Raw genomic sequence first — 80,745 nt, forward strand, 5'->3', positions numbered from 1 at the left:
CTCCCGGAAGACCATCCGCCGGGAAATCGATCAGGCCAAGGCGACACCTCGTAAAGCTGGATGTCGCCTTACGGCTCCTGTGAACTGTCCTTCAACAACGGGTCTGGGCACGCAAGTGATGGAAGCGCTGGCCCATGGTCTGGATGGCCGTCTGGAAGTGGTCGGCACGGCGCCCGGCACCCGTGCGATCCTGCACTTTGCGGCCGCATGGCCGCCGCAAGATTAGACCAACAGGTCGGCCAGAACAGCAGATCGCGCCCACGGGAACATTTCGGCGGCTGCCAAGGTTGCTCCCCCTTCAAGGAGACATGCCATGATCAAGAGTATAATCGGCGCCGCGATGGGCGCGCAGGTTGCCAAGAAAATCCCGAATGTCGACAACGGGACCGGAGCGGTGCTGGGTTCGATCGTGCCGATGGTACTGGCACGGCTCAGTTTGCCGACAATGCTGGCCATCGGGGCTGGGGGATATTTGTTCAAGCGCTATCGCGACAAGCAGGCGGCAGAGCGCACCAATCCCGCCCAGCCGGCCGCTGGCGCTACCAAGACCGCGCCCGCTGCCAAGGCGGCAGATCCGGCGCTCTGACCGGACGGGCGATGCGCGCGGCACAATAACAGCCGGACGGGCGGCCATGCGGCCCCCGTCCGCGCAGTGCCGCCGCGCTAATCGCCAACAAAATCGCCCGGACTGCCGAGCTGCGGGGCTGAATGGGTCGCCCAGTCCGTCCCGCCGGGCGGCGGCGCAGGCACACCTGCGGGACCGGGCTGCGCGCTGGGTTCTCCCTGCCGTTCACGGTGCAGATGCACCTTGGCGATCATGTTGGCGCTGATCGGAGCGGTGACGAACAGGAACACCGACACCAGCAATTCGTGCGTGGTCCATTCGCCGCGGACCAGCTGGAACCATGCGACTGACCCCACCAGCATCGCCCCAAGACCCAGGGTGGTCGCCTTGGTCGGGCCGTGCAGCCGCTCCATCAGCGAAGGCAGACGCACCAGACCCCAGCTGCCGATCAGCGCAAACCCCGCGCCAAGCACGATCAGAAAGCTCACCAGCAACTCGGCCAAGGGCACCCCGATGGTCATTCGATAATGTCCCCGCGCAGGCAGAACTTGGCATAGGCGACGGTGCCGACAAAGCCCACCATCGCCAGCAGCAAGGCCGCTTCAAAGGATATACCGCTGCCGCCAGCGATGCCGATGAGCACGATGATCCCGATTGCGTTGATGACCATTGTGTCGAGCGCAAGGATGCGGTCTGCCACCCCCGGTCCCTTGAACAGGCGCCACAGGTTCATCACCAGCGCAAGCCCAAGCATCCCAAAGCCGATAGCAAGCGCATAGGCGATCATCGGAAAATCTCCTTCAGCCGCGCCTCATAGCGTTGCTTGGCCTTGGCAACTTCCGCTGCCGGATCAGGCGCGTGCAAGGCATGGACCAGCAGATAGTTACCACAGGCCGAGACATCGACCGAGACCGTGCCCGGCGTCAGGCTGATCGTGCCGGCAAACACCGTGATTGCCTCGGGCGTGGTCAGTTCGAGCGGGATTGTCAGCCAAGCCGGGCGCAAGTTGCGGTTGGGCTTGAACAGAATGATCGCGGCCACGTGGAAATTGGCGATGACAATGTCCCACGCGACAATCGCGAGGTAGCCGAGCGCGGGCGCAAACCGCACCGCCGGCCGCTCCGGCCACCACGGCGCAGTAAAGATCGGCACGGCAAGGCCAAAGACGATCCCGAGGAACAGCGTGCCAAAGGTGAGGTCGTTGACCATCACCACCCACATCAAAACCAGCAGCAGGCTGAGGCCGGGATGCGGGACGATACGGTTCATCATCGTGCCCCCTGCGTCAGCACAGCGCGCGCGCTTTGGGCCGGATCGAGCACCTGCACAGCGGCTGCATTGGCATAGGCACTGGCCCAGCCCGCCCCGGCTGACAGCGCGGCGAGCAGGGTCAGCGCCATGATCGGCGCGGCCAGATCGGCACGGCTGACAGGCGCGTGCGGTGCCCCGCCGCCGCCGCCGCCGCCAGCCGATTTCCAGAACACCGCGCTTCCCACGCGCGCAAAACCGACCACGCCGAAGAAGGTCGTCCCCAGAATAACGCCCCACGCCCACCCCCAATCGGGCAGCGCGGCAACGGATTTGAGGATCAACAGCTTGCCGATAAAGCCCGACAAGGGCGGCAGGCCCGTCGCCGCGATGGCAGCGGCCATGAACAACAGCGCTACGCCGCTGCGCCCTGCAAAGTCTGGCCCGGGGCTGGCACTGTCGCCAAAGCTCCCCCGCCTGCGGGCCACCACATCGGCCACCAGAAACAACGCGGCCGCCGCGAAGGTGGAATGGGCGAGGTAATAGAGGCCTGCCCCAAGACTATCCGCGCTCCATCCCGCAACCGCGATCAACAGCGTGCCGGTGGAACCGATCACCGCATAGGCCGCCTGTTCTGACAGGCTGCGCGCGGTAAAGACACCTGCAAAGCCGATCACGGCGCTCACCATCGCGGCAGGGAGCAGGTAGGGCGCGGGCACCCACGCTGCCGCGCCCGCGCTGTCGCCAAACACCTGCGGCACCACCCGGATCAGGGAATAGACGCCCACCTTGGTCATGATCGCAAACAGCGCGGCCACCGCGGGGGCCGAAACCGCATAGGTCCGCACCAGCCACAGGTGCAGCGGTGCGACGGCCGCCTTCAGTGCAAATACACTCACCAGCAGCAGCGCGGCAATCCGCAGCAGGCCCTGATCCCCCGGTGCAATCGCGGCCACGCGCAAGCCCATATCCGCCATGTTCAGCGTGCCGGTGAGCGCATAGAGCATTCCCAAGGCAATCAGGAACAGCGACGATCCGACGAGATTGACGACGACATACTGCACGCCCGCCTTCAGCCGCGCCGGGCCTTGGCCGTGCAGCATCAATCCATAGGATGCAATCAGCAGCACCTCGAAGAACACGAACAGGTTGAACAGATCGCCGGTCAGGAACGCGCCGTTCAGACCCATCAGCTGGAACTGGAACAGGGCATGGAAATGCCAACCCTTGCGGTCGGCTCCGGTGACCACGGCGTGGAGCCATGCGATCAATCCGAGGCAGGCGGTCAGCACCAGCATCATCGCCGCAAGCCGGTCTGCCACCAGCACAATGCCAAAGGGCGCAGGCCACTCGCCCACGGCATAGGCGAGGATCGACCCGTCGCTGACCCGCGCCATCAAGGCAAGCGCGCAGACCAGCAAACCAAGACACGACACCAGTGCGGCCGCAACACCCAACCACGGCCGCCGCCGTATCACCAGCAGGATAACCGGCGCGGCCAGCGCGGGAATGATGACCGGCAGGATCGGAAGATGATCGGCCAGCGTCACGCCCGCGTGTCCTCGTGATCGTCGGCGCGGCGATCCGCCAGCCCGTCCTGCGCGTCGCAAGGCACCTTGTCGCCATCGACATGATCGCTGCCGGTCTCAAGGAAGCTGCGCAAGCTCAGGATCACCACAAAGGCCGTCATGCCGAAGGTGATGACAATCGCCGTCAGCACCAGCGCCTGCGGCAGGGGGTCAGTGTAGGCGCTGACCGACTTGTCCCAGATTGGCGGGCGGCCCACCACCAGACGGCCGGATGCGAACAGGAACAGGTTGACGGCATAGGAGATGAGCGTGAGGCCCAGCACCACCTGAAAGGTGCGGGCCCGCAGCGCCAGGAAGATCCCGCCTGCCACCAGCACGCCAATCGCGGTCGCCAGAAGGAACTCGTAGCTCACGCCCCACCCCCCTCGCTGTGCTGCGCAGCATGGGCGCGGGCGGCGCGGGCCGCGATGTGGCTCAATTGTGCAAGCGCCAGCATCACCGCACCGAACACGGTCAGGAACACGCCGGTATCGAACAGCATCGCGCTGGCCAATTCGAACTTGCCGATCAGCGGCAGGGAGAAATAGCCGAAGGTCGAGGTCAGAAAGCTCGACCCGAACAGGAACGCGCCGAGGCCGGTCGCCATCGCCGTCAGCACGCCCCAGGCGATCAGCTGATGCTCGCCAATCCGCTTGCGCCTGTCGGACCAGTCGAACCCGGCGGCAAGGTATTGGACCAGGAATGCAATCGCTGCCACCAGCGCCGCGATGAAGCCGCCCCCCGGCTGATTGTGGCCGCGCAGGAACAGGTAAATCGCAACGGTCAGCGTCAGTGGCAAAACGATGCGGCTGGCGGCCACCAGCATGAGGGGATGACGCTCGGGCGAGTGGGGCATATCTTCGCGCCAAGCCCGCAGCCGCGCGCCCGCGGCGCCGGTGGCAGTGCTATCAAGCAGCGCAAAGATGCCCAGCCCCGCAATGCCGAGCACAATAATCTCGCCCAGCGTATCAAAGGCGCGGAAGTCGACGAGGATGACGTTGACCACATTCGTCCCGCCCCCGCCCGATTTGGCATTGGCGAGGTGATAGGCCGCAATGCTCGGCCCCGGATCGCGGGTCAGCATGGCCCAGGCGATCCCGCCGACCAGCACCCCGCCGGTCACCGCCAGCATCCCGTCCCGCCATTTGCGCGGCGCCGACGACAGCAACGGCGGACTTTTGGGCAGGAGGTTGAGCGCGAGCAGCAACAAGAGGATCGTGACAACCTCGACGGAAATCTGCGTCAGCGCCAGATCGGGAGCGGAAAATTGCACAAAGGTGAGACTGACCACGAGGCCGATGACGCTGATATAGATCAGCACCCGCAGGCGGTTGTGGGAATCGTTCACCACCGCTGCCGTGGCCGCGATCAGCAGCGCCCAGGCGATGAAGGCCAGCGGGGAAGCCGGCAGCAAGCTGCGCGTGCCGGTGAAGCTGCCACCAGCTTGGATGCCATCGATCACCAGCAGCACAATCACAGCAAAGCTCGCCAGCAGCATCCGTTGCAGCGAGGGCGTGTGGACGGCGACAGTCGCCTTGCGCACCCATTTGTCGGCAAAGGCAAAGCTCGCCTCGAACATGCGCTTGGCATCCGGCAGGCTGGCGCGCTCCCATGCTGCGAGCAGGCGCTTGTGCTGCCATAGCAGCAGCGCGCCGCCCGCGACCGCGATCAGGCTGAGGATCAGCGCGAGGTTGAGCCCATGCCACAAGGCAAGGTCGAATGCGGGGGCGGGCGCACCGGTTATGGCCGCGGTCACCGCACCGGTCAGCGGACCGGCCAGCAGCATCGGGATCAGGCCCAGCAGCACCGCCAGCACGGTCAGCAGCGCGGGCGCAGCCCACATGCCAAAGCCCGGATCATGCGCGCGGGCGAAGGGTTCGGCCTCGCGCGGGCGGCCGGAAAACAGGTGCCCGGCGAGCCTGAGCGAATAACCGACCGAGAAAGTGGCGCCCAGTGTCGCCAGCGCAGGCAGCAGCCACGGCAGGCCCAACAAGGCCAGCTTGGGCGTCTCGTAAAGCATCAGCTCCTTGGAGATAAACCCGCCCAGCGGTGGCAGTCCGGCCATCGAAGCGGCCGCCAGGGTGGCGATCAGCGCGGTCATCGGCATGGCCTTGGCCAGCCCGCCAAGGCGCCGGATGTCCCGTGTGCCGGTTTCGTGCTCGACGATCCCCGCGCTCATGAACAAAGCAGCCTTGAAGGCGGCGTGGTTGAGGATATGCAGCGCGGCCGCCAGGGCAGCCGTCTCCAGCGAAAAGCCCAGCAGCATCACCAGCATCCCCAGCTGCGAGATGGTGGAATAGGCAAGGATGCTCTTCAGATCGTGGCGGAACAAGGCAACCAGCGCGCCAAAGATCATCGTGGTGAGCCCCACGCTGGTGACAATTCCGGTGTACAGCTCGGTCCCCGCCAGCACCGGCCACAGCCGCGCAAGCAGGAACACCCCGGCCTTCACCATCGTGGCGGAATGGAGATAGGCGCTCACCGGGGTCGGCGCCGCCATCGCGTGGGGGAGCCAGAAATGAAACGGGAACTGCGCAGACTTCGTAAAGCAGCCCAGCAGGATCAGCCCGAGCAGCACAGGATAAAGCGGCGAGGCGCGCACGATATCGCCGCGCGCAAGGATCGTCGCGATGTCGAAACTGCCGGCAACAAGGCCCAGCAGCACCATCCCCCCGATCAGAGCGAGCCCGCCGCCGCCGGTCACCGCCAGGGCCATCCGCGCCCCCTGCCGGGCTTCAGCTCTATGCTGCCAGAAGCCGATCAGCAGGAACGACGCAAGGCTGGTCATCTCCCAGAAAACCAGCAGCAACAGCACATTGCCCGCGATCACAATGCCCAGCATCGCGCCCTGAAACAGCATCAGGCTGGCGAAGAAGCGCCCCGTCGCCTCATCCGCGTCAAGGTAGAAATGGGCAAAGATCACCACCAGCAGCCCGATCCCGAGGATCAGCCCGGCAAACATCAGCCCGAGCGGATCGATCATCAGCGTGAGATCGAGGCCCAGCGAAGGCACCCATTGCCATGTCGCGAAGGGAATCTCACCGCCGATGACAGGCCCGGCAAGGCTTGCCAGCAGCACCAATCCGCCGGCACTTGCCGCAGCCGCAATGGCAGAGTGCACCGCGCGCGTCGCTTGGTGCAGCAGCGCGGTGGCAAGCGCCGCAACAAAGGGAAGCGCAACCAGCGTCAAAAGCGTCAAGGCAATTGCCATTGGCGGCCCGGGTGGTCCCTTTGCGAGTGGATCGGCGTAGCGAGCGGCGCGCAAGTGGCGCTGCAACACGGCATAGACGAGCGGTCGGCCAGATTACAACCCACCAGGCCCCGGCGGGGCTATCGCCGCTCCGCCCAGCGCCCTAGTCGCCTTCGAATTCCATCAGCGCGTTGACCGCAATCCCTGCCCCCTTCAACCGAGCCGCCCCGCCGAGGTCAGGCAGATCGATGACAAACAGGGCCTGCTCGACAATGGCCCCTGCCGTGCGCAGCAATTCGGCAGACGCCAGCGCTGTGCCCCCGGTGGCGATGAGGTCATCAACCATCACCACCTTCTGGCCGGCTTCGACCGCGTCAGGGTCCATTTCGAGCCGGTCGCTGCCGTATTCGAGCGCGTAGTCGATGCCGATGGTCTTGATCGGAAGCTTGCCGGGCTTGCGCACCGGCACGAACCCGATGCCCAGCTGCACCGCCACCGCCGCGCCGAAGATGAAGCCGCGCGCTTCCATTCCCGCGATCTTGTCTGCGCCAGCCGCCTTGGCCAGCGTCGCAAGGTGATGGACACTCGCCGCCATGCCTCGATGGTGACCGATCAGCGTGGTGATATCGCGGAACTGGATGCCTGCTTTCGGGAAGTCCGGCACAGTGCGCACCAGCGCCTTGAGCTCTGCGAGTGAGAGATGCGGTGCAGTCATATCGGCAAGCCCCTTTTCGCAGCGTTCAAAGCAGAGCGCCCCGCCATCCGCAAGGGATGACGGGGCGCGCGTGCGTTTCTCAAGCGGGGAATTAGCCCTTTTTCGGCTTCAGCCCGGCCCAGATCTGCTTGTAGCTGAGGAACGCCAGCACAGTGGCGAACAGCAGGAAGCCAATCACGAACCAACCCGTCTGCTTGCGCTGCACCAGCGAAGGTTCAGCCGTCCAGGTGAGGAAGGCAGCAACGTCAGTTGCCATCTGCGGGATGGTGGCATTGGTTCCGTCTGCGTAAGTCACCTGACCATCAACCGCGAGCGGCGGGGCCATGGCGATGTTCACGTTCGGGAAGTGCTTGTTGAAATAGAGCCCAACCGGCGTTTCAAACCCAACCTTGGCCGCCTTTTCGGGATCGGGTTCGGTGTAGCCGGTCAGCAGCGAGTACACGTAGTTCGAACCGTCATGACGGGCCTTGGTCATCAACGAGAGATCCGGCGGGATCGCGTTGTTGTTGGCCGCAGCAGCCGCGATGGCGTTGGGGAACGGCATCGGGAAGTAATCCGTCGGCTCACCCGGACGGGTGGTCGTCTCGCCGGTGGCCGGATCAATCCCCGGAACGGTCCAGCTGGCAGCCTCGGCGTCAACTTCAGCTTCGGTGTAGCCAAGTTCCTGAAGGTTGCGGAAGGCGACAAACTTCAGGCTGTGGCAGGCCGAGCAGACTTCCTTGTAGACCTGATAGCCGCGCTGGAGCTGGGCATAGTCCCATTTGCCAAAGGCGCCGTCGAACGAAAAGCCGCCCTCCGGGCCTTCGCCGTGCTCGTAGAAAGCATAGGAAGGCTGCTTTTCCGGCGCGGGGCCGAAAGCGTAGTTGTAGACACCAGGCGCGAGCGACCAGAACAGCAGCACTGCGGTAATGGCGAGGCCGGCGATGATGCCGCCGAGACGAATAGACATGACTGAACTCTTTCTCGTTGTCGGTTCAGATTGCTTGGGCACTGCCCCGGCCGATTACTCGGCCGGTTGCAGCGAACCATCGGGCAGGCTGCCGGCGTCGCCGCCACCCACCACACCTGTTGCACGCGGCGCTTCCGCAGCCTTGCTGTTGCCGAGCACCGCTTCGGTGATCGAGAACGGCAGAGCCTTGGGCACTTCGATCTGGCTGATGATCGGCAGGATCACCAGGAAGTGGAGGAAGTAGTAAGCCGTCGCGATCTGGCTGATCACCACATAGGGCTCTTCCGCCGGGGCACCGCCGCAGATGAACAGCGCAATCATGGTCGGGATCAGGCCGAACCAGAAGAACTTGCGGAACAGCGGGCGGTAGTGGCCCGAACGCACCGGGCTCTTGTCCAGCCAGGGCAGGATGAACCACAGCAGGATCGAGCCGAACATTGCGATCACACCGAGCAGCTTGGCCGGGATCAGCACGATGCCGGTGAACGGAATGCTGAGGTCACCTGTGAAGGCGCGCAGGATCGCGTAGAACGGCCAGAAGTACCATTCGGGCACGATGTGTGCCGGGGTCGAAAGCGGGTTGGCTTCGATGTAGTTGTCCGGGTGACCCAGCGCGTTCGGCAGGAAGAACACCATCGTGGTGAACAGGATGAGGAACACGCCAAGACCGAAACCGTCCTTGGTGGTGTAGTAGGGGTGGAACGGCACGGTGTCCGATTCCTGCTTCACTTCCACGCCGGTCGGGTTCGACGAGCCGGGAATGTGCAGCGCCCAGATGTGCAGGATCACGACGCCCGCAATCACGAAGGGCATCAGGAAGTGCAAGCTGAAGAAGCGGTTCAGTGCGGCGTTGTCCGGCGCGAAGCCGCCCAGCAGCCATACTTGCAGCGGTTCACCCACCAGCGGGATCGCGCTGAACAGGCCGGTAATCACCTGCGCGCCCCAGAAGCTCATCTGGCCCCACGGCAGCACGTAACCCATGAAGGCGGTCGCCATCATGAGCAGGAAGATCACCACACCCAGCAGCCAGATCATCTCGCGCGGGGCCTTGTACGATGAATAGAACAGGCCGCGGAAGATGTGCATGTAGATGACGATGAAGAAGAAGCTCGCCCCGTTGGCATGGGCGTAACGCAGCATCCAGCCGTAATTCACGTTGCGCATGATGTGCTCGACCGTGCCGAACGCAACCGTTGCGTTCGCGGCGTAGTGCATGGCGAGCACAACGCCGGTGACGATCTGGATCATCAGACAGAAGCCGGCGAGAACGCCGAAATTCCACATGTAGTTAAGGTTGCGCGGCACCGGGTAACCGGCACCGACCGCGCTGTATACCAGACGCGGCAACGGCAATTTATCGTCAAGCCACTTGGTTAGAGCGGTTTGCGGTTCATACTGCTTGGCCCAGGCGAAACTCATGGCGTTCTCTCGGCTTGATCAAAGTGAAGGGACGGATGATTATCGTTATCGATCAGATACGCAGGCTTAGCCCACGCGGATGACAGTGTCGGAGGTGAAGCTGTATTCCGGCACCATCAGATTGAGCGGCGCGGGGCCTTTGCGGACGCGGCCCGCCACATCGTAGTGCGAACCGTGGCAGGGGCAGAAATAGCCGCCGAACTCACCCTTGTTTTCACCTTCGGCAGCGCCCAGCGGCACGCAGCCGAGGTGGGTGCAAACGCCCATCGTGACCAGAATGTCTTCGTGACCTTCCTTGGTGCGCGAGGCCAGCGTGGCGGGGTCGCGCATCGCGGCGCCATCATCGGCCTTGGCCCGCGTGATTTCTTCGGCCGTCAGGCGCTTCACGAACAAGGGCTGCTTGCGGAACGTCCACTTGATGCTCTGGCCGGGCTGGATCGCGCCGACATCGACTTCGGTGGTGCTGGCTGCCTTGACGTCGGCCGAAGGGGCCATCTGGCTGACCAACGGGAACAGCACTGATGCCCCACCAACGCCGGCCGTGCTCAATGCGGCGATATGGATCCAGTCGCGGCGACGCACGCCATCGGGGGCGGCGATTTCACTGGTAGCTGCTGTGTCAGTAGCCATTTCGTCTTACCCTGCTCGTTTTGCCGCGGCGGAAATACGGCCCGCGCGGCGTGGTGTTCCAGAGATGGGGCGACCGCCCCAATGCAATTTCCGTCGATTGATCCCTGCTTCAGGCCGGGAGGCGCTTATAAACGCACCTTGCCGGAAGCTTGGCCGGGGCAATTAACGGCAATCCTGCGAGAATCCAACCGTGTTTTAAACAAGCCGCGTTCGCATGCGTGCAAGCCGACCTTAGGGGAGAGCGATCATACTGATCTGCCGACCATAATTGGCTTCACCCGCCTGCGTGGCGCGTCTGTGGGAATGGTAACGCGCGACATGGGAGAAAGTATCCCGGCCTATATCCGCAATTTTGCTAAGGCCCGCCGCGCTCAGTTGCGCCATGATGAAGCCGGGCAAGTCAAACTGCCAGCGCGCCGCCCCCGCCCGTTCGGGTGCGGGAGCGAAGAAACGCTCCGCATCGGCGGGAAAGCGGGCGCGGAACGGCGCGTCGACTTCGTAGCTTGGCTGCGCAATTGTTGGCCCGAGCACCGCGGCAATGTCCCCGCGCCGCGCCCCCAGCGCCTCCATCGCGGCGATGGTGTTTTCGACCACGCCGTCCACCGCGCCGCGCCAGCCGGCGTGGGCTGCGCCGATCACCCCGGCCTGACGGTCAGCGAACAGGATTGGCCCGCAATCGGCCGTGACAATCCCGAGCACGATGCCCGGCGTCGCGGTGACAACGGCGTCTGCGACCGGGCGACCTTCGGCAGCATCGTCCCACGCCTGCGTCACGGTCACGACATCGGGTGAATGCACCTGATGGGGCGCGGCGAGCCTTCCGCCGGGCAGGATAGCCTGCGCCGCCGCCGCCCGCAGAGCGCGCACATCGGCCCCGTCCCCCGGCCCGCCAAAGCCGAACTGGTGCGCGCCGCCGTTGCTGCCGAAAAAGCCGTGCGGCACACCCCCCAGCAACGGGTGGGTTTCGATTGGGAACGTCACCCGATCAGCCTTCCAGCGAGCGGCTGACCTGCTCGAAAGTGTCGCGCGACAGGTTGCCGGCAGCCAGGATCCGCTCCAGCTCTGCCTTCATCAGCGCCGCCCGCCCGGCCTCGATCCGCCGCCAGCGCCCCAGCGCAGGCACGAACCGCGCCGCGGTCTGCGGGTTGATCGGATCAAGCGCGAGGATCACGTCGGCGACCATCCGGTAGCCCTCTCCATCAGACTTGTGGAAACCCTTGGGATTGCCTGCGAAGGCCATGTGCAGCGATCGCACGCGGTTGGGGTTCTTCATCGTGAAGTCCGGATGCTCGGCCAGTGCGCGGACATGCTGGATGACCTGCGGATGGAGCGAAAGCGCTTGGAGCGTGAACCACTTGTCCACCACCAGCGCATTGTCCCTGTAGCGATCGTAAAACGCCGCCAGCTTGTCCTCGCGCGCCGGATGATCGAGCCCGCACAGCACCATCAGCGCGCCCTGCCGGTCGGTCATGTTGTCGGCGGCATCGAATTGCGCGGCGGCCAGCGTCGCGGCGCTCACGGGGTCGGCGGCGGCGATCAGGCCCAGCGCAATGGTCTTGACCTTGCGCGCACCCCGGCCCGCAGGATCATCGAGCGTCACGGCAGAGGCGCGCGAATGGAGCGCCTGCAATTCGTCCGCCAGCGCGCTGCCGATGGCCGCTTTCAGCCCTTCGCGCGCTGCATGGATCGCGCCGGGATCAGCCTTGCGTGTCCCGGTCGCCATCGCCTCGAACAGGTAGGTTTCCGAAGGCAGCACCAGCAATTCGCCGCGCATCGCATCATCAAGCGCGTTGTCCGCAAGGCTGGAACGGAACGCCCCGATGATCGCCGCCTCACCCGCCGCCTGCGTGTCAGGCGAGAGGGTCCCGGCGGCCGTGCCGACGAGATGCCCGACAGCCAGTTCCTGCAAGGCTTCCGAGCGGGCGAAGGGATCATCGTCATGCGCGGCGAGGAACACCAGATCCTCACGCGCCAGATCGCGTTCGATCACGACGGGGGCGGTGAAGCCGCGATTGATGGAGACGACCGGCTCGCCGCCCGCCAGCGGCAGGGTGAAGGTCTGCTCTTCCTCCTCCAGCACCACCAACTGCTCCGCCCCGAGCGCGCCGGAGCGGGAGTGCACTGCGACCCGAAGCGGGATCGGCATCGACAGCTTGTCGGGCTGGCCGGGGGTGACGGGGACGGTCTGCCTGAGGGTAAGTTTGAGCGTATCGCCCTCGACGGCCTGCGACACGGTGACGCGCGGCGTGCCGGCCTGCGAATACCAGCGGCGGAACCGGGCAAGGTCGATCCCCGCCCCGTCCTCGATCGCCTTGACGAAATCCTCGCAGGTCGCAGCCTCGCCGTCATGGCGGTCGAAATAGAGGTCGGTCCCCGCCCGGAACCGCGCCTCGCCGACCATGCTGCACATCATGCGGATCACCTCGGCGCCCTTGTTGTAGACGGTCGCTGTGTAGAAGTTGCTGATCTCGCGGTAGCTGTCGGGCCGAATCGGGTGCGCCAGCGGCCCCGCATCCTCGGGGAACTGCGCCGCACGCAAAATCCGCACATCCTCGATCCGCTTGACCGCCTCGCCGCGCATATCCTGCGAAAACAGCTGGTCGCGCAGCACGGTGAAGCCTTCTTTCAGCGAGAGCTGGAACCAGTCGCGGCAGGTGATGCGGTTGCCCGACCAGTTGTGGAAATATTCATGCGCGATCACGCCTTCGACCGCGTCGAAATCGGCATCGGTCGCGGTGTCGGGATCAGCCAGAACGTACTTCGTGTTGAAGACATTGAGCCCCTTGTTCTCCATCGCGCCCATGTTGAAATCGGAAACGGCGACGATGTTGTAGAGATCAAGATCATATTCGCGCCCGAACACGTCCTCGTCCCACTTCATCGAGCGGTGCAGCGATTCGAGCGCGTGGTCGGTGCGTTCGAGGTCTTCGGCGCGCACCCAGACGTTGCATTCGACTTGGCGGCCCGAGCGGGTCGTGAAGGGCTTGGAATTGGCGACCAGATCACCCGCGACCAGCGCGAAGAGGTAGGACGGCTTGGGCCAGGGATCGTGCCATTCGGCCCAGTGGGTGCCGTCCGCGTTCTCACCCGCGGCCACACGGTTGCCGTTGCACAGCAGGATCGGGAACAGCCCCTTGTCCCCCTCCATCCGCACCGCATAGGTCGAGAGCACATCGGGCCGGTCGGGGAAGAAGGTGATCCGGCGGAAGCCCTCCGATTCGCACTGGGTGCACAGCATCCCGTTCGAGGCATAAAGGCCCATCAGCTGGGTGTTGGCGCTGGGGTTGATCTGCGTCACGACTTCGACCGTGTGCTTCGCGCCCGGCAGGGTCACGATCAGGTCAGGCCCATCCATCCGCCAATCGGCAGGCGCGCCGTCGACGATGACGCTTGTCGCGGTCAGGCTGTCACCATTGAGGCGCAGCTCGCTGGTCGGCTCGGCGGCGGGGTTGCGCTCGATTGCCAGCGTGGCGGTAACGGTGGTGGCCTCAAGCCCGAGCCGGAAATCCAGCGTCGTGGTCGGCACGGCCCAAGGAAACGGCTGGTAATCCTCGCGCCGGATCACGGGCGGCTCGTGCGGGGTGGGTGCGGCATCCGCCAGTTCGGGGTTAGCTTCGGGGCTGATGGGGGTGGTTGCGATATCCATGTGCGCCGATTTAGGTTGATTCGGCCCCGCGTCCAATCTTTAGGTTGCCAGTATGGGCAATCTGCTGATCTTCGGACTGGGCTACACCGCAGGGCGGATCGCCGACACGGTGCGTGCGCGCGGCTGGCGGGTCATGGCCACAGGCAGCGCCGGCGACATCGCCTTTGCCGATCGCGATGCGGTTTTGGCGGCTATAGGCGCGGCGAGCCACATTTTGTCCTCCGTCCCGCCCGACCGGACAAGCGGCGGCGATCCGGTGCTGGATACCTATGGCGATGCACTGGCCGGCAAGCCGCTGTTCTACCTCTCCTCCACGGGCGTTTATGGCGACCGCGCAGGTGCTTGGGTGGACGAGGCGACGCCGACCATCGCGGAAAGCGGAGAAGGCCGCCGCAATGCGCGGGCCGAAGCTGATTTGGCGTGGCTGGGCATGGGCGCGCGGGTGTTCCGCCTGCCGGGGATTTACGGGCCGGGCCGCAGTGCGCTCGACCGCGTACAGGAAGGCAAGGCGCGCCGGATTGACCTGCCCGATCAGGTGTTCAGCCGGGTGCATGTCGATGATATTGTGTCTGGGGTGGTCGCCGCGCTGACGCAGGATGCGCCGCCCGGAGCCTACAACCTCGGCGATGATCTGCCCGCCAGCGGCAACGCAGTGACCGAACATGCCTGCCGGTTGCTCGGCTTGGAGCCGCCGCCGCTGGAAACGCTGGAAGAGGCAAACCTGTCCGACATGGCGCGGGGTTTCTATGCCGAGAACCGCCGCGTCGCCAACGGCAAGGCCAAGCGGGTGCTGGGGTGGTCGCCGCGCTATCCGACCTATGTCGAAGGGTTAGCAGCTTTGTTTTGGCCTCAAGCGCCGGCGGGCGCGTCCGCGCCCTTGGCTACCGCGCCATAAGGCGCGACGGGCAGTCGCCCTTGCGGCCCTGCGGGCCGATCAGCACTCTACCGGCAAGTTATCTCCGCAGCGACCCGCTCTGCTGCACCTGCACCGCCTTCACGCGCCGCGCCCTGAGCGCCAGCCCCATGCCAATCAGCGCCAGTGCCATGCCGCCCGCCGACAGCGCGTCCCACACGAAACCCTCGAACACCGTCGACAGCAGCATCGCCACGCAGACGGTGACGATGCCGTTATAGGCCGTCTTCCCCGCCCCTATCTGGCGCACCAGATTGTAATGCAGCGGAAAGGTGACGACCGATCCGATAATGGCAAGATAGGCCGTCCCCGCCCAGAACTGCCATGCCGTCGGCACGGTCGGCGGGCCGACTGTGACGAAGGCGTAGGCGAAGTCGAAAACCGTTCCATACAGCATTGCCCAGGCCAGCAGGCTGACCATCGGCACACCGCGCCCGGTGGGGTTGGCCTGCACCACATTGGCGAGGCTGGCGGCCAGCATCCCGCCAACGGCCAGCACGATCCCCAAAGCGACATTGCCGCCGAGCGGCGCCGCGTTCCATTCGTGCACCAGCAGCATCGCCACGCCGATGATGGCGACAAGGCTCCCGCCGATGAAGCCGCCCTGCACCTTCTCGCCGATGAATATCTTCGCAAAAATCGCGTTGGGCACCATCAGCAGCGCGAACATCACCGCAACGATGCCCGACGTGATGTGCTGTTCGGAATGATAGACGAACAGGAAATTGCCCGAAAACTGCGCGATCCCGACGCCAAGGGCCAAAAGATGTTCTGCCCGGTTCAGCTTCAGTCGGTTGCCCATCGCCACCGCCAGCGCGAACAGCGCTGGCGTCGCCAGCATGAAACGGAAGAACACGCTCCACGCCGGCGGCACATTGGCGATCTGGCCGGTGATGACGAACCAGGTCGACCCCCAGATCGTGCCGGTCAGCATGAAGGGGATCAGCACCTTGGGGCTGAGCATGGAGGGGGCGGTTTCGGTGGTCACAGCGCGGCGATGGCCTTGCCCAGCGCAGCCGCGTCTTCGGCCCGCGTGTTCCAAGCCGTGACAAAGCGGGCGGATGTTGCGCCCCAATCATAGAAGGCGAAATCCTGCGCGCGCAGTGCGGCACGCTCCGCCTCGGTCAGGTGTACGAACAGCTCGTTCGCCTCGACCGGATAGAGCAGCCGGTCGCCGCAGCCCGCCGCCACTTCGCGCGCGGCGGCATTGGCGTGGGCGGCATTGGCGAGCCACAGCCCGTCATCCAGCATGGCCAGAATTTGCGCGGCAAGATAGCGGCCCTTGCATTGCAGATGGCCAGCGCGCTTGCGGCGGTAACGCACCTGCATCGCGGCCTCGGGATCGAACAGCACCACGGCTTCGGCCCCCATCCCGCCATTCTTGATAAAGCCGAAGGCGAGGCTGTCGACCGGGCCACTCGCGCTGCGCGCCGCGTCCTCGGGCGAACCACCCAGAAACGCCGCCGCATTGGCAAACCGCGCCCCGTCCATGTGCAGGCCGAGCCGCCGTTCTTTGGCGAAGGCTGCCAGCGCCGCGAGTTCTTCCGGAGAATAGGCGCGGCCATATTCGCTCGCCTGTGTGATCGCGATCGCGTGAGGCTGCACCTGATGCACGTCATTGCGGATCGGGTCGATCAGCGCGGCGATACCTTCAGGCGTCAGCTTCGCGCCCTCGCCCTCGGCGTGCATCAGCTTGGCGCCGTGGAGGAAAAAGCCGGGCGCCCCGCCTTCGTCCACCTCGATATGCGCCTCGGTGTGGCACACCACCCCGCCGTGCGGTGCGCACATCGTCGCCAGCGCCAGACAATTGGCCGCAGTGCCCGTGGCCACCCACAGCGCCGCACATTCGCGCCCGAACAAGGCGGTAAAGCGTGCGTCGAGCTCCGCCGAAAGCGCATCCCCGTCGTAAGGATTGTCCGGTTCGTCGGCCTTGCGCATCGCCTCCCACAGGCGGGGGTGGACGGGCGCGGCGTTGTCCGACAGGAAGGGTTTGGACGCAAAGGATTGGGCGGTGGTCATCGACAATCGCCTCTAACCACCAGCGCAGCCATTACAAGCAGGAGTAACGCGAGTGAGCGAGGAACCCACACAGCTGACCATCACCCACCATGTGGCAGGCCAGGGCGGGCGCTATGTCGCGGTGGTCGAAGGTGCGGCGGAAGAAGGCTATCTCGAATGGGAGCCCGGCGGGCAGCGTGATGACGTAGAGGTTCGCATCGCCGCCCACACCATCGTGCCGCGCGCCATTGGTGGACGCGGCGTGGCAGGCGCGCTGGTGGCGCGGCTGGTGGAAGATGCAAGGCGCCAGGGCTTCCTGATCCAGCCGGATTGTTCCTACGTGGCCCGGAAATTTGCCGAGAACCCCGATTGGGCAGGGCTGAAAGCCTGATACAGCAGGCCTGCAAATGGGGGCCGATTACTGGGGCGCCTGATCCAGCCGCGAATAATCGGTTGCAGCAATGGTTTCCAGCACGCTCGCCCGCAAGGCCCGCGCCTCGGCCAGTGGGACGCCGTGCATGGCAAACTGCCCTCCGGCCAGCCCGAACTGGACCGTCGCATAGCCGCGCAGCCGCGCCAGCGGGCCTTGCGCAATCTCGACCGAGTGCAGTTTCATGCGGGACGCAATCGTCTGGGTCGGCGAAAGAAAGCCTTGGCTGGCATAGACCTGCGCTGCATCGATGGCATGGCGGCGGAATTCCCACGCATACAGGTTCGCCCCCACCGCCAGCACTGCCGCGCCAAGGGGGACGAGGAACAGGCCGGTGGGCGCAAACAGGGCTGCAACGACAGTGAGGCCGGCGAAAATCGCTGCGTCACGGATCGCCATGTCGGTGCGGTGCGCCTTGCTGGCGCGGTGCCACTGTGTGCCCGCGTCGGGCAAGCGAAAGCCCGCTGCGCTGACGATCGGCGCAATCTCGTCCATCTGTGCAAAGGGCGCCACGACATGGCTTTCGCCCCCGGAATCCTGCGCCAGGCTGACAAAGCTGAGCCCGTGCCAGCCGAACCGATACCGCACAACGCCGGTGCCGATCACCAGCCCCTGCACGCGGTGCACGGGCATGACCACATCGGTGCGGGTCAGCAATCCGCGCTGCCGCCGGAACCCGCGCGGGCCGCGGGTCAGGGTAAATCCCCAATCGCGCAAGACGGTGCGCACCACCCCGGTTGTCATGCCGATGACAATGAGGCCCAGCAGCCCCGCAACCGCCCCTGCGGCCTGCGCGTAGGGGCCAAGGCTGGCGACCGCGCTCCCCTGCTCTTCCAGCCAACTGCGCCACAGATCGACATTCCACACATCGATATCCGTGACATTGTCGGCATATTGCAACAGGCCGCCCAGTACCGCGAAGACGGCGAGCGAGAATTCGAACAGGCCAAAGGTCACCAACCGCCGGGGCGGAAGGGCAAACAATACCTCGTCCGCGTCAGCATCGGCGCGGATCGGGGCATCCGGGCCTGCACCGCTGGCGCTGGTCACATCGTCATCGCGGCGTTCGCGCACCAGCTGGCGCAGGCGTTCGCCTTGCGCATCGGTGAGGTATTGAAGCGCAAGGTCATCGCCCCCGCCCGCCCCGGTCTCGAACTTGACCGCGACCAAGCCGAACAGGCGTGGCAGCGGCTTGGCTTCGAGGCTGACGTCCTGGATCCGCTCATAAGGCACCGACCGGGCCGAACGGCTGAGGAGACCGCTCTCAACCCGAATATCCGTCTCGCCAATGGTATAGGTCAGCCGCCGCCAGCGCGCGTAGCTCAGCGCCGTGCCGATGACGACCGACGCGGCGCCGACGCCAATGGCGATCAGGAACCGTCCGTCTCCGCCAATGCCCGAAAAGGCGATGGCGATGGCGGGAAAAATCGCGCTGCGGATGCTGCCAAGCGCGCCGAGGATGACGCTGACGGGGGCAGTGCGGTGTGGCCCGTTCACGCCGAACCGCTCACACTGTCTCGCGCCGGATATGGCCCCGGATGGCCTCGCGCATGTCGCGCGCCAGCGGCTCGCCAAGGCCGGGCAGCGACACGCTGGCATTGTGATTGCCCGCAGTGTGGATCGTCAGCGTGGCAATCCCGAAGAACCGTTCAATCGGGTCTTGCTGCACATCGATATGCTGCACCCGCCCGAATGGCACAACCGTATCGACGCGGAACAACAGGCCGCGCACCACCCGCAGCCGGTCGGCACTGATCTGGTAACCGCGCGCATTATACCGCCGGGCGGGCACGCGGATGATCAGCGCCAGCGCAATCACCAGCACGGTCCCGGCGATAAGGCCCTGCGGGATCAGCGCTGCCTTGCGGATCGCGGCTTCTGCCACCAGCGCCCCGATCAGAAACGGGATCGCGGTCAGCGTGGTGCGCACCCGCAGCGCATGGGCATAGTTGGGATGCAGCCTTGTCGGCGCATCATCATCGTCAATCGATGCTGCGGCGGGCGTGACGGCGGGGGCATGGTCCATGGTGCCTTAGTGGCGCAATACAGCCAGTCCGCGCAAGCGCTTTTGCGCACCTGGCCTAGCGCATTTAGGAGGGCGACGAATGCGGCCCTTCCCCCTAGAACCCTGGGCAAAACCAGCCGGGAGAACACCGCATGACCACACTCCATTCCAGCCTTGGCCCCAATCCGCGGCTTGTGCGCATGTTCATGATCGAAAAGGGGCTGGAGGAAGGGCGCGATTTTACCCGCGTCCACTACGACATCATCACCGGCGCGAACCGGCAGGATGCCAGTTACATGGCCAAGAACCCGCAAGGCACCACGCCGACGCTGGAGCTGGACGACGGCACCTGCCTTACGGAAAGCTGGCCGATCTGCGAATATATCGAGGAACTGCACCCCTCGCCGGGCCTGTTCGGCGAGACGGCGGTGGAGCGTGCCCAGGTGCGCAAATGGACGCGGCTGTTCGATCAGGAAGTGGTCGTGCCGATGACGATGGGTTTCCGCGCCACCACCGGCCGCCCGATGTTCGCGCCGCGCATGACGGTCGTCTCGCAAGGGGCAGGCGCGGAACTGTTCGCGCTGGCGGACGAGAAGTGGCGGATGTTCGATGCGTGTTTGGGTAACAGCAACCACATCGCACTTGGCCGTTTCACCTTTGCCGACCTCATGATCTTCGCCTTTGCCAATTTCGGCTTCACTGTGGGCTGGAAGCTGCCGGAGGGGACGGACAACCTCGCACGGTTTGTGGCGGCGCACAGTCAGCGGGCCTGTGCGGCTGTCTGGAAAGAAGCGGAGTAGCGGCCGATCCCAAGGGCCGCTTTCACGGCCGAGCAGAAACCAGCTGCCGGTCGGGAAGCAACCCCATTCCCGCCCTCACCGTCACCCAGGCGAAGGCCGGGGCCTAGGGCCGCTTGACGCCGTGCGTGCCGCTCTGGATCCCGGCCTTCGCCGGGATGACGAAAAGGGCAACGCACCACCCACTTCCGGCCAAAGCGCGTCCTGATCTCGCCTCCCAATAGCGCACGGTTCTCGCATTGCGGCAGGCACCTCATTCGCCCCGCATTTTCGCCAGATAGCCCGTTGGCCCCATCTGCGCGGCGGTCCATACGAAGACCGCGAGGCTCACCACGCCGGCCGCAAGGCATACGCCGAAGACCGCCACCGCCAGCGCGCTGGCGCCATAGGCCGGGCCAAGCGCATCGCTCACTGCGCCGATCATGCCGAGGCCCAGCGTCTGGCCGATCAGGTTATTGAAGAACAGGGCAATGGCGACAGCGAAACCGCGGCTGGCAGGCTCCACCGCCGTCTGGATGCCCGACATGATCCCGGCCTGGCTGGCGACGTAGATAGCGTAGGCGACCCCGAACCAGCCGAGGAAACCCGCAAAGCTGCCGGACGTCAGGCTCAAGGCGAGCGGGACAACGCAGCCGAGGCTTACCACCCCCGGCAGCCATGCGCGCCAGCGCTCGTCGCGCAAGGTCAGCCAATGGGTGAGGTATCCGCCCAGCAGCGGCCCCGGGATGCCGCCCAGAAAGAAGGTAAAGCCGAGATACAGGCCAACATCCCCGGTCGAGATCGGGAACTGGCGCAGCATCACCGCCGCCATCCAGAAGGCGAGACCATAGCCGATCATGATCTGCACCGCCCAGCCCAGCGCCAGCCCCATGAACACCCGGTTGGCCAGCAGGCTGCGGATGGTCTGGCCGAGCGGCAATTGCGCCATGTCCGTGCCCACAGGCGCATAGCGTCCACGCATGGGCTCGCGCACGGTGAGGTAGATCACCCCGCCCAGCAAAAGGCCCGGCAAGCCCATCAGCACGAAAGCCCAGCGCCAGTCGAAAATCTCGGCAAGCTGCCCGCCGATAATCAGCCCGCCCGCGGTCCCCATGCTCGCCCCGATGGTCAGGAACCCCATCGCCTTGGCGAGTTCAGCGCGGGAGAAGAAATCCGCGACCAGGCTTTGCGATGACGGGCCGGAACACCCCTCGCCCACGCCCACGCCGGTGCGCGCGGCGAACAATGTCCAGAAGCCCGTGGCGGTGCCGCAAACCGCGGTCATCAGGCTCCAGAAGCTGATTGCACCGGCAACAATGGTCTTGCGGCTCGACCGGTCAGCCAGCCGTGCGGCGGGAAAGCCAGCGAGTACATAGACCAGGCTAAACGCGAGGCCGCCGAGCATCCCCAGCTCGAAATCCGACAAAGCAAACTCGGCCTTGATGTCCTGAACCAGAATGCCGAACACCAGCCGGTCGGCCACGCTGAAGGCGCTCGTCAGCGTCAGCAGCCCGAGCACGTACCAGCGGTACGCGCCGGGCGCGTCGGCCTTAGTGGTGGGGTCTGGCGCTGAGGCCATTGTCCACCGGGATCGTCAGGCCATTGAGAAAGCGCGCCTCGTCCGAGGCAAGGAACAGCACGCAGCCCGCCACATCGCTCGGATGGCCGAGCGCATCGGCAGGCAGCGGGCCTGCGGGGATCTCCATCGGGGCCTGCCCTGCCCGGCCCGATACGCCCATCACCATCGGCGTCTCGATCCCGCCCGGCGCCAGCGCATTGACCCGGATGCCGTAACCCCGGTCCTGAAAATCCATCGCAAGGCTACGGGTCATCCCCGCGATCCCGGCCTTCGACGCGGCATAGGCGGGGATGTTGCCATAGCCCAGCAACGCCGCGGTGGAGGCCATGTTGATGATCGACGATCCCCCGCCGCCCACGTGCAGGTGCCGATGCTTCATCAGCTTCGCCGCATATTTGCAGCCCAGAAACGTGCCGACGACGTGAATATCGAGATGCAGCCTGAAGTGGGCAAGGCTGCATTCCTCGATGCTTTCGAAGATCACATTGCCCGCGTTGTTAACCAGAATATCCAGCCCGCCGTGGCGTTCCTGCACCGCGCGCATGACCTCGGTCCACTGCTCTTCGCTGGTCACATCAAGCGCCATCGCATCGCCGCCGATTTCAGCGGCGACCTTGTGGGCGAGTTCGGCATCGCGGTCGGTGACGATCACCTTGGCGCCTTCCCGCGCGAGCGCTTCGCAATCGGCCTTGCCCAGCCCCATCGCCCCGCCCGTAACGAGCGCCACCTTGCCCGCTACCCGTCCTGCCATATGCTCTCTCCCCACGGCTTTCTTATTCTGGCGCCAGCCTATCGGGCGGGCGGGGCGGTGCCACTGTCGAAAGCGCGAGGGCGCTGCGGGCGAGCAGCGGTGTAATCGCGCCAGCCAAGGGAGAGCCAGCCATGATGGAGCCGGAGCAACTCGCGCGGTTGAAGGTGCCGAGGGAGTGGGAGGGCCGCCGCACCGGTTCCAAGCCGCTTGCGGCGGCCACATGACGTTACGTTATCCGACGCTTTTGGACGCTCTTGTGCGGTTTTGTGACGTTTTTGCCGCAGCTACGCAGCCTCACTAGCGCTTTTGCGAATGGCGCGCATCGTGCCGCACCATAAACCTCCAACACATACCGGAAGACGTGAAAAGCGACGTCAGCGGATTGGGGATACAGGGCACGCGGGCGAGCCGCGGTCTGAAGGGGAGAGACGACCATGACCACATTTCGTGCCCGAATTGCATCTGGCGTCCGCGTGGGCGGCATAAGGCGCGCGCTGCTGTGCGGCGCTGCGCTGAGCGGCCTTGCCGCATTGCCAACCGCCGCCTTCGCGCAGGATGCCTCAGCCGAAGCGGAGACTGTCGAAAACGATCAGGTGATCGTGGTGCAGGCTCGCCGCCAGAACGAAACCTTGCAGGAAGTGCCGGTCACCGTCACCGCGATCGGCGGGGAAACGCTTCAGAAATACAATATCGATCAGGTCGCAGACATCACCAGCCGCGTGCCGACGCTGAACGTGCAGGTCGGCGGGTCGGGCTCGGGCGGACAGCTCAGCTTGCGCGGGGTCGGCTCCTCCAACATCTCGGCCGCCTTCGATTCCGCCGTGGCGTTTGATTACGACGGCGTGATCGTATCGACCATGCGCATGGTGCAGGCAGGCTTCTTCGATGTGGAGCAGATCGATGTGCTGCGCGGCCCGCAATCGCTGTTCTTCGGCAAGTCCGCGACCGCTGGCGTACTGTCACTGCGGTCGGCCAACCCGACCTCCGACTGGCAAATCGGGATGCGCGGTTCGTATGAGTTTGAAGAAAAGGGCTATCTGCTCAACGGCTATATTTCCGGCCCGCTGACCGATACGCTGGGCATCCGCATTGCCGCGCAGTTCAACGATATTGACGAATTCCAGCTGGCCCAGACCGGTTCGCCCGCGGTCAATCAAAAGCGCGGGCTGACCGATTTCATCGGCCGCGTCACGCTGGACTGGAACCCGGTCGACCGGTTCCGTGCGAACCTCAAGGTCCAATATACCAGAAACGAAAATGACGGCGCGCTTGGCACTGGCGAGGTATCCTGCGGCGCAAACGGCATCGCTGACACCATCTTCCTGCTGGGCGGCGCGGTCAATCTGCCGGCGGGATATAACTGCAACACCACCGACCAGCGCTATTACTTTACCGACACCGCCGGGCCACTGGCCAGCGGCGTGCCGACACCGTCGAAGGCTGCGGGCCGCAACGGCGTTCCTTTCGGCGAGACCGAAATCTGGTTCGGCCGCTTGCAGTTCGAGCTCGACCTGTCCGACACCTTGTCGCTGACGTCGGTGACCGGCCTGCTCAACATGAAATCGGTCGACTTCGAGAGCTATTCCTATGGCGGGTTCATCCCCGGCCCGAACGGCACCCGCTTGCCGGGCGGCGCCGGGTCATCCGATCCGATCAACAATCTGGAACAATACACCCAGGAACTGCGCCTTGCGTCAGACTTCGACGGCGCGTTCAACTTCATGCTCGGCGCGTTCTACGAAGACCGCACCATCACCTTCGATACCTCGCAACAGGGCGTGAACATCTCGTTCCTCGGGCCTGACCCGGCGACGGGCTTCACCTATGACTGGGACAAGACCCACCTGACCAAGACCGAGGCCCTGTCGTTCTTCGGCAGCGCGATGATCGACCTTACCGACAAGCTGGAACTTTCAGGCGGCATTCGCTGGACGGACGAGCAGAAGGTGCAGACGATCAGCGTGCCTTACGTTCACACCTTCCTGCAAGGCCCCGCCTTCGTCCGGCCCGGCTTCTTCTCCGGTCCGATCGAATTTGCCGATGACAACTTCTCGCCCGAAGTGACACTGAAATATCAGGCGAACGAGGATTTCAACGTCTTCGCCTCGTTCAAGACCGGCTTCAAATCGGGCGGGATCGACAATTCCGCGCTGCCGTCCAACAGCCTGAGTGCCGCGGCGGCGAGCGGCGATTTCAGCTCGCTGATCTTCAAATCGGAAGAAGCGATCGGCGGCGAAGTGGGCTTCAAGTCGCAGTGGGCAAACCGCGACATCACTCTGAATGCCACGGCCTACCAATATGTGTTCAAGGATCTGCAAGTGCAGAACTTCAACGCACAGACGGTGCAGTTCATTACCAGCAATGCGGGCGAATTGACCACCAAGGGCGTCGATTTGGAAGCGAAATGGCGCACGCCGGTGGACGGGCTGAGCTTTTCGTCCAACCTGTCTTATCTCGATGCCAAATACACCGATGACTTCCTGCAACCGGGCGGTCAGGGCGGGGTGATCAACCTGCGCGGCCGCCGTGGCAGCCAGGCACCCGAATGGTCGGGCAATATCGCCGCCGATTGGGCAATCCCGCTCAGCGACAGCCTTGAACTGTTCCTCTCGGGCAACGCGGCCTATAATGATGGCTACATCACCGACGAAACCACACTGAACGATCTGGAGCAGCCCAGCTTCTGGCTGCTGGATGCCAACGTGTCGATCGGCCACCCGGATGGCAACTGGAAGCTTTCGCTGATCGCGCAAAACCTGACTGACAAGATCTTCGTGATCACCTCGGGTGGGCGTCCGTTCCTGTCGCCGACCGGGGACGATCTCTTCCTGACCCAGAACCGCGGCCGTCAGGTGTTTGCGGAGATCAGCTTCCGCTTCTGATAGGGGTTCAACAGGGGAAATGGGGGGCGGGCCAGCGATGGTTCGCCCCCTGTCTTTTGACCCCTGTCTTTTGGCCCCTGTCTTTTGGCCCCTTTCGCTTTGCCAAAAATGAGCATTGCCGCAGGCGCCCAGCCAAAGGATGCTCGGCGGCAACCGGCACCCTGGGAGAAACGCCAATGTCACGCGAAACGCTGGTCGCAATGACCCGCAATCTGGTTGCCCACGGGGCTGCCGATACGATGGAATATGCTGACGACATCATGCGCGTGCCCGCCAGCGCCTATACCGATCCAGCGCTGTTCGAGCGGGAAAAGCAGCGCATTTTCCGCCGCCTTCCGCTGATGGTCGCACCCAGCTGCGAATTGCCCCAGCCCGGTGATTTCAAGGCCATGGACATCTGCGGCGTCCCGCTGCTGCTGTCCCGCCAGAAGGACGGCAGCATGGGCGCCTTCCTCAACATGTGCACCCACCGCGGCAACCCGCTCGCGGCCGGCTGCGGCAATGCCAGCCGCTTCACCTGCGGCTATCACGGCTGGACCTTCAAGGCGACCGGCGACCTGATCGGCGTGGCCGACGCAGCTGATTTCGGGCGGATCGACAAGAGCCAGCATTGCCTCACCAAGTTCCCGGTTTACGAGAACGCAGGCCTGATCTGGGTGACGCTTGACCCGCATTCCAAGCTCAGCATCCCTGATTACCTGTGCGGCTATGACGAGCTGCTCAAGGCCTTCGAATTCGATGGCTGGACGCTATTCGCCTCGAGAGTGCTGGAAGGGCCGAACTGGAAGACGGCCTATGACGGCTATCTCGATTTCTACCATCTGCCGGTGTTGCACAAGGACACCTTCGGCGCGGATTTCTATAATCGGGCGAACTACTTTGCCTTCGGCCCGCACCAGCGCCTGTCGACCCCGTCGCAATTCGCGATCAAAGTGCAGGGGGATGATGACCAGCAGATGGACCTCGCGGCAATGTCAGACGATGACCTGCCGCAGGAAGTACTGGTGCAGGGCGTGTGGACGATCTTCCCGCACATCTCCATCGCCAGCTTCTACGGCGGCGGGCAGCGCGGCGCGCTTATCAGCCAGCTGTTCCCGGGGCCGGATGTGGGCACCAGCTACACCACCCAGTTCTACGTCATGGAAAACCAGCCCGAAACGCCCGAACAGGTCCAGGCGGCGCACGATCAGTTCAATTTTCTTGAGATCGTGGTGCGGGACGAAGATTACGCCACCGGAAAGCGCCAGCATCAGGCGCTGCAATCGGGGCTGATGAAAGAGGTGCTGTTCGGCCGCAATGAACGCGGCGGACAGGTCTTCCACAGCTGGGCCGAGCGGCTGACGCAGGCCAGCGACGAGGAGCTGGTGGCGATCTTCGCTCAGGAACAGCGGCAGGCGGCGGAGTAGCTTTGCCCGCCAGCATGTCATGAAAAAGGCCCGGAGCGCAAAGCCCGGGCCTTTTATCGTGTATCGTCATTGCGAGGAGCCGCAGGCGACGCGGCAATCCATGGACAAACCACACAGCTAGGCGCGAAGTTCGGCCATGGATTGCTTCGCCTGCGGCTCGCAATGACGAAATAAGTTACCCGAACGCCGGGCGGTAGTTCGTCTCGCCCCAATCCTGCCGCTTGGTCCATGCGCCCAGCGGCTCAAGCTTGCCTTCCAGTTCGGGGAAGCGTTCGTAGACATGATCCATGTCGACCGCGAAAGGCTTGGTCGGGGCGTCGTTGTTGTATTCGTAGAACGCCTGAATCCCCTTGGCGAAATCGGCCCGCAATTCGGGCGGCATGGTGTCGCCCGCCGCTTCGACCAGATAGCGGCCGAACTCTTCCGGGGTGCAGGGATCGTATGTGATCTCCTTGCCCAGCGCTTCGGAAAGGCACTGCGTCACCTGCTTGCCGACCAGCCGCTCAGGGCCACCGATGTTCAGCCACGCGCCTTCCATGTCGGGCCGTTCAAGGCTTGCCAGCATGAAGCGGGCGACGTCATCAAGGCTGATCCAGTTGGCTTCAAGGTTGGGGTTGTGCGGGTACACATAGCGCCCCTCATTGACGATGAAGGGCCGCGCCCAATTGGTCAGCAGATTGTCCATGAACAGCACGCTGCCAAACACTGTCCCCGGCGCGCCGCTGCGCCACAGCGCGTTGATGCCCTTGGTATTCTCGCCATAGGTGAAGGGATCGCCCGGCTTGTCCGGAATCCAGCTTGATGTGTTCCAGACGACCCGCTTCACACCGATATGTGCGGCGGCCTTGCCGACCTCGCCGATCAGGTAGGCGCGGTCCGCCCGGGCTTGCAGCGGGTGGGTGTAGAAGATGTAGTCGCTTCCCTCGAGCGCCTCTACGAAGGTCGAGGTGTCGTAGAGGTCCATGGGGCGCACTTCGACCCGCTCGACGCCTTCGACCGGCGCACCCTCCAGCGCATCGGCGCGGCGCGAGATCGCGCGCACATCATACCCTGCAGCCAGCGCCTGGCGCACCTGCGCAAGGCCCTGCCGCCCGCTCGCGCCGATCACTGTGATGAGTGCCATCGGTAACTCTCCCTCTTCCCATTTGTGGGCCGAGACTAGGAAGCCCCCATCCCCCACGCACCGCGCCAAAGTGATAGCCCGGCTCTGGCAGGCCCTAGCGAAATGGCGGGGTTGCCGTCGCGGCGTGCGGGCCGGAATGTGGCCGCATGAGGAACCGTTTCTGGCGCATCGCACGCCGCCCCGAAGGCACCGATTTCGCCCGCGCGCTGGAGCTGGAGGAAGCCTCGCTTGGCCCTCTGGCGATGGGCGAAATCCGCATCCGCAATTCGCACCTGTCGATGGACGCCGGCACCCGGATGTGGCTGACCGACCGCGAGGACGGGTATCAGCCGCCGCTCCCGCTCGGCATCCCGATGTCGGGGCTGGTGCTGGGCGAGGTGCTGGAAAGCCGCGCCGATGGCTTCGCGCCCGGCGATCTGGTGCGCGCCTTCGGGCAGTGGGCCGATATCAGCACGGTTGATGCAGTGATGTCCGGCGCGATTGTGCTCGATCCGACCGTCGCGGACCGGCGCGCGTGGTTCGGCCCGCTGGGGATGAACGGCTGGACCGCACTATGGGGCGTAGAGCAGACTGGCGCGGCGAGGCCCGGTGAACGGGTGCTGGTCTCCGCCGCTGCGGGCGCGACGGGAATTCTCGCGGTGCAGATCGCCAAGCTGCTCGGCTGCGAGGCGTGGGGCATCGCGGGCGGCGCTGCGAAGTGCGCTTACCTGACCGACGAATTGGGGATCGCCGGGACGGTCGATTACAAGGCGGCGGATGTGGGCGGGCAGCTCGACGCGGCTGGCGGTTTCGACATCTATTTCGACAATGTCGGCGGAGCGCTGCTCGATCAGGTGCTGACCCGCATGAACCATTATGGCCGCATTGCGGTGTGCGGCTTGCTCGCCGACTACACGGGTGGCGGCCGCACTTCTCCGCGCGAATTCGATCAGGTGTTGATGCGGCGCCTGCGGATCGAGGGGTTCTTCTCGCCCGATTTCATGCACGAAGGCCCCGCCCTCACCCGCCGCCTGCGCGAATGGACCGAGGCGGGAGAACTCGTGATGCCCTATGACGTGACGCAGGGGCTGGACAACACCCTTACCGCCTATGCCAAGCTGTTCACCGGCGGCAATATCGGCAAGGTGATCGTGGAGCTGGACACATGACCGGAACCCTCGACAACCGCGAAGCCATCCGCGACATTCTCGCCGCCTATGCCCATGCGATTGATCGGCGGCGCTGGGGGATGATGGAGCATCTGTTCCATGCGGACGCGATCTTCCGCTTCGGCACCATCGAGGGGGATTGGCGCGGGTTCGTGGATCAGGCACGCGCGGTGATCGACCCGTGCCTTGCGACCCAGCACCAGCTTGGCCAGACGATCTTCGGCTTCGATGGCGATACCATCTGCCACACCGAGACTTACATGACCGCGATGCACACCGTCCCGCCGGGCTATCCGCTGGCGGCGGTGTTTCCAGACAAGGGCGTGATCTATTCCGCGATCGTGGCGGGCCGCTATGTCGACCGGTTCGAGAAGCGGGGCGGTGAGTGGCGCATCGCCCAGCGCACCGGCCTGTATGACTGGCGCGAGTTCCGGGTGGTGGAAGGCGTAGACCTCTCCGACACGCCCGAAGGCGCGGCGGGATACCATGACGAGCGCGATCCTTCGACGGCGGCGGTGAGGCGGTGGTTGGGGTAGGGGCTCTTTCCCATTCTTCTTCACCCTGAACTTGTTTCAGGGACCATCTCTCCACCCGCACCAGCCTCGCCTGCGGAGAAATGGATGCTGAAACAAGTTCAGCATGACTGCAGTAGAGAGATGTCACCGCCGGATCGTAAACACCCCGCTCATCGTCGCGATCTGCTCATTGCCGCGCCACACGCCGCCTGAGGTATAGGCCGTGCGCCCGCCCAGCCGGTCGATCCGCACCCGCGCCTCCAGCCAATCGCCTAGCTTCGCGCCGACGAGGTAGTTGACCGTCAGCGTCACCGTCGAGGGCGCCAGCCGCGGGCGCTCGGCATCGTAGACCGCGTGGCTCAGCGTCACATCGGCGAAGGTCGAAATCACCCCGCCATGCGCGGCGTCCTGGTAGTTGATGTGGTGCGGCATGATCTTGAGGCCCACCACTCGAGGCGTTTTTGGCCGTACGCCCTCCCAAGCAGGCCCGAGATAGTACGGCCCGCCATGGTCGAGAAAGCCGGGGGTGAAACCGGCCGGTGCAAAGCCCGAAGGAATGTCCATCCCCTCACCCTAACGCCGCCTGTGCTTCGCGCCGCTATGAATTGTGCCAATGACAGGCGCAGCGCCAGGGCCTATCCTTGGCCGCATGGGAGAGAGCACAACATCGGCAGCGGAGTCCTTTTGCGACGTCGTGCAGGATCACGCGCGCCTTCAGGGGGACGTTATCGCCTTCACCTACGCGGGCGAGGAGATCAGCTTCGCCGAACTCGATGAAGGCGCCAACCGGGTTGCAAACGGCCTTGCCGCACTGGGCGTCAAGCCGGGTGAGCGCGTGGCTTTCCTCGGCAAGAACCATCCACTCTATTTCGAGGCGTTTCTGGGCGCGAACCGGATGGGCGCGGTGATGACCCCGGTGAACTGGCGCCTCGCCGCGCCGGAAGTCGCCTATATCCTCGACAATTGTCAGGCCCGTGTGGTGTTCATCGGCGAAGGTTTTGCCGAGGTGCTTGCCGGCATCCGTGCGGACTGCCCGCATGTCGAACAGGTGATCGGCATCGACGCCCCCGACTATCCCGGTACCGATTACCGCATCTGGCGCGATGGTTTTTCCGCCACGCCGCCCGCCCACCGCGTAGCCGCCGAAGACGATGCGCTGCAACTCTACACCTCGGGCACCACCGGCAAGCCCAAGGGCGCTGTCATCACGCATGGCTCCCTGCTGTCCAGCCGCGATGCCACCGCAGCGGGCGAGGATATGCGCAGCTGGCAAGAACCGATCCCGGGCGATGTCACGCTGCTCGCCATGCCGTGCTTCCACATCTCGGGCACCGGCACCGGCATCGGCACGATGGTGGCGGGCACCAATTCCATCGTCCTGCCAGAATATGATCCGACCAAGGCATTGGACCTGATCGCCAATTTCAACATCTCGAAAATCTTCCTCGTCCCCGCCGCGATCCAGATTCTGCTCAATCACCCGCGCGTGGCCGAAACCGATTTCAGCCGGCTGAAATACATCACCTACGGCGCTTCACCGATCCCGCTCGAACTGATGCGGGAAGCGATGCGGGTGATCGGCTGCGGGTTCGTGCAGATGTATGGGATGACCGAGACCAGCGGCACGATCATCGCGCTCGATCCCGAGGATCACGTGCCCGAAGGCTCGGTGCTGATGCGCTCTGTCGGCAAGCCGCTGGCGGGCGTGGAGATCAAGGTGATCGACGAGGCGGGCAACCCTGTCCCCGCAGGCACCGTGGGCGAGATCGCGACGCGCTCGAACAAGAACATGCGCGGGTATTGGAACAACCCCGATGCCACCGCCGCCACCATCGATGCCGAAGGCTGGCTGCGCACCGGGGATGCGGGATACCTCGACGAGGATGGATACCTCTATATCCACGACCGGGTGAAGGACATGATCATCTCCGGCGGCGAGAACGTCTACCCCGCCGAGGTCGAGAACGCGCTCTATTCGCACCCGGCGGTCGCGGACGTGGCGGTGATCGGCGTGCCGGACGCCAAGTGGGGCGAAGCGGTGAAGGCCTGCGTGGTGGTGAAACCCGGCGAACATCTGACCGAGGCGGAACTGATCGCCCACGCCCGCACGCTGATTGCGGGCTACAAGTGCCCCAAGACGGTCGATTTCATCCCCGCGTTGCCGCGCAACCCAAGCGGCAAGATCCTGCGCCGCGAACTGCGCGCGCCCTACTGGGAGGGGAAAGACCGGGCGGTGAATTGAGGTGCTGCCGGTCAGGCGACTGGCCTCCAAGGTCAATGATCCAGAGGCGGCGAAAGGCTGGAATGGCGGCGATGTGGTGCGGGAGTTTGGTTAGCTCCGGCTCGTCATGGCGAGCTTAGCGAAGCAATCCATGGCCGGATCATGCAATTGCAATCAGCGGTTCATGGAGTGCCGCGGCCTTCGGCCTCGCAATGACGAAAGAAAATTCAACGCCCCGCCAACCCCGCCAACCCCACCAACTCCGCGCGGCATTCTGCATCCGCCAGCGCTGTCACCACCGAGAACGCGACAAACCCCGGCTCGCCCAGATGCGCGACCATTGCGGCGGCTTCGGCGTCGGTGATCGCGGTATGCTCGAACGGCATCCGCCGCGCATAGGCGATCGCCGCGCGGTTTCCGGCGTCGAGCGCGCTTTCGTCGATCGGCGCACTGTCGATGCCATGCACCTGCGCCACCGCCTGCCGGACCAGCGCCACCAGCGCGGGGTCGAGCGCGCCTTCAGCCTTGGCACGGAAATCGGCGTAGTGGGCAGCCAGCACCGGATCGCCCGCCAGAGCGGCGCAGACGGCGGTCCCCCCTGCCGGGGTCATTCCGCGGCCTCCAGCACGGCAGGCGTGGGCAGCACGGTGCGGTCCATCATCTCCGGCTCCAGCCCCATCGTGATGAGCGCCTTGGCGAGCGCGAGGAACAACGTCACCCCCAACCCGAGTTCGGCGATCTGCGCCGGGGTCAAGTGCCGCTGCATAGCCGCCCGCGCATCGCCCGTCAGCAAATCGGGATCGTGGATCAGCGCATCGGTGAACTTCAGCACCGCCTTTTCGGTCTCGGTGAGCTTGTCCGAAGTTTCGTAAGCATCGGTGATGTCATCCACCACCTCCTCTCGCAGACCCTCGGCCACCGCCTTGTCGAAGCGGACATTGCGGCAGAACCCGCATTCGGTGACGCGCGCATTGCGCATCCGCGCGACCTCCTTGATCCGCGCTGACAGCACGTCCGAGCCCCAGAACCGGCCATAGAGTGCGAAGAAGCTCTCGGCGATGGCGGGCTGGTGGGCAAGAACACTGCCGAAATGCACGGGCTCTCCGGCAATCGCGGATGAGACGCGGGGCGTTGTGGACATGGAACTCTCTCCTCAGGCGGCAGGATACCCCAAGGCTGGCGTAACGTCCGCCTCGCCATTTTCGCAGGGGCACGCGCCCCGCGCCGCGCTATCCTGCCTGCCAAAGGAGAAACGGCACATGAAACTCGAAGGCAAAATCGCCGCGATCACCGGCGGCACGGCGGGCATGGGGCGCGGGATCGCCGAAGCGTTCCTGGCCGAGGGCGCGAGCGTCGCGCTGTTCGCGCGCAACGCTGAAAAGGGCGCGAAGGTGCTCGAGGAACTCGGGGCCGGTGATCGGGCGATCTTCATCGCGGGTGATGTGATGGAGCAGGCCGATCTCGAAGGCTTCATCGACGCGGCCATCAAGCATTTCGGCACGCTCGATATCCTCGTGAACAACGCCGGCGGCGCGGGGGATTTGCAGCCGCTGGTGAACCTGTCGGATCACGCCTTTGACGAAGCGATGAAGTGGAATGTCTATTCGACCTTCTGGGCCACCCGCCGCGCGCTGCCGACCATGATTGCGAAGGGCGATGGGCGGGTCATCAACATCTCATCGATGGAGGGCAAGCATGGCAAGCCGGTGCTGACCGCCTACTCCGCCGCCAAGCACGCGGTGAACGGCATGACCAAAAGCGTTGCGCGCGAAGTCGGCGTGAACGGCGTGACGGTCAACGCCATCTGCCCCGGCATCGTTATCACCGACATCATCAAGAACAACGGCCCCGCCACCGCCAAGGCGATGGGCATGGAATTGGACGAGATGATCGCGATGTTCGCTGCCGATAGCGCGATCAAGCGGCCGAACACGGTCGAGGAAGTCGCCGCCGTGGCAGTGCTCCTCGCCAGCAAGGCTGGGGCCGGGATTACCGGCCAGCAAATCAGCGTCGACGGGGGAACGGCGCAGTATTGAGGCCGCGCGCGAAGATCCGCACGCATCCCCCATCGTCGCGGGCTTGCCCCAGGGCCGCTTTCGGCAAGTGCCAAGCTGCGAGCGATCCCGGCTTTCGCCGGGATGACGGCGTCAGACTCTACCCCTGCAACTTCGCCATCGCCGCGCCAACCGCTGCCGCAACATCGCCCGCCTGCGGATTGCCGCGCATGATCAGCCCGCCATTGGGCTGGATGTTGGCCCCGGTGACATAGGCCTGATCGGTGCTGAGCCACAGGCAGGCATGGGCGACATCCTCCACCGTATTGAGCCGTCCCATCGGATAGCGCGGCAGGAAGGCATCGGTCAGGCCGGGCACCTGAAAGCTCTCATGCGTCATCGGGCTATCGGTAAAGGCAGGCGAGACGGTGTTCGCCTTGATCCCCAGGTGCCCGTAATCATTGGCGACACACTCGATCAGCGCCTCGGACCCGCGCTTGGTGCCAATATAGGCGGCGTGATTGGTGATGATCGCCTTGGTGGTGGCCGATGAGAGCGAGATCAGCGATCCGCCGGTCGGCGCTTGCGCGCTCATCACCCGCACGAAAGCTTGCAGGAAATGGTGCACACCCTTGAACTGGAGGTCGACGATTCTGTCGAGCTGTTCCTCGGTGATCTCCTCCATGCTGGCGAGCAGGCCCCAGCCAGTGGTGTTGATCGCGATATCAACCCGCCCGAACGCGGCGACGGCCTTGTCGGCCATGGCGTTGACCTCGGCCCGGCTGGTGATGTCGCACAGGGCAAATTCCCCGCCGATGTCTGCGGCGAGCGCGGCGAGGGGGGCTTCCTTGCGGCCCGCCACCATCACCTTGGCGCCTTCATGCGCGAACAGGCGGGCGACGGTCTGCCCCATATTGCCCTCCGACGCTGCGCCGAGCACCACTGCGGTCTTGCCCTCTAATTGCCCCATGACATTTCTCCTCTCGAAATGCGGAGTAACACGCGCAGCTGTGCGCCGACCCTTCCCAAAAGTGTCCATTGTTCGCACGCGCCGCCCGGCGGATAGCGGGATGGCAATCGTGGGAGAGCGCAATGTTTACCGGGCCGCTGGAGGATCGCGTGGCGATCGTCGAACTGAATGGCACCTATGCCGATGGCGTGGTGCGCTTCGATGCCGACACCTGGGGGAGCGTGTGGGCGGACGATGCCGACTGGGATCTGATGGGCCACAAGACCAAGGGCAAGGACGCCATCGTCGGCTTCTGGAACGGCGCGATGGGCGGGCTGGAGGCGGTGAGCTTCCAATGCGTACCCTGCATGATCGAAGTGACCGGCAACACCGCGAAATCGCGGGTGCAGACGCAGGAAATCCTCAAGCCCAAGGACGGCAAGGCGCGCCATGTCGGCGGGCTTTATGAAGACACATTGGCAAAGGTGGACGGGCGCTGGGTGTTCACCAGCCGCGTGTTCAAGATCGTCGCCGAATTCGGCGCGGAAGGATAATCGACATGACCAAGATCCTGATTTCCGCCCAGATCGACCTCGACCCCGCCCAGCGTGAAGAGGCGTTGCGCACCGCCCGCCCGCATATCGAAGCGGCGCTCGCAGAGAAGGGCTGCATCCATTACGACTGGAGCGCCTGTTCGATGAACCCGGCGCGTGTGAATGTATTCGAGGAATGGGAAAGCGAAGAGGCGCTCGCCGCCCATTTCCGCGACCCCGCCTATACCGGAATGCGCGATCACATCGGCCAGTTCGGAATCACCGGCGCGGTGAGCGCCAAGTACCGCGTCGATGCTGAAGGCCCGGTCTACAACGCCGAGGGCAATGCGACCGAGGCGTTTGACTAAACTGCGCCAGTGATCCTGGGCGCGATCCTCGCCGGCGGACAGGCGCGGCGGTTCGGAAGCGATAAGGCGCAGGCGCTTTACCAGGGCGAGCGGCTGATCGACCGGGTGGCGGCAGCGCTGCTCGCGCAGTGCGGCGGGTTGGTGGTTTGCGGGCGTGATGAACCCGGGTTCCGCTGCATTCCCGATTGGCCCGAGGCTGGGCTAGGCCCGCTGGGCGGGCTGGCAGCGGCCTTGCGCTATGCCGAGGCGCAGGGGTTCGCCTTCGTGCTTTCTGCCGGGGTTGATGTGCCGGACCTGCCGCATGATCTGGCCGCGCTGCTGGCTGGCGAAGGCGCGGCGATTGTGGAGAGCCAGCCGGTCGTCGGGCTGTGGCCGGTGGCCGACGTCCCGGCGCTAGATGCCTTCCTGAGCGGCGGTGGGCGATCGCTCTACCGCTTCGCCAATGCCATCGCCGCCCGGCGAATCGACCTTCCCACCGCGTTGATGAACGTCAACCGGCCTGAGGATTTGGGGTAGGAAGCCGAACCCCTCCGTCAGCCCTGCGGGCTGCCACCTCCCCATTGCTCCGCAACGGGGAGGGAGTGAAGGCCGCAAAGTCCCTCCTCGTCCTGAAAGGATGGGGAGGTGGCAGCCCGCAGGGCTGACGGAGGGGAAGAATCACAGCTTCAGCATCTGCTTTCCGCGGTTCAATCCAGCGAACAACCGCTGCAAGGTCTGCGGCGCGTTTTCGAAGCCGTGCTGGATGTCCTCCTGATACTTCAGGCTGCCATCCTTGACGAAGCCCTCCAGCCGCTTGCGGATGCCGGGGAATTCGCTCGCCCAGTCGAGCACGATGAACCCCGCCATGGTGCCGCGGCGGAAGACGAGGTTGAAGTAGTTTTCAGGGCCAGCGGGCAGCGTCCCGGTCTCGTAACGGCTGATCCCGCCGCAGATCACCACGCGCGCACTGGTGGCAATGCAGGCGAGCATATCATTGAGAATCTTGCCGCCGACATTGTCGTAAATGACATCCACCCCGCGCGGGCAGTGTTCGCGGATCTGTTCCTTCACCCCGCCCGCCTTGTAGTCGATCGCGGCGTCATAGCCCGCCTCGCGCACCAGCCAGTCGCACTTGTCTTGCCCGCCCGCGATCCCGACCACGCGGCACCCGGCGATCTTGGCGAGCTGGCCGACGATGCTCCCCGTTGCCCCCGCCGCGCCGGACACCAGCACGGTATCGCCCGCCACGGGCTTGCCGACCTTGAACAGCCCGCAATAGGCGGTCAGCCCGGTCGTCCCGAGCACTGACAGCACGGCGGTGGGCGACAGATCGGTTTCGACTTTGGTGAGTTCCTTGCCATCGGTGACGAGGTATTCGGTCCAGCCGGTCGTGCCGAACACCATATCGCCCACAGCAAACCTGCCGCCATTGGACGCCACCACTTCGGCAATCCCGCTGCCGCGCATCACGTCGCCAATAATCATGGGCGCGACGTAATCGGCGATGTTCTCCATCCAGCCCTTCTGTGCCGGATCGAAGCCGAGGTAATGCAGCTTCAGCAGCATCTCGCCGGGCGCAGGATCGCCAAGCTCTGTGGTGACCAGCTTGAAGTCGTTAGCGATCTCGATCCCCCGACCGCGCGGGTGTCCATTGAGCAGCCATTGGCGGGTGGTGGTCGGCATTTCTTGCTCTCCATTTCTGCATAAGTCGTCATGCTGAACTTGTTTCAGCATCCATCGTGCCATCCATTCCGCCGGTGCGTGGGGAGAAATGGACCCTGAAACAAGTTCAGGGTGACGAAGAGGCTAATGCAGGGGTCAACCCCCGCTCTCCACGGACAAAAGTGTCAGTCGAGTGGTTCGCCCCCTGTGGTAGTTTGCACAGATAAAGGGAGAACCACGATGGGCGTCGAGACTCACAAGACCTTCTGCCGCTTCTGCCACGCCAATTGCGCGATGGAGGTGGACGTTGCTGACGGGAAGGTGATCGAAGTGCGCGGCGATCCTGACGATCCGGCCTATGGCGGCTACACCTGCATGAAGGGGCGTGAGCTGCCGGATTCGCACAATTCCGAGAACCGCTTGCATCACTCGCTGGTCCGCAACGCGGCGGGCGAATTCGTCTCGACACCGATGCCCAAGGCGCTTGCCCATGTCGCGTCCGAACTGCGGCGGATCATTGACACCCATGGCCCCCATTCGGTCGCGGTGTTCATGGGTTCGGGCGGATTCCAGAACAGCGCCGCCATGTCGGCCTCATTGAGCTTTGCGAATGCCGTTGGGAGCCGCAATTTCTACACCTCGGTCACGCTCGATCAGCCTGCGAAGGTGTTCACCACCGCGCGGTACGGCAAGTGGATGGCGGGGCCGAATACGTTCAGCGAAAGCGATGTGGCGATGTTCATCGGCAACAACCCGATCGTCTCGCACTATTCGCCGGTCGGCGGCGTGCCGCCCTTCAGCCCCTCGCGCCGCATCCGCGACCAGCAGGCCAAGGGCCTCAAGCTGATCGTTGCCGACCCGCGTGAAAGCGATGTGGCACGGCTGGCCGACATCTACCTGCCGGTGAAGCCGGGCGAGGATCCGGCGATGCTGGCGGGGATGCTTAACGTGATCATCGCCGAAGGGCTGTATGATCGCAACTTCGTCGCCGCGCATGTCGATGGGTTCGATGAATTGGCCGAAGCGGTGAAGGCCTTCCCGCCCGAAGTCGCAGCGGAACGTGCCGGGCTCGACAAGGACCAACTAGTTGCCGCCGCGCGGATGTTCGCCACCGGTTCGAAAGGCTGCGCGGTCACCGGCACCGGCCCCGAAATGGCGGGCAATGGCACGCTCACCGAATATCTGGTCGTCTGCCTCAACACGATCTGCGCCCGCTTCAAGCAGGAGGGCGAGAAGGCCGCGATCCCCGGTGTGTTCAGCCCCTACCAGACCGCCCGCCGCGCGCAGGTCGGCCCGCCGGTGCCGATGTTCGGCGCGGAGGGGATGCCGAAATCGCGCTTCCGCGGGCTCGGGCACCTGGGGTGGGAGATGCCGTGCAATGTGCTCGCGGACGAAATCCTCACCCCCGGCGATGGCCAGGTGCGCGCGCTGATCTCGGTCGGCGGCAATCCGGTGGTGGGCTTCCCGGATCAGGCCAAAATGGTTCGTGCGCTCGACGATCTCGAGCTGTTCGTGCAGATCGACCCGTGGATGAGCGCCTCCGCCAAACGGGCCGATGTGGTGCTCGCCCCGTCGCAGTGTCTGGAGCGCGAGGACATCACCAGCCTTTCCGAATGGTGGCACGAGGAACCCTATGCCCGCTATACCGAAGCGGTGGTCGAAGCGCCGGGTGACTGTATCGACGAATATGAGATGTTCTGGACGCTCGCCCACCATCTCGGCACCCCGATGAACCTTGCCGGCGGCCCGCTGCCGATGGACAGGAAGCCGACCAAGCAGGAGTTCCTCGACCTTGCCGTGACCGGCTGCCTTGTGCCGCCCAGTCAGGTGCGCAAGGACTGCGCGGCGAACGGCGGGGCGGCGGTGCTCTATCCCGAAAAGCACCCCAAGGTGGAGCCAGTGGACGAGAGCGAGTTCCACCGCTTCGATCTGGCGGTCGGCGCGATGCCCTCCGAGATCGGCAAATACGCCGCTGCCAGCGCCGCGCGCGAGGGCTTCGACTTCCGGCTGATCTCGCGGCGTTCCAAGACCCGGTTCAACTCGATCGGTCACCCGCTCAAGAAGTTGCAGGCCAAGACCACCACCAACCCCGCCTTCATCCATCCGGATGACATTGCAGCCTTAGGGCTGGAGGAAGGCGGGCTGGTCGCGATTACCAGCCCCCACGCCACGATCCACGGCGTTGTGAAGGCCAGCGACAAGGTGCGGCGCGGGATCGTTTCGATGGCGCACGCCTACGGCGATGCGGACGCTTCGAAGGACGACGTGCGGGAGCGCGGCTCTTCCACCAACCGCCTTGTGAGCGAAGTTGTCGACTACGATCCGATCACCGGGCAATCTCTGCAAAGTGCCATTCCGGTGAAGCTGGAACCGGCCTGAGCACCTTACCCACCCACACCCGTTCGCCCTGAGCTTGTCGAAGGGCCGCACTTTCCTTGTGCGTGCGGGTTGGAAGAAGAACGGGGCTTCGACAAGCTCAGCCCGAACGGAGTATTTTCCTTTGCCCACCAACCGCCGCTTCCTCCTCCAGCGCCGTCCGAACGGCACGCCGGTGCCCGACGATTTCGAACTCGTCACCGAGCCCACCCCCGCGCTGGAAGAGGGCCAGTTCCTGATCCGCAACCACTACGCCTCGCTCGATCCGGCCATCAGGGGCTGGATGGATGCGCAAGGCAATTACATGCCGCCGATCCCGCTGGGCGATCCGGTGCGCGCCAGCACCATCGGCGTGGTCGAGGAAAGCCGCGCCGAAGGGTTCGCGCCCGGCCAGTGGGTGATGGGGCTAAACGCGCTGGAGGATTACTCGGTCAGCGCCGTCGGCGGTTTCACCCAGCCGATTGATCCGTCACTGGTGCCGAGCGTCACCAACTACCTCTCGATCTTCGGCGCGGTCGGCATGACCGCCTATTTCGGCTTCCTCGAAGTGTGCGAACCCAAGCCGGGCGAGACCGTGCTGGTCACCGGCGCGGCGGGCGCGGTCGGGTCTCTTGTCGGCCAGCTTGCCAAGATCCACGGCTGCCGCGCGGTCGGCATCGCGGGCGGCCCGGCCAAGTGCGCGCGCCTCACCGAGAAATACGGCTTCGACGCCGCCATCGACTATCGCGGCAAGGATGAAGCCGCGCTCACCGCCGCGATCGCCGAAGCATGCCCCGACGGTGTCGACGTGATTTTCGAGAACGTCGGCGGGATCATTCTCGATGCGGGCCTCATGAACCTCAACCTGCATTCGCGCGTCGGGCTGTGCGGCCTGATCAGCGAATACAACACCGCGCCGCGCGGCATCCGCAATCTGTGGCAGCTGATCGTCAAGCGCGCCCATATTCGCGGGCTGTTGGTAGCCGACTACGTCCCCCGCTTCGCCGAGGGATCGGCGCAGATGGGCGTCTGGGCCGCGCAGGGCAAGCTCACCATCGACGAGCATATCGACGAAGGGCTGGAGCACGCCTTCGACAGCTTCATGCGGCTGTTTGCGGGCACCAATGACGGCAAGATGATCCTCAAGATCGCGTGATGCGCTCCTTGCTGGTTCTGTCGGGGGGCCACCCCTACGACGAAGGCCCCTTTGCCGAATTGCTGGCGGCGCTTGGCGATTGGAACATTACCCATCTCGTCCACCCCGAGGGCGGAGAGGCTGATGCGGCGGAGGCCATCGGCGCGGCGGACGCCCTGCTGTTTTACGACATGGCAGGCTATACCTTCGGCGAGGGCACGGTGGCGATGCGCCCACCCTCAGCGGCTTTCCGCGAGGCCGTGACCGCGCGCTTTGCGGCAGGCAGGGGCGCGGTGGCGATGCATCATGCGCTCGCGGGGTGGACGCTGTGGCCCGAATGGCACGACTGGCTGGGCGGGCAGTTCCATTACCAGCCGGGACCGCATGGCCTCGATTCCGGCTACCGCCATGACATCATCTACGAGGCGCAAGTGGTCGCCGACCATCCGGTGACACGCGGCCTTCCCGCCAGCTTCCCCGTCACCGACGAGCTCTACCTCTGCCCCGTCGACGAGAATGCCCTCACCCCGCTGATCCGGGCCGAGGGCTTCGCCTTTACGGCGGACAATTTCTACTCCGCCGCGCAGGCCGTCGCGGGCGCGATGTTCAGCAATGCGGGCTGGGAGCACCCGCCGGGCAGCAACTGCGTCGCCTGGGAAAGCCGCACATGCCCCGCCCCGCTGGTCTACCTGCAATTCGGCGATGGCCCCGCGACCTACGCCAACCCGCACGTCCGCCAAGTGCTCGGCCAGGCGCTCGAATACACCTCACGAGGAACCCCCGAATGACCCCGCAACAGACAGTCGAAGCCTTCATCGGCCACTGGAACGCCTGCGATATCGACGCGATGCTCAGCCTGTGTGCCGAGGATATCGTCTACCACAACGTGCCCATGGAGCCGGTGATCGGCACCGCCCAGATGCGGGCGATGGTCGCAGCGTTCCTTGGCGATATCGACCGCTGCGACTGGCAGACCCATGCCATCGCCGCCAACGGCAACACCGTCCTGACCGAGCGCACCGACATCTTCCACTTCAAGGACGGCCGCCGCGCCGCGATCCGCGTGATGGGTACCTTCGACATCGGCACCAATGGCCGCATCACCGGCTGGCGCGACTATTTCGACAGCGCAGAATTCCAGCGCGAATTTGCGGGCGGCTGAAGGCCCTAACACATTCGCGCATCGCATACGGGGCGCGAGGGCAGCTAGGCTGGTGTCATGATATCCCGTGGGTCTGGAGCCGCCTGACATGAACAAGCCCGAAGGCAACGTCTTTGCACCCGAAACGCTGATCGATCCGTTCGACTATTACCGCGCCGTCCACGAAGCGGGGGTGGCCATCGAACACCTTGAGGGCATGAACACCTGGGTCGTCTATTCCTACGACCTGTGCAGCGAGGCGGCGGCCAAGCCTGACATCTTCTCGAACGATTTCACCGCCCTGATGGGCCGCGAGGCGGACGAGGACATTCAGGCGATCCTCGCCGAAGGCTGGCCCGATCTGCCCACCCTGCTGACCGCCGACGCGCCCGTCCATACTCGCAACCGCAAGCTGGTGAACCTCGCCTTCTCGGCCCCGCGCGTGAACGCGATCGAGGCCGACATGCGGCAGAAATCGATCGACCTGATCGAAGCCTTTGCCGACCGGGGCCATTGCGAATTCGTCGAGGAATTCGGCGTGCCGCTGCCCGTCGCCATGATCGCAGGCCAGATCGGGCTCGATGATGATCCGGGGCGGGTGAAGCGCTGGTCCGACGCGGCGGTGGACCGGTTCAGCCAGATGGTCGATCACGAGCGCAAGAAGGAATGCGCGCGCAGCCTCGTCGAGTTCCAGCACTACATCAAGGGACTGATCGATGACCGCAAGGCGAACGGCGGCAATGACCTGCTGACCGATCTGGTCGAAGCGCGCATTGAAGGGGAAACCCCGCTCGAAGACCCGGAAATCATGTCGCTGATGCAGCAGTTCATGGTGGCGGGGAACGAGACCACCACATCGACGCTGGCGGGCGGCCTGCTCCAGCTGATCCGCAATCCCGACCAGATGGCAAAGGCCAAGGCGGCCGCCGGCGGGCGCGATCCAAAGGTGCTCATGAACCTCGTCGAGGAAGCGCTGCGCTACGAGACGCCGACGGCGGGCATGTGGCGCATCGTCAAGCAGGACACTGAACTTGGCGGCGTGGCGATCCCGGCAGGCGCGGTGGTGCAGCTGCGCTATGCGGCGGCCAACCGCGATCCGTCCAAATTCCCCAATCCCGACCGCTTTGACATCGAACGCGCCAATGCCCGCACGCATCTCAGCTTCGGCAAGGGGCCGCATATGTGTGTGGGCAACATGCTGAGCCGCAAGGAAATGCTGGTCGCCTTCGACGAGTTGCTCGAACGGCTCGATAATTTCGCCGTAGCGGATGAGAACGAAATCCGCATCCTGCCCAACATCCTGCTGCGGGGGGTGACCCACCTGCCGATCACTTTCACACGGAAAGCCTGACATGAATTTCGACCTGTCCGAGGAACAGGAAATGTTTGTGACCTCGGTGGAGCGCTTCGCCGCGCCCATTGATGTCGAGTGGCGGCGGCGCCTGCGCCTTTCGCCCACCGGCTATGACGCAAAGCGTTGGCACACCCTTGCCGAGCTGGGCATGATCGCGCTGGCTGCCAGCGAGGATGCAGGCGGCATGGGCGGCTCGGCAGTGGACCTTGCGCTGGTGTGCGAAGCGATCGGCAAGGCCAATGCGCCCGACCCCTTGCTTGAACATGGCATCCTCCCCGCTCTGCTGCTGGAGCGCGGGCAGGCGGACGATGTGCTGGCCAAAGATGCTTTGGAAGGCGTGCTGTCCGGCACGACCCTTGCGACCTTGGCGTGGACCGAACGGGGGCAACGCTACAGCATCAAGGCCAAGGGGATGAAGGCCGAACAGGGCGCGGATGGCTTCACTCTCACCGGCGAGAAGACGATGGTGATGGGCGCGCTGCTAGCCGATCTGTTCATCGTGACCGCCGACCTTGACGGCGAGACTGCGTGCTTGCTGGTGCCGAAGGACGCCCCTGGTCTGGACGTGCGCGCCTATCGCTTGGCTGACGGCAGCATCGCGGGCGAAATCAAGCTCACCCGCACGCCTGCCAGCGCACGGCTCATGCTGGACAGAGCGGCGCTCGATGCCATCATTGCTGACGTCCGGTTGTATGCGGCGGCCGAAATGGTCGGCCTCGGCCAGCGCCTTTTGGACGATACGCTGGCTTACGTGAAAGAGCGCGAACAGTTCGGCGTAGCGATCGGATCTTTTCAGGCCTTGCAGCACCGGTTGGTCGATTGCTACGCCCGCGAAGAACAATCCCGTTCAATGCTTTACCGCGCAGCATTGACCGACAGGGGCGACGCCGAAAAGTGGCAGCGCGCCGCCGCCGGGGCCAAGGCCTATATCGGCGAAAACGTCGATGCCATCGCCCGCGAGGCGGTGCAGATGCACGGCGGCATGGGGATCACCGATGAACTGGCCATCGGCCATGCACTGAAGCGCGTGCTGGTGCTCGCCCGCCTGTTTGGCGATGTTGACACCGTGCTTGCGGAATATGCGCTCGCAGCGTGAACCGCGGGCCTGAGGGGAGCTGAACGATGGGCGAAAAGATCGACCCGAACCTGTGGAGCGACGGGCCGCAGCCGCAGCTTATGGGCGGCAAGTTACCGTCGGGCCAGATCGTCTTCCCGATGCCGGTCGGCGATGCCGCGCAAGGCGTAGAGCCCCACAAGCTGTCGCGCCGCGGCACGCTGTGGTCGTGGACCTCACAGGGGTTCCTGCCGAAGGAGCCTTACGAAGGCCCCGGCAGCGGCCCCGGTGAAGGCCCGCCCGATTTCCAGCCGTTCCTGATCGGCTATGTCGAGCTGCCGGGCGAGGTGATCGTCGAAAGCCGGATCGTCGATGCGCGGCTGGAAGACCTCCACCTTGGCATGGAGCTTGAGTTCTGCGTCGTGCCCTTCAACGCGCGCTACGACACCTTCGCCTTCCGTCCCGTTGCCGCAGCAGAAAGTCAGGCCGCATGAGCGAGAATGTCTATATCATCGGCGCAGGCATCCACCCCTTCGGGCGCACAGACGGCCGGTCAGGCCGCGAGCAGGGGGTCTATGCGGTGCGCGAGGCCTTGGGCGATGCGGGGCTCGAATGGCCCGATATCGAGTGCGCCTATGGCGGCAGCGCGGCGGCGGGCAATGCCGACATCATGGTCAACGAGCTGGGCCTCACCAGCCTGCCGTTCACCAACGTGGCGAACGGCTGCGCCACCGGCGGCAGCGCGCTCGCCGCCTCGCAGCAGGCGATTGCGAGCGGGATGTATGATCTCGCGCTGGCGGTGGGCTTCGACAAGCACCCGAGGGGCGCGTTCAACGCCAAGCCTGCCGATTACGGCCTGCCCGAATGGTACGGTCAGACGGGCATGATGCTGACCACGCAGTTCTTCGCGCTCAAGATCCAGCGCTACATGCAACTCCACGGCATCAGCCGCACGACGCTGGGCCGCGTCGCCGAAAAGGCCTTTCGCAACGGAACGATCACGCCCCACGCATGGCGGCGCAGCCCGGTCGATCTCGACACGATCATGAATGCGCCGATGATCAATGACCCGCTGACGAAGTATATGTTCTGCTCGCCGGCCGAGGGCGCGGTGGCGCTGATCCTCGCGTCCGAGAAGAAAATGCGGGAACTGGGCGCAGACGGGGTGAAGATCCGCGCGGTGTCGGTGAAGACCCGCCCACCCAATTCGTTCGAGGTGTTCCAGGCCAGCATCAGCATCGAAGAAGGCGGCAAGCCCACGGTCCTCGCCTCCAAGGCGGCGTTCGAGAAGGCCGGGATCGGGCCGGAGGACATCTCCGTCGCGCAATTGCAGGACACCGAGAGCGGCGCGGAAATCATGCACATGGCCGAAAACGGCTTCTGCAAGGACGGCGAGCAGGAGGAATGGCTCGCCAATGGCTGGACCGAGATCGGGGGCGGGAAGCTGCCCGTGAACACCGATGGCGGGTGCCTTGCCTGCGGGGAGCCGATTGGCGCTTCGGGCCTGCGACAGGTCTATGAAAACGTGACCCAGCTGCGCGGCCGCGCGGGTGAGCGACAGGTGCCCGAAAAGAATGGGCGCAAGGTGAGGTTCGGCTACTCCCACGTCTACGGCGCCCCCGGCCTGTCCGGCGTCGCGATTCTGGAACGCGAATGACGGGTCGGATGCAGGGCAAGGTCGCGCTGGTTTCAGGCGGCGCGGAGGGGATCGGCGAGGCGGTCGCACGGCTGATCGTGGCCGAGGGCGGCAGCGTGATGCTCGGCGATGTGCAGCTGGAAAAGGCGCAAGGCTTGGCCGCTGAACTGGGTGAGCGGGCGGCGGCATGCCTGCTCGATGTGCGTCACCTCGCGCAATGGGAGGCCGCCGTCGCCGCCACCCTCTCGCGCTTCGGCAAGCTCACGGTGCTCTGCAACATCGCGGGCATCTCCGAACCCGGTAATGTGCCCGATGGCGCGCTCGACGTGTGGGAGCGCACTATCGACATCAACCTCCACGGCCCCTTCTACGGGATGCGCGCCGCGATCCCGGCAATGGAGGCGAGCGGGGAGGCCTGCGCCATCGTCAACATCGGCTCGATGATCGCGATGCGCCCCGCGAGCTTCGTGGCGGCCTACTCAGCGTCCAAAACCGGCCTCAGAGGCCTCACGCAGTCCGTCGCGCTCGACCTTGCCGAACGCGGCCTGCCGATCCGCGTCAACATGGTCCACCCCGGCGCGATCCGCACGCCGATGTACAACCGTTACAAGTTCTCCGGCGCCGACACCCCTGAGAACATCGAGACCAATTTTGCCGCCACCCACCCGATGAACCGCATCGGCGAGCCCGAGGAGGTTGCCCGCGCGGTGGTCTTCCTCGCCTCCGATGACGCGAGTTTCACCACTGGCTGCGATCTCACCGTCGACGGCGGCGGCAGCATCAGGAGCTGACATGGCAGAGCAACCCGCCACCCGGATCGACGCGCATTTCATCGCCGCGGGCAAGTATCACGATATCGACTACCCCCGGCTTGAAATCCTCAAGCTGCTGGCAGAGCACCCTCACATCCGCACCACCGTGGCGGCGGACTATTCGGGGCTCGAGCGGCTCGACCAGTGCCGCTTCCTCATCACCTATACCTGCGATCTGATGCCAACCCCGGAACAGGCCGCGCAGCTGAAAGCGTGGCTGGAGAAGGGCGGCAAGTGGATGGCGCTCCACGGCACCAACTCGATCCTCGTCTTCACGGCCGATGGGCTGGTGGATGCGCCTGACGATCGGCCCGACGTGATGGAAATGCTCGGCACGCAATTTGTCGCCCACCCGCCGATCGACAAGTTCCCGGTCGAGGTCGTGAACAAGGATCACGAACTCACGCGCGGCATCGAGGATTTCGAAGTGGTGGACGAGCTCTACCTCTCCAAGACCACCGCGCCCATCGAAACCCTGATGCAGACCACCTTCGAAGGCGAGGCGACCGGTTTCACCCACAGCCAGTGGGACAAGACCACGGTCCCTATCGTTTATACGAGGGATATTGGCGCGGGACGCATAGTATACAACGCCTTGGGGCATTGCCGCGGGCATTATGATCTTCCGGGAATGGCCGATTTCTACCCGCACAAGGAAATGTGCGCGTGGAATTATGATGTCTATTACGATCTGCTGCGGCGCACGATTGCGTGGGCCATGCGGGAGGGGAAGTGAAGCTGGCCGGGGCTAAATGCCGTAGCTTGCGGTATCGCGAACGGGATTGATTGACATGGACATGGACTTCTCCCCCGAGGACATCGCCTTCCGCGAGGAAGTGCGCGCGTTCCTCGCCGACAACCTGCCCGAACGGCTGCGCGACGGCGCGCGCCGCACCCCCGGCGTGTTCGTCGAGCCCGATATCGGGATGGAATGGCACCGCATCCTCTACCGGCAAGGCTGGGTTGCCCCGCACTGGCCCAAGGAAGACGGCGGCACCGGCTGGACACCGACCCAGAAATTCATCTTCGAAAAGGAATGCGCGCTGGCCGGTGCACCCGCGCTTGCGATCCTCGGCCTGCGCCTCGTCGGCCCGGTGATCTGCGAATTCGGCACCCCCGAGCAGAAAGCGCGCTTCCTGCCCGGCATCCTGTCGGGTGACGATTACTGGTGCCAGGGATATTCCGAGCCCGGCAGCGGATCGGACCTTGCCAGCCTCAAGACCAGCGCGCGGCTGGAGGGCGATGAATACATCATCAACGGCTCCAAGATCTGGACCACCCACGCCCACCACGCCGACTGGATCTTCGCTCTGGTGCGCACCGATGCGACCGTCAAGAAGCAGGCCGGGATCAGCTTCCTGCTGGTGCCGATGGACCAGCCGGGCGTGTCGGTCACCCCGATCCATTCGATGTCAGGCGATCACGAAGTGAACGCGGTGTTCTTCACCGATGCGCGCACCTCGGCCGACAATCGCATCGGGGCCGAGGGCGCCGGGTGGACCATCGCCAAGTTCCTGCTGGAGAACGAGCGCGGCGGATCATGCTATGCCCCGCGCCTGCTGCAATCCATCGGGCGGCTGGAGACGCTGGCGCAAAGCCAGCCTTCGGGCGTCAATGGCGCGATTGCGCATGACCCGCGCTTCCGCGACAAGCTCGCCCGTGTGCGGCTGGAAGCCGAGGCGCTGGAAGTGACCGAACTGCGCATCCTCGCCGAACTCGCCAAGGGCCGCGCGCCCGGACCGCAGACCTCGCTGGTGAAATTGCTCGGCTCGAATATCGGCCAGCAGGTCGATGTGCTCAGGCTCGAACTGCTTGGCCCCGACGCGCTGCAACTGCCGCTGGAGCGCCCGCTCTACGGCAACGAGGCGCCCGAACCCGTGGGCAGCGAATATGCCCAGACCGCGATGGGCAAATACCTCAACAACCGCGCCTCGACGATCTTCGGCGGCTCGGACGAGGTGCAGAAGAACATCATCGCCAAGACCGTGCTGGGGCTTTGACTTAATCTCCCCTCCCCCTGGGGAGGGGCCGGGGGTGGGGGCACCGCCCCTAGCGAAAGCAGACCCCCCATCCCAACCGTTGGCCCACCAGCGGGCCGCCTTCGGCTCCCCCCGTGGGGAAGGGCTTTTTGCGAGGACACGACCAATGGACGCTTCGAAACTGATGTTCCGCGACGGGTTGATGGCGGGCGAGCGCATTCTCGTCACCGGCGGGGGCACGGGCCTCGGGCGCGAGATGGCCGAGGCGTTCCTGAAGCTGGGCGCGACCGTCTACATCTGCGGCCGCCGCCAGAACAAGCTGGATGAGACCGCAGCGGAACTGACCGCGCTGCATGGTGGGAAGATCGTCGGCATGGCCTGCGACATCCGCGATGCCGACGCGATCCATGCGATGGTGGACGCAATCTGGGCCGATGGCGGCGCGCTGACGGGCGTGGTCAACAACGCGGCCGGCAACTTCATCAGCCGCACCGAAGACCTGTCGGTGGGCGGCTTCAACGCCATTGCCGATATCGTGATGCGCGGCACGTTCTATGTCACGCTCGACATCGGCAAGCGGTTGATTGCCGAGAAGAAGCGCGCAAGCTTCCTGTCGATCCTTACCACCTGGGTGTGGTCGGGCAGCGCCTTCGTGGTGCCCTCGGCCATGTCGAAGACCGCGATCAACGCCATGACCCAGAGCCTCGCGACCGAGTGGGGCCGCTATGGCCTGCGCTTCAACGCCATCGCGCCGGGCCTCTTCCCGACCAAGGGCATGAGCGCGCGGCTGCATCCGGGCGGCGCGGGCGGCAATTCGGGCAACAGCCTGAACCCGATGGGCCGTGCGGGCGAGATGCACGAACTCGCCAATCTCGCGGTGTTCCTGATGGGCCCCGGCGCGGAATATGTGAACGGCCAGACCATCGCCATCGACGGCGCGGGCTTTCAGGCCAATGGCGGGACATTCTACCCGATGCTCAGCGCGCTCGGCGATGCCGAATGGGAGCAGATGCGCGCGATGATCAAGGGCACCAACGAGAAGGACAAGGCCGACCGGACGGTCGGTTAGGTCACCGCCGCGCGCTGGTTGAATTCTTCGCGCTGCCATTCACCGCTCGCCAGCACCTCGGCGAGGTGGCGGGCTGCGGCGGCCATGTCGGCGAAGCTCAGATAGGCAGGCGCAAAGCCCAGCCGCAGCACATCGGGCGCGCGGAAATCACCGATCACGCCGCGCGCGATCAGGGCCTGGCAGATGGCGTAGGCCTCGGGGTGACGGAAGGAGAGCTGACTGCCCCTGTCAGCGCTGCGCGCCGGGCTGACCTGTTCCAGCGTCACGTCATGCGCCATCAGGCTTTCAAGGAAGAACTCCGACAGCGCCTGCGACTTTTCATACAATCGCGCCACGCCAATCTCTGCGATCAGATCCACGCCCACTTCCAGCGCCGCCAGTCCCAGTACCGGAGGCGTGCCGCATTGCAGCCGGTCGATCCCCGGCGCGCCCTCGTAATCGTCATCGAAGGCGAACGGCGCAGCATGGCCGAACCAGCCGGTCAGCGGTTGCTGAAGGCTCGCCTGATGTCGCTCGGCGACAAAGGCAAAGGCCGGCGCGCCCGGCCCGCCGCACAGGTATTTGTAGCCGCAGCCCACCGCGAAGTCAGCATTTGCGCCGTTCAGATCAATCGGCAGCGCGCCGGTAGAATGCGACAGATCCCACAGCACCAGCGCGCCCGCCTCATGCGCGGCGCGGGTCAGGGCGGCCATGTCATGCAGCGCGCCGGTTTTGTAATGGGCGTGGGTGAGCATCAGCAGCGCGACATCGCTGTCCAGCGCCTCGGCCAGCCTGCCCCGCTCCGCCAGCCGCCGCGTGGCGAGGCCTTGCGCTTCCAACCCGGCGATCATGTAGAGATCGGTCGGGAAATTGCCCGGTTCGGACAGCACCGCCTTGCGGCCGGGCCGCATGGCAAGCGCCGCCGCGATCAGCTTGAACAGGTTCACGCTGGTGGAATCGCAGGCGATCACTTCGCCGGGCGCAGCGCCGATCAAGGGCGCAATCTTGGCCCCGACCCGGCCCGCGGCCGCAAACCATCCGGCGCTGTTCCATGACCGGATCAGCCCGTCGCCCCATTCATGCGCGATCACCTGCTGCAAGACCTGCGGTGTCGCAACGGGGAGCGCGCCGAGGGAATTGCCGTCGAGATAGATGATCCCTTGGGGCAAGGTAAATCGCGCGCGATAGGCTGCCAGCGCATCGGCAGCGTCACGCTCGCAGGCGCGGTCTTCGGGCGTCATATCGCAGTTCTCGCACAGGGAAGCTGGGGGGTGGCCATTCGGGGACTTATGGGCCGCACCTGTCGGGCTGCCAATCCCACGCATGCTAGCCTTCGATCACGCGGGCCTCGGGGTGATGCTTGTCGATATGCTTGAGCAGAATTCTGAGGTTTTTCGTATTGGACCGGAACACCAGATCAAACGCATCGCCGACCAGCGGAATCGCACCGATCGCCGTATCGAACAGCACATTGGCGCCCATCCGGGCCAGCTTCCACTTCGGCAGACCCAGATTGCGCGCCTCCCACACGATATAGGCGCCCATTCCCGCGGTCATGATCTCGCCCAGCACCGGGACAAGCCCGACCAGCGCGTCGAGGCCGACCGGCATGTTGACGCCGGGAATGGTGAAACTGCGCTCCAAAAGACGCTCTAAAGCAACAATGCGCGCGCGGACCGATGCGGCGTCGGCGCCGGTGGGCAAAACGAAGACCACAGGTTCAGGGCGGCGGGGGTATTGCGTGTCCATCCGCATTACGTGGTGGGCTGGGACAGCGCGAACAAGGGGTGCATCCCCCATGCGTTGGGCAGATAATTGCGGATCGATGCCCGCACCAGCGACCAGCGCACGGGCGCACCGAGAGGGATATAGACTTCGCGTTCGACGAGCGCGGCATGAGCATCGATGAGCAACTGTTCGCGTCGCCCGGCATCGCGCTCCGTCAGCGACTGACGGACCAGTGCATCGGCGCGCGGGGCGCATAGACCGGACTTGAGACCGCAATGAAACTGGTTGAGATACCAGCGCGGCGACGAATAGCGGGCCAGCGTGTCGCGCAGTTCAAGATCGGCTGCCTGGCCCGGCGCGGCGCGCCTGACCGCAACCCCGATTGCCCCCCAAGCCTCGGCCAGCTGGCGCAGCAGCAGGTCACTGCCCGGCCCCTGCGGCAGCGCAACCCGCACCACGGCCTCGCGCCCCGGCCCGGCCCACGCCCGGACCCGTCCAGCCGCCACCTCCCGCCGCTCCGCGATCGAAGCGCCATTCCAGCGGTCTTCGCCATAAGGCGGCGTGGTGTAGTTTTCGGGCGGGACGATCCAACTGCTTTCGCGCCAGCCGGACAGGCCGAAGCTCTGGATCAGCGCCGACCGGTCAATCGCCATGGACAAGGCCTCGCGCAGGGCAGGCTCCGCCAGCAATCCTGTTTCGGAACGCACCATCAGCCCCAGCAAACCGATGGCCGGGTCAACCTGAATTGTCCCGCGTGATAGCGGTCCTGCTTCGGCCTGGGGAAAATCAGCGATACTTCCGCCCAAAACCAGATCGACCTCTCCCCCCGAAAACGCAGCGACGGCCTTGTTTGCTGACAGTGCGCGCACGGCAACCGGGCGGGCGACGGCTTCCCAGTCCTCTCGCGCCGGCAAGCCGCGCGCTTCGGGGGGCAGGGCCGAAAGGCGTGCGATCGGTTCCGCTTCGTCCCGCGATAGCGCCATGGGGCCGGCACCGCTGCCGTTTTTGATGAAGCCGAGTTCGGGTTGCGCCAGCAAGCGCAGGAAATCCGGCATTGGCGCAGTCAGCCGGACCTCGACAACGCGCCCGGTCATCGCGCGAATATCTTGCACGGCGGCCAGATCAAGGCCCAGCGAAGTCCCGCGGACCCGCGCAATAGCATCGCGCAGTTGCTGGCGGACATCGACTGCGGTGATTTCCGCGCCGTCTGGCCACGCGCTGTCGCGCAAGCGGAAGATATAGCTGAGACCGTCTTCGGTCACGATCCAGCGCTCGGCAATGGCGGGTACGACCTGCCCCGCCTGGTCGAGCGCAACCAGGCCTTCATGGGTCGCCGCACGCACATGCTGTGCCGGCGGCGCAAGCCGGATGCCTTGCTGAAACAGGCTTTCGGGACTGCCGATAATAGCGACGCTGACAGGGCCTTCCCCGCCGGACGAACCGCAGGACGACAGGATCAGGGCAGCCAGCAAAGAGAGCGAGAATCGCATTGCCGTCAGCCTAGCAGGTTGCAACGCGCCGGTCAGCTTTGCGAGGATACAACCGGCCGGACGCGCAGGCGCCCGCCTGCTGGCGCGGGTCAGATTTTCCGCAGGGTCCCTGGCTCTGGCGGCGGCGGTGCGCGATGCGCCCATGATGCCTTGACGATTGCGGCGCTCGGGTGATCGTCATTCTGCACAGGCCGCCGGGCTTTCTGGGAATCGATTTCTTCATCGAAGGCAACGCCAAAGCGATTGTCTTGCACCCAGGCTACCGTGCCCGCCACAGATCCGATGTTGCGCAATTCCACCGAAACGCGGTGACCGCGCTGCACACGCGGATGGCCTTCGCCCATCATGCCGCCATCGGAGAGGTTCCGAACCCGCACACGGTAAACATCTGCGCCTTGTTCAACGCGGATGTCAGCCAGCAGAAACAGGCTGTCGCGCGCAACACTGCGTGTCTCAACCCCTGTCATCTTGCAGATCGCCTCCTAAGCCGTGATGTGCCAAGCCGAACTTGCCGTGCAAACTATCCTGCGCGTCGCTGCAACGCCACGCTGTGATGTGGTATTCGCAGTTAACAGGCGGTAAAGATTGCCACGTTGAGCCCCTGATCGTGACTGTCCGTCCCACGACGGCACAACCTGCCAACAAGGGTTTACGCTCAATCGTCGCGGGAGACCTTTTCGCGCCGCTCGTGGGCTTCTTGTGCTTCGACTGTCATGGTCGCAACAGGCCGCGCGATCAGCCGGCGCAGGCCAATGGGATCGCCCGTAACCTCGCAATAGCCATATTCGCCCGAATCGATCCGGCGCAGTGCTGCGTCGATCTTGGACACGAGCTTGCGCTGACGATCCCGGGTGCGCAGTTCGATGCCCCAGTCGGTTTCGCTCGATGCGCGGTCTGTCAGATCGGCTTCACGGATCGGGCCGTCTTGCAAGGACTGGAGCGTTTGCCCCGCAGCCGAATGAATGGAGCGCTTCCATTCCAGCAGCAGCATCCGGAAATACGCCTGCTGGCGGTCGTTCATATACTCCTCGTCATCGCTCGGTACATAGTCCGGCGCGAGTAGGCGCTTGGCCTTTTCGAGGATATCGATGTCGTCAGACGCGGTGGTTGGCATCAAGCTCTCTCATCCCAAAAGCCGCTGGGAAGACCATCGCGTCCTGACGCCCTGAATTTTTTCATTGGCTCACTTGGTCCCAGCAAGCGGAAAGCAGTGCGACGCCTATAGGCAAGGCCCTTGGGGCATACAAGCGGGATCGGACAGAAGGCGGGGCCAAAACCGGGGCCAACATCAATAGCGCGCGGCGTTAACTAATTTTTGACCATAAGTGCCGCACTCCTGATGCCACGGAGGATCCTCGTGGGGGGTGATCTGGTGAAAATGGGGACCACATTATGAACATCATCGCAATCGGAGCGAATGTTACACGTGAAACATCCGGCGAGGCCATGCTTGGCGCATGGCTGGCGGCGGCCAGCAATGGTCAGGCAGGGGCCTGCTTTGATCTGGGGGTCGCCTTTTCGACCGGCAGCAACGGCGCGGCCTGCGACCTTGTCGAAGCGCACAAGTGGTTCAATCTTGCGGCCGCGCGCGGTCACGAAGAAGCCGCCCATTGCCGCGCCGATATCTCTGACGAAATGACCGCGCGCGAAATCGCCGAAGCCCAGCGCCGGGCGCGCCAGTGGCTGGCCGAGGGGCGTCAGCGGGCGGCGTAAGCAAAGGTTAGCCGCGCCGGTTAATCGTCTTTCCTGAAAGGCGTACGGCTGCCGAGGTACACCTGGTCGCTCGTCACTCCGGCGCGTTCGCGTTTGAGGAAATCGGCAACCGCGCCGCGAAAGCCGGGATCCGCAATCCAGTGGGCCGACAGCGTTTGCACCGGTTCATACCCGCGCGCCAGCTTGTGTCCGCCCTGCGCGCCAGCTTCGACACGGGGCAGGCCCCGGGCGATCGCAATGTCGATCGCCTGATAGTAGCACAGCTCGAAATGCAGGAACCGCACCTCGCGGCTGCAACCCCAGTAACGGCCATAGAGCGCGTCCTTCCCGGCAAAGTTCAGCGCGCCGGCAATCGCTTCATCTCCGTCATAGGCAAGGATCAGGATGATCCGGTCGCCCATGCGTTCGCCCAGCAGGCTGAAGGCTTCGCGCGTGAGATAAGGCTGGCCCCATTTGCGCGCGCCGGTGTCCTGATAGAAGATCCAGAAGGCATCCCAATGCGCTTCGGTAATGTCAGCGCCCGTGAAATGCCGGATCGTCAGCCCCTCCACCGCAGCGGCACGTTCCTTGCGCAAGTCCTTGCGCTTGCGCGACGAAAGCGCGCCGAGGAAATCATCAAAGCTGGTGTAATCGCGGTTGAACCAATGGAACTGGATATCAGCGCGCGGCAACCAGCCCGCCGCCTCAAACAACGGCATCTGCGCCGGGTCGATGAAGGTCGCATGGGCGGAGGACATCTTGTTTTGCAGGCACACCGCTTCGGCCCCCTTGAGCAAATGGGATGCCAGTGCCGGATCGGACAGCAACAGGCGCGGGCCGGTGGCAGGCGTGAAGGGCGCGGCGATCTGGAGTTTGGGATAGTAGCGCCCGCCTGCGCGGTGCCAGGCATCGGCCCAGGCGTGATCGAACACATATTCGCCTTGGCTGTGTCCCTTGGCATAGGAGGGCATGGCGGCGAGCAACGTGCCCGCATTATCGGTGATGACAATCGGTGCAGGCTCCCACCCGGTGCCGGGGCCAACGCTGCCGGAATCCTCCATCGCGGTCAGAAATTCGTGGGAGACAAAGGGGTTGTCCTTCCCGCCGAGCGCGTTCCATTCGTCGGCCAGGAAGTTGCCGACCGAGGAGGCGATGCGGACGGTCAGTTCGGGTGGGGTCACGCCAGCCCTTCCCCTTCGGCGATCAGCGCATCGGCATGGGCAAGGCCAATGGCGCGGGTCTCGGGCGAGCGCACGGTCCATGTCAGCAGCGGGCCGCCAGCCGCGCGCCATGCTGATGCTTCGGGCCGGGTGAGATCACGCACATCGACGGCGAGGAAATCGGGCTGCGCGGCGGCGACCGCGTCAGGCATCCGCCACACGCCCTCGAAACCGTTCTCGTAGGAGTCCGTGCCGACCAAGCCCCGAAGCACGGCGGGCGCTTCCACTGCGAACCATCCAGGCACGCCTGGATCAAAGCTCATAACCGCAGCGGCACCTTCATAGGCGTCCAGCTGCCACGCGACAGCAGCGCAGGTCCATTCGACATCGTACCCCGGCTGCGACTTGATCTCGATCAGCACCGGCACCCGGCCCGCCACTGCCGCAAGAAACGTCGCTAGCCTGACCGGATGCTGATCGGTGCCAAGCAGGCGGCACTCTTCCAGCGCCGCGGCGGTCAGATCCCCTGCCTTGCCCGCCTGGCCAGTCAGGCGCTCCAATTCCCAGTCGTGGAACACCACCGGGTGATCGTCGCGGCTGCGCTGGATATCGCATTCGATCCCCATGCCTGCCGCAATCGCAGCCTCAGCCGCCGCCAGCGAATTTTCGGGCACGCCCGCGCGATGCAATCCCCGGTGGGCATAGTCCCACTGCGTCAGCCAGCCGGGAACAGCCCTTGCGCTCATGCCTTCAGAGCGACGATCGCATCAACTTCCACCGCTGCCCCGCGCGGCAGAGCGGGCACGCCCACGGCTGCACGGGCGTGCTGGCCTGCGCCGCCGAAGATCTGCTCCATCAGATCCGACGCGCCATTGGCGACTTCGGGCTGCTGGGTGAAATCGGCGGTGCAATTGATGAAGGCACCCAGCTTTACCACCCGGTCGACCTGATCAAGCAGCCCCGCCGCTGCCAGCTGCGCCACGATCATCAGCCCGCAGGCGCGCGCGGCGTCCTTGCCAGCTTCGACGCTGACATCATCGCCCAGACGGCCGGTCACAACCACACCATCGACAAACGGCAGCTGGCCCGAAACATAGGCCATGCCGCCATGCACAACGACCGGCACATAGCTGGCGACGGGGGCTGCGGCCTTTGGCAGGGTGATTCCGAGTTCGGCGAGTTTGGCGGTATAGCTCATGTTCAATTCTCCAAGCGTTCCAGCAGCCATGGCAGGGCCTCGTCCCAGCGGTCAATCCGGGCTTCGGCGTGCCCAGCCTTGTGCGCACAATCAATGGTGTGGGCGATCATCGGCTCGCCGCACAGGTGCAGCCGGGTGACGTGCGGCGTGATTTCCGCGACCGAGGCATGGTGCTGTGCCAGATCATCGATGAAGACGGCGCGGGTGGGCGCGTATTCGTCGATGATCGCCTTCAAGGCCGGTCCCTTGGGGCCCTGATTGGTGAAGACGCGGGCATTGATCCCGACCTTGGCCAGCTGCGCAGCGCGGGCATCGCGGTGGGCATCGACCAGGTTGGTCAGGATGACGACATCGGCTTTTTCCGCCAACGTGTTGATCCCTTCGACCGCCCCTGCAATCGGCATTTGCGAATCCATTTCGTCATCGAAAAACTTGCCGAGCATCCGCCAGATATCCGGCGGCGCGAGCAGTTCGCCGGTCGCCTGCCAGCGCAGGGCCTCGGCAAAATTATGGCCTTCCAGATGGAAGCTCACGCCTTGGCTCGCCTCCAGCCAGTCCTTGAACGGGGCGACCATGTGCAGCAGCACTTCGTCGCAATCGGAGATAATCAGCGGGCGGTTCATGCTTGCAAAGCGTCCTTGGCGGCAACCAGTTCCTCAGGCGTGACGGCAAGCGCCTCAGCCGCGCGGATCAGGTCTGGTTCGTAATTGGCGAGAAATTCGATCCCTGAGGCAAGGATCATCGGATCGTTCAATCCTGCCCGCAAAGAGTCGGGATCAAGCCCGGTCAATTCAAGGTAGCGCGCACCGCGATCCTCGCATTCCAGCACCCAGCCCAGCACGGCGAGCGCCAGCGTTTGCGGATTGACGGGCGCGGATGAAGGTTTGATCGGGATTGTCCTGTCCTTTAACGCGGGTTAGTCCTAAGAGGCAGGACATGCGGGGCAAGCAGTGACAAAGCGGATCATGGTTGTCGAGGATAATGACCTCAACCGGAAGCTGTTTTGCGACGTGCTCAAGGCCAATGGCTTTGATGTGGAGCCGGTTGCCGATGGCAACATGGTGCTGGAAACCGCGCGGGCCACATCGCCCGATCTCATCATCATGGACATCCAGCTCGGCGGGATTTCCGGCGTCGATCTGATCGAGGCGGCCAAGCGCGATCGGCTGCTGTCCGCCATTCCGGTGCTGGCGGTAACCGCCTTTGCCGCCAAGGGTGATGAAGAACGCATCCGGGCCGCAGGGGCGGAAGGCTATCTTTCCAAGCCCGTTTCGATCGGGCCGTTCATGACCGCGGTCAAGGCGCTGGTCTAGGCGATCAGGCGTCTGCTGTGTGGCGCAGCAGGTTGTGATAGACGCCGGTCAGCGCCATCACCGCCGGATCGTCCAGCCCGACCTTGCCCGCCAGCGTCTGGATCGCCTGATCCATCCGAAACAGATTGCCGCGCATCACCGCGTCGCGCACCATCGACTGGATCCAGAAGAAACTTGCCACCCGGCGCCCGCGGGTCACCGGCTCAACGCGGTGCAGCGATGATGCGGGATAGAGCACGCCGTCACCCGCCGGAAGCTTGACCCGCTGGGGGCCGAAATCGGTTTCGATCACCAGCTCGCCGCCGTCATAGTTTGCCGGGTCTTCAAGAAAGATCGTCATCGACAGATCGGCGCGCACCCGCCAGTCGGTTCCGGCGCGCACGCGCAAGGCGTTGTCGACATGATTGCCGAAGGCCTGACCGCCGGCGTAGCTGTTGAACATCGGCGGATAGATACGGTGCGGCAGCGCGGCGGCGATGAACAGCGGATGGGCCTGCAAGGCTGCCATGACCAGCTGGCCGCCCTTGCGCGCAGCCTCACTGTCTTCGGGCAATTGCAGGTTATTCTTCACCATCCGGGCCTGAATGCCCGAAGTCACCGTGCCGTCGGTCCATTCGGCCGTGTCGATCGCCGTGCGCAGGGCCGTCACCTGATCGGCAGCGAGGATCCGGGGTATCGCAATCAGCACGGGAGGGGGACTTTCTGTGAGAGGTAAGCACGAAGGGAATCTCGACGATCCCGCGAACCTTGACCGCTTGTCCGGCGACCCGCTGGGGCTGCCAGCGCCAGCCGCTGACCGCCTTGAGCGCGGCCTGATCGAGCCGGGGGGAACCGCTGGAGCGGGCGACCGAAATCGTCTCGACCCGCCCGTCGGTGCCGACGATGACGAGCAGTTCGACGGTCCCCTGCTCCTTCTGGCGGCGGCTTTCGCGGGGATAGCGCGGCGGCGCACCAGAGACGAGCGAGGAATCGAGGCCGTCGGAGGCGATTGTTGCCGGGGCAGACGGGGCGGTAGGGCGTGCAGGCGGCCCCGACAGCTTGGGCGACGGCACCGCGGGCACCGGAGCGCTGCTGATCGGCGCAGACAGCTCCGTCCTCACCGGCACCACCGGCCCGGCCTGCGCCAGCACGAAGGGCACCGGCGGCGCGGTGGGGGCAGATGGTTGCGCGGTCTCGGCCGGCTGATCGGGGACCGGCGCTGGCGGCGGCGGTGGCGGCGGCGCGGGCGGTGACAGGTCCATCGTCACCAACCGCGCTTCGGGCACCGCGCCCACCTGATGGCTGAGGCTGAGCGCCAGCGGCAGCAGCGCTGCGTGCGCAGCCGCCGTCAGCGCCAGCCCGCGAAAGCTGGGCCGCCGCGCGCCGCCAAAGGAACCAGCCTCCGCCATCACTGGTCAGAAGCTCACCCGCAGGGTGCCCATCACCGTGCGGCCCTCGCCCGGTACCGCGATCACATAGCCATCATTGGCGCGGATGCGTTCGAGGAAGCGTTCGTTGGCAAGGTTGTTGGCATTGACCTGCAAGACCAGATTGTCGGTAAAGCGATACTCAACCATCGCATTAAGCAGCAGATAATCGCCGCCTTGCCAGGCCTGATTGGCCAGCGTTGAATTGCGGGTGTTGAATTCGCCCACATAGTTGAACCCGCCGCCAAGCCGCAGACCGAGGCCGGTATCATAGGTGCTCCACACCGTACCGCTGTGGCGCGGGGCGCCGGCCAGTTCCTCGCCCACGATCAGCGCATCGGCCGTGCTGGCGCGCTGAATTTCGGAATCGAGGAAGGTATAGGCGGCGAACACCTGCCAGGCGTCGGTGATGTTGCCAGTGGCCGACAATTCGACCCCCTGCACCCGCTGGCGCCCGGCGAGCGCAATGTCACCGTCCACCGTAATCGGCTGATTGACCCGCTGGTTGCGGAACACCGCGGCGGTCAGGGCCAGTTGCTCGTCAAACAGATCGACCTTGGCGCCGATCTCGTAATTCTCGTTCTTGAGCGCAGGCAGCGCGGCGTTGGCGGTGGTTACCGTGCCAGTTGCAGTGGCACCCAGCGTCTGGGGCTGGCGGGCATCGGAATAGCTGACGTAGAGGCTGGCGGTCTCAGCCGGCTTCCACACAACGCCCGCCTGCCAGCTGAACAGGTCTTCGCTGAATTCACGGGTAGCAAGGGCAGCGTAATTCGTGCCCCCCAGCGTCACGTCAAACCGTTCAAATCGCCCGCCGAGGCTGACTTGCAGCGCCTCGCCGATTTTGAGCGTGTCGAAGGCATAGGCCGCAATCCGGTCTGCTTCGTTGGCGAATTGGCCGAAGGTGCGGGTCTGGGTGATCGGGCCGGCAAAATCAGGCGCGGGCGCGAACAGATTGCGCGATGTTCCGGCAAGGCCTGTGGTGGAAATGGTGTCGCGGTCCAGACTTTCGCGGCTGACCTCGGCGCCGATGGCAAGGCTGTTGCCGATCCCGCCGGGCCGGGTGGGGTGATCGATGACCACGGCAGCGCGCGCGGCGGCCACTTCATTGCGGCTGATCCGCCCAAAGCCCTGCGGCCCGCCGATGACGTAATTCGCACCCGCCGGATTGCCTGCATCGATCGCGTCGACAGCCGCTTGCAGCGATGCCTGACTGGTCGGGCGCGGCGTCGACCACACGGCCTCACGCCGCACTTCGCCCCAGCGCACGCCGCCCGTCAGGCTGACGATGTCACTGATCTTGTGATCCAGCGTCACGGTGGCAATCAGCAATTCCTGATCCTCGAAATCGATATTGCGCCAGCCGTAGTAATTGCTGAGCGGGAAATTGGCCGGGGTTCCATTGGCGAGCACGGGGACGCCGTAATCGATCAGGTTGTCATCTTCCTGATACTGGAGGCTGGCGGTCAAAGTCGTGTCCTGCCCCAGACCGAAGGCGAGCGAGGGCGCGATGCCGAACCGCGACCGACCCACGAAATCGCGGCCCGCTACGCCCTGATCATGCGCCATCAGGTTAAGGCGCGCGGCGATGCCCTTGCCTTCATCAAGCAGCACATTGGCATCCACCGTGCCGCGCAGCCAATCGCGGTTGCCCACGCCTGCATCGGCGCGGACAAAGGTTTCGGCAACCGCACGCTTGCTGACCAGATTGATGAGGCCCGCGGCGCCGCCGGCGCCGGAAAAGGCGGTGTTTGCACCCTTGTAGACTTCGATCTGTTCCAGATTGAACACGTCCGAGCGGCTGTACTGCAAGCGGTCGGCAAACCCATCGATGGCGATGTCGTTGCTGGCGTCAAAGCCGCGCAGGTTGATGAAATCGCCCGATCCGGCGCCGCCCTCGCCAACACCCAGCGTGATGCCGGGGACGTTGCGCAGCGCTTCGGTAAAGCTGACTGCTTGGACATCATCGAGGAAGGTCTTGTCGAGCACGGTTACAGTGCGCGGCGTGTCGCGCAGCGGCTGGGTGACGAGCGGGTTGGTGACAGTATCGGGCTTATAACTGTCTTCGATCGCGGTGTCCGTCACGGTCACGCCGCCAAGCTTGCGGGCAGTCTCCGCATCCTGAGCATGTGCGGGAAGCGCGAAAGCAGCAGCGCCGACGCAGCCCAAGGCAAGCAGGCGCGGCGAGAAGGTCGTGGTGGTGGTCATGGGAGCCCTTGCTTCGTTTGTCGGGTGTTAAACGTGCAGTCTCGCTATTGCGAATCACTCGCATTGTCAAAAGATAAAACTGCCGCTATTTGCAGATTCATCGCAGCGCCAGATTCGGGGGCTTTTTGCGCCATGAAAGACGGGCGACTCCCTGCCGCTCCGCCTGAGCGGTGTTGATTATGCCGTCGTATCGTTGATGCGAGTCATTTGCAATATGCTCGGACTTGCCGCATGGCGCCAAAACAAGCCGGGTAGGAGACCATCGCAAAATGCCAGGGAATCGCATCTTGGGGGCGTCGGAACAGCGCGCAGCGCGCAGCACTGTTCCGGCGGCAAGCCCGCGCCGGCGCGGTTCCGCGCGGCAATTCTGGTCGAAACAGCTGCACGCGTGGCACTGGATCAGTGCGGCCATATCACTAACTGGGATGCTGGTGTTTTCCGTCACCGGTCTGACGCTCAATCACGCGGCCAGCATCGGCGCAGAACCTCAGGTCAGCGCGATGACCAAACAGCTTTCGCCCGCCGGGCAAGCTGCCTTGGCGCGGGGCCAGGAAAGCGGCCTTGCCCACCTGCCCAGCCCGGTCGCCGCTGAACTTGAAGCCGCAACGGGCATCACTGCCGGCCAAGGCGAGGCCGAATGGTCGGCGGATGAAGTCTATATCGCTGTGCCGGGGCCAGGCCGCGATGCCTGGGCCAGTATTGACCGGGCCAGCGGACGGATCGAAGCCGAAGTGACCGACCGCGGCGCGGTGTCGTTCCTCAATGATCTTCACAAGGGCCGCAACACCGGGACAGCGTGGTTCTGGTTCATCGATCTTCTCGCAGTTGCCTCGATCATCTTCACCATCACCGGCCTGCTGCTGCTGCAACTCCACGCGCGCAAGCGTCCCTCCACCTGGCCTCTGGTCGGGCTCGGCACCGCTCTGCCCGTCATTGTGATCCTGTTTTTCCTCCACGTCTGACGCTGTTTCAAGGAGACCCCCTCGCGTGAAAATGTCCTTTCTGCTGGCCGCCGGTGCCGCTGTCGCCCCCGCCGCGGCGGCCGCCCAAAGCGTGACCATCACGATCCCGCCGATCAAGGTATCGGAATATCACAAGCCCTATGTCGCGGTCTGGCTGGAACCGGCGGCAGGCGGCCCGGCGCGCACGCTGGCGGTGTGGTACGATATCAAGAAGGGCGGCAACGAGCCGGGGACCAAGTGGCTGGCGGACCTGCGCACCTGGTGGCGCAAGGGAGGGCGCAGCCTCAAGCTGCCCGCCAACGGCGTCAGCGGCGCGACCCGCGCGCCCGGCGCCTACCGCATCCCGCTGCCCGCCAACCTCGCGCCCGGGGCCTATACCCTGCATGTCGAGGCCGCCCGCGAAGAAGGTGGGCGCGAGCTGGTGTCGATGCCGTTGGCCATCCCTGCGCCAAAGGGCCGCGCGTCCGGCAAGTCCGAGCTTGGCGCTGTCACCATTGTTGCCCGCTAATCACTGATCGCAAAGGAACGCCCATGATCCGTACAACTGTCCTGCTCGCCGCCGCACTTTGCGGCCTTGCCGCTCCGGCCACCGCGCACAACCAGTGGTTGCTGCCGTCCAGCACCGTGCTGTCCGATCTGGGACAATCGGTGACGGTGGATGCGGGCGCATCAACCGCGCCGTTCGAGGCCGATCACGCCGCGCTCCCAGCCGAAATGGTCAAGGTCTGGGCGCCGGATGGCACGATGGGATCAATCGAGAATGCTGCGCGGCTGCGCTATCGTTCAACCTTCGATGTGCGGATCGACAAGCCCGGAACCTGGCGGATCGGGATGGAGAACAACGCTGTCACCGGCAGCTTCAAGCTTGATGGCGAGACATGGACGCTGGGCCGCCGCCGCGGTCCGCCGCCTGCCGCTGGCGCACCTGTGCGCAATATCGCCAGTGTTGACGAACTGCCCGCCGGGGCGACCGATCTTGATCTGACGCAAGTGATGAGCCGCAACGAATTCTTCGTCACCGCTGGCGAGCCCAGCGAAGCGCTGTTCGCGCCGACCGGCAAGGGGCTCGAAATCGTGCCGGTAACCCTGCCGACCGATCTGGTCGCCAATGAGCCGGGCCAGTTCCGCTTTCTGGTCGATGGCGCGCCTGCGGCAGGTCTGGCGGTCGAAGTGATCCCCGGCGGACGGCGCTATCGCAGCGATAGCCAAACGCTCGCCCTGACCACCGACGCGGAAGGCCTTGTGACGATCAACTGGCCCAGCGCCGGGTTCTATTGGCTCAACGCCGTGATGACTGACGCCAACCCCGGCCACCCCAAGGCGAGCAAGCGGCGGATGAGCTACACCGCCACGCTGGAGGTTCTGGCCCCATGATGCCCGCGCAGGCGGCACCGCGTATCGCGGTGCCGCCAGTGATTGATGCCGCAGCGTGGGACAGCCGCGACCCGGCGGCGCCGATCATCACGCTGACCGGGACGAGCATGGGCACAAGCTGGCGCGTGCTCGCCGCCCTGCCTGTCAGGCTGGCGGTCAGCTCGGCCGTCCTCGGCGAACAGATTTCGGCGAGACTTGCGCAGATTTGCGCGCAGATGAGCCATTGGGACGCATCTTCCTGCCTCAGCCGCTTCAACCGCGCGCCGTGCGGAACAAGGGTCAGCCTTTCCGATGATTTTGCACAGGTGATGGCCTGCGCCTTCGCGATCGCCGAAGCCAGCGGCGGCGCGTTTGATCCTGCGTTGGGTCGCTTGACCGATCTGTGGGGCCTCGGCCCCCATGCACAAGCCGGCCATCCTGATGCGGCTGCGCTGATCGCAGTTCGCACGGTTTGCGGCTGGCAGCGGCTGGCGTTCGATCCCGCCACGCGCACCCTGACACAGCCGGGGGGCGTCTGGCTGGACCTTTCGGGCATCGCCAAAGGCTACGCGGTTGATGCTGTGGCGGACCTGCTTGGCCAGCATGGCATTGCCCATGCGCTGGTCGAGATCGGCGGCGAGATCAGCGGGCGCGGCATGCGGCCCGATGGCGACCCGTGGTGGGCCGAAATCGAAAATCCGCCCCGCTGCGCGCTGCCGCCGCTCAGGGTCGCGGCCCATCAGATCGCCGTGGCCAGCTCGGGCGATTACCTGCGCGGCGCACACACACTCGATCCCGCCACCGGCCTGCCGGTCACTCACGCCACGACCGCGGTGAGCGTGCTGCACGCCTCGTGCATGGTGGCTGATGCATGGGCGACGGCGCTCAGCGTGGCCGATCCTGAGCGCGCCCGAAACCTTGCCCGCACCCACCAGCTGGCCGCAAGAATCGTATCGCGCTGCGGTCACGAATGGTTCAGCCCGGCGCTGCAAGTGATGCTGTAGCGGCGCGGCGCGCATGGCGAAAACTTGACAATTTGCGTCATCCGCCGCTTTGCAGACGTATCACTGCGGTACATCCCGCGCCACTCCGATCCAAAGAAAGCACGCCGCCCCATGAGCCCCGCTGAAGTCGATGCGTCCATCCGCGCTCTGGTCGAACCCTTCAACAAGAAGGGCATCGCCATTGAGGACGCGACCACCTTTGCCGGCGATCTTGAATTCGACAGCCTGACCGTGATGGATTTCGTCGCAGAGATCGAAGACGAATTCGATGTGATCATCTCGATGAACCAGCAGGCCGAGATCGAAAACTGGGGCCAGCTGATCGCCGCAGTCCACAAGTTGCAGGATAGCTGATAATGGCAACCGCTATGACCGAAACGCTCAGCCCCACCCAGCCGGTTGATCTGCTGGCGAAGTTCGATCCGATCATCCAGACGCGCGAGACGCTACTCGCCGCCGGGGTGGAAGATCCGTTCAATCTGGTGATGGAGCAGGTGCTCTCACCCACCCGCGCGATCTGCAACGGGCGCGATACGATCCTGCTTGGCACCTATAATTACATGGGCATGACCTTCGATCCGGACGTGATCGCGGCCGGCAAGCAGGCGATGGAGGATTTCGGCGCGGGGACGACCGGCAGCCGCGTGCTCAACGGCACCTTCCGCGACCACCGCGATGTCGAAACCGCGCTGCGCGAATTCTACGGCATGGACCACGCGATGGTCTTCTCGACCGGGTACCAGGCCAATCTCGGGATCATCTCGACGCTGGCGGGCAAGGGCGATTACATCATCCTCGACATCGATAGTCATGCGTCGATCTGGGATGGCTGCGCGATGGGCAATGCCGAGGTCGTGCCGTTCAAGCACAACGACGTCGAAGCGCTGGAAAAGCGCTTGAAGCGCATCCCCGAAGGCGCGGGCAAGCTGGTGGTGCTCGAAGGCGTCTATTCGATGATGGGCGATGTCGCCCCGCTTAAGGAAATGGTGCGCGTCTCCAAGGAAAATGGCGCGATGGTGCTGGTCGATGAGGCGCACTCGATGGGCTTCATCGGCGAACATGGCCGCGGCGTCGCCGAAGAGCAGGGCGTGCTGGACGATGTCGATTTCATCATCGGCACCTTCTCGAAAAGCGTCGGCACCGTCGGCGGCTTCTGCGTTTCGAACCATCCGAAGTTCGAAGTGATGCGCCTCGTCTGCCGCCCCTATGTCTTCACCGCCGCGCTCCCGCCGAGCGTGATGGCGAGCAGCGCCACTTCGATCCGCAAGCTCATGCATGGCGGCAACAAGCGCGCGCATCTGTGGGAGAACAGCCGCACGCTGCATGGCGGGCTGAAAGCGCTGGGCTTCCAGCTCGGCACCGATACGCCGCAAAGCGCGATCATCGCCGTGATCATGCCCGATCTCGAAAAGGGCGCGATGATGTGGGAGGCGCTGCTGAAAGAGGGCCTTTACGTCAACCTCGCCCGCCCCCCGGCGACGCCTGCGGGCATGACCTTGCTGCGCTGCTCGCTGTGCGCGGAGCATACGGCCGATCAGGTGCAGACCATCCTCGGCATGTTCGAACGCGCGGGCAAGGCGATCGAGATTATCTGAGCCGCTCTCCCCCCCTTCATCTCCCCTCCCCGTGGGGAGGGGGGGTGGGGGTTCGAGGCCGGATTGTTGCGCCATTACGGCGATCGGCAGAACACCCATCCCCGACCCTTCCCTCTAGGGAAGGGGGAAGGAAGTGTGAGGCAATCACCCCGGCGCGTTGACTACAGCAATTCCCCCTGCGCGCCCTTCTGGTGGCTCTTGCGGGTTTCGACCCGCTGGGCTTTCTTCTCCGGGCTGATCAGCGGCGGCAGTTTCGGGCGAATACCCTGAAACAGTTCAGCCAGCGTCACGAACTGGAGCGCAGGATAGCGCGGCACATTATGCGGATCACCGCCTATCGGCACCTCAATCAGGGAATGGCTGGAGGCTTCGTCGCGCATTCCTTTGGTCGGCAGGCCCTTCATGACGAAAAGGCCGAATTCATGCCCGTCCCGCTTCATGACCTGCCCCAGATCGCGCACCATGCCGGGGTTGACATTGTGGCCCGCTTTCACGCTGATCACGCCGGTTTTGACCTTGCCGTCTGCCGCAAGGTAATTGAACCAGCCGTCCACGCCCTTGTCGCCGCCCTTCTTTTCGCGCGGGAAGCCGCCGACCTGCCAGCATAGCCATTGCTGGAACTGGTGCGGGTCTTCGGCAGCGAGGCGTTCGGCGCTGGCGAGATCGCGTGGCACGCCGATCGTTTCGAACACGATGCCGGGATAGCCTGACCGCATCCGGTCTTCGATCATGCCGATGGCGATGTGGGTGATATCAATCCCGATCCAGCGCCGCCCCAGCTTTTCCGCCGCGTCGACCGCCGTGCCACAGCCGCAGAACGGATCGAGCACCACATCGCCGGGGTTGGAGGAAGCGGCGATGATAGGTCCGTAGCGATTGGCTCCACTGTGCGCGCTTGTTCGCTTCCACATAATCTCGCTGCGAAAATTCTCTTCCCCAAACACCGCATCCAACACCAGCTTGAGGTAGTGGCTCGCGGTCGGATCGCAGTGGAGATACAGGCTGCCGGTGTCCTTGTGCACCCGGTGCAGCTCCACCAGCCGCACCGCCACCATCGCGAGGTCAGCCGTCAGCGGCGAATCCCCCAGCGCAGAGTGCATCGCCTGCATCATCACAGTCAGCGGTCGGTTGGTGCCGCTGGCAATGTCGGGCATCGCCGAGGCGCTTGCTGGCCATGCGGTTCCTTGCGCCGGACAACCATCGGCTTGTGAAGCCACCGCAGGGCAGAAAGCTGGGCCAAACCGCCGCAAGCGCGCCCGGCGCCACGAACATAGATTTAACCTATATGGTTATTTATCTTGACATCGTGACGCTTTTTGGTTAGGTCAGGGCATAGTCGAAAAATAGCGATTCGCCAGCAGGGCGGCCTTCCCCATCGGGAGTGCCGCCCTTTTGTCGTCCGTGCGACAGGAGAAGCCGACATGGCCAAAGCCAACGCCAAGCGCGTCACCATTCGTCCAAGTCTCAGGCAAGGCGAGGCCGATCACGTCAACAAGCAATGGCGGTCGGCATTCCTTGATCATCTGGCGGAAAGTTCCAATGTGACCGGCTCAGCCGAGAAAGCCGGGATCAGCGCCAGCCGCGCCTACAAGGTTCGGCGCGAAGACCCCGAATTCGCCCGCCAGTGGTTGGTAGCATTGGCGGAAGGCTATCTGCATCTGGAGATGGAGGTCGTCCGGCGCTTGCGAGATGGCGACTTCAAGATCAACGACGACGGCAAGTTCGACTTTGCCAACGCTATCCGCCTGCTCGCCGCCCACCGCGACACCGCCGCTCGCGGCCAAAGCCAGGTGCGCGATGTCAGCGCTGCCGAAGTGCGCGCTTCGATCGACCGCAAGATCGAAGACATCCGGCGGCGCGTCGCACGTCAGAAGGCCGCAACCACGGCGGATGCCCCATGAGCGAACCCTACGACCAGATGATGGCCGACAACACAGACGTCGGCGAAACAGTCCGGCGCTTGCTGCCCGACAGGCTGGACCAGAACGAGAAAAACAGCTTCGAATTCATCTGGGAATATCAGGCCCGTCCGCAGCAGCTGCCCCCGCCGGGGGAATGGCGCATCTGGATGATCATGGCGGGACGCGGCTTCGGCAAGACCCGCTCAGGTGCCGAATGGGTGCGAATGATCGCCGACGAAAACCCCGATGCGCGCATCGCGCTGGTCTCGTCCTCGCTGGCCGAAGCGCGGGCGGTGATGGTGGAGGGCGAGAGCGGGTTGATGGCAATCTGCCGCCCGGGCCACAAACCGCATTTCGAACCATCCCTGCACCGCATCCGCTTCGAAAACGGAGCGCAGGCGCAGCTGTTTTCCGCCGCCGAGCCTGAAAGCCTGCGCGGCCCCCAGCACAGTCACGCCTGGTGTGACGAGATCGGCAAGTGGCCGCTTTCGCATGAACGTGCGACCCGCTGCTGGGACAATCTGTTGCTCGGGCTGAGGCTTGGGCGCGATCCCCGCATCACTGTCACCACCACGCCGCGTGCCGTGCCTCTGGTGCAGCGCCTGATAAAGCTGGCAGCAAGCGGCGAGGTTGCCGTCACCCGCGGTTCGACCCTGGACAACACCGAACATCTCGCCGCCCGGTTCATGGAATCCATCGCCAGCGAATTTAGCGGCACCCAGCTGGCGCGGCAGGAGATCGATGGCGAACTGCTCGAAGATATCGAGGGCGCGCTGTGGACCCGCTCGCTGCTGGAACACGCCCGCGAATATGGCGCTGTGCCTCAGGCGCTGCGGGTGGTTGTCGCGGTCGATCCGCCTGCCAGCACGGGAGGCGACGAATGCGGGATCATCGTCGCGGCGTTGGGCGCCGACGGAATTGGCCGCGTGCTGGCGGATTGCTCGATCAGCGGCGCGGCACCGGCCGCTTGGGCGCAGCGGGTGGCCGAGGCGTCACGGGAATGGAACGCTGATCGCGTGGTGGCCGAGGCGAACCAGGGCGGTGCGATGGTCGAAAGCGTATTGCGCGCTGCCGATCAGGCGTTGCCCGTCAAACTGGTGCACGCCAGCCGCGGCAAGATCGCGCGGGCCGAGCCGGTGGCTGCGCTCTATGCCGCCGGGCGCGTACGCCATGTCGGCATGTTTGCCATGCTGGAAGACCAATTGTGCGGATTGCTGGTGGGCGGCAGCTACGCCGGACCCGGCCGCAGCCCCGACCGCGCCGATGCGCTGGTGTGGGCATTGAGCGAGCTGATGCTCGGCAAAAGCGGCCAGCCGCGCGTGCTGCGCTTTGATTAGCACCTGATGTCATCCCGGACAGGTTCCGGCGCAACCAAGGAAATCCGATGCAGTTCCTCGACACTTTCCGCTCCGCCTTCAAGGGCGGGGAGCGCGGCCGTGTGCCGCTGGCGCCCGGCATGATGCAGGGGTGGTATCCCGCATTCGAAACCGGCCCTGCGCCGCGCAGCTTTGAATATACGCGAGCCGTGACCGAGGGCTTCCTTGGCAATCCCATCGCGCAGCGGTCGGTGCGGCTGGTGGCCGAAGGAGTGGGTCAGGCCCCGTTGCAATGCTCCGATCCACGCCTCGCGGCGCTGGTGGCCGCGACCAGTGCGGGCCAGTCGCTGGTTGAAACCCTCGCGGCGCACCTGCTGCTGCACGGCAATGGCTATGTCCAGATCCTCAAGGATGCGAGCGGCGCGCCGGTGGAATTGTTCGCGCTGCGGCCGGACCGGGTCAAGACTGTCACCGGGGCGGATGGCTGGCCCTGCGGTTATGATTACACCGTGCAGGGGCACACATCACGGATTGCGCTGGAAGACGAGGATGGGTGGCCCGGCATCATCGCGTTGCGCACGATGCACCCGCTCGACGATCACACCGGCGCGGGCGCGCTGGAGGCGGCCTGGCAGGCGGTGCTGATCCACAACGCCGCAACCCACTGGAACCGCGCGCTGCTGGAGAATGCCGCCCGGCCATCGGGCGCGCTGGTCTATGACACGGGCGACGGTGCCGCGCTGACGCTGGAGCAGTTTGACCGGCTGCGGCGCGAGCTTGATGTGGCGTTTTCGGGCGCCGTCAACGCCGGCCGCCCGATGCTGCTGGACGGCGGGCTGAAATGGCAGAGCATGGCGCTGTCACCCGCCGACATGGACTTTGCGACCCTGAAAAGCGCGGCGGCGCGCGATATCGCCTTGGCGTTCGGGGTGCCGCCCATGCTGCTCGGCCTGCCGGGGGACAACACTTATGCCAATTACCGCGAGGCGAGCCGCGCGCTGTGGCGGCTGACCTTGCTGCCACTGGCCGACAAGCTGTTTGCCGCCCTGCGCCAAGGCCTCGCGCCGTGGTTCCCCGAAGCCGAACTCAGGATCGATCTCGATCAGGTGCCCGCCTTGTCAGAAGACCGCGAGCGGCTGTGGTCGCAGGTCGCCGGTGCCGATTTCCTGACCCGCGCTGAAAAACGCCAGATGCTGGGCCTGAGCCCTGAGGAGAACGCCCCATGAGCCGCGGAGAAATACTCGCCAACCTGATGGCGCAGGCGCGTGAGGAGGGGGCCGAACTGGTCACCTTGCGCGCCATCATCGAGGAAGCCAGTTCGCTCGCCACGGACCGGGCACTCGACCGGCTGGGGCTCGGCGATGCCGGGGCCGAGGGTGATCTGGTCGAACTGCGCGAATTGCTGCGCGCCTGGCGCGATGCCAAGACCAGCGCGTGGAAGGCCTTGATCGAATGGATCATCCGCGGCGCGCTGGCGCTGCTGCTGATCGGGATCGCGGTGCGGCTGGGTTTCGGAGACCGGCTGTGACCGCCGCCGCTGCGCCAAGCCGCTTTGCTGGCTACGCCGCGCTGTTCGATATCGCCGATGCAGGCCGGGACACGATCCGGCGCGGCGCCTTTGCGCGGACGCTTGCAGGCCGCACCACGCCGCTGCCGCTGTACTGGCAGCACCGTCCCGACCAGCCGATTGGGGTCATCGAGCGCATCGCCGAAGACCACCGCGGTCTGCGGGTCGTCGCCCGGATCGACCGGCCCGATAGCCGGGCGGCACAGTTGCTCGCGGCAGGGCAAGTCAACGGCCTCAGCTTCGGCTTCCGTACCCGCGCCGCCCGGCAATCGCCCGAGGGGCGCGAGCTGATCGAAATCGACCTGTTCGAGATCAGCCTTGTCACCCACCCGCTCCAGCACGGCGCCCGCGTGCATCTGGTCACCTGAGCCGCGCCAGCTCCCCCTGTTTCCACCGGCCGCCACTGGGGCGGCCTTTTTTCTGCCCAACCGAAAGGCCACTGCCCCATGGAAAGTACCCCCATCACTGCCCCGACTGCCGCTGGCACCGATCCGCTGGATGCCAGCTTTGATATCATCGCCCGCCAAGACAAGGCCGAAGCCGACATCACCAGCCTTCGCGGCGACGTTGATGAGGTGAAGTCCCGGCTCGACAAGGTCGCCCGCGCCGCCACCCGTCCGGCCATGGGCGCAGCGGCAACGCCCGATAATGCGCCGGAAGTGAAAAGCTTTGTCGATGGCTACCTGCGCCTCGGCCGCGAGACCGAACTCAAGTCGATGACCAGCACGCCGCCGGCTGATGGCGGCTTTGCGGTTCCGCGCCAGATCGACGCGGCAATCGTCTCGCGCCTCGCCAAGATCAGCCCGATCCGCTCGATCGCGCAAGTCGTGCAGACCGGCACCGGAGGCTATCGCAAGCTGGTGACGACCACGGGCGTTGCCTCGGGCTGGGTCAGTGAAACCGCGCTGCGGCCTGAAACGGCGACGCCGCAATTTGCCGAAATCGCCCCGCCGACGGGCGATCTTTACGCCAATCCCGCAGCCAGCCAGACCATGCTCGACGATGTCGGTTTCGATCTGGAAAGCTGGCTGGCCGGCGAGATCGCAACCGAGTTTGCCCGCGCAGAGGGGGCAGCCTTCGTCAGGGGGACCGGGGTGGGCCAGCCCGAAGGCTTCCTCACGGCTGCCAAGGCGACCACCGATGATAGCGTGCGGGCCTTCGGGACGTTGCAGTATATCGGGTCGGGCAGCGCCACGGGTCTTGGCAGCGCGCTCGATACCAAGCTGATCGACCTCATTCATGCCCTGCGCTCGGGCCACCGCCAGGGCGCGGTGTTCGTGATGAATTCGGCCACCATGGCGAGCGTGCGCAAGCTGAAGACCGCCGACGGGGCGTTCCTGTGGCAGCCCGGCATGGTCGAGGGACAGCCCAATCGCCTGCTCGGCTATCCGGTGATCGAGGCCGAGGATATGCCCGATGTGGCCGGCGGCGCCTTCCCGATTGCTTTCGGCAACTTCCGCAATGGTTATCTGATCGCCGAACGCAGCGCGACCCGGGTGCTGCGCGATCCGTTCACCAACAAACCCTTCGTGCATTTCTACGCGACCAAGCGGATCGGCGGGAAGGTGCTCGATTCCAACGCAATCAAGCTGCTCAGGGTCGAAGCGTAAGGCCCAGCGCCGATCCTTGTCCCCCGGCCGGGCCGCGTGTCCCCTGCGCGCCCGGCCGGGATTGTCGCGCCCGCATCGCCTCAGGCTGCCCCTCCCGCCTGAACCTGCGCGATGCGGGCGCACTTTTTCATGAAGACAATCTGGGAGTCCCCGCGATGGAGCGGATAATCGTAAAGCCCCCTGTGCCGGGGGAATCCGCGATGGCGGAGCTTAAGCACTGGCTGGGCATCAGCCGCGCCAATGAAGACCAGGCCTTGACCCACCTGCTCGATGCCAGCCTCGCCATTTGCGAGGCCTTTACCGGTAAAGCGCCGCTGCGGCAGACGGTGGAAGAAATCATCCCGCTTGCCGCAGGCTGGCAGGAACTGGCCTCTCGCCCGGTGCAGGAATTGACCGCGGCGACGGTCATCGCCGCCGATGGGACACGCAGCCCCCTTGGCCCATTGGCCGAGGCTCTGGAATGGCGCATCGGCGGCAGCGCCTGCGTCCGCTTGCTGCGACCGGTTGCCGGGCACAATCTGGCGTTGCAACTGGTGGTCGGGATTGCGGCAGACTGGGATAGCCTGCCAGCGCCGCTGCGGCTCGGGATTGTCCGCTTGGCAGCGCATCATTTCCGGGAACGTGAAGGGCCCAGTACAACCAGACCGAGCGCCGTTCCGCCCGCCAGCGTGACAGCGCTGTGGCGCCCCTGGCGCGAGGTGCGGCTGTGATGATCAGCGCCTCTGCCCGCGGGGATATGCTGCTGCAACGCCTGCGTGCCCGCGCGGCCCGCATCGTCGCGGCCCGCGCTGCGCAGCGCCGCACGCATCAGCGCCCGGACTGGCATTCGGCCGCCGCGCTGTGGCCCGATCTGTTTGGAGATCCCGGCAATGGAAAATGACCTGCGCGCCGCGCTGATCGCCTGGCTCGCCGCTGATCCGGCGCTGGCGGCGATCAACGCGATCGAGGAAGAAACCCCGCTATCGGCCACCCCCCCGTGGCTGGGCATTGCGGCCAGTGCATCGACCGAATGGGGCACCAAGGACCGCATGGGCCGCGAGGTTCGCGTCGCGCTTGAGCTTGATAGCTACACCGATCTGACCGCGGGCGACGCCAACCTGCTGGGCGCCATCGAACGCCGCGTGCTTGATCTGCCGCCCTTCCACACCGGCTTTGAAATCGCCTCGATCCGCTTCCTGCGCTCGCGCAGCGAGGCGCGCGCCGACAATCGCCGCGCGGCGCTGCTCGAATACCGCTTCCGCCTGTTCGCCCCGCTTTAGGAGTACGTCCCCATGCCCGCACAATCCGGCGCTGCTTTCCTGCTCAAGATCACCAACGGAGCCACGCCTCCGGCCTACCAGACCATCGCAGGCCTGCGCACCACGCAGATGTCGATCAATGGCGACACCGTCGTGGTCACCCACAAGCAATCCGGCGGGTGGCGCGATCTGCTATCGGGCGCCGGCACGCGCTCGGTTTCGGTTAGCGCGGCTGGGATATTTCTCGGCAGCACGGCCGAAAACACGGTGCGCGCCCATGCCTTGGCCGGAACGCTCGACAACTACGAGCTGTCCTTTGAAGACGGCGAGCGGCTGCGCGGTCGGTTCCTGGTCCAGCGGCTCGATTATGCCGGGGATTTCAATGGCGAGCGCAGCTATACGCTTCAGCTCGAAAGCTCCGGGCCGGTGGTGCCCGCATGATTGCCACCGCCAACCCGCTGCGCGGCGAAAGCGCGCTGGCTGTCAACGGCGTGACCTACGTGCTGCGTCCCAGCTTTGAAAACCTGGTGCTGGCCGAGGCTGAATTGGGGTCGCTGTTTGCGCTGGTCGAACGGGCGGCAGGCGGCGCGCTGACCCTCACCGAAATGACCGCACTCTTGTGGCACTGCCTCCCCACTGAAAACCGGCCTGAACGGGTCGCGGTGGGGCAAGCGGTGCTGGCGATGGGGCTGGTGGGCGCCACCGGCCCAGTCCGCGCGGTCCTCGCCCAAGTGCTTCAGGGCGAGGCATGACACCCGGTTTCAGCGATGCCGCAGCCCGCTGGTGTGCGCTCGCCGCGCGCCTGCTCGGCTGGCGTCCTGCCGAATTCTGGAACGCCACGCCCGCCGAACTGGCAATGGCTCTGGCTGCGCCTGACGATGCCACCACCCCCCCGCCCAGCCGCGATACAATCGCCCGCATGATGGAGCGCGACGCCGATGACTGACAATTTCGAAGAACTGGTGATCGACGTGCGCGCCCGCACCGATGGCTTTACCACCGATGTTGAAGCGATGCGCCGCTCGCTTGATGGCTCGCTGCTCGACGGGTTTGGCCGCGCGGGCAATGTGCTGGAGCGCGGCCTGCTGTCGGCGCTGCGCCGGGGGAGCTTGGGGTTTGATGACCTGAAGCGCGTGGCCTTCAGCGCCCTGTCCGAAATCGCAGGCTATGCCTTGCAATCGGGTCTTGGCAGCCTGTTCGGCAGCGGGGGAGCAGGCGGTGGCGGCGGTGGTCTGGGCGATCTGATCGGCAATTCGGTGGGCGCACTGCTTGGTCTGCCGGGGCGCGCAACGGGCGGCCCAGTCGCGCCGGGACGGGCCTATCTGGTTGGCGAGCGCGGGCCCGAGGTCTTCGTCCCCACCAATGCCGGGCGCATCGAAACCGGGATGGCCAGTCCGGGCCGCGATGTCCGGGTGGCGATTCAGGTGGCGGTCCCGCGCGGACAGGCCGCGCCCACCGCGATGCAGCGGTCATCGCGGCAAATCGCCAGCGCCGTGCGCCGCGCGCTGCAACACGCCTGAACGAAGGAACATCCGATGGCCTTCTGGCTCGCCCGCGAACGCCTCGCGCAGGAAAGCAGTTTCATCCAGCGCTTCGACCCGCGTTTCTGGACCGTGAACTTCCCCCGGCCCGCGATGGCCTCGGTGGTGACGACCGGCCCGGACAGCTTGCGGGTCGATGTCGAGCTGCACAATGCGGGCGAGCTGGTGGGATTGATCTGGGACAGCGCCGATACGCTCGATCACCCGCTGCTCGCCTACCAGACCGACCGCAATTATGCCCATACGACGCTGCAATTTCGCTGGCAGTCTGACGGGGTCATTGCGCTCGATCAGCCCAACGGCCCGACCCTGACGATCGAAGGGCGCGATGCCGCAGGCCTGCCCCGCACCTGGTACATCCGGTTGTGGAATTACGCGCAAGGCACGCCGACTGATGCGCGCATCACCTTGCCGTTCTCGGCGCTGGAAAGCGGCTATGGCTTGCCCGGCGAGCCGATCCATCCCTGCGACATCGACCGGATGTTTATCTCGCTGGTCGCACCGGGCCATACCCCCGGCAGCGCTGCGCCCTTGCCTGCGCGGTTCACCGGATCGGTCATCATGTCCGACATTACCGCCGATGGCGCGCGGGCGATGCTTGAACTGGGCGATGTTCTGCTGCCCCCGCATGCAGAGCGCATGGCGACAGCCTATGACGATGCCTATAACCAGACCCCGGCCCGGCTGCTGCGTGCGGTCACCGGCCTCGGTTACCGCGAAGATATCGTCCACTATGTCGGGATGAGCCACTTCATGCGGCTCACGCGCCAGCCGGACGGGTCCCTCACCGCAGCGCCGGGCGGCGAACTTTGCGTGCCTGCGATAGAGTGGCACCGCAGCCTTTTCACCCTGGCGCAAGACGGCGGCTTCGCGGTGATCGCCAGCCTGTCATACGAATTGTTCGACGCCTATTGTCCCGAAGACTGGAAGCAGCGCACCGCCGGCGGCGCACCCGCACTGACCGGATGGGTGCCGCCATCGACTCTGCTGTCACCCGCCAATAGGGCAGCGATGGAGTGGCTGGCCGAAGTCGCCCGCCGCTTCGTGGCGCTGCTTGAAGATGCGAGCCTGCCGGTGCGCTTCCAGATTGGCGAACCGTGGTGGTGGGTAACGCCTGCGCGCGAAATCTGCCTGTATGACGATGCGGCCAGAGCCGCCTTCGGTGGCAGTCCGCCAGTCATCGCCGATATCACCGCGCCGATGAACGGGGCGGCGACCGCGCTGCTGGATGCCGCAGGCGCGCTGCTGGCGCAGTCAACCGCGGCGCTTACCAGTGCCGTGCGCGCTGCGGCCCAAGGACAAGCCGAAGTCCTGTTGCTCGCCTTTACGCCGACGATCCTCGATCCGGCCGTGCCTGAACTGTACCGTGCCAACCTGCCGGTCGGGTGGGCAGCCCCTGCCTTTGATCGGTTGCAGCTCGAAGATTACGACTGGCTGACAGCAGGCGCCGATGCGGCACGGCGGGCGGCCTATGTGTTTGTCGACCAACGGCTCGGTTACCCCTTGGCCGATCAGGACTATCTGGCTGGCTTCGTGCTCGACCCGGCCAATGCCGAAGCTTTCTGGACGCGCATTGACAGCGGCATCGACGAAGCCGCCGCCCGCGGCGTCGCCCGCCGCTATGTCTGGGCGCTGCCGCAGGTCAACCGCGATGGCTACACCCGCCTCGCCCCTCCGCCGGAGCAAGCCATGGACCCGTTCGACAACGTGCTTTACCCTTTCGCCTTGGGCCGCAGCGCCTCGGTCGCGCCCGAGTTCTCCACCTCGATCGCAGTCACCGCGTCGGGGCATGAACGGCGCAATTCGCTATGGTCGGATGCACGGCTGCATTTCGATGTCGGGCCGGGCATCCGCTCGGAAACCGAATTGTCCGAGCTGATCGCTTTTTTCCGTGCCCGGCGCGGCCCGGCGCGGGGTTTTCGCATCATGGATCCCTTCGACAACAGCTCGAATGGCATGACAGGCGCACCATCAATGCTCGACCAGCTCATCGGCATCGGGGACGGTGTGCGCGCTGACTTTCAGCTCATCAAATCCTATGGCACCGCCGAACCGCAGGTGCGGCCTATCACCCGTCCGCGGCTTGAGACCTTGGTGATAAGCGTTGGCGGGGCGGCGAGTACGGGCTGGACGCTTGGCCCCAGAGGCATGCTGCAATTTCAATCGCCGCCCCCGCCCGGCGCTGAAGTGCGCGCCGGTTTCCGGTTCGATGTGCCCGTGCGGTTCGCGGAAGATCGGCTTGATGTGGCGACGGTCAATTTTGCCGCAGGCGAGGCCCCATCGGTTCCCTTGATCGAGATCCGGGAGCAGGTCTGATGCGTGTGTTCTTTGACCGCGAGCTTGATACGGTGGCGACGTTCTGGCGCATCTATCGCCGCGATGGCGCTGCGCTCGCCTTTACGAGCCACGACCGCGACCTCAGTTTTGGTGGCCTCAAACATCTTGCGGCACCCGGCATGATCCCGGCCGCGATCCGCCTCACAGCCGAACTCGCCAACGACAGTGCCGAGGTGCAGGGCGCGCTCAGTCACGATTCGATCCGCGAAGGCGAACTGGCCGCCGGATTGTTCGACGAGGCCGCCATCGAGATCGGCGCAGTCGACTGGACAAGCCTTGACCATCACACCCTTTACACCGGGCAGATCGGCCGGATCGAGGAAGACAGCACCCAATTCGCCGCCGAGCTGCGATCAACCAAGAGCTTGCTGGAACAGGATCTTGTGCCGCGCACCAGCCCGACCTGCCGGGCCGAATTCTGCGGGCGCGGGTGCGGGCTTTCGGCGGCGCGCTACACTGCGATCCACCGGCTTGCCCAGCTCGATCTTGAGGGCAACCGGGTCCGGTTTGCCAACCTCGATGGCGAGGCGCACCTGGACGGGCGCCTGCGCTTCCTGGCAGGGCCGCAGACCGGGGTGACGTTCGGGATCATCGACGCCGAAAATGATTGGCTGGTCCTCGACCGGCCCTTGGTGGCCGGCACGCCGCTGTTGGCGCGGGCAGAGCTGCGCGAAGGCTGCGATCACACCATCGCCACCTGCGCCCTGCGGTTCGGCAATGCCGCCAATTTTCGCGGCGAACCCTTCTTGCCGGGCAACGACCTGCTCGCCCGTTACGGCCAGCCATGAACACCTCTGGCGAAGCGCTGGCAAACGCCGCGCTTCGCCTGGTTGGCTGTCCGTTCCGGCTGCATGGCCGCGATCCGGCCACGGGGCTCGACTGTGTCGGCGTGGTTTGCGCAGCACTGGCTGCCACTGGCGTTCGGCTGATTGCACCGCGCGGCTATGGCCTGCGCAATATCGCGGTCGCGCCCTGGCTGCCGCTGGCGCACCAGTCGGGACTGATCGATGCCGATGCGCCGATACGGGCGGGAGACATCCTACTGATTACGCTTGGTTATTCGCAACATCACCTCGTCATCGCGGCCGACTCGCGCTGCGTCGTTCATGCCCATGCCGGGCTGCGGCGCGTGGTGCTCCAACCGCTCGACCCTGCGTGGCAGATTTGTGCCGCGTGGCGCCTTGCCCCTCCTTCGGAAGGTTAGTTTCTTGGCCACCATCGTCCTTACAGCTTTGGGCACCGCCATTGGCGGCCCGATCGGTGCATCCATCGGCGCACTCATCGGCCAGCAAGTCGACGCGCGTATTTTTGCTCCCGGCGGACGCGAGGGGCCCCGCTTGCGCGAGCTGGCGATCAGCACATCGAGTTATGGTCAGCCGATTCCGCGCCAGTTCGGGCGGATGCGGGTGCCCGGAACAATCATCTGGTCAACCGAACTGACCGAAAGCAAGCACAAGGAAAAAGGCCGCAAGGGCCAGCCCTCGACCACGGTCTATTCCTACTCCGCCTCGTTCGCGGTGGCCCTGTCGAGCACGCCGATCGCCCGGGTTGGCCGGATCTGGGCCGATGGCAATCTGCTGCGCGGGGCCCAGGACGATCTCAAGGTTGGCGGGAGCTTGAGGGTCTATCGCGGTTTCGGTGACGATCCGGTTGATCCACTGATTGCTGCCGCCAAAGGCAACGTCGCGCCTGCATTTCGCGACTGCGCTTATGTCGTCTTCGAAGACCTCGCGCTCGGCGATTATGGCAACCGCATTCCTGCCCTGAGTTTCGAGATTTTTGCCGCGGGCGGCGATGATACCGTGTCGCTGGCGCAGCTTGTGCCTGATGCAGCGCTTTCTGCCGCCCCCCCGTTGCTGGCATATACCCGGGGCTTCGCTGACGAAGGCGGACCGCTCGCCTCGACGTTGGCAGCGATCGATCAGGTGGTTCCGTTGGTCTGCATTTCGGGCAGCAACGGGCTTGAAATCGCCCCGCGCGGAACGGCCAGCAGCGACATTGTCACTCTGCCCGCCCAGCTTTCGGCTGCCGACGGATCTCAAGACGATGCGCGGCACAAACAGCGTTCTGGCATGACCGTGCGCGCGCCGGCGGCGCTTCGTTACTACGACGAAGAGCGTGACTATCAAACTGGCGTGCAACGTGCCGCCGGGGCTCGCCGGGCAGGGCGCGAATTGATGATCGACCTGCCGGCTACGCTGACCGCCAGCGGGGCCCGCCAGCTCGCCGATGACAGCGCCAACCGCGCCCGCTGGCAGCACGAAACCATGACATGGCGCGTGGGAGAACTCGATCCGCGGATCACGCCCGGCAGCATCGTGCGCCTGCCTGATATGCCTGGCCAGTGGCTCTTGCGTGTCAATGGACACCCAGTGTTACGAGCTAAGGCGACACCCAGTGTTACGAGGTGTCTCGTTGTGACCGTGCGATGATTTCAGGGGCGGGGAGCATGC

General features: G+C 65.0%; 89 protein-coding genes. 51 read left to right on the top strand and 38 right to left on the bottom strand.

The features are described 5' to 3' along the window. Together C0V72_RS16380 and C0V72_RS07220 are read left to right on the top strand one after the other, a co-directional pair. Positions 1-226: hypothetical protein (locus tag C0V72_RS16380; RefSeq protein WP_442792566.1), on the top strand; the 226-nt coding region annotated here is incomplete at its 5' end. A gap of 87 nt (positions 227-313) precedes the next feature. Next, positions 314-586 (top strand): hypothetical protein, encoded by a 273-nt coding sequence (locus tag C0V72_RS07220; protein WP_101792816.1) that lies wholly within the window; start codon positions 314-316, stop codon positions 584-586. Between the two features lie 77 nt (positions 587-663). Here C0V72_RS07220 and C0V72_RS07225 read toward each other — a convergent pair whose 3' ends face one another. From C0V72_RS07225 to pepN, 12 genes are all read right to left on the bottom strand, one after another. Further along, the gene (locus C0V72_RS07225) at positions 664-1,086 is read right to left on the bottom strand and encodes a Na+/H+ antiporter subunit G (protein WP_101792819.1); all 423 of its coding nucleotides are present in this window, start codon (positions 1,084-1,086) and stop codon (positions 664-666) included. After that, positions 1,083-1,352, bottom strand: coding sequence for a K+/H+ antiporter subunit F (locus C0V72_RS07230; protein WP_101792821.1), 270 nt, complete (start codon positions 1,350-1,352; stop codon positions 1,083-1,085). Before C0V72_RS07230 ends, C0V72_RS07225 begins: the two co-directional genes overlap by 4 nt. After that, positions 1,349-1,834 (bottom strand): Na+/H+ antiporter subunit E, encoded by a 486-nt coding sequence (locus tag C0V72_RS07235; protein WP_233999831.1) that lies wholly within the window; start codon positions 1,832-1,834, stop codon positions 1,349-1,351. The genes C0V72_RS07230 and C0V72_RS07235 overlap by 4 nt, the downstream gene beginning before the upstream one ends. Beyond that, entirely contained in the window at positions 1,834-3,363 is a 1,530-nt protein-coding gene (locus C0V72_RS07240; RefSeq protein WP_101792827.1) for a monovalent cation/H+ antiporter subunit D, read from the bottom strand. The genes C0V72_RS07235 and C0V72_RS07240 overlap by 1 nt, the downstream gene beginning before the upstream one ends. Continuing rightward, positions 3,360-3,755 (bottom strand): Na+/H+ antiporter subunit C, encoded by a 396-nt coding sequence (locus C0V72_RS07245; protein WP_101792830.1) that lies wholly within the window; start codon positions 3,753-3,755, stop codon positions 3,360-3,362. The genes C0V72_RS07240 and C0V72_RS07245 overlap by 4 nt, the downstream gene beginning before the upstream one ends. Continuing rightward, complete coding sequence (locus C0V72_RS07250; RefSeq protein ID WP_101792833.1) at positions 3,752-6,592, bottom strand: monovalent cation/H+ antiporter subunit A; 2,841 nt, start codon at positions 6,590-6,592, stop codon at positions 3,752-3,754. The genes C0V72_RS07245 and C0V72_RS07250 overlap by 4 nt, the downstream gene beginning before the upstream one ends. A gap of 142 nt (positions 6,593-6,734) precedes the next feature. After that, on the bottom strand, positions 6,735-7,286 hold the full coding sequence (locus C0V72_RS07255) for an adenine phosphoribosyltransferase (RefSeq protein ID WP_101792835.1): 552 nt from the start codon (positions 7,284-7,286) through the stop codon (positions 6,735-6,737). A 91-nt stretch (positions 7,287-7,377) separates the two neighbouring features. Continuing rightward, positions 7,378-8,235 (bottom strand): cytochrome c1, encoded by an 858-nt coding sequence (locus C0V72_RS07260; protein WP_101792838.1) that lies wholly within the window; start codon positions 8,233-8,235, stop codon positions 7,378-7,380. Positions 8,236-8,289: 54 nt separating this feature from the next. After that, the gene (locus C0V72_RS07265) at positions 8,290-9,654 is read right to left on the bottom strand and encodes a cytochrome b (RefSeq protein WP_101792840.1); all 1,365 of its coding nucleotides are present in this window, start codon (positions 9,652-9,654) and stop codon (positions 8,290-8,292) included. Positions 9,655-9,720: 66 nt separating this feature from the next. Next, positions 9,721-10,284, bottom strand: coding sequence for a ubiquinol-cytochrome c reductase iron-sulfur subunit (gene petA / locus C0V72_RS07270; protein WP_172438948.1), 564 nt, complete (start codon positions 10,282-10,284; stop codon positions 9,721-9,723). Positions 10,285-10,515: 231 nt separating this feature from the next. Then, on the bottom strand, positions 10,516-11,265 hold the full coding sequence (gene pgeF / locus C0V72_RS07275; protein ID WP_101792844.1) for a peptidoglycan editing factor PgeF: 750 nt from the start codon (positions 11,263-11,265) through the stop codon (positions 10,516-10,518). Positions 11,266-11,269: 4 nt separating this feature from the next. Next, positions 11,270-13,930 carry an aminopeptidase N gene (gene pepN, locus C0V72_RS07280; protein ID WP_101792847.1) on the bottom strand — a complete coding sequence of 887 codons (2,661 nt, stop codon included), beginning with the start codon at positions 13,928-13,930 and terminating at the stop codon, positions 11,270-11,272. A gap of 52 nt (positions 13,931-13,982) precedes the next feature. Between pepN and C0V72_RS07285 the strand changes: the two genes are divergently transcribed. After that, complete coding sequence (locus C0V72_RS07285; protein WP_101792851.1) at positions 13,983-14,825, top strand: NAD(P)-dependent oxidoreductase; 843 nt, start codon at positions 13,983-13,985, stop codon at positions 14,823-14,825. Between the two features lie 58 nt (positions 14,826-14,883). Here C0V72_RS07285 and C0V72_RS07290 read toward each other — a convergent pair whose 3' ends face one another. Together C0V72_RS07290 and C0V72_RS07295 are read right to left on the bottom strand one after the other, a co-directional pair. Beyond that, positions 14,884-15,807 carry a DMT family transporter gene (locus C0V72_RS07290; protein ID WP_101793075.1) on the bottom strand — a complete coding sequence of 308 codons (924 nt, stop codon included), beginning with the start codon at positions 15,805-15,807 and terminating at the stop codon, positions 14,884-14,886. Positions 15,808-15,827: 20 nt separating this feature from the next. Beyond that, positions 15,828-16,862, bottom strand: a complete 1,035-nt coding sequence (locus C0V72_RS07295; protein WP_101792855.1) for a threonine aldolase family protein — start codon at positions 16,860-16,862, stop codon at positions 15,828-15,830. 52 nt (positions 16,863-16,914) lie between these two features. Here C0V72_RS07295 and C0V72_RS07300 point away from each other — a divergent pair, with 52 nt between their 5' ends. Continuing rightward, complete coding sequence (locus C0V72_RS07300) at positions 16,915-17,232, top strand: GNAT family N-acetyltransferase (RefSeq protein ID WP_101792858.1); 318 nt, start codon at positions 16,915-16,917, stop codon at positions 17,230-17,232. A gap of 27 nt (positions 17,233-17,259) precedes the next feature. Here C0V72_RS07300 and C0V72_RS07305 read toward each other — a convergent pair whose 3' ends face one another. Both C0V72_RS07305 and C0V72_RS07310 read right to left on the bottom strand, forming a co-directional pair. Next, positions 17,260-18,768, bottom strand: a complete 1,509-nt coding sequence (locus C0V72_RS07305) for a PH domain-containing protein (protein ID WP_233999832.1) — start codon at positions 18,766-18,768, stop codon at positions 17,260-17,262. Between the two features lie 10 nt (positions 18,769-18,778). Next, complete coding sequence (locus tag C0V72_RS07310) at positions 18,779-19,297, bottom strand: PH domain-containing protein (RefSeq protein ID WP_101792864.1); 519 nt, start codon at positions 19,295-19,297, stop codon at positions 18,779-18,781. Positions 19,298-19,428: 131 nt separating this feature from the next. Here C0V72_RS07310 and C0V72_RS07315 point away from each other — a divergent pair, with 131 nt between their 5' ends. Continuing rightward, a complete protein-coding gene (locus C0V72_RS07315) occupies positions 19,429-20,076 on the top strand; it encodes a glutathione S-transferase family protein (protein ID WP_101792867.1) in 648 nt (215 codons plus the stop codon). 250 nt (positions 20,077-20,326) lie between these two features. Here C0V72_RS07315 and C0V72_RS07320 read toward each other — a convergent pair whose 3' ends face one another. Both C0V72_RS07320 and C0V72_RS07325 read right to left on the bottom strand, forming a co-directional pair. Further along, a complete protein-coding gene (locus tag C0V72_RS07320; protein ID WP_101792870.1) occupies positions 20,327-21,631 on the bottom strand; it encodes an MFS transporter in 1,305 nt (434 codons plus the stop codon). Next, positions 21,603-22,382 (bottom strand): SDR family NAD(P)-dependent oxidoreductase, encoded by a 780-nt coding sequence (locus tag C0V72_RS07325; protein WP_101792873.1) that lies wholly within the window; start codon positions 22,380-22,382, stop codon positions 21,603-21,605. The genes C0V72_RS07320 and C0V72_RS07325 overlap by 29 nt, the downstream gene beginning before the upstream one ends. Before the next feature lie 434 nt (positions 22,383-22,816). Between C0V72_RS07325 and C0V72_RS07330 the strand changes: the two genes are divergently transcribed. Both C0V72_RS07330 and C0V72_RS07335 read left to right on the top strand, forming a co-directional pair. Continuing rightward, entirely contained in the window at positions 22,817-25,264 is a 2,448-nt protein-coding gene (locus C0V72_RS07330) for a TonB-dependent receptor (RefSeq protein ID WP_101792876.1), read from the top strand. 176 nt (positions 25,265-25,440) lie between these two features. Next, a complete protein-coding gene (locus tag C0V72_RS07335) occupies positions 25,441-26,670 on the top strand; it encodes an aromatic ring-hydroxylating oxygenase subunit alpha (RefSeq protein WP_101792879.1) in 1,230 nt (409 codons plus the stop codon). A 175-nt stretch (positions 26,671-26,845) separates the two neighbouring features. Here the strand turns inward: C0V72_RS07335 and C0V72_RS07340 are convergent, their stop codons facing one another. Continuing rightward, a complete protein-coding gene (locus C0V72_RS07340) occupies positions 26,846-27,793 on the bottom strand; it encodes an SDR family oxidoreductase (RefSeq protein WP_101792881.1) in 948 nt (315 codons plus the stop codon). Between the two features lie 146 nt (positions 27,794-27,939). On the opposite strand from C0V72_RS07340, the gene C0V72_RS07345 reads away from it, so the two are divergent. Together C0V72_RS07345 and C0V72_RS07350 are read left to right on the top strand one after the other, a co-directional pair. Continuing rightward, positions 27,940-28,941 (top strand): NADP-dependent oxidoreductase, encoded by a 1,002-nt coding sequence (locus C0V72_RS07345; RefSeq protein WP_101792884.1) that lies wholly within the window; start codon positions 27,940-27,942, stop codon positions 28,939-28,941. Next, positions 28,938-29,477 carry a nuclear transport factor 2 family protein gene (locus C0V72_RS07350; RefSeq protein WP_101792886.1) on the top strand — a complete coding sequence of 180 codons (540 nt, stop codon included), beginning with the start codon at positions 28,938-28,940 and terminating at the stop codon, positions 29,475-29,477. The genes C0V72_RS07345 and C0V72_RS07350 overlap by 4 nt, the downstream gene beginning before the upstream one ends. A 123-nt stretch (positions 29,478-29,600) precedes the next feature. On the opposite strand, the gene C0V72_RS07355 is transcribed toward C0V72_RS07350, so the two are convergent. Next, a complete protein-coding gene (locus C0V72_RS07355; protein ID WP_101792889.1) occupies positions 29,601-30,020 on the bottom strand; it encodes a PaaI family thioesterase in 420 nt (139 codons plus the stop codon). 85 nt (positions 30,021-30,105) lie between these two features. Between C0V72_RS07355 and C0V72_RS07360 the strand changes: the two genes are divergently transcribed. Further along, the gene (locus C0V72_RS07360; RefSeq protein ID WP_101792892.1) at positions 30,106-31,698 is read left to right on the top strand and encodes a fatty acid--CoA ligase; all 1,593 of its coding nucleotides are present in this window, start codon (positions 30,106-30,108) and stop codon (positions 31,696-31,698) included. Positions 31,699-31,904: 206 nt separating this feature from the next. On the opposite strand, the gene C0V72_RS07365 is transcribed toward C0V72_RS07360, so the two are convergent. Then, entirely contained in the window at positions 31,905-32,288 is a 384-nt protein-coding gene (locus tag C0V72_RS07365; protein WP_101792895.1) for a hypothetical protein, read from the bottom strand. After that, positions 32,285-32,818 carry a carboxymuconolactone decarboxylase family protein gene (locus tag C0V72_RS07370; protein ID WP_143704544.1) on the bottom strand — a complete coding sequence of 178 codons (534 nt, stop codon included), beginning with the start codon at positions 32,816-32,818 and terminating at the stop codon, positions 32,285-32,287. The genes C0V72_RS07365 and C0V72_RS07370 overlap by 4 nt, the downstream gene beginning before the upstream one ends. A 118-nt stretch (positions 32,819-32,936) precedes the next feature. On the opposite strand from C0V72_RS07370, the gene C0V72_RS07375 reads away from it, so the two are divergent. After that, a complete protein-coding gene (locus C0V72_RS07375) occupies positions 32,937-33,713 on the top strand; it encodes an SDR family NAD(P)-dependent oxidoreductase (RefSeq protein WP_101792901.1) in 777 nt (258 codons plus the stop codon). 118 nt (positions 33,714-33,831) lie between these two features. On the opposite strand, the gene C0V72_RS07380 is transcribed toward C0V72_RS07375, so the two are convergent. Beyond that, positions 33,832-34,641 carry an SDR family NAD(P)-dependent oxidoreductase gene (locus tag C0V72_RS07380; protein ID WP_101792904.1) on the bottom strand — a complete coding sequence of 270 codons (810 nt, stop codon included), beginning with the start codon at positions 34,639-34,641 and terminating at the stop codon, positions 33,832-33,834. A gap of 122 nt (positions 34,642-34,763) precedes the next feature. Here C0V72_RS07380 and C0V72_RS07385 point away from each other — a divergent pair, with 122 nt between their 5' ends. From C0V72_RS07385 to mobA, 3 genes are read left to right on the top strand one after another with little or no spacing between them, the layout of a single operon-like run. Then, positions 34,764-35,174, top strand: coding sequence for a nuclear transport factor 2 family protein (locus C0V72_RS07385; protein WP_101792907.1), 411 nt, complete (start codon positions 34,764-34,766; stop codon positions 35,172-35,174). A 5-nt stretch (positions 35,175-35,179) separates the two neighbouring features. Next, positions 35,180-35,521, top strand: a complete 342-nt coding sequence (locus tag C0V72_RS07390; protein WP_101792910.1) for a putative quinol monooxygenase — start codon at positions 35,180-35,182, stop codon at positions 35,519-35,521. 9 nt (positions 35,522-35,530) lie between these two features. After that, positions 35,531-36,037: a molybdenum cofactor guanylyltransferase gene (mobA, locus tag C0V72_RS07395; RefSeq protein WP_101792913.1), complete on the top strand. Its 507-nt coding sequence runs from the start codon at positions 35,531-35,533 to the stop codon at positions 36,035-36,037. Positions 36,038-36,178: 141 nt separating this feature from the next. Here the strand turns inward: mobA and C0V72_RS07400 are convergent, their stop codons facing one another. Then, positions 36,179-37,183, bottom strand: coding sequence for an NADP-dependent oxidoreductase (locus C0V72_RS07400; RefSeq protein ID WP_101792916.1), 1,005 nt, complete (start codon positions 37,181-37,183; stop codon positions 36,179-36,181). A 219-nt stretch (positions 37,184-37,402) separates the two neighbouring features. Here C0V72_RS07400 and C0V72_RS07405 point away from each other — a divergent pair, with 219 nt between their 5' ends. The 12 genes from C0V72_RS07405 to C0V72_RS07460 all read left to right on the top strand — a co-directional run bounded on the left by C0V72_RS07405 (position 37,403) and on the right by C0V72_RS07460 (position 49,697). Beyond that, a complete protein-coding gene (locus C0V72_RS07405) occupies positions 37,403-39,541 on the top strand; it encodes a molybdopterin-containing oxidoreductase family protein (RefSeq protein ID WP_101792919.1) in 2,139 nt (712 codons plus the stop codon). Positions 39,542-39,662: 121 nt separating this feature from the next. Further along, a complete protein-coding gene (locus tag C0V72_RS07410) occupies positions 39,663-40,673 on the top strand; it encodes an NADP-dependent oxidoreductase (protein ID WP_101792922.1) in 1,011 nt (336 codons plus the stop codon). After that, entirely contained in the window at positions 40,673-41,440 is a 768-nt protein-coding gene (locus tag C0V72_RS07415; RefSeq protein ID WP_101792925.1) for a ThuA domain-containing protein, read from the top strand. Before C0V72_RS07410 ends, C0V72_RS07415 begins: the two co-directional genes overlap by 1 nt. Further along, positions 41,437-41,814: a nuclear transport factor 2 family protein gene (locus C0V72_RS07420; RefSeq protein WP_101792928.1), complete on the top strand. Its 378-nt coding sequence runs from the start codon at positions 41,437-41,439 to the stop codon at positions 41,812-41,814. Before C0V72_RS07415 ends, C0V72_RS07420 begins: the two co-directional genes overlap by 4 nt. A gap of 88 nt (positions 41,815-41,902) precedes the next feature. Then, positions 41,903-43,144 carry a cytochrome P450 gene (locus C0V72_RS07425; RefSeq protein ID WP_101792930.1) on the top strand — a complete coding sequence of 414 codons (1,242 nt, stop codon included), beginning with the start codon at positions 41,903-41,905 and terminating at the stop codon, positions 43,142-43,144. Between the two features lies 1 nt (position 43,145). Next, on the top strand, positions 43,146-44,243 hold the full coding sequence (locus C0V72_RS07430) for an acyl-CoA dehydrogenase family protein (RefSeq protein ID WP_101792932.1): 1,098 nt from the start codon (positions 43,146-43,148) through the stop codon (positions 44,241-44,243). Positions 44,244-44,269: 26 nt separating this feature from the next. Continuing rightward, complete coding sequence (locus C0V72_RS07435; protein ID WP_101792935.1) at positions 44,270-44,695, top strand: Zn-ribbon domain-containing OB-fold protein; 426 nt, start codon at positions 44,270-44,272, stop codon at positions 44,693-44,695. Continuing rightward, complete coding sequence (locus tag C0V72_RS07440; protein ID WP_101792938.1) at positions 44,692-45,858, top strand: thiolase family protein; 1,167 nt, start codon at positions 44,692-44,694, stop codon at positions 45,856-45,858. The genes C0V72_RS07435 and C0V72_RS07440 overlap by 4 nt, the downstream gene beginning before the upstream one ends. Continuing rightward, positions 45,855-46,628: an SDR family NAD(P)-dependent oxidoreductase gene (locus tag C0V72_RS07445; RefSeq protein ID WP_233999833.1), complete on the top strand. Its 774-nt coding sequence runs from the start codon at positions 45,855-45,857 to the stop codon at positions 46,626-46,628. Before C0V72_RS07440 ends, C0V72_RS07445 begins: the two co-directional genes overlap by 4 nt. Before the next feature lies 1 nt (position 46,629). Then, positions 46,630-47,385: a ThuA domain-containing protein gene (locus C0V72_RS07450; RefSeq protein WP_101792944.1), complete on the top strand. Its 756-nt coding sequence runs from the start codon at positions 46,630-46,632 to the stop codon at positions 47,383-47,385. Between the two features lie 55 nt (positions 47,386-47,440). Next, the gene (locus tag C0V72_RS07455) at positions 47,441-48,649 is read left to right on the top strand and encodes an acyl-CoA dehydrogenase family protein (protein WP_101792947.1); all 1,209 of its coding nucleotides are present in this window, start codon (positions 47,441-47,443) and stop codon (positions 48,647-48,649) included. A 145-nt stretch (positions 48,650-48,794) separates the two neighbouring features. Then, on the top strand, positions 48,795-49,697 hold the full coding sequence (locus C0V72_RS07460) for an SDR family oxidoreductase (protein WP_101792950.1): 903 nt from the start codon (positions 48,795-48,797) through the stop codon (positions 49,695-49,697). Here C0V72_RS07460 and kynU read toward each other — a convergent pair. The 5 genes from kynU to dksA form a co-directional block, all read right to left on the bottom strand. After that, on the bottom strand, positions 49,694-50,917 hold the full coding sequence (gene kynU / locus C0V72_RS07465) for a kynureninase (RefSeq protein WP_101792953.1): 1,224 nt from the start codon (positions 50,915-50,917) through the stop codon (positions 49,694-49,696). The two genes, C0V72_RS07460 and kynU, sit on opposite strands and share 4 nt — an antisense overlap. A gap of 85 nt (positions 50,918-51,002) precedes the next feature. Continuing rightward, on the bottom strand, positions 51,003-51,425 hold the full coding sequence (locus C0V72_RS07470; RefSeq protein ID WP_101793078.1) for a DUF4112 domain-containing protein: 423 nt from the start codon (positions 51,423-51,425) through the stop codon (positions 51,003-51,005). 5 nt (positions 51,426-51,430) lie between these two features. Next, the gene (locus C0V72_RS07475) at positions 51,431-52,894 is read right to left on the bottom strand and encodes an ABC transporter substrate-binding protein (RefSeq protein ID WP_101792955.1); all 1,464 of its coding nucleotides are present in this window, start codon (positions 52,892-52,894) and stop codon (positions 51,431-51,433) included. An 89-nt stretch (positions 52,895-52,983) separates the two neighbouring features. After that, a complete protein-coding gene (locus C0V72_RS07480) occupies positions 52,984-53,361 on the bottom strand; it encodes a PilZ domain-containing protein (protein ID WP_101792958.1) in 378 nt (125 codons plus the stop codon). 188 nt (positions 53,362-53,549) lie between these two features. Beyond that, complete coding sequence (gene dksA, locus C0V72_RS07485) at positions 53,550-54,008, bottom strand: RNA polymerase-binding protein DksA (RefSeq protein ID WP_101792961.1); 459 nt, start codon at positions 54,006-54,008, stop codon at positions 53,550-53,552. 332 nt (positions 54,009-54,340) lie between these two features. Here dksA and C0V72_RS07490 point away from each other — a divergent pair, with 332 nt between their 5' ends. After that, complete coding sequence (locus C0V72_RS07490; RefSeq protein ID WP_233999840.1) at positions 54,341-54,607, top strand: hypothetical protein; 267 nt, start codon at positions 54,341-54,343, stop codon at positions 54,605-54,607. Between the two features lie 20 nt (positions 54,608-54,627). Here C0V72_RS07490 and C0V72_RS07495 read toward each other — a convergent pair whose 3' ends face one another. Genes C0V72_RS07495 through C0V72_RS07515 form a run of 5 tightly spaced genes read right to left on the bottom strand, consistent with a single transcriptional unit; the run spans position 54,628 to position 57,839 of the window. Continuing rightward, positions 54,628-55,767, bottom strand: coding sequence for a GNAT family N-acetyltransferase (locus C0V72_RS07495; RefSeq protein WP_233999834.1), 1,140 nt, complete (start codon positions 55,765-55,767; stop codon positions 54,628-54,630). Then, positions 55,764-56,492 carry a glycerophosphodiester phosphodiesterase family protein gene (locus C0V72_RS07500; RefSeq protein ID WP_101792970.1) on the bottom strand — a complete coding sequence of 243 codons (729 nt, stop codon included), beginning with the start codon at positions 56,490-56,492 and terminating at the stop codon, positions 55,764-55,766. The genes C0V72_RS07495 and C0V72_RS07500 overlap by 4 nt, the downstream gene beginning before the upstream one ends. After that, positions 56,489-56,944, bottom strand: coding sequence for a RidA family protein (locus C0V72_RS07505; RefSeq protein WP_101792973.1), 456 nt, complete (start codon positions 56,942-56,944; stop codon positions 56,489-56,491). The genes C0V72_RS07500 and C0V72_RS07505 overlap by 4 nt, the downstream gene beginning before the upstream one ends. Positions 56,945-56,946: 2 nt before the next feature. Next, positions 56,947-57,567, bottom strand: a complete 621-nt coding sequence (locus tag C0V72_RS07510; protein WP_101792976.1) for a hypothetical protein — start codon at positions 57,565-57,567, stop codon at positions 56,947-56,949. Then, positions 57,564-57,839, bottom strand: a complete 276-nt coding sequence (locus tag C0V72_RS07515) for a DUF3572 family protein (RefSeq protein ID WP_324761527.1) — start codon at positions 57,837-57,839, stop codon at positions 57,564-57,566. Before C0V72_RS07515 ends, C0V72_RS07510 begins: the two co-directional genes overlap by 4 nt. 55 nt (positions 57,840-57,894) lie before the next feature. Between C0V72_RS07515 and C0V72_RS07520 the strand changes: the two genes are divergently transcribed. Further along, positions 57,895-58,257 carry a response regulator gene (locus C0V72_RS07520; protein ID WP_101792981.1) on the top strand — a complete coding sequence of 121 codons (363 nt, stop codon included), beginning with the start codon at positions 57,895-57,897 and terminating at the stop codon, positions 58,255-58,257. A 4-nt stretch (positions 58,258-58,261) separates the two neighbouring features. Here C0V72_RS07520 and C0V72_RS07525 read toward each other — a convergent pair whose 3' ends face one another. Genes C0V72_RS07525 through C0V72_RS07535 form a run of 3 tightly spaced genes read right to left on the bottom strand, consistent with a single transcriptional unit; the run spans position 58,262 to position 61,868 of the window. Next, positions 58,262-58,906 (bottom strand): Fe2+-dependent dioxygenase, encoded by a 645-nt coding sequence (locus C0V72_RS07525; RefSeq protein ID WP_233999836.1) that lies wholly within the window; start codon positions 58,904-58,906, stop codon positions 58,262-58,264. Further along, positions 58,818-59,645 (bottom strand): energy transducer TonB, encoded by an 828-nt coding sequence (locus C0V72_RS16590; RefSeq protein ID WP_101792985.1) that lies wholly within the window; start codon positions 59,643-59,645, stop codon positions 58,818-58,820. Before C0V72_RS16590 ends, C0V72_RS07525 begins: the two co-directional genes overlap by 89 nt. 6 nt (positions 59,646-59,651) lie before the next feature. Further along, entirely contained in the window at positions 59,652-61,868 is a 2,217-nt protein-coding gene (locus C0V72_RS07535; protein ID WP_101792988.1) for a TonB-dependent receptor, read from the bottom strand. 269 nt (positions 61,869-62,137) lie between these two features. On the opposite strand from C0V72_RS07535, the gene C0V72_RS07540 reads away from it, so the two are divergent. The 6 genes from C0V72_RS07540 (at position 62,138) to spt (ending at position 66,782) form a co-directional block, all read left to right on the top strand. Next, on the top strand, positions 62,138-62,830 hold the full coding sequence (locus C0V72_RS07540; RefSeq protein WP_101792990.1) for a PepSY-associated TM helix domain-containing protein: 693 nt from the start codon (positions 62,138-62,140) through the stop codon (positions 62,828-62,830). Between the two features lie 31 nt (positions 62,831-62,861). Then, a complete protein-coding gene (locus tag C0V72_RS07545) occupies positions 62,862-63,338 on the top strand; it encodes a DUF2271 domain-containing protein (RefSeq protein WP_101792993.1) in 477 nt (158 codons plus the stop codon). 23 nt (positions 63,339-63,361) lie between these two features. Next, entirely contained in the window at positions 63,362-64,204 is an 843-nt protein-coding gene (locus tag C0V72_RS07550; protein WP_101792996.1) for a DUF4198 domain-containing protein, read from the top strand. Next, positions 64,201-65,187 carry an FAD:protein FMN transferase gene (locus C0V72_RS07555; RefSeq protein WP_101792998.1) on the top strand — a complete coding sequence of 329 codons (987 nt, stop codon included), beginning with the start codon at positions 64,201-64,203 and terminating at the stop codon, positions 65,185-65,187. Before C0V72_RS07550 ends, C0V72_RS07555 begins: the two co-directional genes overlap by 4 nt. Before the next feature lie 111 nt (positions 65,188-65,298). Further along, positions 65,299-65,541, top strand: a complete 243-nt coding sequence (locus C0V72_RS07560) for an acyl carrier protein (RefSeq protein ID WP_101793001.1) — start codon at positions 65,299-65,301, stop codon at positions 65,539-65,541. A 2-nt stretch (positions 65,542-65,543) separates the two neighbouring features. Next, positions 65,544-66,782, top strand: coding sequence for a serine palmitoyltransferase (gene spt, locus C0V72_RS07565; protein ID WP_442792567.1), 1,239 nt, complete (start codon positions 65,544-65,546; stop codon positions 66,780-66,782). A 161-nt stretch (positions 66,783-66,943) separates the two neighbouring features. Here spt and C0V72_RS07570 read toward each other — a convergent pair whose 3' ends face one another. Continuing rightward, a complete protein-coding gene (locus C0V72_RS07570) occupies positions 66,944-67,936 on the bottom strand; it encodes a DNA methyltransferase (RefSeq protein ID WP_101793004.1) in 993 nt (330 codons plus the stop codon). A 267-nt stretch (positions 67,937-68,203) separates the two neighbouring features. Between C0V72_RS07570 and C0V72_RS07575 the strand changes: the two genes are divergently transcribed. The 17 genes from C0V72_RS07575 to C0V72_RS07650 all read left to right on the top strand — a co-directional run bounded on the left by C0V72_RS07575 (position 68,204) and on the right by C0V72_RS07650 (position 80,724). Continuing rightward, on the top strand, positions 68,204-68,683 hold the full coding sequence (locus tag C0V72_RS07575) for a hypothetical protein (protein ID WP_101793007.1): 480 nt from the start codon (positions 68,204-68,206) through the stop codon (positions 68,681-68,683). Beyond that, on the top strand, positions 68,680-70,020 hold the full coding sequence (locus C0V72_RS07580) for a DNA-packaging protein (protein WP_233999837.1): 1,341 nt from the start codon (positions 68,680-68,682) through the stop codon (positions 70,018-70,020). Before C0V72_RS07575 ends, C0V72_RS07580 begins: the two co-directional genes overlap by 4 nt. Before the next feature lie 47 nt (positions 70,021-70,067). Continuing rightward, positions 70,068-71,225: a phage portal protein gene (locus C0V72_RS07585; protein ID WP_101793010.1), complete on the top strand. Its 1,158-nt coding sequence runs from the start codon at positions 70,068-70,070 to the stop codon at positions 71,223-71,225. Further along, positions 71,222-71,527, top strand: coding sequence for a DUF6127 family protein (locus C0V72_RS07590; protein ID WP_101793013.1), 306 nt, complete (start codon positions 71,222-71,224; stop codon positions 71,525-71,527). Before C0V72_RS07585 ends, C0V72_RS07590 begins: the two co-directional genes overlap by 4 nt. Next, entirely contained in the window at positions 71,524-71,934 is a 411-nt protein-coding gene (locus C0V72_RS07595; protein WP_233999838.1) for an HK97 family phage prohead protease, read from the top strand. Before C0V72_RS07590 ends, C0V72_RS07595 begins: the two co-directional genes overlap by 4 nt. A gap of 78 nt (positions 71,935-72,012) precedes the next feature. After that, on the top strand, positions 72,013-73,176 hold the full coding sequence (locus tag C0V72_RS07600; RefSeq protein WP_101793019.1) for a phage major capsid protein: 1,164 nt from the start codon (positions 72,013-72,015) through the stop codon (positions 73,174-73,176). 155 nt (positions 73,177-73,331) lie between these two features. Continuing rightward, on the top strand, positions 73,332-73,886 hold the full coding sequence (locus tag C0V72_RS07605) for a head-tail connector protein (RefSeq protein ID WP_101793022.1): 555 nt from the start codon (positions 73,332-73,334) through the stop codon (positions 73,884-73,886). Then, a complete protein-coding gene (locus tag C0V72_RS16385; protein ID WP_172438949.1) occupies positions 73,886-74,056 on the top strand; it encodes a hypothetical protein in 171 nt (56 codons plus the stop codon). The genes C0V72_RS07605 and C0V72_RS16385 overlap by 1 nt, the downstream gene beginning before the upstream one ends. After that, positions 74,046-74,435 (top strand): DUF3168 domain-containing protein, encoded by a 390-nt coding sequence (locus C0V72_RS07610; RefSeq protein WP_101793025.1) that lies wholly within the window; start codon positions 74,046-74,048, stop codon positions 74,433-74,435. The genes C0V72_RS16385 and C0V72_RS07610 overlap by 11 nt, the downstream gene beginning before the upstream one ends. Before the next feature lie 12 nt (positions 74,436-74,447). Continuing rightward, positions 74,448-74,855, top strand: coding sequence for a phage tail tube protein (locus tag C0V72_RS07615; protein ID WP_101793028.1), 408 nt, complete (start codon positions 74,448-74,450; stop codon positions 74,853-74,855). Further along, complete coding sequence (locus C0V72_RS07620; RefSeq protein ID WP_101793031.1) at positions 74,852-75,166, top strand: GTA-gp10 family protein; 315 nt, start codon at positions 74,852-74,854, stop codon at positions 75,164-75,166. Before C0V72_RS07615 ends, C0V72_RS07620 begins: the two co-directional genes overlap by 4 nt. Further along, positions 75,163-75,360 (top strand): phage tail assembly chaperone, encoded by a 198-nt coding sequence (locus C0V72_RS07625; RefSeq protein ID WP_101793039.1) that lies wholly within the window; start codon positions 75,163-75,165, stop codon positions 75,358-75,360. Before C0V72_RS07620 ends, C0V72_RS07625 begins: the two co-directional genes overlap by 4 nt. Then, entirely contained in the window at positions 75,353-75,934 is a 582-nt protein-coding gene (locus tag C0V72_RS07630) for a tail tape measure protein (protein ID WP_101793045.1), read from the top strand. Before C0V72_RS07625 ends, C0V72_RS07630 begins: the two co-directional genes overlap by 8 nt. Positions 75,935-75,949: 15 nt before the next feature. Beyond that, entirely contained in the window at positions 75,950-78,271 is a 2,322-nt protein-coding gene (locus tag C0V72_RS07635; RefSeq protein WP_101793056.1) for a DUF2460 domain-containing protein, read from the top strand. After that, positions 78,271-79,080: a DUF2163 domain-containing protein gene (locus tag C0V72_RS07640; protein WP_101793059.1), complete on the top strand. Its 810-nt coding sequence runs from the start codon at positions 78,271-78,273 to the stop codon at positions 79,078-79,080. Before C0V72_RS07635 ends, C0V72_RS07640 begins: the two co-directional genes overlap by 1 nt. Further along, entirely contained in the window at positions 79,077-79,496 is a 420-nt protein-coding gene (locus C0V72_RS07645; protein ID WP_101793062.1) for a hypothetical protein, read from the top strand. Before C0V72_RS07640 ends, C0V72_RS07645 begins: the two co-directional genes overlap by 4 nt. 4 nt (positions 79,497-79,500) lie before the next feature. Further along, on the top strand, positions 79,501-80,724 hold the full coding sequence (locus tag C0V72_RS07650) for a phage tail protein (RefSeq protein WP_172438950.1): 1,224 nt from the start codon (positions 79,501-79,503) through the stop codon (positions 80,722-80,724). The last annotated feature ends 21 nt before the right edge of the window (positions 80,725-80,745 follow it).

Origin of the sequence: Porphyrobacter sp. TH134 (genome assembly GCF_002855495.1) — a bacterium.
Classification (GTDB): domain Bacteria; phylum Pseudomonadota; class Alphaproteobacteria; order Sphingomonadales; family Sphingomonadaceae; genus Erythrobacter.

Excerpts from the sequence above, each read along its gene's own strand:
- C0V72_RS07580 (WP_233999837.1), top strand. The coding sequence starts at position 68,680 with ATGAGCGAACCCTACGACCAGATGATGGCCGACAACACAGACGTCGGC.
- C0V72_RS07235 (WP_233999831.1), bottom strand. The coding sequence starts at position 1,834 with ATGAACCGTATCGTCCCGCATCCCGGCCTCAGCCTGCTGCTGGTTTTG.
- C0V72_RS07230 (WP_101792821.1), bottom strand. The coding sequence starts at position 1,352 with ATGATCGCCTATGCGCTTGCTATCGGCTTTGGGATGCTTGGGCTTGCG.
- C0V72_RS07290 (WP_101793075.1), bottom strand. The coding sequence starts at position 15,807 with ATGCTCAGCCCCAAGGTGCTGATCCCCTTCATGCTGACCGGCACGATC.
- C0V72_RS07425 (WP_101792930.1), top strand. The coding sequence starts at position 41,903 with ATGAACAAGCCCGAAGGCAACGTCTTTGCACCCGAAACGCTGATCGAT.
- C0V72_RS16590 (WP_101792985.1), bottom strand. The coding sequence starts at position 59,645 with ATGGCGGAGGCTGGTTCCTTTGGCGGCGCGCGGCGGCCCAGCTTTCGC.
- C0V72_RS07400 (WP_101792916.1), bottom strand. The coding sequence starts at position 37,183 with ATGCCGACCACCACCCGCCAATGGCTGCTCAATGGACACCCGCGCGGT.
- C0V72_RS07585 (WP_101793010.1), top strand. The coding sequence starts at position 70,068 with ATGCAGTTCCTCGACACTTTCCGCTCCGCCTTCAAGGGCGGGGAGCGC.
- C0V72_RS07370 (WP_143704544.1), bottom strand. The coding sequence starts at position 32,818 with ATGTCCACAACGCCCCGCGTCTCATCCGCGATTGCCGGAGAGCCCGTG.
- petA (WP_172438948.1), bottom strand. The coding sequence starts at position 10,284 with ATGGCTACTGACACAGCAGCTACCAGTGAAATCGCCGCCCCCGATGGC.
- C0V72_RS16385 (WP_172438949.1), top strand. The coding sequence starts at position 73,886 with ATGATCAGCGCCTCTGCCCGCGGGGATATGCTGCTGCAACGCCTGCGT.
- C0V72_RS07325 (WP_101792873.1), bottom strand. The coding sequence starts at position 22,382 with ATGGCAGGACGGGTAGCGGGCAAGGTGGCGCTCGTTACGGGCGGGGCG.
- C0V72_RS07360 (WP_101792892.1), top strand. The coding sequence starts at position 30,106 with ATGGGAGAGAGCACAACATCGGCAGCGGAGTCCTTTTGCGACGTCGTG.
- C0V72_RS07610 (WP_101793025.1), top strand. The coding sequence starts at position 74,046 with ATGGAAAATGACCTGCGCGCCGCGCTGATCGCCTGGCTCGCCGCTGAT.
- C0V72_RS07490 (WP_233999840.1), top strand. The coding sequence starts at position 54,341 with ATGCTTGGCGCATGGCTGGCGGCGGCCAGCAATGGTCAGGCAGGGGCC.
- C0V72_RS07220 (WP_101792816.1), top strand. The coding sequence starts at position 314 with ATGATCAAGAGTATAATCGGCGCCGCGATGGGCGCGCAGGTTGCCAAG.
- C0V72_RS07630 (WP_101793045.1), top strand. The coding sequence starts at position 75,353 with ATGACTGACAATTTCGAAGAACTGGTGATCGACGTGCGCGCCCGCACC.
- C0V72_RS07320 (WP_101792870.1), bottom strand. The coding sequence starts at position 21,631 with ATGGCCTCAGCGCCAGACCCCACCACTAAGGCCGACGCGCCCGGCGCG.
- C0V72_RS07600 (WP_101793019.1), top strand. The coding sequence starts at position 72,013 with ATGGAAAGTACCCCCATCACTGCCCCGACTGCCGCTGGCACCGATCCG.
- C0V72_RS07450 (WP_101792944.1), top strand. The coding sequence starts at position 46,630 with ATGGCAGAGCAACCCGCCACCCGGATCGACGCGCATTTCATCGCCGCG.
- C0V72_RS07340 (WP_101792881.1), bottom strand. The coding sequence starts at position 27,793 with ATGGCACTCATCACAGTGATCGGCGCGAGCGGGCGGCAGGGCCTTGCG.
- C0V72_RS07335 (WP_101792879.1), top strand. The coding sequence starts at position 25,441 with ATGTCACGCGAAACGCTGGTCGCAATGACCCGCAATCTGGTTGCCCAC.
- C0V72_RS07555 (WP_101792998.1), top strand. The coding sequence starts at position 64,201 with ATGATGCCCGCGCAGGCGGCACCGCGTATCGCGGTGCCGCCAGTGATT.
- C0V72_RS07315 (WP_101792867.1), top strand. The coding sequence starts at position 19,429 with ATGACCACACTCCATTCCAGCCTTGGCCCCAATCCGCGGCTTGTGCGC.
- C0V72_RS07440 (WP_101792938.1), top strand. The coding sequence starts at position 44,692 with ATGAGCGAGAATGTCTATATCATCGGCGCAGGCATCCACCCCTTCGGG.
- C0V72_RS07500 (WP_101792970.1), bottom strand. The coding sequence starts at position 56,492 with ATGAGCGCAAGGGCTGTTCCCGGCTGGCTGACGCAGTGGGACTATGCC.
- C0V72_RS07570 (WP_101793004.1), bottom strand. The coding sequence starts at position 67,936 with ATGCCCGACATTGCCAGCGGCACCAACCGACCGCTGACTGTGATGATG.
- C0V72_RS07475 (WP_101792955.1), bottom strand. The coding sequence starts at position 52,894 with ATGCGATTCTCGCTCTCTTTGCTGGCTGCCCTGATCCTGTCGTCCTGC.
- C0V72_RS07635 (WP_101793056.1), top strand. The coding sequence starts at position 75,950 with ATGGCCTTCTGGCTCGCCCGCGAACGCCTCGCGCAGGAAAGCAGTTTC.
- C0V72_RS07545 (WP_101792993.1), top strand. The coding sequence starts at position 62,862 with ATGTCCTTTCTGCTGGCCGCCGGTGCCGCTGTCGCCCCCGCCGCGGCG.
- C0V72_RS07605 (WP_101793022.1), top strand. The coding sequence starts at position 73,332 with ATGGAGCGGATAATCGTAAAGCCCCCTGTGCCGGGGGAATCCGCGATG.
- C0V72_RS07355 (WP_101792889.1), bottom strand. The coding sequence starts at position 30,020 with ATGGACATTCCTTCGGGCTTTGCACCGGCCGGTTTCACCCCCGGCTTT.
- C0V72_RS07480 (WP_101792958.1), bottom strand. The coding sequence starts at position 53,361 with ATGACAGGGGTTGAGACACGCAGTGTTGCGCGCGACAGCCTGTTTCTG.
- C0V72_RS07250 (WP_101792833.1), bottom strand. The coding sequence starts at position 6,592 with ATGGCAATTGCCTTGACGCTTTTGACGCTGGTTGCGCTTCCCTTTGTT.
- C0V72_RS07255 (WP_101792835.1), bottom strand. The coding sequence starts at position 7,286 with ATGACTGCACCGCATCTCTCACTCGCAGAGCTCAAGGCGCTGGTGCGC.
- C0V72_RS07345 (WP_101792884.1), top strand. The coding sequence starts at position 27,940 with ATGAGGAACCGTTTCTGGCGCATCGCACGCCGCCCCGAAGGCACCGAT.
- C0V72_RS07455 (WP_101792947.1), top strand. The coding sequence starts at position 47,441 with ATGGACATGGACTTCTCCCCCGAGGACATCGCCTTCCGCGAGGAAGTG.
- C0V72_RS07640 (WP_101793059.1), top strand. The coding sequence starts at position 78,271 with ATGCGTGTGTTCTTTGACCGCGAGCTTGATACGGTGGCGACGTTCTGG.
- C0V72_RS07365 (WP_101792895.1), bottom strand. The coding sequence starts at position 32,288 with ATGACCCCGGCAGGGGGGACCGCCGTCTGCGCCGCTCTGGCGGGCGAT.
- C0V72_RS07590 (WP_101793013.1), top strand. The coding sequence starts at position 71,222 with ATGAGCCGCGGAGAAATACTCGCCAACCTGATGGCGCAGGCGCGTGAG.
- C0V72_RS07615 (WP_101793028.1), top strand. The coding sequence starts at position 74,448 with ATGCCCGCACAATCCGGCGCTGCTTTCCTGCTCAAGATCACCAACGGA.
- C0V72_RS07445 (WP_233999833.1), top strand. The coding sequence starts at position 45,855 with ATGACGGGTCGGATGCAGGGCAAGGTCGCGCTGGTTTCAGGCGGCGCG.
- C0V72_RS07350 (WP_101792886.1), top strand. The coding sequence starts at position 28,938 with ATGACCGGAACCCTCGACAACCGCGAAGCCATCCGCGACATTCTCGCC.
- C0V72_RS07550 (WP_101792996.1), top strand. The coding sequence starts at position 63,362 with ATGATCCGTACAACTGTCCTGCTCGCCGCCGCACTTTGCGGCCTTGCC.
- C0V72_RS07470 (WP_101793078.1), bottom strand. The coding sequence starts at position 51,425 with ATGGACACGCAATACCCCCGCCGCCCTGAACCTGTGGTCTTCGTTTTG.
- C0V72_RS07420 (WP_101792928.1), top strand. The coding sequence starts at position 41,437 with ATGACCCCGCAACAGACAGTCGAAGCCTTCATCGGCCACTGGAACGCC.
- kynU (WP_101792953.1), bottom strand. The coding sequence starts at position 50,917 with ATGACGCCCGAAGACCGCGCCTGCGAGCGTGACGCTGCCGATGCGCTG.
- C0V72_RS07310 (WP_101792864.1), bottom strand. The coding sequence starts at position 19,297 with ATGGACCATGCCCCCGCCGTCACGCCCGCCGCAGCATCGATTGACGAT.
- C0V72_RS07405 (WP_101792919.1), top strand. The coding sequence starts at position 37,403 with ATGGGCGTCGAGACTCACAAGACCTTCTGCCGCTTCTGCCACGCCAAT.
- C0V72_RS07645 (WP_101793062.1), top strand. The coding sequence starts at position 79,077 with ATGAACACCTCTGGCGAAGCGCTGGCAAACGCCGCGCTTCGCCTGGTT.
- C0V72_RS07625 (WP_101793039.1), top strand. The coding sequence starts at position 75,163 with ATGACACCCGGTTTCAGCGATGCCGCAGCCCGCTGGTGTGCGCTCGCC.
- C0V72_RS07575 (WP_101793007.1), top strand. The coding sequence starts at position 68,204 with ATGGCCAAAGCCAACGCCAAGCGCGTCACCATTCGTCCAAGTCTCAGG.
- C0V72_RS07510 (WP_101792976.1), bottom strand. The coding sequence starts at position 57,567 with ATGAACCGCCCGCTGATTATCTCCGATTGCGACGAAGTGCTGCTGCAC.
- C0V72_RS07415 (WP_101792925.1), top strand. The coding sequence starts at position 40,673 with ATGCGCTCCTTGCTGGTTCTGTCGGGGGGCCACCCCTACGACGAAGGC.
- C0V72_RS07380 (WP_101792904.1), bottom strand. The coding sequence starts at position 34,641 with ATGGGGCAATTAGAGGGCAAGACCGCAGTGGTGCTCGGCGCAGCGTCG.
- C0V72_RS07330 (WP_101792876.1), top strand. The coding sequence starts at position 22,817 with ATGACCACATTTCGTGCCCGAATTGCATCTGGCGTCCGCGTGGGCGGC.
- C0V72_RS07265 (WP_101792840.1), bottom strand. The coding sequence starts at position 9,654 with ATGAGTTTCGCCTGGGCCAAGCAGTATGAACCGCAAACCGCTCTAACC.
- C0V72_RS07505 (WP_101792973.1), bottom strand. The coding sequence starts at position 56,944 with ATGAGCTATACCGCCAAACTCGCCGAACTCGGAATCACCCTGCCAAAG.
- C0V72_RS07385 (WP_101792907.1), top strand. The coding sequence starts at position 34,764 with ATGTTTACCGGGCCGCTGGAGGATCGCGTGGCGATCGTCGAACTGAAT.
- dksA (WP_101792961.1), bottom strand. The coding sequence starts at position 54,008 with ATGCCAACCACCGCGTCTGACGACATCGATATCCTCGAAAAGGCCAAG.
- C0V72_RS07460 (WP_101792950.1), top strand. The coding sequence starts at position 48,795 with ATGGACGCTTCGAAACTGATGTTCCGCGACGGGTTGATGGCGGGCGAG.
- C0V72_RS07540 (WP_101792990.1), top strand. The coding sequence starts at position 62,138 with ATGCCAGGGAATCGCATCTTGGGGGCGTCGGAACAGCGCGCAGCGCGC.
- C0V72_RS07435 (WP_101792935.1), top strand. The coding sequence starts at position 44,270 with ATGGGCGAAAAGATCGACCCGAACCTGTGGAGCGACGGGCCGCAGCCG.
- C0V72_RS07430 (WP_101792932.1), top strand. The coding sequence starts at position 43,146 with ATGAATTTCGACCTGTCCGAGGAACAGGAAATGTTTGTGACCTCGGTG.
- C0V72_RS07375 (WP_101792901.1), top strand. The coding sequence starts at position 32,937 with ATGAAACTCGAAGGCAAAATCGCCGCGATCACCGGCGGCACGGCGGGC.
- C0V72_RS07535 (WP_101792988.1), bottom strand. The coding sequence starts at position 61,868 with ATGACCACCACCACGACCTTCTCGCCGCGCCTGCTTGCCTTGGGCTGC.
- C0V72_RS07285 (WP_101792851.1), top strand. The coding sequence starts at position 13,983 with ATGGGCAATCTGCTGATCTTCGGACTGGGCTACACCGCAGGGCGGATC.
- pepN (WP_101792847.1), bottom strand. The coding sequence starts at position 13,930 with ATGGATATCGCAACCACCCCCATCAGCCCCGAAGCTAACCCCGAACTG.
- C0V72_RS07620 (WP_101793031.1), top strand. The coding sequence starts at position 74,852 with ATGATTGCCACCGCCAACCCGCTGCGCGGCGAAAGCGCGCTGGCTGTC.
- C0V72_RS07295 (WP_101792855.1), bottom strand. The coding sequence starts at position 16,862 with ATGACCACCGCCCAATCCTTTGCGTCCAAACCCTTCCTGTCGGACAAC.
- C0V72_RS07260 (WP_101792838.1), bottom strand. The coding sequence starts at position 8,235 with ATGTCTATTCGTCTCGGCGGCATCATCGCCGGCCTCGCCATTACCGCA.
- spt (WP_442792567.1), top strand. The coding sequence starts at position 65,544 with ATGGCAACCGCTATGACCGAAACGCTCAGCCCCACCCAGCCGGTTGAT.
- C0V72_RS07560 (WP_101793001.1), top strand. The coding sequence starts at position 65,299 with ATGAGCCCCGCTGAAGTCGATGCGTCCATCCGCGCTCTGGTCGAACCC.
- C0V72_RS07390 (WP_101792910.1), top strand. The coding sequence starts at position 35,180 with ATGACCAAGATCCTGATTTCCGCCCAGATCGACCTCGACCCCGCCCAG.
- C0V72_RS07225 (WP_101792819.1), bottom strand. The coding sequence starts at position 1,086 with ATGACCATCGGGGTGCCCTTGGCCGAGTTGCTGGTGAGCTTTCTGATC.